The organism is Nocardia sp. CY41 (assembly GCF_009829325.1).
GTDB lineage: Bacteria > Actinomycetota > Actinomycetes > Mycobacteriales > Mycobacteriaceae > Nocardia.
In genome coordinates, this window is the sequence record NZ_VUOS01000010.1 from 115,344 (window position 1) to 230,686 (window position 115,343).

Sequence of the window (115,343 nt, forward strand, 5' to 3'; positions counted from 1 at the left end):
GACCTGCGGTTCTGCAGCAATCGACTGGCTACGTACCCTAGCGGCCCGCGACGGCTGCCGGCTAGGGGTGTGGACGAACTCACGGTCATTGCCAGAAGGCCTGACTCCGGGAAACCGATTGTGCCTGGTCGCCGCGCCCGTGCGCACATGGGGGGCGAGTTTGACCCGTTCCTGGACGATCAGTACCCTCGTACAGTCACCCCTTGGTGCGGTGGCGGTCTTGTGCTGACCGCGTTTAGGTCGTGATCGACCGACTGTGCGCCAGGACCGACGCGCGCCGATGATGACCAGACCTGCGATTCATTCGCGCAATACACGTATCACCGACAAGCTTCGGGCACTACCTGGTGCCCGCCTACTCGAGGAGTGTTGACCGTGGCCAAGGGCAAGCGGACGTTCCAGCCGAACAACCGTCGTCGGGCGCGGGTTCACGGCTTCCGCCTCCGGATGCGCACCCGTGCGGGCCGCGCCATCGTCTCGGCGCGTCGCCGCAAGGGCCGCGCTTCCCTCACTGCCTGACCCTCGCTCTCGGACGCTCGGGTGTTGCCTGAGCCGTATCGGTTGCATCATCGTGCCGACTTCTCCCGGACGGTGCGCCGCGGCCAGCGAATCGGGAGGCGTGATCTGGTCGTGCATGCGCTCGCACACGGGTATGACGGAAGCGTGGGCGCGAATGGACGACCAGATCAGATCCCGGACGATGCGCTGGTCCGTGTAGGCGGACCGCGCTTCGGGTTGATCGTCAGCAAGGCGGTGGGCAACGCGGTGATTCGACATCGCGTCGCCCGCCGCCTGCGTCATATGTGCGCCCAGGTGGTCGACGAATTGCCGCCCGGGACCGATGTCGTGATTCGTGCGCTCCCGGGCGCCGCTACGGCGTCGTCGGAGGACCTGCTGCGGCAGCTGCGCACCGCACTGCGCAAGCTCGGCATCGGCGCCGCACCGGGCGTGTCGACGGGCGGCGCGGTATGAGCCTCTGGGCGACGATCGCCAGACTGCCCGCGAATGTGCTGATCTTCTCGATCGAGCTGTATCGGACCTACGTCTCCCCCACCCGCATGCCGGTGTGCCGATTCACCCCGACCTGCAGCGAGTACGCGGTCACCGCACTGCGCACCCGGGGCCTGTTCATCGGGCTCGTACTGACGGTCGTGCGCTTGGCCAAATGTGCGCCCTGGCACCCTGGTGGGTGGGACCCCGTCCCGGAGCGGAAGCGGAGCGGACTCCGCACCGAGCCGGCGGATGGGGCAGCGACCGAGGCGGCGACGCAGGAATCGAGCCTGCCCGCTGGACCGCGGTCGGAGCCGAACGCTTGTAAAGGATCGCCGCACGCGGTGATCGGCGACACGAACGACGGGAGTGCATAGAGCCGTGCTCGACTTCATTTATTACCCGGTGTCCTGGATCCTCTGGTTCTGGCATCGGGTCTTCGGGTTCGCGTTCGGCGCGGACAACGGTCTCACCTGGGCGCTGGCCGTGGTGTTCCTGGTGTTCACTCTGCGCCTGGTGCTCTACAAGCCGTTCGTCAAGCAGGTGCGCACCACCAAGCAGATGCAGGAACTGCAGCCGCAGATCAAAGAGCTGCAGAAGAAGTACAAGAACGACCGCCAGAAGATGGCGCTCGAGATGCAGAAGCTGCAGAAGGACAACGGCTTCAACCCGCTGATGGGTTGCCTGCCGATCCTCGCTCAGGTGCCGGTGTTCCTGGGGCTGTTCCATGTGCTGCGGTCGTTCAACCGGACCGGTCACGGCTTCGGCCAGCTCGGCATGACGCCCGAGCAGAACGCGAACACCGCGAACTACGTCTTCAACGCGGCCGACGTCCAGTCCTTCCTCAGTGCTCGCATCTTCGGGGCGCCGATTTCCGCGTTCATCACGACGCCGGTCAACGAGTTGCAGGCGTTCGCCGATTACGGCGGTGTGCCGAGCAAGTTGAGCATCGCGCTCGTCGCCATCCCCCTGATGGTCATCGCCGGCCTGGCGACCCACTTCAACGCGCGCGCGTCGGTCGCGCGGCAGACGCCGGAAGCGGCGGCCAATCCTCAGGCCGCGATGATGAACAAGCTCGCGCTGTGGGTGTTCCCGCTCGGCGTGCTCGTCGGTGGCCCCTTCTTGCCGATCGCCATCCTGCTGTACTGGGTCTCCAACAACATCTGGACCTACGGGCAGCAGCACCTCGTGTTCGGTCGCATGGCGAAAGAAGAGGAAGCCAAGAAGCAGGCGAAGCTGGAGCAGCGCGCGCAGAACGCGCCGAAGCCCGGCGCCAAACCGGTCAACGTGAAGAAGAAGCCCGCGCCCACCGCCGCTGCCGATACCGCCACGGACGAGGACACTCCGGTCGCGTCGTCGAACGGTACCGCGAAGCCGTCGAAGCAGTCCGCGGGCCAACGTCGCCCGGCCGGCCAGAAACGGCCCGGCAACCGCGGCAGGGCGAATCAGAAGCGCAGGCGCTGATACCCGATCGGTGGGCCGAGCCACCCACCTCTCTCTATCGCTGAGCAACCCCTTGATCGCGAATACCGCCCGGCGGCGATTGCCCGGCGCGCGCGATGAGCAGATGAAGGAAATCAAATGACTGTTGAGACCGACGGAGGTGACGCCACCGTGGCGACGACGACGGCGAGCGCCGGACCGGACACCGGCGATGTCGTGAACGATGCCGAGGAAGCGCTGATCGAAGAAGGCGAGATCGCCGGGGACTACCTCGAGCAGTTGCTCGACGTGCTGGACTTCGACGGCGACATCGATCTCGATGTGGAAGGCGACCGCGCCGTGGTGAGCATCGACGGTGGCCGCGATCTGACCAAGCTCGTGGGACGCAACGGCGAGGTGCTCGACGCGTTGCAGGAACTGACTCGTCTCGCTGTCCAACAGGCGACCGGAGTGCGCAGTCGGCTGATGCTGGACGTGGCGGGCTGGCGGGCCAAGCGGCGGTCCGAGCTGAGCGAGCTCGGCGCGGCCGCGGCGCAGCGGGTGCTGGACTCCGGCGAGCCGGAATCGCTTGCTCCCATGACTCCGTTCGAGCGCAAGATCGTGCACGACGCGGTGGCGGCTGTCGAGGGGGTCAGCAGCGAGAGCGAAGGCGTTGAGCCGAACCGGCACGTGGTGGTAGTTCCCGGCTGAGCCGCGGCATCGCCGAAGCGGGCGGCATGTTTCGCGGCCCGGACGGGTAGTGGTTGGATAGGGCCTCTGGTCTTCGGACCGGGGGCCTTGTTCGTGTCCGGAGCCCGATTGCTCGCTCGTAGATCGACCCGAGTTCGGAAGGATGTTTCACGTGGAACGAGATCTCGGTGGAACCGCCGCGGTACCCGCGGAGCTGGAACCACCCGCGTCGGCGGCCACCGTCTTCGGCGACCGACTCGATCTCGCGCGTCGATATTGCACAGCGCTCGCCACCGCGGGAGTGGAGCGCGGGTTGATCGGCCCACGCGAGGTGCCCCGCCTGTGGGATCGCCACCTGCTCAACTGCGCGGTGCTCGGGGAGTTGATCGCCGAGGGCGCCTCCGTGGTCGACATCGGCAGCGGCGCGGGCCTGCCCGGCATCCCGCTCGCGATCGCTCGACCGGATCTCCGGATCACCTTGGTCGAGCCCCTGCTGCGCCGAACCATCTTCCTGAGCGAGTTCATCGAAACGGTCGGACTGGACGTGATCGTCGTACGTGGGCGCGCCGAACAGTCCGGCGTGATGAAGGAGGCGGGTGGCGCGGACGTTGTCACGTCCCGCGCGGTGGCCCCACTGGGGAAACTCGCTCAGTGGTCTCTCCCCCTTCTCCGCGACCACGGACACATGCTCGCCCTCAAGGGCGCCAGCGCGGCAGAGGAACTCGAACGCGACGGCGAGGCGCTGGCGAAGGCCGGAGCCGGCAATGCCATCGTGTTGGAATGCGGCGTCGGTCTCGTGGACACGCCCACCGTGGTGATCAGCGCGGAGCGGCTTCCTCGCGCCGAACGTACGTCGCGGCGGCGCGCCGAACGTGCGGTCGAACGCGAAGGCAAGACGGTTCGCAAGGCGGCGACAGAGCGCGCGCGCAAGCGTGCCGCACGCAAGGCCGAGTAGCAGCTTCGATCGCGAAGGTTTCCGGTTCGAACTGGGACCACCGGCCGTTTCGTCACCCTGACGGAATGGGCGATCTGACCGTGGTCACCGCCGCGCGCGGATAGGGGCATACCCGTAAGGTGCGCGTGTCACCGCTTCGGGCCTGATCTATGGCGCACGTCCGATCGGTGTGGCGCGGCCTATCGAAGCTGCCCAAGCCCCCGCGCGAGCGCGTGCCCTTGTCGCTGAAGTGTGAGGTTGTAGTGCCCGTCCATTGCGCGTCGCTGACGGTCGCATGTTTCACGTGAATCGGGCTTCGATCACTGACCATTCGGCTTCGTACGTCCAGAACAGCGTCGCCGCATGTTTCACGTGAATCATGCGCCGTATGCGGGTTCACGTTGAACGGCCTAGCGCTCGTAGAAAGCATGTACTCCACGTGAACCGAATCAGGCGCGACACCGGCTGCCACGTAAAACTTTGTCCGCCTCCTCCTGAGCTTTCTCGTTCACCGTAGCGGGGTGGCTATGGCGCGCCGCCCCGGTCCGCTATCCGTTCGCGCTCGTGGCGCACAGTCGAAGTGGTGCGCCGCGAATTCGACACCGGAGGGTTGGCACCGGAAGGTCGACACCAGAAGATCGACACCAGAAGGTCGACACCGGACGAGCCGATCCCGCTTGACAATCTCACCTGACGAAGAGCGCGCCGGATGACGAAAAGTGCCCAACGATGGGCGTCTACGGCAGCGAAGCAGTGCCGGGGTCCACTGGAAGACAGACACGCCTGACAGGGAAACACCGTCGGCGCAGCGGCAGACAACAGACGTGATGTTCCGCGAGGCCGCGGCGACGCGGCAGCTGACGACGGACAGATCCATTGACGCGCACCGCCGCTCGGTCACCGCAGCGTCCAGTCCGCGCGACGCCTCCCCTCCCCTTCCGGATCTGGCACGGGCCAACTCGAAGCAATAAGGAGTACATCGCCGAACGGACTCCTGGTCGACAGGCCCCCGGGCCGAGCTACGGTCAAACCGCCACTGCGAGAGTGGGCTTCCAGTAGCGGCGGATAGCTGCTGCGTCGGAAAACGGCACCAGCTGCTACCCCCACTACGGGACGCGCGGTCCACGGCAATGTTTCATGTGAAACAGCGTGCGCGGCGCGCTGAATTCGTGCGGTTTCAGCGTGTCGCTCTGCGCCTCGCCGCGATTCAGCTTTCTTAAACCGCTCAGTGCTGGCAAGCTAGTGGGCGTCGGGCGTGAGTGTAGGTGCCACGGAGGGATCTGGTTGTCACAACGACGAGGAGCTCCGCTCGGTCGATCGGGCACCGCGAACCCGGTTGTGCATCGTGTTCGATCCGACAAAGGCTGTTGTAGACACGGCGCCGATCCGTCCCGTCGCGCGTACGTGTTCTGAAGTTTCTCGGGTTAGGAGCTGTCTATGTCGAGCGGTCCGGCGAATGTTTCACGGGAAACAACGTCGCGCGTGCCGGGGATGCTGGACTCCAGCAGTTTCGACGCGGAGGCATTCGGAAGTACACCGTTCGGGCACATCTCCCCTAGCGAGACCCCGATAGCCGCCGAAGCGCAACGTGCAAGTCAGGTCCTCCATCCAGGAAAGGTGACTGTGCCGAAACCGCACGAGCAACGGATCATCACCATCGCCAATCAAAAAGGCGGCGTCGGGAAGACGACCACCGCGGTGAATCTGGCGGCCGCCCTGGCGCACCAAGGGATGACGGTTCTCGTGATCGATCTCGATCCCCAGGGCAACGCGAGCACCGCCTTGGGCATCGAGCATCATTCGGGTGTCCCCTCCAGTTACGAGTTGCTCATCGGCGAGGTTTCGGTCAGAGACGCCATCCAGACGAGCCCGCACAGTGAGCGTCTCCTGTGCATTCCCGCGACCATCGACCTGGCAGGCGCCGAAATCGAACTCGTGTCGATGGTGGCCAGGGAAGGCCGGCTGAAAGCCGCAATCCAAGAAGCGAATATCGCCGGATACGACATCGATTACGTGATGATCGACTGCCCGCCTTCCTTGGGGCTGCTGACGGTCAACGCGCTAGTCGCGGCGAAGGAGGTACTGATCCCGATCCAGTGCGAGTACTACGCGCTGGAAGGCGTCGGCCAATTGCTGCGCAATATCGGCTTGGTGCAGGCGCACTTGAATCCCGAACTCCACGTCTCCACCGTGATCCTCACGATGTACGACGGACGCACCAAATTGGCCGACCAGGTCGCCGAGGAGGTCCGCGGACACTTCGGCGATGTGGTGCTGCGGTCGGTGATCCCGCGCAGTGTGAAGGTGTCGGAGGCACCCGGTTACGGCATGACGGTGCTCGATTATGATCCAGGCTCCCGGGGCGCGATGAGCTACCTGGATGCCGGACGCGAGATGGCGGCCCGCGCGGTGGCTCCGCGCGTCGCCGCGACGAAGTCGGCGGAGTGATTCGGCCAGTGGTGTCGATGCTCGGCACAGTCCGGTTTGGTAGCGGAACGAGGAAGGGGTCGGTAGACCGATGAGTCAGGCGAAGAAGGGTGGGCTCGGGCGCGGTCTCGCCGCGCTGATCCCGACGACACCGACGACAGCACCGGGCCTCAGCAGCGCTGCTGCGAGTGTCATCGGTCTGGATCCGGTGGGGCCGCAGCCGCCCGCTACCTACCTGCATCGGGTACCTGATCCCGCCGACAACGCCGAACTCGAGGCCGGTGGCGCTGTCTACCGCGAGATCCCGCCGGACCAGATCGAACCGAACCCGAAGCAACCGCGGACGGTCTTCGAAGAGGATGCGCTGGCCGAGCTGGTGCACTCGATCCGTGAGTTCGGTCTGATGCAGCCGATCGTGGTGCGCCGGACCGAGCCGGGCGTGGATCGCTATCAGCTGGTCATGGGCGAGCGGCGCTGGCGAGCGTGCCAGGAGGCGGGGCTGGCCGCCATTCCCGCGATCGTGCGGGAGACCGCGGACGAGTCGATGCTGCGTGACGCACTGTTGGAGAACATCCACCGGGTGCAGCTGAATCCGCTCGAAGAGGCGGCGGCCTATCAGCAGCTGCTGGAGGAATTCGACGTCACCCACGAGGAATTGGCTGCCCGAATCGGCCGCTCTCGCCCGGTTGTGACGAATATGATCCGTCTACTGAAGTTGCCTATCCCGGTGCAGCGCCGGGTCGCGGCGGGCGTACTGTCCGCCGGACACGCGCGAGCACTGCTCGGTCTCGAAGCGGGTGCGGACGCTCAAGAGGTGCTCGCCGCCCGAATCGTTGCCGAGGGACTCTCGGTCCGGGCTACCGAGGAAGCCGTCATGCTGGCGAACCGAGAGCAGGCCGCGGCCGCGCCCTCTCCTGTCGTCCGTCGCAAGCCGATCGAGATGCCCGGCCTACAAGCCGTGGCCGATCGGTTGTCCGGCTCCTTCGACACTCGGGTCCTGGTGAGCATGGGCAAGCGCAAAGGCAAGATCGTCGTCGAGTTCGGGTCGGTGGAAGACCTCGAGCGGATTGTCGCCCTGATGGAGCAGAACGCACCTACCGTGTGACAGAAGTGACGAAATTCAACTTGTGGTTTCCATAGGTGCGGGTTCCGGGCCGAAACGTCACTGTGACGGCAGGAATTCACGCGGCCGTGGAGCGCACATCGCTCCCGGCGAAGCAACACAAGTTCTTCTGACCAACAGCACAGCGACATGGAATGAGGCGGGTTCCCCTTGATCGCTTATTCTTGCTGGCGAGCAAACGTTGATGCGACGTGAGCGTGGATGAATCGGACAGCTGGAGGCTGAGCAGAGCGGTGTCGACCAGCGTCACAGCACTAACCCTCGGCGGACTGGAGAAGCTTCCCGCGCATGCGCGGCGCTGTGTCTTCTGGGAGATGGACCCCGCGGTGGCCGAGGACTCGCGCAACTTCAGCGATCCGGTGTTCGAGAAGGAAGCCTGGCTGTCCACGGTCATGCTGGAGTGGGGTTCGTGCGGGCAGGTGGCGAACGTCGACGGCAACGTCGCCGGCTGCGCCTTCTACGCACCGCCGAGCGCGGTGCCCCGGGCCGGCCTCTTCCCCACCTCCCCGGTGAGCCCGGACGCGGTCCTGCTGACCACGCTGCGGGCCGAATTTCCCTATCGGGATGCCGATGTCGCCCACCACCTCATCCAGGCTGTGGTGGCGGATCTGGTGCGCCGTGGCGTGCGAGCTCTGGAGGCATTCGGCATCCGCAGCCATCCGGCGACGCAGGCACTGTCGGAGCGGTCCGGCTCGATGACACTGCTCGAGCGGATCGTGGCCCCGATCAAGAGTGCGAGCGCCACTACCGAGTGCTCACCGGAGAGCTGCATGATCGATGCCGACTTCCTGGAAGATGTCGGCTTCGAGGTGGTGGCCCCGCATCACCGGTTCCCACGGTTGCGGTTGGAACTCGACTCCGACCACGGCTGGAAGGAAGACGTCGAACGGGCGTTGGATCAGCTGCTCGCCGCGGCGTCGATGACCGCGCCGACTCGCATCGGAGCGCGCTGAGGCAGACAACGAAACGCCCCCTGGCCGATTCGAAAGGTCAGGGGGCGCTTCGAAGAATGGAAGGCGAAGCTACATCCGGTCCGCGGCGGCCAGTTCTTCGGCCAGCAGTTCCGCGAAAGTGTACGTACCGGTCGGCTGGTCGTCCTGGCCCAGCAGATACAGCCGCTTCACCGAGATCAGAATGGCCTCGGCGATCACATCGCGCATGCGCGGGTTGGTGAGAACCGAGGCATCGTATTCGTTGGTCAGATAACCGATGTCCACCTGGACCGTCGGCATCTTGGTGAGGCGCAACAGGTCCCACGTGCGCGCATGGGTACGGCAGTCCTGCAGCGAGGTTCGGGCGACGACCTCCCGCTGGATGAAGCCGGCCAGCACCTGGCCGATCATGGACACCGAGCCGTGCGAGTTGCCGAAGTAGAACCCGGCCACGCCGTTGGCCAGCGGGCTCGGGTTGGTGGCACAGCGCAGGGAGATCATCAGATCCGCGTCGAAGGCGTTGGATGTGTCCGCACGCTCGGCGTCGGTGGGGTTGACGCCCCACGGCCGCGACAAGAAGGTCTCCATACCCGTGGCCGCCATCCGTCCCTCGAGACGGCTGGCCAAGTCCCACAGGATCTCCGACTCGTAGACGTCGCCGTACTCGGTGGGTACGGCGCATCCCTTGTCCGGCCCGCCGAGGCCCGGATCGATGACGATTCGCTTGCCCGTCAGCTGCGGCCCCGCCCGGTGCACCACTTCTTCCTCGGCGATCCGGTGCGGATTGCCTCCGGTCACCCTGGCGCCGAGCAGGTCCAGCGAGCGCAGCGTGTCGGGACCGCAGATTCCGTCGGCCGACAGCCCGATCTCCCGCTGGAAGGCGGTCAGCGCGTCATGGGTGTGCGGACCGAAGTAGCCGTCGACCCGATGCACGTAGAAGCCGAGATCCTGCAGCCTGCGCTGGAGCGTGGCCACGTCGTCGCCGTAGAGCGGCGCGGACAGCTGATAGATCAGTGTGCGCGCGCCGAGCCGGTAGGACGCCTCCTTGAGTGCCCGGTAGGTCGCCGGACCGACCACCCCGTCGACCAGCAGACCGCGATGCTGCTGGAACGCGCGAACAGCGGAGTCGAGGTGGTGGTCGAAGGAGACCTCCGTATCCTTCCAGTATTCGCGCGCGTCCGCCTGATCGGTAGCGACGTGCGCGTGTAGGAACCCGAGGCTTGCCAGGGTGCTCCGAACCTCTGCTACGGCTGGACCGGAATCGCCGTGACGAAGTCGGTGCATGCGTGAGAGCCCTTTCCTTCCGTCAACCCGCGGGTACCCACTCATGCGATGGGATACACCTTCGCACGACAGGAGCGTCGGTCGATTGTCTCAGACCCGGACCAGGTTTCGACAACCCCGGGTCCAGGGCATCCTACGGCGCGTCGTCGGATCGCGTCGTCAGATGACGTCTTCGAGTTCGCGCAGAAGAGCCGCCTTGCCCTTCGCCCCGACGATCTGTTTGACCGGCTTACCGCCGCGGAACAGCATCATAGTGGGCAGCGAGAGGATCTGATAATCGCGGGCGGTGCTCGGGTTGGCGTCCACGTCCAGCTTCGCGATGGTCAGCTTGTCCGCGTGCGCACCGGCGATCTCCTCCAGGACGGGCGCGACCATCTTGCACGGCCCGCACCAGTCGGCCCAGAAATCGACGAGGACGGGCTTCTCACTCAGCAGCACGTCGTCGGCGAAGGTCGCGTCGGTGACGACAACCGTGTTGGCGGACTTGGACATGGGTGTTCTCCTAGCGATACAGCGAAACGAAAGGTGTGTGTCTGGTCCGGTGCGAACTCAGGTAGCGGGGACGGCCACCGACTCGCCCGCGTGGGCGAGAGTGTTCGAGGTGATGTCGCCCTGCTCGGCCAACCAGCGTTCGGCATCGATGGCCGCCCGGCAGCCCGTGCCTGCGGCGGTGATCGCCTGGCGGTAAGTGTGGTCGACCAGATCGCCCGCGGCGAAGACGCCGGGGATGTCGGTGGCGGTCGTTGGCTCCTGGACCAGCACGTATCCCTCGTCGTCCAAGGCGACCTGGCCCCGGACGAGTTCGCTGCGCGGGTCGTGGCCGATCGCGACGAACAGGCCGGTGGCGGCCAGCTCGGAGGTCTCGCCGGTCCGGGTGTCCCGCACGGTCAGGTGGGTGACGCTGTTCTCACCGTGCACCTCGACCACTTCGGCGTTGAGCACGAACTTGATCTTCTCGTTCGCCTTCGCACGCTCGAGCATGATGCGGGACGCGCGGAACTCCTCGCGACGGTGCACGATGGTCACGCTGGAGGCGAACTTGGTCAGGAAGGTCGCCTCTTCCATCGCGGAGTCGCCGCCGCCGACCACCACGATGTCCTGGCCCTTGAAGAAGAAGCCGTCACAGGTGGCGCAGGCGCTGACGCCGCGGCCGAGCAACCGCTGTTCGCCAGGGACGTTCAGGTAGCGCGCGGCCGACCCCATGGCGAGGATGACGGCGTAGGCCTGGAACGTCTCGCCGCCGACGACGACCTTCTTGATCGGGCCGGTCAAGTCGACGGCATCCACGTCCTCGGTGCGGATGTCCGCGCCGAAACGTTTCGCCTGCTCGCGCATCTCCTCCATGAGATCCGGGCCCATGATGCCGCCGCGGAAGCCGGGAAAGTTCTCGACCTCGGTGGTGGTCATCAGCGCACCGCCGAACTGGGTCCCCTCGAACTGCAGCGGCTGGAGCTCGGCGCGGCCGGCGTAGACGGCGGCCGTGTAGCCGGCAGGTCCGGAGCCGACGATGATCAGATCGCGAACTGGCGTGCCGGTGTCGCTTGCTTGCTCGCTACGCTCGCTCATGGGGCCCTTCCGGGAAGATTCGATCGGACGTGTCGGTCAACAACAGGGTAATGGCTGTTGTTCCCACGTCGACGGGCTCACGCCGCGCGGGTGGTCCAGATCGCATGGTCAGCCGATGTCCTGCAGCGCCTTGCGCTGCGGATCACCCGCACCGCAACCGGTTCCGACCACCAGGGCGGTGATCTTGGGCGGCTGCGGGCCGTTGAGCAGGATGAGCACCGCGTTCCCGCCCTGGAATCGGATGTCTGTCGATCCGAGGACCGTGCGGTCGAGACCGTTCGCCCGCACACAGCGCTCCAGTGCTCCCGGGCCGGCCAGGGAGCCGGTGACGGTGTTCCGGCCGAGCGCGCTGAGGGCCATGGTGGCGGTGAGATCATCGCCCCATTCGTCGTTCCCCGTGGTCGGTTGCGCGGTGGGCGCGGGAGCGTCACCGCCGCGCAACGTCGAGACCCACACCCCCGCCCCCGCCACAGTGACGATCGCCGCGGCCGCCGCGGCGAACCAGCGCAATCTGCCACGGCGTCGCTCGTCCAGAGTCACCGGTGGGGATTCGGAAACCTCTGCTTCGCCGACGGATTCGCCCGCCCATGCGCGCGGAAGCTCATGAACCGTAGCGTCGGGGGCGTCCTCCGGCGGTTCGAGTTCGCCGACGAACAGAGCGAGCCGAGCCGCCACGTCGTCCGGCATCGGGTGAACGATGCGCTCATCCCGGGCGAGGGCACGCAGCTCGGCGGTGACGTCGTCCAAGCCGCGCAAGAACCGCATGGCGTCTTGATCACGCGAGACCGCAGGCCACAGTTGCGCACGCTGCTCCGGCGTCACGTTGTCGGCATGCAAGTCAGCCAGCAATTCGGACGTGAACGGGGGCTGCGGCACGGACTGGGTAGCCATCGCACCTCCGTTGTTCGCATCTGACATCGCGGGGATCCCCTCGCCGACGGGGCCTGCCTCTGAATCGTTCAGGGGTTCGTCACTATTAATGACGCATCCCAACTACCTCCGGTTCCCCGGATCACGCAGATAATCCAATCGCTCTTTCAACCGCTGCCGCGCGCGAGCGCACCGGCTCTTGATGGTTCCCTCGGGCACACCGAGCAACGCGGCCGCCTCGGCCACGCTATACCCCTCCACGTCGACCGCGACGAGCGCGGTCCGCTGATCCGGCGGCAAGGAGAACAGCGCGCGATCGATGTCCATGGACATCTCCACCTGGGCCATCTCGTCGCGGTAGTCCTTGGGCTCGGGCAGCGACTCCGGCGCCAGCGATACCGCGCGTCTGGTCTTGTTGCGGCGGATCCGATCCAGGCAAGCGTTCACCACGATCGCATGCAGCCAGCTGCGCACTTCCGCCTGCGCACGGAACGAGCCAGCCGTGCGATGCGCCGACAAAAGCGCGTCCTGCAGCGAATCGGCCGCGTCCTCGCGCGTGTAGGACGTCCGCAACGCGGTCTGCCACAGATGATCATTGTGCCTGCGCAGCAACTCGGCGAACGCGTGACGCTCACCACGCACATGCGCCCGCAACAACTCCACATCGGTGGCTTCACCGAGTACAAGGGAACGCTCGTGACACATCACCTGTCGCGACGCCCCCCTGCCGAGCTCCTCGTTCACTTCGGACGACAATGCCAACCCCTTGGACGGCCCTCACGGCGGCAACGGGCCCGATCGACCATTACCGAGACTTCGCAGCATCCAGGAACGAAAACGCCGGAACCTGGGAAGCTCCCCTGCGAGAGCGCCCGAAGATCATATCGTCCGTAACGTTTTGGCAGCAACCGAATCTCGGGCCGGGTACGGAGGAATGCGACGCGCGACGTGCGCTACGAACGCTCCGCGCGAACGAGGGCGCGGCGGGAAAGCCGGCTACGGCGCGACGTCGAAACGGATGTCGGAAATAGCGGTCTGGAACTGTCCTCCGGAGTTACCCAGTCCGGTGATCCAGACGAGCACGTAGCGGGCGGCTTGGTCGGCGCGCACCGGGATGTCGGTGACGCCGTCGTCCAGCCGGGCGGAGCCGATCAGCTGAGTCTGATCCAGCGTCGGCGACCCGGTCGGCGAGGTGCGGATCTCCACCGACGTGCCCGCGCTGGGCGAGTTGATCGAGACGTTCGTGAGCTTGGCCGGGGCAGGCAGCGTCGCCAGCAGCCCGACGCCCTTCTTGAGCGCCGGGAACTGCTGGAAGTACTGATCGGTGCGCCACTGGGTGCCCGGATCGTTGTCCAGCACCGCCTGGACGTTGGCGACGCCGTCGGCCGTGCCCTCCGGCGAGAACACCGACACACCGGTCACCGGGACCGGCGCACCGGTCGAGGTCAGGTTCGGGCCCGCGGCGGCGGGCGTCGGCACCGGCTGGTTGTTCGTCGTCAGGCCGATATTGCGCTGCTCGTTGAGCGGCGCCTCCGAAGCGGTCGGCGCGAACACGCTGACCATCCACCAGATCACGATGCCGACCACGAGCGCGGCGAGAATGCCGAGGCCGACCATGATCCACATCATCCGCTGTGAGCGTTCGCGTTCGGCCGCGAGCAGCTCAGGATCGGCGAGCGAGTCGTCCATATTCGCGGGCGCGCGCTGGCCGAGGCGCAGCACGGGGATGAAATCGGTCTTCTGATCAACGACGGACGCCTGCTCCAGCACGTGCTGGACCGTCGCCGCCGTCCGCACGCCCTTGTTCGACTCCAGCGAGCGCACGGCGACCGCGGAGATCTCGAACGGCACCTCGGGGCGGATCTGGCGCGGCTCCACCGGAGTGCCGTCCGGGCCGAAGTCCGCCAGCCGAAGTCCGCCGACCGTCGCGGCGGTGCCGGTGACACCGCCCGAGCGGATCGGCCAGCGGGCGGTGATGAGCGCGTAGAGCATCGCACCCAGACCACGCACATCGGATTGCGCATCCGAGTCCGACAGCGTGCCGGGGAACGCGAGCACCGCGTCGCCCGAGGCGCTGATGCGCACCCGGTCGGGATGGTCGATGGACAGCGATCCACCGCCGCGGTGCGCCAGCTCGGCCGCCGAGGCGAGGGCGCGGATGGCGCGGGCCGCGCCGATCGGCGACGGCACCGTCTCGGCCATCTCGCGCAGCGAACGGCCCGGCGTCCACTCGGCCACCACGATGCCGCCGGAGCTGCCGCGCACCACGTCCAAGACGCGGGCCAGGCCGGGCGAGTTGATCCGGCCGAGGCGCAGCGTCCGGGACAGGATCGCCTGCGGGCCGTCCTGCCCGGAGTTCTCCGTCGCCTTCTGGTCGGCGTCGACGAAGGTCAGCGCGACCTCGCGATCGAGTTTGATGTCCAGCGCCTGCCAGAACTTCAAGCCGCGGGCGCCGCCGTGGCTGGCCAGCAGGCGGTAGCGGCCGCCTGCCACCGAAGCGCCAGGGATGAGCTTGGGGCCGCGCGGTATGCGCCGGGCGCCCAGGTTCTCCCCGCCCATCGGAGGCATCTCCGGCGAGCCGATGGGGATCATCCCGGTGTCGTACATCGGGTCGCGCGGCGGCAGCTGATTCTCCTGCGATCTCGGCGCGTCCTGATCCGGTGCGGCCGTCCCCGGCTGCTTGTTCGCGTACGCGGGATCCGACTGCTCCCCCGCGGTCGGCGGTACATCGGTGGACAATCCGCCGGGCGTGGTCGCAGAAGAATCGGCGGCCGGGACGCCGCCCACCGCGTCGTCGCTCACCCTCGGTCCTCCTTCGCCCTGGTATGTCGAGGTTCCGGCGAATTCGCCACTTGTGCTTCTCTGCCGAACAGGGTACGGGAACTCCCCCATGCCGGTGCGGTCAACGGCATCGGGTCTGATTACCGGCAGCACCATGGTCTGGGCATCCATGTACGGATCGAACCGCGGGTATGCCAGATAGGGATCGGGCCTGCGCAGGACCTGCGTGACGTACGGATCCTCGGCCGGGCTCTCCAGATCGAGATCCGGCGCGGGCGGCGTCCAGCCCAGGCGCCGCGAGATGGCCACGGTAATGGCGACGATCTCCGGGATACCGGCGAGTCGCATCAGGCCGAAGGCAACCGCGAACATGACGATCGCGGTGATCGCCACCCGGATCAGCGAACCGGGGCCGCCGAAGGACGCGGTCAGCCGATCCAGACCGAGTACCCGGTCCACGATCCACATCACCGCGCCGCCCGCGAGTGACGCAAGCACGACACGAGTCACTGTGCGGCCGACATTGGCCATCCGGAGATCCCCGAGACTGCGGTGCAGCAGCAAACCGCCCACCACGGCGCCGACCGCGAAGCCGAGGCCGTTCGCGACGCCGAGCGCGATCACCACGTGCTCGGCATCGGTGATGACCGGAGCCAGCGCGGAGAAGACGATCTTGGCTGCGGTGATGCCGAGGATGATCCAGGTCGGCGTCCATGCTTGCTCTCGGGCATAGAACACGCGCAAGTGGATCAAAACAAGCGAGTACGGGATGAGCGTAAACGCAGACCAGCTCACCGCCTGCCCCAAACGCTCGGCGTCCTCGGCGAAGCGTGCGTATCCGAATAACGCCTCGCCGACCTGTGGCCCCGCCAGTGTCAGGAAGGTGATGACCGGGACCAGCGCGATCATGGTCAACCGGGTGGCGACCGACAGATCGTCCACGACGGCCGGCGTATCGTCCGCTGCGGCATTTCGGCTCAAGCGCGGCATGATCGCGGTAAGCACGGTGACGCCGAGCACGCCGTATGGAAGCTGCAGGAGCAGCCAGGCATTCTGATAGATCGCGGGTCCGGCCGCATCGGTGTGCGACGAGATGTTATTGGCGAAAACCAGGCCAGCCTGACTGATCAGGACATACAGGATGATGGCGGCGCCCATCCTGCCGAATTGCTTGAGGCGGGCGTCGATGCCCCACAGAGGCCGCAAGTCGATCCCTTGTCGGCGAATGGCGGGCACCAGGCTGACGGCTTGTGTCACCACGCCGAGGGTGATACCGAGACCGAGTACCAGAAGCTTCGGATCGCTCATCCGGACCGGATCGAGGGTTATCTCTCCGGGCGTCAGCGCGTAGAGCCCGAGAACGGTCAGCACCACGAGATTGTTGAGCACAGGAGCCCAAGCACCCGGCTTGAACACTTGTCGCGTATTCAGGATTGCCGTGAGCAGTGCTGACATGCCGTAGAACAGGATGGCAGGCACCAACAGGAACGTGAGCGCGGTGGTCAGCGCGGTGTTCACCTGGCCGTCAGACGATACGAAGACATGGGTCGCCAGCACCGGCGCTGCCGCGACCGCGAAAACCGTCGCTACGGCCAGCACCGTGAACGCTGCGGTGACGAGACGCCGCACGAACGCGGCGCCACCGTCGGCATCCTCTTGCTCGGCCCGGACCAGCGTAGGCACGACGATCGCGGTCAGCACCGCGCCGAGCACCAACTCCGAAATCATGTTCGGGATCAGGCTGGCGGACGCGAAGGCACTGGCAATCGCCGGCCCGAGCACGGTGAGCAGCATCAACTGCTTACCGAATCCGGTGATTCGGCTGACCAGCGTCGCGAACGCGATGGATCCGGTATCGCTCAGCAGCCGGGAGTTGGGGCTCTGCTGCGTCTCGTCGACCTTCACCGGAGCCGACGTCCCGGCAGGCCACTCCTTCGTCCGTGGGCGTTCCGTTTCCGCGGGTTCGTGCCGGACCGGGGCGGCCGGCCGTTGACGCGGCGGCGGGAACTGCTGCGGCTGTGGCGGAGCGTAGCGCGGCGGTGGCACCCGCTCGGATTCCGGCGCGACGGCCGGCATCGGCCCGGACCGGGGTGGGCGCGGCGCGGCCGGGATCGGGCCCGACTGCGGAGGACGCGGCACGGCAGGTATCGCGCCGGATCGGGGTGGGCGCGGGGCGGCCGGTATCGCGCCGGACTGCGGACCGCGCGGTGCGATAGGCGGCGGCGCCTGCCGGGCGGAGCCTGGCGGCGGGCCGGCGGGCGCGGGGCCCGGACGAGCGGGCACAGGCGGAACCGGTCGCGGTTGTCCCGGACCGGCCGCAGGCGGCGGAGCGGGATACGGCCGTGGGTTCGGCGCGGGCCCGGGCCGCGGTGGTGCCGGCGGCATGGGCCGCGCGGGGGGAGGCGGCGGAGCCATGCGCTGGTCCGGCCGCTGCGGCGTGGCCGGAGGACGACTGACCTGCGGCACCCGCGGTGGCCGGCCCTCGGGATAAGGGCCGCCGTTCACGCCGGGCTGCTCGGCTTCGGAGGGAGCAGGGCCGCGTTCCCAAGGAGCGACCGGCGCTCGGCGAACCGGTGGCCCGTCGAGGCGGTCGTTTGGTCGAGGGCGATGAGCCGATATGTCATCGTCGCTCATCATGCCTCCTGTACCAGCCGGGATGTCCGCACCCCCATCGGTGCGGTGAGCCGCGACTCGCCGCAACGGTCCGCCGTGGTCGGCGAACATTCTGTCAATGGTCCCCCTCCGGATCGGACCGGCTCGGGAACTCTGTGATTGTCCTCCACCGTGCCACACGACAGGCCGGTACCCCACATCGACGCAGGTAGCAGCTGTTCGCGTGGCCCCGTCGAAGCGGGATCCGTCACCGCGTCTCCTGCAGCTGCTCCTGCTCGCGCTCTCGTTCCTGGGCGCGCAGCACGCGCAGGCGCGCACGCCGGTACCGGTTGACCCGCCGCCTGGTTCCCGGATCGAAGCCCTCGTCGGCCGGGTCGGGCTGCCCGCGGAACCGGCGCCACAATCGGCGACCGGCCAACAGGAGCAGCAGGAGTGCGGCGCATCCGGTAATTATCGCCAACGCTTTGCCGTAGGCATTCGAACGCACCGAGACCTGGGTCGGATTGCCGAGCGCGACGCCCTCCGGCGTGGTGAGCGAGATCGGAATGACCAGGTTCCGGCTGTCACTGACCTCCGTCGGAATCTGGAAGGACCGCGACCCGTGCGCCGGGAGCTGCTGCTCGCCGGGATCGGTGATCTGCGTCTCGGCCGGCGCCTCGATCCGGAAGCTGACCCGGATCGCGACCGGCAGATCGTTGCGCGCGACCAGAAGCAGCGGGCTCTGCTCGGACGCGAGCGTGTACACACCGCCCGGCGGAAGCACGGTGACCGAGCGATAGAGCTTGTCCATCGTGCGCGTGTTCTGGTCCAGCCGCCGCTGGGCGAACGTATCCGGCGGCGCGGCGTCGCCTGCGCGCCGATCCGAAAGGCTGAGCACGCGCAGCAGGTCGTCGCGCAGCGGTGTCAGAAAGTCGTGTGGCGTCGGTTCGGCCTCGGGCACGTCCACCAGAGCGCGCATCATCTCGGTGATCCGACGGCTTTGTTCGCGCACGGGCGGCATGAACCGGTCCGGCACCGCGTCCTGCGCCGCCTGCGGCAGATAGTCCAGCTCGTAGGGCTGCGGGTCCGGCGGCAGTGCCACCAGATCATGGAACGGACGCGCGGTGGCCAAGTTGCCGCGCAACAGCTGGTCGACTTGGCGCAACAGTGCGGTGGCCTCGTCCCGGTTCGCACCCCACTGCTGCGGCGGGGCGAGCAACAGCGACCGCGACCGGTTCGCCCCCGGATGTAGTGCGCTCCAGGAGATCGCCCCGAGAGCGTCCTGCAAGCGTGCCGCGCGCGAGTCGTTGGTGACGTCGTAGCGCACCCGGGACGGGGTGAACGGCGGGGTGGGCGGGTTCGAGCCCACCGCGGCGAGCGCGGTGGCCGACCAGATGTCGAACGTCACCGCGTGCAGGGCGGGGTCGGCGGCGGGTGTGGGCGAACTCGCGACGGGCGGCGCCGGATTACCCGTGACCTGTGGTGCGGGTGCCGGTGCGGTCGGCTGACTCGCGGTGATCTCGGGCAGCCGCACCACCTCCGGGATCGCCGGCTCCGCGGTGGAGGCGATCTCGTTCGCGCCGGTCGTGGCCTGGCCGCTTTCGCTACTCGATTGGGCCCAATCCACGCTGCCCTGGGGAACCGCCGCCGTCGAGGCGAGCACAGCGGTGCCGAAACCGTGGCTGCGCAACAGGACGCCCGCGCCGTGGTCGATACTGCCGGAATCCGGCAGGCTGACTCCGCGCACCGACCGGGTGGCGAGGATCGAGTCGATGATCTCGGCCGGTTCGTTGATGGCGCGCGCGGACAGCGCCGGATCGTTGACCGCGGCCAGCGCGGTGAGGTCCACCTGCGCGAACGGCAGCGCGACGGTGCACATCGAGCCGGCCAGCGCGCGCAACCGGTCCAGCCAGGTCTGCGCCTGTTCGGCGCCTGCGCCCGCCCTGGTCGCGCCGTCGGGATCGGACGGGCTGGCCAGCACCCGATAACCCTTGGTCATCGCGCGAACGGTGAGCAGCAGGTCGGGGTCGACGGCCAGGCACACGGCCGAGGCCAGATCGGCGTTGCCGCGACCCGCGCCCGGGTTCATCGTCCCCTCCAGCGCGGCCAGCAGTTGATCGAGACGGCCGCCCTTGCCGAGCGAAGCGGCCAACTCGTCGTCGGTGAGTTCCACCTTGCCGTCCACGCTGCCCGGACGACCACCGACCTGCCTCGGCCGGTCGGCCAGCGGCCACAGCAATGTCGTCGCCACAGGCGCGTCGGTGGGCGCGGACACCGGCGGAGCCTCGTCGCCAAGGGCGGGTGGCACGCCGAGCACCGGGAGCAGGAACCTGGCATCGTCGAGCCGGGCCTGCGTGCCGTAAGCCGGTTCGCCGTTCACGTTCAGCAGCAGCGGGTAGACGCCCGGTTCCGTGATGCGCAACGACGTGGCGCCGCTCTCCGAGCGCAACGGGATGCTCAGTGTGAACTGTTTGCGCTGCCCTGGGTTGAGCCGCTGCGCGACGTCCTCGAACTCGCCGTTCACGTCGTAATTGACCTCGTCGAGGCGCAACGTGGCGCGCAACCCGGCCGGTGCGGTGATCGCCGCCGCCCGCTGGACGCGGATGCTGACGTCGTCCACCACGCGATCGCCGATATTGGTGACCGTCCCCGCCACCGTGAGCTGGGAGTCGCTGCTGGTGGTCACTGTGGTCGGCGTCACCGAATCGAGCGACAACTTCAGAAATTTGGGATTCGTCGAAGTGCCGGATCCTGCGGGTTGTGCTACGGCCGACGCGGAATCGAGCAGTGGCAGCGTCGTCACCGGGCCGAGGATGGTCAGGACCGCCACGAAGATCCGGAACAGTCCACGCGTCATCGCTTGCCGGTCTCCATCCGGTCGATCAGCTTGTTCGCCATCTCCGCCAGCCGCCGCTCGTCGGCGTAGGCCAGCCGAGAATCCAGTTCACTCAACGGAACCCAGGCGACCTGGGTCACTTCCACGTCGGCGTCCGACAGTTCGCCACCGACCGATCGCAGCAGATAATGATGCACCGTTTTGTGTACCCGCCGACCGTCGGTCACGAACCAGTAATCGATGCTGCCGAGTTCGGCGACCACGACACCGTTGATGCCGGTCTCCTCGGCGACCTCGCGGATCGCGGTCTGCTCGGCGGTCTCACCTTCTTCGATATGTCCTTTGGGCAGCGACCACAGTAACCGCCCGCGGCGATCGGTGCGCCCGATGAGCGCCGCGCTCCGCGATTCCGGGGGGCCGTCCAAGCCGTCGACGACCAGCCCACCCGCCGAGGTCTCCCGCACCGTGCGCATTCGTGGCTTAGCGGCATTGGTGGCCGAACCGCGGCGCCGAGGCTGGCGGCGTCGACTGTTCGCACGATCGGCCGGAGACACCTGGCAATCCTACTGTGTTTGTTTTCCAGCGCCTGCGGCGCTGGGTGTTCGCGGCCCCCTTGTGGCGAGCCGGGCCGCGAACGGCGGATGCTCGGTCTCGCTTCGCTCGAAACCAGTGGCCGGGGTGGGCTGGGTGCGTCGGTCTTCGAGTTCGGGAACTGGGGCGCGGCCGGTAGTGGGTGATCTCGAGGTTGGCCGGTACTGGTGGTTTGTCGTGGAAGTGCGGCCGCTTGGATTGGACGGCACTCAGCGGTGTCAACGGCGGATTCTCGGTGCGTGATGCGCGCACCGAGAGTGACGTGCGCGCGGGGTGAGTCGGTTCGGTACGGGAGTTGGCGACATGAGGCACAGCGGCTGGTCGCCAGGCTGACTGGGTGGTGTTCGTCGCCGACGTGCCGCTGCTCGGAAGTGTGCGGCTCTGTACGCCCCATGAACGGGGAGGCTGGGCACGTTTCCTGGAGAGCGGTGGTGCGGGTGCGTCGGTGTTCGCGCTCGCGATACCGGGGCATGGGCGCATAGCGGCAGGTGGCACGTCGATCGCTTACACGAGTCCCGCCCGGCGGCCGGCGTGTTCTAGGGCTGGGAGCGATGTTCCTGGACTCGCTCCGGCCGGAGGTCGCAGGTGTGGCGGCTGCGTAGTCCGCAGGAGTGGGATGGTGCGCGCTGTCCGGACGCCGCTGGCTGGGCTCATGTCGGTGTCCTTATATATCTGGGCTGCTGTGGGGGCCTGGGCGGCGATATTCGTTGGCGTGGCTCGGTAAGCTGCTCATTCGTGGTTTCGCCGAAGTCTCAGGACGCTGCGCTGGATAGACGTACCCGACTGCTGGCCGCCGCGGCGGTGACGCTCGGGGGGCTGGCGGATGTGCTGACGCCGCTCGGCGAGATGTTCGCGGCACGGGGGCACGAGCTGTACCTGGTGGGCGGGAGCGTGCGGGACGCGGTGCTCGGTCGGTTGGGGACGGATCTGGACTTCACCACCGACGCGCGGCCGGAGGCGGTGCAGGAGATCCTGCGCGGGTGGGCCGACCATCTCTGGGACACCGGCGGTCTGGCGTTCGGCACGGTCAGCGCGGCCAAGGCCGGGCAGCAACTGGAGATCACCACGTTCCGCGCGGACAACTACGACCGGGTGTCCCGCAACCCGCAGGTGACCTTCGGCGACTCGCTCGACGAAGATTTGGTGCGCCGCGATTTCACCGTGAACGCGATGGCCGTGAAGATCGGCGCGGACGGCGCGCTGGAGTTCATCGATCCGCTCGACGGCATGACCGCCCTGCTCGACGGCGTGCTGGACACGCCTGCGGCGCCGGAGGATTCGTTCAACGACGATCCGCTGCGCATGCTGCGCGCCGCACGGTTCGTCTCCCAGCTGGGGTTCGAACCGCATCCGCGGGTGCGGGCCGCGATCACCGCGATGGCCGACCAGATCGAGCGCATCACCGCCGAGCGGGTACGGGTGGAGCTGGACAAGCTCATCGGGGGCGCGCATCCGATCGACGGCATCAACGTCATGTGCGAGACCGGGCTGGCGCAGCGGGTGCTGCCCGAGGTGCCCGCGATGAAGCTGGAGATCGACGAGCATCATCAGCACAAGGACGTCTACTGGCATTCGCTCACCGTGCTCGAGCAGGCCATCGACCAAGAGGACGGCGACCCCGACCTGGTGCTGCGCTGGGCCGCGCTGCTGCACGACATCGGCAAGCCCGACACCAAGCGCAACGAGCCGGGCGGCGGCGTCAGCTTCCACCACCACGAGGTGGTCGGCGCGAAGATGGTGCGCAAACGGATGCGGGCGCTGAAGTACCCGAAGCAGTTCACCGAGGACGTCGCCCGGCTGGTATTCCTGCACCTTCGCTTCCACGGTTACGGCAAAGGCCAGTGGACCGACTCCGCGGTCCGCCGTTACGTCACCGATGCCGCCGACCTGCTCCCCCGCCTGCACAAACTCGTCCGCGCCGACTGCACCACCCGCAACAAGCGCAGGGCCGCAGCGCTGCGCGCCACCTACGACGAGCTCGAGGCGCGGATCGAACGGCTGCGTGAGCAGGAAGATCTGGCCAAGGTCCGCCCGGACCTGGACGGCAACGCGATCATGGAGCTGCTCGGTCTGTCTCCGGGACCCGACGTCGGGCGGGCGTGGCGCCACCTGAAGGAACTGCGTCTGGACCACGGCCCGCTCAGCCGGGACGAGGCCGAGGCCGCGCTGCTCGAATGGTGGAAGACCAGCCAGCGCAATTAGGGCGTATTCAGAATAAGAGATGGATGTTTGCGGATGCGGGACCTTGGCCGGTTGTCTATCTCAACGGACCTATCCGGCATATGAGATCGACATAGGGCCAAGGCTCCGCTCACGCCGGGTTACGAAACACGCTGAAGCGGAGCATGCACGCGTTGATGCTCCCATGCGTGCGAGAAGTAGATACGCCCAGCTCCGCGTGACCGGTCTGCATTTCTCCTAGCACGTACCGATCACAGTGGCATTTCTGACATCGCCTGGCAGTGTTCCGACCGAACCGAGCCCTGCGGTTTGGCCGGCCCCAACGCAGCGGTGCTCATCTGGCCACTCCGCTAGATCTATATTTATCTGCTGGCCTTGCCCAGTGCAGTTCTTCCAGTAGGCGTAGGTGCCGCCCTGGGTGGGCTCCGTGTAGTACCCGCACGAGGCTCCTACGGAATGGAATTGCACATCCAGGTCCTGAGCTGACACGAGTGGTTCCAGGAGTAGAACCGGACTGGAGATGCTGATCGCTGCGGCGAGTAGTAGACCAATTCTCTTCATTTTGTGTGCCCTCGATATGGGTTCATAACGACATATACGCCGTGTTCGAGTTCGAGACCGAAATCACCGGACGAACTACTCAGTGAATGGCCCCTGATATGTAAGGCTGACGATCAGTGACAAATACTGATTCAACACCCCCCTGAATGACTGAAACCTCAGTACCAAAACAATTTCAGCACAGTACAGATATGAAGTCAACCAGATTTGAGCTCGGTCCAGCCGGGCCGAGGCCGCGCTGCTCGAATGGTGGAAGACGCAGAGCTGATCGGGTCAGAAGACGATCAGGGTGGTGCCGGCCAGGATCGCCGAGCGCATCTGGGCCAGGTCGAACGATCCGGCGATCTCCGGCAGTTCGACGCGGAAACGGATGAGGTCGCCTTCCCGCACGGCGCGCACGATCCGGGCGTCCTTGGGCAGGTGCTCGAGCGGCACGGCGGGCACGTCGATCATTCGTCGCGGAATGCGGACGCCGAACCAGGTCACCCGGCGGAGCGCGATGTCCAGCCGGTTGTCCGCGACGGACGCCTCCACCAGGGCGGTGACCAGCCGGCGGCGGTGCCTGGCCCGGATCAATCCGCTCGGGTGCACGTCCAGGTCCCAGTCCAGCGGCTGGGTGTTGAGCCACCCGACCAGCGCCGCCGTGGTGACGGTGCCGATGAGATCGAGCCGGGCGGTGCGCACCTTCGTCGGCACGCCCGGTATCAGGCGAACACCGTGGGCGATCACCGTCACGGACTCGATCGGGTGATCGTCCCAGCGCAGCCGCGACAGGACCGTCTTGGTCTGGAAGTGCGCGCCGCGGCGGCGCACCTTCAGCACCTGCAAGGTGGCGTGCAGGTCGTGACCGAGCAGCGTCGCGCTGACCTCCTGCCCACCGAACCGGCTCAGGATGCCTTCGCTGAGCATGGTCATCAGCACGTCCGGCAGCAGCGCCGTGACGGTGCCCGCGCCGAGGTCGGCGACCGGATCCATCCAGGCCGTGCTGAGCGCGACCCACTGCTCCAGCCAGGATTGATCGAACAGGCGCTTTCCGAGATCGACGGCCCGCAACGGCGACCAGGACTTCGGATCGAAATACGTGGCCATGATTGAATCGAGCGTACTTGGCGCGGGCGCCCGAGCCTGCGCGCTGTGACCCAGGTCGCGCGGACCTGACGTCCTTGCCCAGGTGAATGCCCGGGCAGGAGAATCGGAAGGCCGGCTGTCACACACCGCTGGGAGGACTCATATGGCGCTGGATCTGAACAGTGACCTCGGCGAGGGATTCGGGCCGTGGACGATGGGCGACGACGCCGCCATGCTCGACATCGTCACCAGCGCGAACATCGCCTGCGGTTTCCACGCGGGCGATCCGGCGATCATGCGCAGGACCTGCGCGCTCGCGGTGGCGAAGGGGGTGCGGATCGGCGCCCACGTCGGGTATCGCGATCTGGCCGGTTTCGGTAGGCGGGAGATCGCTGTGGCGCCCGGCGAACTGCGCGACGAGGTGCTGTATCAGATCGGCGGCTTGGACGCTTTCGCGAAAGCCGCCGGGGATCGGGTGCGCTACGTGAAACCACATGGCGCGCTGTACCACTCGGCCGCGCGCGATCGGGGTCTTGCCGACGCGGTGCTGGCCGCGATCGTGGAGTACGACCCGCGGCTGGCCCTGCTCGGCCCGGCCGGCACCGAGCTGGAGTCGGCGGCGGAGGCCACCGGAGTGCGCTTCGTCGGGGAAGGCTTCGCCGACCGTGCCTACACGCCGGACGGTTCGCTGGCTCCGCGCGGCACGCCCGGGGCGGTATTGGGACCGCAGGAGGCAGCCGCCCAGGCGATTTCGATCGCCAAGTCCGGGGCCACGCGGACGGCCGACGGCTCCGGTGAGGTCGCCGTGCGTGCCGCGAGCATCTGTGTGCACGGGGATTCACCCGCGGCGGTGGAGATGGCCCGGCACATCCGCACCGCGCTGGGCGAAGTCGGCGTGCCGGTGGAGCCGTTCGGCTGAGGCAGGGCCATGCGGACGAAAGATGCGGTGACGCGCGCGCAGCGGCAAGCGGCCGAGGAGGCGATCCGCGCGGCGGGCGATCGGGCGCTGCTGATCACTCCACAGCGGCGGGACATGGTCGCGGAACTCGTGGCGGCGCTACGGGATCGCCCGGTACCAGGCGTGCAGGACATGCTGCCCGCCGCGGAAACGGTACTCCTGACGCTCGAGACTCCCGGCGTCGCGGAAGCTGTCCGCCGGTCGCTGACGACCCTGCTGGTCGAACTGCACGCCGAACGGCGTGTTTCCCGTGGAACATTGCCGGACAGCGCGTTCCACGCCGATCCCGTGTCGATTCCGGTGCGCTACGACGGCGCCGATCTCGACGAGGTGGCACGGATGCTGGAGGTCACGCCCGCAGAGGTGATCGCCGCGCACACCGGCACGGTGTGGCGGTGTGCTTTCGTCGGATTCGCGCCTGGCTTCGGCTATCTGGAATCGCCCGACGGCCGGTTGTCGGTTCCCCGCAGAGCACAGGCCCGCACGTCGATTCCGGCAGGTGCGGTCGCGCTCGCCGGTGGATACAGCGCCGTGTACCCGCGCAGCACGCCCGGTGGATGGCAGCTGATCGGCACCACCGACCTCGAGATGTGGGATGCCGAACGCGACCCGCCCGCGCTGATCCGCGCGGGCGCCTCGGTGCGATTCATCGATGCGGGAGACGGCCGATGATCGTCGTGGAGAAGGTCGGACCACTCGCCACCATTCAGGATCTCGGACGGCCGGGATGGTTCGATTCCGGTGTGGGCGCCGCGGGTGCGGCCGATCGCGGGTCCTTGCGGCTGGCCAATCGCCTGGTCGGCAACCCGGAAGGGCATGCCGCCGTCGAAGTGCTGCTCGGAGGCTTCGCGCTGCACGCGGAGGAGCACGTCATGCTGGCGGTCACCGGCGCGCCGGCACCCGTGACCGTGGACGGCGGGCCGGTGGGGCACGCGAGCGTGCTGGAACTGGAACCCGGGCAGCAGCTCCGGCTCGGCTACACGTCCGTCGGACTGCGCAGTTACGTCGCGGTGCGCGGCGGCATCGACGTACCGGAGACGCTCGGGTCCCGCAGCCGCGACACCATGTCGGGCTTGGGGCCGGAGCCTTTGGCGAAGGGCGATCGTCTCCCGGTCGGGCCTTCCCCGCACACGATCCCGGTCGTGGACGTGGCTCCGATCGCGGAATTGCCCGCCGATGTCGTCACCGTGCGTGCTGTGCCCGGCCCGCGCGACGACTGGTTCACCGACGCCGCCGCCCTGTTCGAGGGCGAGTGGGAGGTCTCCGCCGACACCGACCGGGTCGGCGCACGATTGGCCCGCCGCACCGGCCCGCCACTGGACCGCAAGGTCACTCGCGAACTGCCGACCGAAGGCATGGCGCTCGGCTCGATCCAGGTGCCGCCGAGCGGACAGCCGGTCGTGTTCCTCGCCGACCACCCGGTCACGGGCGGCTATCCGGTGATCGCGGTGGTGGTCGACGCCGACGTCGACGCGATCGCGCAGACCCGGCCCGGTCAGCCGGTGCGGTTCGTGCGCGCGGGCTGATCCCGGGTCGCGCTCGGCGTCAGCCGGGCGTGCATGAGGTACACGTTGTAGGTGTCCCATGCCGAGAGCATGAAGTACAGGTCTTCGCCGGTCGACCACGGGTGGATGAACCCGCCGTAGGACTTCGGGTAGTCGGCGGTGGACACCAGTGGGATCGCTTCCGTCCACGCGCCCTGCGGGCTCGCCGCGGTACGCAACACGATCGCGCCCCGCGCCGAATCCAGGTAGACCATCTGCCACTGTCCGGTCGACCGGTCGTAGCGCACCGACAGCTCACTGGCCATGCCGAGCACCAACGGGGTGGCGTGGTTCTCGGCGGCGGGCGCCCAGGTGCCGCCCACCCAGTATTGGTAGGCGGACTTGTTGAGGATCTGCTGCTGGGGCACGCGGGCCAGCGCGATCGTGCCGATGCGTCCGTTGGGTGTGCCGAACATGTAGACGTACCCACCTTGCGGCACCATCGCCGCGACCTGGAACTTGCCGAGACCGAACAGGTTCTCCCACTTGGCGTGCTGGTCTTTGCGCCAGGTACGCCCGAGGTCGTCGGAGTAGGCGATGCCGCCGTAGTTGGTCCACCACAGGCCCGGGATGCGGCTCCACCTGTTCACCGACATGTAGCTGAGGTACTGCCGGTTGCCGACGGCGAACCCGGAGGTCGGGATGGTGGTGGTCTCCCAGTTCTTGATCTTGCGGCTGCCCAGGATCTCCGCGGCGTGGCAGCGGCTGTCCTGGGCGAAGGTGTCCAGGGTCAGGCCGTCGGACAGCTCGTGGTCGGTGCTGAAACCGATGACGTTGCTGCGCCAGTCCTGGTCGTCGTTGCCCGCGCCGCCGACGCCCCAGCCTTTGCCGAAAGTGTCGCCGAAGACGACGGCGACCTCACCGGGCGCCGTCTCCCACATCAACCCGAGATCGGTGCCGTCGACCTGCCAGCGCATGTCGGTCCGGTTCTGCGAGCCGTGCCCGGTCACCTGCCCGACCAGTTGCACCGACTCCACCGCGGGCGCGGGCGGCGGGGCCGTGAGCGGTCCCGGTTCGGCCGGATGCACTACCTGCGGTGGGGCGGGCTGCGGCTCCTCGCCGGGACCGCCGGGCACGGGAACCGGAATCGGCTCGATCTCCGGCTTGAACTCGACGCGCGGAAGTTTCACGGGCGCACCGGAACCCGAGCCACTGCCGGAACCGGACCCGGAAGCACTGCCCGTACCGGAGCCGGAGGAGCCGGTTCCCTCGTCGGTGCCCGTCTCGGGCGTCGGGCTGGGAGCCGGATCGGTCCCTGGGTGCTCGGGATAGTCCCTGATATCCGGGCATGGGTTGTCGCACGGATTCTCCGGCAGCGGATCGGGAACGATCCGTGTGTTGTCCTGCGGCGGGTCGGGCACCGGAACGGGAGTGAGTTCCGGGATCGGCACCGGGATGTCGATCTGCGGGGGCAGCGGGGGCGGAGGCGGCTGCGCCGGATCGGGCTCGCGACTGAGCGGGTCGAACCCGACTTCACCGCAGCTGTTCACCGGCGGCGGCGCCCACGGGAACGGTGCGGCTTGCACGGTCGGCATCGGCACGGTGAGTGCGCCGACGAGCAGTGCGCCGAACAGGGCCGGTGCACGAGGGGAGGTGATCACGGAGGTGCGCATCAGGTCGGCCCCGCCGCGGTCGTCAAGCGATCGGGTGCGCGGCGGCGGACCGAGTTTTCCATGCGCCCAGCAGTTCTCGTACCGCATCGGGGTTGTGCACCGGATAACCCATGTCGTATCGACTCCTGTCGGTCGGCCGCTGACAGGTCAACATACCGGAACAACCGGCGCGAACGGGGGACGGTGAATCGGAAAAGCCTGGGTGACGGAACCGGCGCCGGGTCGCGTGCGTCCAAGGGAATATGGACGAGATCGAGTACGTGTTCGGTACCGGTGACGGCTCCGTGCACGTCTGGACCAGCGAGGCCGACCTGGAACTCGGCGGCACGGGCGCGGTCGACGCGGTGCGGCTGGACTTCGACGGGGACGGCATCGCCGACGACGCGCTGTGGGATCCGGCCTGCGCGGGCCGAGCCGAGGTCGCGGCGCTGGATCTCGACGACGACGGCGTGCCCGACCATTTCTTCACCGATCCCACCGGCCTCGGGACCTGGAACCACGAGATCACCGGTCTGCCCGCGGACGCGGCGAGCGAGCCGCTGGACTGGATCGTGCGCACGGACGCGGACGCGCCGGAACGTCTGGTGGACGACCAGCGATTATCGGAGTCGCGGGCGGGTTCCGAGGATGTGGGTGCGCTGCCCGAGCACCTCGCGCACTGGCTCAACCGCGCCCGGCGCGACCCAGGCGACGATTTGTTCCTCAGCTGACCGCGCGGCGGCGCTTGTTCACCGCGATGGCCGCGATTCCCGCGGCGTAGATGGCGGCTCCCGACAGCACCACGACCGCGGATCTGCCGTCGTCCGGAACGATCACGGCCGCGGCCGCGATGGCCAGCACGAACGTGATGTTGAAGACGGTGTCCTGCAAGGCGAAGACCTGGCCGCGGCGAGCGTCATCGATATCGATCTGCATGGTCGCGTCACCGGTCAGCTTGATCGTCTGCCCGGCCAGCCCCAGCAGAAAGGCGCCTGCCAAGAGCAGTTCGTGCGCACGCTGCACCGCGGCGCCCGCGGTGGCGAACGCGATCGGCGTGACCAGGGTCAGTTGCACCAGCATCGCGGTGATCAGTCCGGCGACCACGGTGCGGGCCCGGCCCAGCCGGGGAATGAGCAGCGGCGCGACTACGGCGGCCACCAGCATGCCCCCCGCGGTGGCGCCGATCGCGACGCCGAAACCGACCAAGCCGCCGCTGAGCCCGGTGCCGTCCACCGGAGTCTGGCGCAGGACCAGCACCATGATCAGCGTATTCACGCCGAAGACGATTCGATGCGTTCCGATACCCAGCATCGCCGTCGTGACCGCTCGCGACTCCCACACCGCCGTGGCGCCGGTACGCAGACCGGTGGCGATCGCGTGCACCGTGTTCTCACCCTCCGCCGCGTCGGGCGCCGGCCCGAGCACGCGGTGCGGGAACCCCGCCGCCAGCGCCGCGCCGAACAGCGACCCGGCGCCGCTGATCGCGACCGCTACCGCCGAGGCGAAATCTCCCGCTCCGATCAGACCGATCACGCCCACCGCGATGGCCGCACCCGCGCCCGCGCATCCGGAGGCGACCGTGGCCAGCACCGAGTTCATCGGCACCAGCCACGCCTGCGCCAGCACCCGCGGCAGCGCGGCAGAGACGCCTGCCAGGACGAATCTGCTCACACCTACCACCGCCAGAGCCAGCAACAGCAGCGGCGTCTCGCCGACTCCGGCGAGCAGCCCTACGCTGACCAGCGCGATCAGCCCGGCGCGCAGCACGTTGGCCACCAGCAGCACGGCGCGCCGGTCCCAGCGATCCAGCAGTGCGCCCGCGTACGGCCCGATCAGCGAATACGGCAGCAGCAGTACCGCGAATCCCGCGGCGATGGCCAGCGGATCGGTCTGCCGCTCGGGGTTGAACAGGATCGCGCCCGACAACGCCGCCTGGAACATCCCGTCGCCGAACTGCCCGGCGAAACGCACCAGGGCCAGCCGCGCCACGCCTGGGCTCTGCCGAAGTGTGGCGAGCAATCCCTCCGGCCGCTGCTCCGCGGGAGTGAGGCCTTCGGCGTGACCAGTCGACACGCCCGCGAGACTACTGCGTACACCGACGATGTCGCATGTTCGCGCGTCGGCCCAGCGCTGCGCCTCAGACCCGGTCGACCAGCGCGCTCACCGTCGCCCGCATATCCGGCGCCATCGGCAGTTCGTCGAGCGCGCCCGCGTCGATCCAGGCGAACGCGTCGTGCTCGCCCGGGGCGAGGGCGACGTCGCCCGGTTCGGCCTCCGCGACGAAGCTGTATTTCCGCACTTTCGCCTTGGTCCGCGTGGCGTAATCGAATCCACCGAGGAAGTCGACGACGGCGCGCAGCCGCAGCCCCGTTTCCTCCAGCAATTCCCGTTCGACGCACTCGGCGAATGTCTCCCCCGATTCGACGCCTCCGCCGGGCAGTTCGTACATGCCGCCGTGATAGTCGTCGGCGACCCGGCGCACCACCAGAAGCCGGCCCGCGCGGAACACGGCGACGCCGATCACGAAATGCGCGATGCCGTCGCGGCGCGCTTCGCTGCGGAGTTGCTGCTCGAGTCGAGCGAGGTCATCGGGGTCGAGCACGTCGTTCCCTCCGGTTGGCGTTGTGGCGCTGGGCAATCGAAGCCGGGCCGCGATATCCGACGAGGTGGCCCGACGTTTCGACGTACCGGTTGGTTCTGCTCGCCTCCCGTTCACCTTCCGGTCGCTCGCGTAAAATGCCGAGTGCGGCACAATTTACTAGGAATGCGGAGTACCACGGCGGAAGTGCTCCTACCCTGAATGGCGATCGGTGCACGGTCCCGAGAGGAGGACCATGATGTCCACACTCACGACACCACACATCGATGTCCACCGTGGCGGCGACCGCATGAAGACGCGGGTCTCCTGGCTGGATTCGAAGCATTCGTTCTCCTTCGGGGAACATTACGATCCCGACAACACCCACCACGGCCTGCTGCTGGTCAACAACGAAGACATCGTCTCCCCCGGCCAGGGCTTCGACACCCATCCGCATCGCGACATGGAGATCGTCACCTGGGTGCTCGGCGGCAGTCTGGTGCATCAGGATTCGCTGGGCCACAGCGGTGTCATCTATCCCGGCCTGGCCCAGCGCATGAGCGCGGGTACCGGCATCCTGCATTCGGAGAAGAACGACTCGTGGCGCCTGGACGGCCATATCGCCGAACACGAGGATCCCGTGCATTTCGTGCAGATGTGGGTGGTGCCCGACGAACCGGGGCTGACCCCGGGCTACGAGCAACTGGAGATCGACGACGAACTCGCGGGAGGAGGTCTGGTCGCGGTCGCCTCGGGGCTGCCCCGCTACCGCGACCGGACAGCCATCGCCATCAACAGCAGCCATTCGGCGCTGCATGTGGCGCGCATGGCGAGCGCGGAGCCGGGCGCCGAGCAGGTTGTCGACCTGCCCGACGCGCCGTACCTGCACTTGTTCGTGGCGCGCGGTGAGGTGGACATGGAGGGAGTGGGGCCGCTCTACGAGGGCGACGCGGTGCGTTTGACCAGGTCGGGCGGCCAACGTGTGGTGGCGCGGCAACCCTCGGAAATCTTGGTGTGGGAGATGCACGCGCGGCTGGGCGCCCAGTAGCCGGTTCGCATTAACATCCGTCCGTTGGGCGTGCGATCAGTAGGCGACCGCCGCGCACCTCGGACCGCCTCGTCCGGACCGAGCATCGCGAGGCACCGACGGAGAGGAAGTCCATGTCGCAATATCCGCCCCCGCCGCCCGGCCAGTACCCGCCGCCCGGCCAGTACCCCCCGCCGCCCGGCGGCCAGTACCCGGGCCAGCCCGCCTATTGGCAGGAATCGCCGAAGGGCCGGGGCCTGGCGATCACCGCGCTGGTGCTCGGCATCCTCGCGCTGCTGTTCTTCTGGACGATCATCGGCGGCTACGTCTGCGGCATTTTCGCCGTCATCCTCGGCATAGTCGCGGTGTTCAAGGCCAGAGCGGGCACCGCAGGGGGCATGGGCATGGCGGTCACCGGTGTCGTCCTCGGCGTGCTCGGCATCGTGGGAGCAGTCCTGCTCACCATCGTGGGTTACAACTTCTTCGTCGACTCGGGCGGCAAGGACTTCGTGGACTGCGTGAACAAAGCGGGCAACGACCAGGCCAAGATCGATCAGTGCGAGCGCGACTGGAACGAGAAGCTGCAGGACAAATACAGCATCACGCTCACCCCGGCGCCCGCGCCGACGCCCCGTTGACCGCGGCGCATATCCGGGTCGTGGCGATCACGTCGGCGAACTCGCGGCGGAAGTCGCCGTCGGGCGCCGCGACCCAGGTGCGGTAGCCGCCGTGCTCGTCGGTGGGTGACGGCAGCACGATGTGGCTGCCCGGCAGGGCGATCGAGGCGCAGACCCGGAACAGGTCGGCGAACAGCCCGGTGTCCAGGTACGAATTGTCGGTGGGGCCGGTCAGGAAGGTCCAGCGATTCGCGCGTGGATGCGCGATGATCGGCCCGGGGCGAGGCTCGGGTCCGGCGGTCAGTCGCTCGCGTACGCGCCTGCCGACTTCCGTGGGCATGACGACCGCGCCGACCGAGCCGACCTCCAGCATGATGCGACCCAGGATCGGGTCCACGAGACCGTACAGGCCGTTGCTCTCGCGATAGCGACGGCAGCGAGCGAACGCGTCCTGGATCGTGGGGAAATCCGTGGACGCGAGATGCCTGGCTGATTCGATGCGCGATGTACTCATGTCGAACAACCTCGCCTCGCTGTGGTGGACGCGTGCTCGGAAGAATCGATCGCTGCCTCGACCCTAGTCCCGGTCAAGTCGCTTGACAATAGTCACCCGCAGCGCGCGTCGCGGTGCGCGTAGCATCCGTGCACATGGCACCCGTTTCGCCCACTGTTGCCCGCTGGGAGCTGGTGCTTCGGCTGCGTGAACTGCGCGAACAGCGCGGGTTCGACTCCGCGGGCTTCGCCAGGCGAGTGGGCTTCACCCCGGCCAACTGGTCGCACGTGGAGAAGGGTCGCCGCGTGCTCACCACCAAGACCATCGGTCCGGTGCTCGAACTGCTCGACGTGGAACCCGAGGAGCGCGCGGAGCTGCTGGCCCTGCTGGAGGCCAGTAAGCAGCGTGGCTGGTGGGCGAAGTCCTCGGCCTTGATCGGCCCGGAACTGCAGCGGCTCTACGGCATGGAATACGGCGCGCAGAGCATCCGCAGCTACGACAGTCTCGTGGTACCGGGCCTGTTGCAGACCGAGGACTACGCGCGCGCGTTGATCAGCGCCGACGTGATGATCCGGCCGGTCCAGGTCGAGCAGCTGGTGGCGATCCGGATGCGGCGCCAGGAGCGGTTGCGCGGCGCGGACCCGGTGGAACTCACCGCGGTCTTCGGTGAGGGGACGCTGCTGCAGCAGACCGGTGGCCCGGACGTGCTGCGCGGGCAGTTGACCTACCTGGCCGAGTTGATCGAGGAATCGGACACCGTCGAGGTGCGCGTCATCCCGTTCGCGGCCACCGCGGGCGCGGTGCTCGGCGGCTCCAGCTTCCACCTCGTCGACTTCGCCGGCGAACAGCTGCCCACCTTCGGCTGGGTGGAGAGCGCGGTCTTCGGCGGGGCCGTCGAGGACCCGGATCTGGTCCGCGATCTGCGCTTCGCGTACCTGCGCGCGGTGGAGCAATCGCTGTCACGAGCGGAGTCATTGGCCCTGATCAGGCGCTATTCCCGCGTGTAAAATCCTGCCCATGGCCACCACCGCACGGCCGGAACACACCGGCTGGTTCACATCGACCAGATCGAACAACGGCAACCAATGCGTCGAGGTCCGGTTCGCAGGTGACGCGGTGCTCATCCGTGACAGCAAATATCGCCGCGACCCGGCAAACCGCCCCGCCGAAGAGCCCGTCATCACCGTCACCGTAGCCGAATGGACCGCCTTTCTCGAGGCACTGCGCACCCGCGGGCGATCGAATGGCGAACTGGGCGCACATCCCGCAGCCGACGGTCACATCGCATTGCGCCACCGCGGAACCACCCTCACCTACACCCCGGAGGAATGGGACGCCTTCCTGCTCGGCGCGCACGACGGCGAATTCGATCGCGTCGTCTCCCCTGCCTGATTTCCCTGCTCGCCACCCCCGGGCCGACCGCGCCCGGGGGCCGACCCGCACGCTTGTCGGCATACTGGACTCCGTGACTTCCGAACTGACCCGTCCCTCCGGTATCGATCTGTCCTACCTCGACGAGGGCGTGCGGGTGCAGGACGACTTGTTCGCGCACGTCAACGGCAAATGGCTGGCCGAGCACCAGATCCCGGCCGACCGGGCCGTCGACGGCGCCTTCCGCGCGCTCTACGACCAGGCGGAGCTGGACGTGCAGGCAATCATCCAGAATGCCGCGGCCGCCGACGCCGAGCCGGGCAGCGAGGCACGCAAGATCGGCGACCTGTACTCCAGTTTCATGAACACCGACGCGGTGGCCGCCGCCGGGCTCGCCCCCATCGCGGCCGAACTCGCGGCGATCGCAGAGGTCGCCGACAAGGGGGCTTTCGCGGCGCTGCTCGGCCGGCTGCAGCGCACCGGTGTCGGGGGCGCCGTCGCCGTTTTCGTCGACACCGACGACAAGGACTCCAACCGCTATCTGGCGCACGTCACCCAGTCCGGCATCGGCCTGCCCGACGAGTCGTACTACCGGCAGGAGGAGTTCGCCGAGATCCGCGCGAAGTACATCGCGCACATCGGCCGCATGTTCGCCCTCGCCGCCGCCGATCCGCAGGTCGCCGGGCTGCTGCCGGGCGAAATCGACACCGTCGGCGAACGCGTCTTCGCGCTGGAGCGGAAACTCGCCGCCGGGCACTGGGACGTGGTGCGCCGCCGGGACGCCGAACTCAGGTACAACCTGACCACCTTCGCCGCGCTGGCCGCGGACAACCCCGAATTCGACTGGGCCGCGTGGACTTCCGCGCTGGCCGAGGGCGTCGAGGGCGCCGGGGCCGAGCTGTTCGCCGAGTCGGTGGTGCGCCAGCCGGACTATCTGCGCACGTTCGCGCGGCTCTGGGCCGATGAGCCGCTCGCGGATTGGCAGGCGTGGGCGGCTTGGCGGGTGCTCCGTTCGCGTGCGCCGTATCTGACCGAGGCCGTGGTCGAGGAGAACTTCGACTTCTACGGCCGCACGCTCACCGGCGCCGAGGAGAACCGGGAGCGCTGGAAGCGCGGCGTCAATCTGGTGCAGGACCTGCTCGGCGAGGCGGTGGGCAAACTGTATGTGGCCGAGCACTTTCCGCCGGAGGCCAAGGCCCGCATGGTCGAGCTGGTGGCCAACCTGCAGGAGGCCTACCGCCGCAATATCGCCGAGCTGGAGTGGATGGGTGAGGACACCAGGGTCGCCGCGCTGGCGAAGCTGGAGAAGTTCACCCCGAAGATCGGCTACCCGGACAAGTGGCGGGACTACTCGGGCGTGACGATCGACCCGGACGATCTGGTCGGCAACTACCGGAGGGGTTACGCGGCCGAACACGATCGAGATCTGCGCAAGCTCGGCGGTCCGGTCGATCGCGACGAGTGGTTCATGACCCCGCAGACGGTGAATGCCTACTACAACCCGGGCATGAACGAGATCGTCTTCCCGGCCGCCATTTTGCGGCCCCCGTTCTTCGATATGAACGCCGACGACGCGGCCAACTACGGCGGGATCGGCGCGGTGATCGGCCACGAGATCGGGCACGGCTTCGACGATCAGGGTGCGAAGTACGACGGCGACGGCAACATGGTGGACTGGTGGACCGACGAGGACCGCGCCGAATTCGGCAAGCGCACCAAGGCGCTGATCGACCAGTACGACGTGCTCTCCCCCAACGACCTGCCGGACGAGCACACCGTGAACGGCCAGTTCACCATCGGCGAGAACATCGGCGACCTCGGCGGTCTGTCCATCGCGCTGGCGGCGTACCAGATCTCGCTCGGCGGCGCGGAAGCGCCGGTGATCGACGGGCTCACCGGCCTGCAACGGGTGTTCTACGGCTGGGCGCAAGTGTGGCGCACCAAGGCCCGCGCGGAGGAGGCCATCCGCAGGCTCGCCACCGATCCGCACTCGCCGCCGGAATTCCGCTGCAACGCGGTCGTGCGCAATATCGACAGTTTCCACGAGGCGTTCGGCGTCGAACCCGGGGATGCGCTGTACCTGGAACCCGCAGAGCGCGTGAAGATCTGGTAGCTCCGCGAACTTCTCGCGCACCTACCGAATAGAGCAGAAGCCGAACCCTGCGATCGGCTGCTTCGAGCAGTTGATCGTAGGGTTCGGCTTCGCGTCGAGCCGAGGTTACCGGCTGTCAGTTCCAGTCGCCGAGGCCGTCACTCGCGCTGAGCGTCCCGCCCTGGGTGTTCTGCACGATCACCGGGTCGCCGCGGCGTGCGTTCTCGAAGAACCACTTGGCGTCCTCGGTGCTGACGTTCAGGCAGCCGTGGCTGGCGTTGGAGACGCCCTGCTGGGCGACCGACCACGGCGCCGCGTGCACGAAGATGCCGCTGTTGGAGATGCGGGTGGCGTACTCGACCTCGAGCTTGTAGCCCTCGGGGTCGGTGATCGGGACGCCGTAGGTCGACGAGTCCATGGTCATCTTGCGCAGCTGCTCGCCGACGATGTAGGTGCCGTTCGGCGTCTCGTGCTTGGGCTTGCCCATCGAGGTGGGCATCTCCTTCACCACCTCGCCGTTACGGGTGATGGTGATGGTGTGGGTGGTGTCGTCGGCGGTGGCCACGAAGGCGTCGCCGATGCGGAACGAGCTGGTGGTGCCACCCGCCTGCACCTGCACGTCGGTGTTGTCCGGCCAGAACTCGTCCGGCCGCCAGCGCACCTGCTTGTCGCCGCGCCAGTAGAAGTGGCCGGGCGCGGCCTTCGAGGAGGTGATCTTGATGGCCTTCTCGGCGGTGGCGTGGTCGGTCACCGGCTCCTTGAAGGTGATGATGATCGGCTGCGCGACGCCGACGACCTCGCCGTCGGCGATGTTGATCGAAGGCGGGGCGAAGTTCGCCTGCGGCTCGGGCTCGGTGGCCGCGGCGGCCGAGCCGGTGCCGATCCCCGGAATCGGTTCGGCATGTGCTGGCGCGACGAGCAGAACACCGGCTGCCGCGATCGCGGCCGACAGCAGGACGCCCTCGCGCATCCGGCGGGTCAGCCGCGCTCCCTTGCGGCGAGCAGGCAGCGACCCGGTGTGCAAAGCGGCATGCATAGGTTTCTCGTCCATTCCATCTCTCGCGCGCACGCGAACGCGCGCGTAGCGAGATTTTTCATTTCAGCGCGGAGCCAGAAGAGCGCCCCACGGGTATCGACGGCCCGACCCGTCGTCCATTCCTACCGTCCCCGCGCGGCCGGAAGCTACCGGCGTTTCAGAGTCATGCGCATACCACATGATGAGTGATGTAGGACACAAACGATTCTGTTAGGTATAGATGCGGGCAAACCTCCCGGTCACGACGGATCGGATGCCACTCGGGTGAGGTGAGCGGAGGCGTGAAAGATGGTTCACCGCAAACCAGTTAGTGATCAAGCTCACTGATCACGTCGAACGAAATCGGGCGGTGCGGACCGGTCGCGATGTTGTGCGGCACCGAGCGGGGGACGCTTCCGCGGGCGTATCGCGGGGTAGGCCGCAGGCGCACCCGTCCGAGGATCGTGGCCAGCGCGATCCGCAATTCGTAGTCCGCGAGTGCCGCGCCGACGCAGCGCCGGTGGCCCCCGCCGAACGGCGCGAACTCGAACGGCCGGTAGCGGCGGTCGACGAAGCGGCCCGGATCGAAGCGCAGCGGGTCGGACCACACCTCCGGATCGGAGTGCAGCAACGGCACCGCGATTCCCATGGTGTCGCCCGGGGCGAGTGCCACGCCGCGCAGCGCGAAGGGCTCGGTGAGGCGGCGCAGCACGATCGGCACCGGCGGATGCAGCCGCAGCGTCTCCTGGCAGACCGCGTCCAGATACGGCAGCTCGGCCAGCTCGGCGGGGCTCGCGTCCTGGCCCGCGTCGTGCAGTTCCCGCCGCAGACGGGTCAGCGCCTCCGGCGCGCGGTGCAGCCGGAACAGCGCCCAGACCAGCGTGGTTGCGGTGGTCTCGTGCCCGGCGACCAACAGCGTGCGGATCTGCTGGCACAACTCGTCATCGGCGTCGTCCCGGTACGCGGACAGCAACACGTCGAGCACGTCGGCAGGTTCCGCGGGGACGTGCTCGCGCCTGCGCGCGATATCGGCTCGGATCAATCGATCCAGTCGGTCCCGCGCGGCGCGGAACCGGTCCCATGGGCCGTGCCCGCGCAGTCCGTGGCGCAGCGCGGGCACCAAGAGCAACGGCCCGGAGAACGCGGTGATGAAGTCCGTCACCGCGGCGGTGTACTCCGTTTGCCGCCCTCGGTCGCGCACGCCGAACACCGCCGTCGCGATCACCCGCAGGGTCAGCGCCCGCGCCGCCGCCCGCGCATCGACTCGCGCGCCCGCCACCCACGCCTGCCCGCTTTCCCCGGCCATCTCCCGCAGCGTCGCCTCCCGGATGAGCGCGCCGTACTCCCGAATCCGGGCGCTGTGGAAGGCGGGAGCGAGCAGCGCGCGATCGCGGCGGTGGCGCTCGCCCGAGGCCAGGATCAGGGACGCGGCGCCGACCATCGGCTCGATCGGGTTCGGACGCGGCGGTTCGGAGAACTTCACCGGCGACCGGAACATCTCGCGGGCGCCGATGGCCGTCCCGGTGAACAGTGCGGCGCCGAAACCGGGAAAGCGCACGTAGAACGGGTCGCCTTCGCGCGCCCTGCGCCACCGGAAGTACCGATCGAAATCGATGCCCGCGGCAACGGCGTGCAGCGCCGTCGAGCGCGGCACCCGAGGTCCGGCGTCCCTCTCGGCTTCCAGCATCCGCACAGTCATACCGAGAAACACGTAGTCGCTCCCGGAGCGGTTCGACGCTAGCTCGCGGGCTGCTTGTGCTTGCGGACCGTGGCCTGCGCGGTCGCCGCCAGCCGCGCCAGCCTGGCGTCGCCGAGTGCGGTCACCATGCTGCCGAGCCCGTTGGTCACGAACGCGATCGACATGCCGAGATCGGGGTCGGCGTACGCACCGGAGCCGCCGACGCCGTAATGACCGAAGGCATTGCGCGGCTGCTGCTTGGACATCAGCACCGGGCGGTGATAACCCAGCGTGAAGTGGATCGGCAGACCGAGCACGTAATCGCGGCTGTGGGTGGGCTGGACCTGGGCGATGGTCGCGATCGTCGCGGGCTCCAGCAGCCGTGCGACCGGCTCGGATCCGGGCGCGTCGACCCCGTGCACGCTCCGTCCCGAGCGGCCGACGTGAACAACGCCGCCATTGGCCAGCGCGCCGTACATCCGCGCCAGGGCGCGCGCCGAGAACACGCCATTCCAGCCCGGCATCACCGAGTCGTGCACCCTCGGGTCGCGAACCAGCTCGTCGAAACTCTCGGGCATGCCCGCCTCGGCCAGCCCGCGCACCGGCCGCACCCAGGACAGCACGGAGGAGGCAGTGTTCCAGCGGATGCCCGGCGGACCGAGGGGCCGGAAGATCTTGGCGATCCGATGTCGTTCGGATTCCGGGACGCGGAACCAGTACTCGTCCAGACCGAGCGGCTCGGCGATCTCCGCGCGCAGGACCTCGGTGAACGGCCTGCCGGTCACCCGCTGCACGAGTTCGGCGACGAGCCAGCCGAAGGTGATCGCGTGGTAGCCGGAGGTGCGGATGCGCCGGGGGTCCGGCGGGCTGTCGGCCAGCGCTCGGACAACAGCGCCGTAGTCCAGGATGCCTTCACGGCCGGGGACAAGGCCGCGCACCCGGTGCAAGCCGGCGCGGTGGCACAGCACGTCCCGGACCGTGATGTCGTCCTTACCGTGCGCGGCGAACTCCGGCCAGTATTCGGCCATCGGCGTGTCGTAGGCGATCAGACCCCGTTCGGCCAACCGGTGCACGACGGTCGAGGCCACGCCCTTGCCGGTGGAGAAGGTCAGCGCGACGGTATCGTCGTTCCAGCGCCGCTCCTTGTCCGCCCAGCCGGCCCAGATGTCGACCACGGGCTTGCCGTCGAGGTAGACCGCGAGCGCGCCGCCACCGCGCGCCGGTTGCGCGAACAAGCCGAAGAACTGATCGGCGAGCCGGATGAACCGCGGGTCGACCAGCATCTCGTGCGGTGCCGCCAGTTTCTCGCGCGCCGAATCGGCGGGCTCGAAGTCGTCCGCCGCCATTGCCGAAACCATGGGGTCACCTCCTGACCGCCGTTATCCGGGCTGGTCAACCAGGGTAACCCGTTCAGCGGGTCTGCCAGAGCCCAAAAGGGGTGGCCAAGCACGCGTCGCCGCTGTCGGCGTTCCACGCGAAGGCCGCCACGCCCAGACAGACCACCGCCTGCTCGCCGGTCTCCACCCCCGCCCGCGACCCTTCCAATGCGACGGAGATGGCGAACGTCCGCGTCCCCGGCTCGTGGACGGTCGACGTCAGGGCGACGGCGTCCGGGCCGAAGCCGACCGCCACTGGAACCCCGCCCGCGCCTTCGCTCGCGCCTACGCCGCCGGCCGCGCCGATGCCGATGGCCGTCGCGCCCGACGTCGCGTTGGCGTAGCCGACCCCATCTATCCCGCTGGCTCTGGCCAGGCCGTTGCCGTCGGTCGCCGCCCGGCAGGCCGTCTCGCCATCGATGACCGTGACGTCGGTCCCGTGTTCCGATCGGCAGTGCACGTCGGTGGCCGAGGCCACCCCCGGAACGACGAGAGAGCCTCCGATCGCGGCGGTCGAACACACGATTGCGCTGATCAGCTTCATCGGGGGGCTCCTCTCGCACCTGGCAACCCACCATACCCAGACCCGTTGGCAGCGGTTGTTTTCCGTCTCCGGCTCGACGCGCGCTCGCTCGATGGTGTATTCATGGCGTGATATTTCAAGCGCAGCCATGGCAACTTCGGATTACGGGGGCGTGAGTTCGCCGGCGTTACAGCTCGGGAGGACTGTACGTGTCTCGTCAACTGGTCTGGGGGCGTCTCGCCTTCGCCGGATTCGCCGTCGCGGCCGGATTGGCACTGGTCGGCTGCAGTTCCACGGTCAGCGGTACCGCCCAGCCCGCCGTGGACGGGACGATCGACGCGGTGTCGGTGACCAGCACCCCGAAGCCCTCCTCGGGCAAGCCGACGCCGAGCACCAGCAAGCCGACGACGAGCAAGCCCGGCGGCAGCACCGACTTCGACGCGAACGTCAACGATTGCGTGAAGCTCGGCGGCACCACCACCAACGCCACCATCGAGAAGGCGTCGTGCGGCAGCCGGGAGTCGAATTACAAGGTGATCGCGAAGGCGGCGAAGAGCTCGCAGTGCAGCAGCGACGCCGACAACTACTACGCCGAGACCATCAACGGCATCGAACAGGGCGCGCTGTGCCTGGACATCGACTGGGTGGTCGGCGGCTGCATGGACGTCGGCGGCGACGACCCCAAGCGGATCGATTGCACCGGTTCGTCGCCCTCGAAAGGCGTGAAGGTGGTCAAGATCCAGCAGGGCGCCGATGACGTCAGCGTCTGCGGCAGCGGCACCGGTTACGTCTACGACAAGCGCCGCTTCGTGGTCTGCGTGCAGGAACTCTGACCCGGACTTCCCACCGCCTGCGGGCCGCTAGGTTGGGTTGGTGAGTACCACCGAGCTACCGCGGCTGCGCTCCGGGACCGGGCGCTGGATCCTGCTGGCCACCATCCTCGGCTCGTCGGTCGCCTCGCTCGACGCGACGGTCGTGAACATCGCGCTGCCGCGGATCGGGGAATCGCTGGAGACGGATGTCGCCGGGCTGCAGTGGACGCTGAACGGCTACACGCTGACCCTCGCCTCGTTCATCCTGCTCGGCGGCTCGCTCGGCGACAAACTCGGCCGGCGCCGGGTCTTCGTGTGGGGGACCGTGGCTTTCGCGCTCGCCTCGGTGTTGTGCGGCGTCGCGACCTCCATCGAAATGCTGGTCGCCGCCCGGATCCTGCAGGGCGTGGCGGGTGCCATGCTCACCCCGGGCAGCCTGGCCTTGATCTCCTCGTCCATCGATCGGCGTGATCAAGGCGCGGCGATCGGCCTGTGGTCCGGTTTCGGTGGTGTGGCGGGCGCGCTCGGGCCCTTTCTGGGCGGCTGGCTGATCGAGATCGCGGGCTGGCGGTCGATCTTCTTCCTCAACGTTCCGCTGACCCTGGTCGTCGTGCTGGTCGCCTTGAGGCATGTGCCGGAGAGTCGCGACCCCGACGCCGCCGCCCAACTCGACGTGCCCGGCGCACTGGTGGTGGCGCTGGCTCTCGGTGCGCTGACCCTCGGACTGATCGACAGCATGCCTTCGCTCATCGTGGCCGGTGTCGTGCTGCTCGGGGCGTTCGTCGTGATCGAGCTGCGCAGCGACCACCCGCTGGTGCCACCCGCGCTGTTCGCCTCGCGGGTGTTCACCGCCGCGAATCTCGTGACGCTCGCGGTCTATGCCGCGCTCGGTGGCGTCTTCTTCCTGCTGGTGCTGGAACTGCAATTGGTGGCGGGGTACTCGCCGCTGATGTCCGGCGTCGCGACCGTGCCGGTCACCCTCATCATGCTGGTGCTCTCGGCGCCCGCCGGGCGCTGGGCGCAGAAGCACGGGCCGCGCATCCCGATGACCGCCGGACCGCTGCTGGCGGCCGCGGGCCTGGTGCTGTTGCTGCGCATCGGACCCGACACCGCGTATCTCACCGACGTCCTACCGGGTGTCGTCGTCTTCGGGCTGGGGCTCGCGGCGCTGGTCGCGCCGCTCACCGGTGCGGTGCTGGGCGCGGTGCCCGCGAGCGAGGCGGGCATCGCCTCTGGAGTGAACAACGCCGTCGCGCGCACCGCGCAATTGCTCGCGGTGGCGACTTTGCCCGGACTCGTGGGCATATCGGGTGCGCTGGGCGACCCGGTGGCGTTCGACGACGGCTTCGCCACCGCGATGTGGTTGTGCGCCGGATTGCTGGTGACCGGCGCGGTGCTCGCCGCTGTGCTGCTGCGTCCGGTGCGGCGGGCTCCCAAGTTGGACAGCGTCGATTGCATGCCGCAGTGCGGCGTCGCGGGACCGGCGGTCGCGCCGGCCCGGAGCGAAGCATGAGCGGCCCGAACGGATCGCTCCCTTCGGGCCGCTCGTCGCGGGCGTCGTCCGATCAGATCGGCAGGTAGCCCGCGCCGACGCCGCCGCGCGCGTTGATGTCGGCCACGATCGCGCTCATGTTGGTACCGACCTCAGGGCCGAAGCAGGCGATGGCCAGGTAGGCGTTCACCATGCCGACCAGCGTCGTCCCGACGACCACCGGCGCGCCGGAGTCGCCTTCCACCACGCACATCTGGCTCCAGGTCTCCACGTTCGTCCTGAAGATGTCACCCCAGGCGATACCGCAGGTGTTGCCGGTGGTGCGCCCTTCCTTGCAGACGATCTGCGGGAAGTTGGCCGGTCCGCCGAGGCCGGTGATGGTGACGTTGCCGACCCGGTTCACCGGCGTGATCTTGCCCGGGTCGAACTGGATGACGGCGTAGTCGAGGTCGTGGTTGGAGTAGACGAACCGGCCGATGATGCCGGCGCCGCGATCGGCTTCGGCGTAGACCTGCGCGCCCGGGTCGCCGCAGTGGCCTGCGGTCAGGCCGACCAGACGTCCCGCGTTGTCGTGGCCGACAGTCGTGACGGTGCACTCGAATTGGTTGTCGATGATGATGCCGGATCCACCGCCCAAGACCGGCGGGCCCGGGTCGGCATTAGCGGCCCCTGCGCCCGTGCCGAGCAGCGCCGCGCCCAGGGCGACGGCGAAGGCGGCGTTGGCCACCTTGGCGAGTTTGCTGAACATGTCCCTCCAGACGTCGGAAGCCCGCACGATATCAATCTGTCGCACCCATCGTGTCAGTAATCGACCTCGGGCGCGTCACCACTACGGGTTGTCCCCACTGTTCCACGCTTCAACCCCATTTCGTACAACTGAGATGGAATGTATCTGACGGAGTCAATAGCATTCGGCTATCACAATTGTGAAAATGTCGTCGCCGTTAGTGTCACGGTGATAGTAAGGAGCCGCGGTGTTGGTCTCCGGAAGCAAATCCGATTTTCGATGAGAAATATCCGAAGTAATTCGCCGTTCCGTCGCTGCGGATCGCGGATTCCCCCAGCTGGGCTGTAGCTTGTGCCAGAGGTAAGTGCCCTGCTTTTGGGCTCGTTCCCAATGTTCTGCGGCTTAAGCATTGCTATCCGGCAACGGTGCGTGGCATCTATGACTGCGATCACAAGTGGATGGTGTGTTCTGCACTACTCCGTAGTAAGGTGCGTCAAGCAAACGAGTCGCCGGGGCAGCCAACCGGCGTCGAGGAGGATTAGCCAGTGCAGTCGACCGAGAGTCCACCATCAGGGTCACGGTTCAGTGGTGCGGTCGATTGGACGAGGTCTTACTGGCAGGATCATCCCAAGCGTTCGCTGGAGACCTTCGGCAGGCAGATCACGATGGGCTTCGCGGCCGTCGCCGAACTGTTCGTCTCGATTTTCCGCAGGCGCTTCCCGTTCGGCGAGTTCGTCCGGCAGTGCGCGTTCATGGCCAGCGTCTCCGCCGCGCCGACGCTGCTGGTCGCCATCCCGATCGGCGTCATCGTCTCCATCCAGGTCGGGTCGGTCGCCGGCCAGGTCGGCGCCACCTCGTTCATCGGCGCGGCCAACGGCCTCGGCATCATCCAGCAGGGCGCCCCGCTGGTCACCTCGCTGATGATCGCGGGCGCCGTCGGTTCCGCGGTCTGCGCCGACCTCGGCTCGCGCACCATCCGCGAGGAGATCGACGCCATGAAAGTCATGGGCGTCGATCCGATGCGCAGGCTGGTCGCCCCGCGGCTCGGCGCCGCCATGCTGGTGAGTGTGCTGCTGTGCGGTTTCGTCGTCTTCGTCGGCTTCTTGACCGGCTACATCTTCAATATCTTCGCGCAGAACGGCACGCCGGGTTCCTACGTCGGCACCTTCTCGTCGTTCGCCGTGACCACCGATCTTCTTGTCGCGCTGGCGAAATCGCTGATATTCGGTCTGCTGGCGGCAATCATCGCCTGCGATACCGGATTGAACACCCGTGGTGGTCCCGGCGGCGTCGCGAACTCGGTGAATTCAGCGGTGGTGAGCTCCGCCATCATGCTGTTCGGGGTGAACCTCATCATCACCCAGGTTTACAACGCACTATTCCCGTCACAGGTGGTCTGAGCCGGTGTCATCAACCTATGTACCGCCGCTGCTGCGGCCTCTCCAGACCCTCCGGAAATCCGCTCAGGCGCCGGTCGATCTGCTCGCCAGGCTCGGCCATCAGGTGTTCTTCCTGTTGCGCTCGATCGGCTCGATTCCGCTGGCGCTCAAGCACTACCCCAAGGAAGTGTGGCGCCTGCTCTCTGACGTCACCTGGGGCAACGGCAATCTCGTCGTCGGCGGCGGCACCATCGGCGTCGTCGTCATCCTGAGCGCCTTCGGCGGCATGACCGTCGGTATCCAGGGTTACAACTCGCTCAACCTGCTCGGCCTGAGCCCGATCACCGGTGCGATCTCGGCGTTCGCGACCACTCGTGAACTCGGCCCGCTGCTGGCGACGCTGGCCTTCGCCGCGCAGGCGGGCTGCCGATTCACCGCGCAGCTCGGCGCCATGCGCATCTCCGAGGAGATCGACGCGCTGGAGTCCATCGCGATCCGGCCGCTGCCCTACCTGATCAGCACCAGGATGTTCGCGGCGATGGTGGCCATCATCCCGCTCTACTGCCTCGGTCTGACGATGGCCTACATCTCCTGCGCGCTCACGGTGCAGCTGATCGGCGGCACCGCCACCGGCACCTACCAGCACTACTTCTATCAGTTCCTCGTCCCGACCGACGTCATCTACTCGCTGATCAAGGCGATCCTGTTCGTCGCGATCACCACGTTCATCCAGTGCTACTACGGATTCTTCGCATCCGGTGGCCCCGAAGGCGTCGGCGTGGCCGCGGGCCGCGCGATCAAGATGTGCATCATCGCGGTCGTTTTCGCGAATCTGTTCATGACATTGGCGATCTGGGGCGTCAACCCCGGCATCCGGATCTCGGGGTAGACACCAGATGATCATCGATCCCAGTGGGCGCGGACCCACCATGCGACAGTTGCTGATCGCAGGCGTGTGCGGCCTGGTCGTGTTCGCGCTGGTGCTCAGCTTCCTGATGCTGCGCTACAAGGGGTACTTCCAGGAGAAGGTCAACGTCACCGCCAACTTGACCACCACCGGTGACGGTCTGCCCGAGCAGGCCGACGTCAAGTTCCGCGGGGTGCTCGTCGGCGCGGTGAAGACCGTCGACGTCGCGGCCAAGGGCGAGCTGCAGAAAGTTCGCATCGAGATGAAGCCGGAGTTCGCCGACGACATCCCGGCCAACGTGACCGCACGCGTGGTGCCGAGCAACCTGTTCGCCGTCACCTCCGTCGAGCTGGTCTTCAACGGCCCCGCCGACCAGTACCTGCACGAAGGCTCGGTCATCGAGGAGGACCGCAGCAAGGGCACCATCGCGCTGCAGGACACCCTCACCACGGTCCGCAACATCCTCGACAAGATCGACCCGGTGCAGTTCGGCCGGGTGCTGGGCACCCTGTCGCAGGCGCTGGACGGCAGCGGCCGCATGCCAGGCTCCACGGTCGAGCGGCTGGACCGCTGGCTGCTGGCCGTCGACGAGTCGATTCCCGATCTCGGGGTGCTGCTCGGCGACTTCTCCGCGTCGTTCAACGCGCTCAACCAGTCCGCGCCCGAGCTGGTGGACGTGCTCGGCAGCTCGGTGCAGACCGCGCGCACCATCGCCGACCGCCGCAGCCAGCTGGTCTCGCTGATCACCGGTACCTCGGGCACCATCGACACGGTCAACGACCTGTTCGCCCGCAACCCGAACGTGGGCATCGAGGTCACCGCCGGGACCAACGACATGTTCGGCGCTCTCGCCGCGGATCCGGACGCGATCACCAGGAGCCTGCTGAACCTCAGCGAGACGATGCGCCGGATGGACACCACGTTCAAGTGGGGTCCGCAACAGCAACAGGTCTGGGACGCGGGCATCACGCTCACCCCGTACCGGCCCTACACCGTGGCCGACTGCCCGCGCTACGGCGACATGGTCGGGCCGAGCTGCTACACCGCTCCCGCCGTAGCCGATGTCGGCGAGCTGCCGGAACAGCTGAAGCCGCGCGCTCTCGCCTCGGCCGCCGGGCTTCCGCCGGTGGTGCCGATGCCGGGCCTGCCGCTGATCCCCGGAGTCACCACCCCGGATCCGAACCGCGCCACCGCGGCCGCTCCCACCGGCGGTGCACCCGCTCCGTTCGCGGGCACCCCGCTCGAGGGACTGTTCCCGATGCTGCCGCCGGGTCTGCTCCCGCCGGCCGCGCCCGCCGCGCCCGTGGCTCCGGCCGCCGCGTCCGAGGGCACTCCGTCGGCGGCGCCGATCTCCTACCGGGGTGAGTCCGCGATCACCCCGTTGCTCGGCCGCAAGCCGACCACAGCCGAATATCTGCTGCTGAGCTCGATTTTGAAGGGCGGAACCATGCAGGTGTCCGACAACGGTGCCGGACGATGAGCATTCGCAAACCGCTGATCGGATTCAGCATCTTCGCCATCGTGTCGATCCTGGTCACGGTGGTCGTGTGGAACACACTCGCGCGCATCGTCAGCGGCGACACCTACACCTACTCCGCGACGTTCTCCGATGTGCTCGGCCTGCACGAGGGCGACGACGTCCGCATGGCGGGCGTGCGCGTGGGCAAGGTGGAGAAGATCGAGCTGGGCCGCGACGCGAAGCTGAAGAAGTCGGTCGCCAAGGTGACCTTCGTCGTGCAGCGCGACCAGACGATCTACAACGACACCAAAGCGCTGGTCCGCTACCAGAACCTGATCGGTCAGCGATACGTGGCGCTCGCTCCGGGTAAGTCGTCGAGTCCGGCGCCGCTGAAGAACAACGGTTCCATCCCGATCGACCGGACCGAGCCGTCGTTCGATGTGTCGGGTCTGCTCAACGGATTCCAGCCGCTGTTCCAGGTGCTGCAGCCCGAACAGGTCAACCGGCTCTCGGAGACCTTCATCCAGGCCTTGCAGGGTGACGGCGTCTCGTTGAGCGCGTTCATCGTGCAGGCCGCCCAGCTGGCCACCGACTTCCAGCGCAGGGACGCGATCCTGTCCGATGTGATCACCAACCTGTCGGGCGTGATGTCGGGGTTGGCGAAACGAGGTGATGAATTGGAGACCCTGGTGACCCAGACCCGGGCCTTGATCGGCGGGCTGTACGAACAGGGACAGTCGTTGCTCGGCTCGACCGAACAGATCGCCGGCGCGACCACGTCGCTGGTCGCCATGATGGACCGGATCCAGCCGAGCCTGCGTGACGCGCAGAACTCAACCAGCGCCGCGCTGACGCTGCTGCTGGACAACGGCGCCAAGCTCGACCAAGCGGCGATCGACCTGCCGAACGTCCTGTCCGCGGCGGGCAGGCACACCTCCGAGGGCGGTTACGCCAACGCCTACCTGTGCGGGCTGGACGTCTCGCTCTACGGCGTCCTGTTCCCGCGCGGTCTGTTCTCCCAGATCGGTGGCACTTCGCACTCGGCGGTGTGCCGCCCATGATGACGAAACTCAGGTCCAGGTTCGAGAGCAACCGGTACTTCTGGTTGGGCATCATCGGCGGCGCACTCATCGTGGTGCTGCTGCTGGTGTCCAGCGTCTACAAGCTCATCGGCGTCGGCGAGCAGTCGATCAAGGCCGAGTTCGTGCAGGCCGCGGGCATCAGGGTCGGCGACAAGGTGAACGTCGCCGGGGTCTCCTCCGGGCGGGTGGTCGGCGCCGAGCTCGAGGGCAGCCACGTGCTGCTCACGCTCAGCGTCAGCAACGACGTGAAACTGGGCCCGGACGCGCGCGCCTCGATCAAGATGGCCACGCTGCTCGGCGCCAGGTACGTCGACCTCGAGCCGGGTGACGGCTCGGGCCTGAAGGGCAAGCGGATCCCGGTGTCCAACACCACGGTTCCGTACAACCTGGCCGACGTGGTGCAGGTCGGCACCCCGAAGTTCGAGGCGCTCGACACCAAGAAGCTGGCCGATTCGCTGAACTTGATCAACGAACAGATGAACGGCTCCCCCCAGCTCACCGCCCAGGCGCTGGACAGCGTGGGCGCGCTGGCCAAGGTGATCGACAGCCGCAAGGCCGAGGTCGACACGCTGCTGAAGGACTTGGACCGGGTCACCCGGATCCTCGGCGACAACCGCAACAGCATCCTGCTGGTGATCACCCAGGGCGAGGCCATCGCCAACCGGGTGATGGAGCGCCAGGCGCTGCTGCGGCAGCTGCTGGACAACGTGGCGGCGCTGACCAAGCAGTTGGAGGCGATCGGCGCGGAGAACAACGATCAGCTCGGACCGACCATCCAGCAGCTGAACACCATGGCCGAAGGCCTGCAGAAGAACAAGGACAACCTGGATCGGATGCTGTCGATCATGCCGCCGACCCTGCGCTATCTGGCGAACTCCTGGGGCGGCAGCGGTCCGTACGGCGATGTCGGTCTGCCGTGGCTGTTCCCGGACAACTGGTTGTGCTTCGCCCAAGTCATCGAGGGGTGCCAGGGATGAGTTTTCGCACGGGCTTTCCGCTGAGGGCCGCCGCGAAGGCGCTGATGATCAGCGCCGCCGCACTGACGGTCGGCAGTTGCTCGCTGCTGCCGAGTTCGGTGAACGACGCGCTGGGCAACACTCTGCAGATCACCGCCGATTTCGACAACATCGCGGGCATCTACGAGGGCAACCCGATCACGGTGCTCGGGCTCGATGTCGGCAAAGTCGACAAAATCGTGCCGAAGGGCACCCTCGTCGAGGTGCACATGTCCATCGACAAGGACGTGAAGATACCGAAGGACGCGATCGCCGCGATCGTCTCGCCGTCCATCGTCACCGACCGGCACGTCGAGCTCACCCCGGTCTACACCGGCGGCGCGACCTTGTCCGACGGCGATCATCTGCCCAAGGCGCGCACCAAGACGCCGGTCGAACTGGACACGATGATCAAGACCATCGACCAGTTCGCCGCCGCGCTGAAGCCGGAGCCGGGCCAGGAGGGCATCGGCCCGCTGTCGGGCCGGGTGCTCTACCCGATGCTCAACGGCAACGGCGAGAAGATCCGCGACACCCTCAACGCGCTGTCCAGCGCGCTGAAGGTCGGTGTCGACAACAAGGACGCGATCTCCAGCATCATCATCAAGCTGAACGACCTCACCACCATGCTGGCCGAGAACGACCAGTCGGTGCGTGATTTCAGCAACCGGGTGACCCAGATGACCGGCCTGCTCGCCGACCAGGCTCCGGGTCTGCAGGCCACGCTGGATCAGCTGCTGGCCTTCCTGCGGAACACGAGCACCACGCTGACGCAGTACCAGGATCAGTTGTCCGGCACGATGACCGGTCTGACCAACGTGACCCAGCAGCTGCGCGACAACGCCTACGGCCTCACCGAGGTCGCCGACCTGGCGCCGATGGTCATGCAGAACGTCGACAACATCGTCGACCGCCAGCACGGGCACGTCCGGCTGCACGCGGTGATCGGCACCGCGCTGTCGGGTGAGATCGTCAGCCTGTTCTGCGAGCGCATCCAGATGAAGGCCGACGGCTGCCGCACCGGAAACATGCAGGACTTCGGACCCGACTACGGGCTCACCGCCGCACTGCTCGGACTGACGAAATGACCTACCGAATGACGATCAAGGCACGCAGGGCGCTGGTCGCCTTCGCCGCGGTGGCCGGCGTGGCGGTGACCTCCGGCTGCGGGCTCACCGTGGAGAAGCTGCCGCTGCCGAAACCGGGCCAGGGCGGGGAGACCTACACGATCCACGCGGTCTTCGAGAACGCGCTGAATCTGCCCGACCAGGCGAAGGTGAAGATCGGCGGCTCGGATGTCGGCGTGGTCACCGACATCAAGACCAAGAACTTCCAGGCGATCGTGGACCTGACCATTCGCAAGGACATCGAGTTGCCCAAGGGCAGCACGGCGGAACTGCGGCAGGCCACTCCGCTGGGTGACGTCTTCGTCGCGGTGTCCAAGCCGAAGGCCGAGCCCGGCGCGCAGATGCTGCACGACGGCGACACGCTCACCATCGACAGCACCTCCGCGGGCGCGACCGTCGAGCAGTTGCTCATCTCGGTCTCCATGCTGTTCAACGGCGGCGGCATCGCCAGCCTCTCCAAGCTCGGCTCCGAACTGGACTCGATCGTCGGCGGCCGCGGCGAGCAACTGGCCCACCTGATCACCGAGATGACGGGCGTGGTCGGCAGTCTGAACGCCAACTCCGCTCGGGTGGACAGCGTGCTCGGTGAATTCAGCACGCTGGCCGACACCATCGAGGGGCGGCGCTCGGAGCTCGGCGAGGTGGCCGACACGCTGCCGCAGATGATCGGCGCCATCGCCGAGAACAACCGGGCACTCGGCGACCTGCTCGCCAAGTTGTCCATCTCCAGCGCCGCGCTGGGCGATTACGCGAACACTTCGACCGAGAACCTGAACGGACTGCTGGAGAACACCCGGCAGCTGATGGACGCGATCGCCAAGACCGGTGACGGTTTCGGCGTCCTGCTGGATCGGCTGCGGGTGATCCGGCCGAAGGTCGACGCGACCTTCCGCGGCAGCAGCTTCGCGGTGTACGCGACCGCGACCAATCTGGACATCAGCGCGCTCACCGATCCGGAACACGGCAAACTCCAGGATCTCAACGACCTGCAGGACTTCGCGGGCAGCCTGATCCAGGTGCTGCAACTGGTCCAGAGTCGAGTGGGGGGCGGACACCGATGACCTCCGCGCGCAAATTGTTCGGAAGCAAGATATTCCTGTCGAACGTGGGCCTGGTGCTCGTGCTGCTGGTCGGCGCCGCGTACCTGATGATCAACGTCATGCGGGTGAACCCGCTGCGATCCGACTACACCGTCACGGTGAATCTGGACCGTTCCGGCGGTCTGCAGCCCGGCAACGACGTGACGCTGCGCGGCTGGCGCATCGGCAAGGTGACCTCGATCGAACTGACCGACCGCGGCCAGGCCATCGCCGCCACCGCGCAGATCGAGTCGAAGTACAAGATCCCGGTAGACACCCAGATCGCGGTGCAGGCGCTGTCCGGCGCGGGTGAGCAGTACATCGACTTCCGGCCGAACGCCGAGCAGGGGCCGTATCTGGCCAATGGCGCGGTGATCAAGTTCGATCCGGACAAGATCCACACGCCCACCCCGGTGTGGTCGGTTCTGGACAACTCCAGCGCCCTGATCGCGCAGATCAATCCCGATCACTTCCAGGTCATCCTCAACGAACTGGACATCGCGCTCAGCGGTGGCCCGGATCAGTTGCGCGGCCTGGTCAACGGCATCAGCTTGGCGACGGCGGGACTGGATTCGCTGCTGCCGCAGACCACGAATCTGATCACCAATCTGCGGACCATCGCCAGTACGACATCCAACGCGCAGCCGGATCTGGCCACGCTGACCCGCAACTCCGGAGTGCTGTTCGAGCAGTTCAACAACGCGAACACGGAACTGCAGCGGGTGCTCGAGCAGGCGCCGGGGCAGCTCACCAGCCTCGGCGCGGTGGTGGACCGCACGGCCGATCCGATCACCAGCCTGGCGACCAACTTCCAGGCGATCACGAAAGCGGCGCAGCTGCGGCTGCCCGCGCTGCGCGCGCTGTTCCCCTCGCTCGCGCTCGGCGGCGAAGCGCTCGGAGTTCCGGCGCACGACGGCGAGTTCCACGCGATGATCGATATCTGGCCGCGGCCGTTCTGCACCTACAACACTCCGAAGATCCGCAACGAGGTCGTGCAGGACGGCACGATCCCGAAGTGGAACTACTGTGAGAACCCCCCGCCGGGTCAGCAGATCCGCGGCGCCGCCAACGCGCCGCGGCCGGACGTGCCCAACAACGGCGCGCACATGCCGCCGGGCGTGGATCCGAACGAACGGACCCTGCCTCCGGTGCGGTGATTCGTACCCGGCCCGGCGGTCATCCCGTCGGCCGGGCATACTCGCCGGTGGAACGCGTGAGGCCCGCTGTCGCGGGCCGCTCAAGCCAATCGGTGCGCACCGATGCGCGCCGGGAAAGTGCAGGTTTTATCGATGTCTACCGACGACGCCGAGACCGACAAGGACGCCGAGACCACGGCCGCCGCCTCCGACAAGGACACCGACGCGGTGACCGCGAAGTCGGGGGACGCCGCAGGCGCGGCGAAGCCCGAGCTGTCCGAGGCGGAGAAGGCAGACAAGGCAGAGACCGGCGCGAAGCCGGCCGCGAAGAAGGTCGCGCCCAAGGCGGCGACGCCCGCACCGTCCGGCAAGTCCACCTCGCTTCCGCTGGTGGCCGCGTTCGCGGCCGGTGTGCTCGCGGTCGCGGCGATCACCGCGGTGGTGGTGTTCTTCTTGCAGGGTTCCGATCGCGGCGACAAGCTCGACGCGATTCGTGACTCGACCGATGCCGCGTGCACATTCGGCAAGGACGTGTCGGTCTACGACTACTCGAAGAACCTCGACGACTACTTCACCAAGGTGAAGGCCGGATCGACGGGCCAGTTCCTCGAGGAGTTCGACGACGCGACCAAGGCGCTGAAAGACGCCATGGTGCAAGCGCAGGTCAAGTCCTGGGTCGATGACGTGCAGTGCGGATACCAGGCCGGTGACAAGACCTCGGCCAAGGTGCTGGTCACCCTCACGCAGTATCGGACCAACTTCACCCAGACCAACCCCGAGCGACAGTTCGTGGTGGTGATCGCCCAGCTGCAGAAGTCCGGCGACAAGTGGCTGGTCGAGAAGCTCGATTCGCCGATGCTGAAGGGCGCGGGCACCGGCCTGCCGGGCGCTCCCGCGCCGGGCGGCGCTCCGGCTCCGCAGCAGGCACCGTCTGGTCAGCCCGCACCGCAGCCGGGTAACTAGCCGAGCGCCTCCGGCGGTGGGCCGAGCCACCACCGCCGGAGGTCATTCGGGCAGCCTGCGACGATTCGCCCGGCGAATCAGAACAGCGTCAAAGTCTGTGGCGCCGACGGCGCGGCCGCCTTCCCCGCGGCCTTGCTCTTCGGCGCTTCCGGCGCCGTCGGCGTTTCCTCCACAGTCACCGCGAGCATCTCCACGGTGTTCGCCTCGGCGACAGCCGCGGTGACCGCGGCCTGCCGAGCCGCTTCTCCAGCCAGTGCGTCGGCCTGCTCGTTGAAGTAGTTGCCGACATGTCCGCGTACCCAACGGAAGCGGACCGGGCCCGGCCTGCTCGCGATGGCCCCATCGATCTGCCGGACGAGTTCGACGTTCTTCACCGCGCCGCCGGTGGACGTGCGCCAGCCGTTGAGCCGCCACCCCGACACCCATTCCGAGGCGCATTTGATCGCGTACAGCGAATCGCTCTCGATGAGCAGCGGTTCGGACCCGGGGTGGGCGACGATCGCTTCCAGCACCGCGCGCAACTCCGCGACCTGGTTGGTGCCGGATGCGGCTCCCCCGCTGGCCGAGGAGCCCTGATGATTGACCCAAGCCCAGCCGATGGCGCCGCCGGGATTGCGGAGGCAGGATCCGTCGGTGCTCACGATGATCATGGCTGGCACCCTACGCAATCCGACCGACAAGATCGGTACCGTGGAATTCCTCTATCTCCCTCCGTAACCGCGACTCGGTCCGCCGCAGCGCCGATCTGACCGCGGCGTCCACCAGTCCTGCGCTCAGGCGCCCGACCGGTCCGCGAGGCGGACTGTACTCCGCCTCCGAGGTCAGGACCGAGCGTCCGTAACCGAGCGGGTCGAAGCGCAGCCGCAACGTGCCGGAGACGCGCCCGCGCAGCGTGTACCCGATCACCGCGTTGGGGCGGTATTCGGTGATCTCGCAGGTCGACGTCGGCTGCCAGAGCGCGAGGCGGGTGGTGATGGCGAAGACCGCGCCGAGTCCGCGGTCCTGTTCGCCCGTCGGGACGAAGTCCTCGATGCCGAACATCCAATCCGGTACGAACAGAGGGTTGTCCGTGTAATGGAAAGCGACCTCGACGGGCGCTCCGACGTCACTCGCGTACTTGATGTGGCCCATAGGCCCTCCCTGTCCCACGACTGGCGTTAAAAGTACTACAGCTCTCCTCTTTATTCGAGGGCTCTGGACGATTTGGTCGACCCAATTCGCAATATTGCGACCGACCGGTTGCTTGGGAGGCGGGTGTTCAGAGCTGGTCGACGATGTGCTCCGCGATCGGCATGGCCGAGGTCGCCGCGGGTGACGGCGCGTTGAGCAGATGAACCGAGCGTTCCGTGCGTTCGATCATGAAGTCGTGCACCAACGTGCCGTCCCGCAAGACCGCCTGCGCGCGAATGCCCGCCTCCCGGGGCAGCAGATCGGCGAGTGTCAGCTCCGGACAGTAGCGGCGGCACTGCGCCAGATATCCGCGCTTGAACAGCGAGTTGCGCAGTTCGCGCAGGCCGGTGCGCACGTTCGCCTTGGCGACGCGGTGAAACCCGGGGAACCCGAGCACTTCTCGCGCGTCGGTCAGATCGACGCTGCCCTTGCGATAGCCCTCCCTGGCCAGTCCGAGCACCGCGTTCGGCCCCACGGTCAGCGATCCGTCGATCATGGGACTCAAATGCACTCCCAGGAAGGGCAATTCCGGATCGGGGATCGGATAGATCAGTGTGCGCACCAGCCCGTTGCGCTCCGGCGGCAGTTTGTAGTACTCGCCGCGGAAGGGGACGATGCGGAAGTCGGTGCGCAGTCCGGCTGCCCGCGCCAGCCGATCGGCTTGCAGCCCCGCGCAGACGACCAGGCGGCGAGCCGTCCACGAGCCGGTCGGACCCGCGGCGGTCACCGCGTCCGTGGTCTCGGTAAGCGTGGCCACCTCGGCGCCGAACACGAATTCGCCACCCGCACCGCGTACTTCGTCGGCGAGCGCTTCGGTCACCCGAGTGAAGTCGATGATGCCGGTGCCCGGGACGAAGAGGGCGCCGACGCCGGTGACGCGCGGTTCGCGCCGCGTGAGTTCCGCGGCGTCGATCAGTTCGACGGCCACGCCGTTGGTCATCGAACGTTCGTGCAGTGCGAGCATTCGCTCGTACTCGGCGTCGTCGGTGGCGACCAGCAATTTTCCGCAGACCCGGTACGGAATGCCGTGTGCCGCCGCGAAATCCGTGGTCCACCGGGCGCCACGGCGGCACAGCGTGGCTTTCAGACTGTCCGGCGGATAGTAGATGCCCGAGTGGATGACTCCGCTGTTGTGCCCGGTCTGATGGGCGGCCAGACGCTGGGCTTTCTCCAGCAGCACGAGGCTCGCCCCGGGATGGCGCGCCAGGATTCGGTGCGCGGTGGCCACGCCGACGATGCCGCCGCCGATGACGCAGAAGTCGTAGGCGCTCATGCCGAGCAGAGTAGGCGGTCGGTCACACCGCGGCGGAACTCGTCTCGTCCTGCGGGGTCGCGGGCGTGTGTTCAATGGTCGCCTGCCCGGTGGGTGCGGGCCTGGACTGGCGATCGAGGCGCAGGTCGCGCTCGCCCAATTCCGGATCGGAAAGCGCGAGCCGCACTGCACCGTTGCGGGTATCCAGGTCGGTGCGCATCGTGGTCACGCCGGACGTGCCGGGCTTCTCGCGCGCGGGATCGGCGCGAAGGAAACCGGTCAGCACCGTCAAGGCATTCGTGTCCACGGTGACCGAGACGGTGTCGGCCTCGGTACGCGCGAATTGCGCGCCGACATAGGCCTCGCCGAGGCGGACGCGGCCGGCGAGTGGCGCGGGCGGAGGCGGCGCGGCGGGCGAATCGACGAGCGGTTCGGCGACTTCCGGCTCGGTGGCGGGGAGCGTGGAAAAGGCCACGGGCAGAACGTAACTGCTGCTGGTCAGTGCCGGATAGGAGACGTATGCGCGGCCATGGTCCAGCTCATCGGGAGCGGCCGGGACGACCGGCGCGGCGATCCGAGCATCCGGACGCTGGGTGTCGGCGATCTGCTGGACGATATAGGCGCCGGCCGCGGCGGTCAGGCTCAGACTGGCCGCACCGGCGAGCACGATGGCGGCATGCCGCGCGACCTGGGCAGGTCGATGTGCTGTCACGATGCGTTCCTTTCCCTGCGACGCCGCTCCCCACAGGCGATCAGCACCGTGGAAAGCTGTACGCCCGTCCAGATTCCCTGGGCGGCGGCGCGGGATGCGGCATGGATGCGAGCAGGATCACAGCCACATGGCCATCCGGGCAGGTCAGGCCGTCGAGAAAACGCACGCTACGACGTACATGGCGGCAATGTTTCCGTGGTCACACGGACGGGTAAATATTCGGGTAGCTGGCGAGCGCCATTCTCGACTGCCATCTCGAGACACCCGGCCAACGGCGTCCGGCCGTCGACATGAACACGGCGCACCCAAGTGTGGCGCTCGCCCGCTCCCGAATCGTCATCGATCGGGTCGGGTGTGGGGCGGGTCAGGTGAACTGGCCCGCCGTCCTTCCTTCACCTGTCGGCCCCGCGAAAGCCTGTGCGATAGTGAGCCATTCCGCGGCGTCGTCGCCGTGCGCGCGGATCGCCAGGTCGTCCGGATGGCGGCGCTGGGTCACCAGCAGGCAGAAGTCGAGTGCCGGGCCGGTCACCCGCTGGTCGGCGTCCTCGGGGCCCCACGCCCAGATCGTGCGATCCGGCGCGGTCAGTTCCACCCGGAATTCCGCTGCGGGCGGGGTCTTTCCGTGCACGGTGTAGGCGAAATCCCTGGTGCGCACGCCGATATGGGCCACGGTGCGCAGCCGTGCCGTGGGAGTGCGGTGCACGCCCAGGGCATCGGCCACATCCTGTCCGTGTGCCCAGGTCTCCATGATGCGGGCGGTGATCATCGACGCGGCGCTCATCGGCGGACCGAACCACGGCAATTTGACGCCCGGAGGCGTCGCGCGCAGCGCCGCGACGAGTCCCGCGCGTCCACGCCGCCAGCGATCGAGCAGCTCGGCGGGCGGTTCGGTGGCGGCTTTCTCGGCGGCCTCGTCGACGAAGGTGAGCGCCCGTGGCCCGGCTTCGGCCAGCAACTGCTGGAATCGGGCGGCATCCGCGGTGGCGATCGTCGCGATTTCGTCGGTCCAAGCCAGATGGCCGATCTGATGGGCGATGGTCCATCCCGGGGCGGGGGTGGTGCGCGCCCACTGCGCGGGCGCCAACGGGGCGACGAGTCGTTCCAGGTCCGCGCATTCGTCGGCGAAGTCGCCGAGCAACGCCTCTAGGTCAGCCATCAGTTCCCCTGCCGGTTCCGGGCACACCGCTTCGTGTGCCGCCGTGGTCCAGCATCGCAGCGAGCTCAAAAAAAGGCAAGCATGCTTGTTTTATCTTGCGCCGAGTGCCCGCTACCAGCCGAAGACCATCAGGTGGGCGCCTCCCACGACCAGGCCCAGCACCGCGCCGTGCAGATACAGCAGCCAGGCGTCCTGTTCGACGGACGCGTAGAACATCTCCATGAACTCCCCCGGCGTGAGCCGCCGCAACTTGCGCGCCGCGAAATCATCGATCGTCTTGGCCTGTGCCAGGGTGAACTCCTCGTCCTCGACCAGGGTGGGGGCCAGCCCGACCGCGGCCCCCGCCGCGCCCACCGTCAGGTTGTCGAATTGGCGGCGGCCCAGTGCGGCCCGCACCAGTGAGGTCGTGGGCCCGAGCTGGCGATGGATCTCGTCGGCGATCAAGCGCTCCAGCAACTGCCTGGTCTTGTCCCCGTTCGGGCCCTCGAGCAGCTCCTTGGACAAGTTCGGCAGCGTGAGCACCTGGTAGGCCAGGATGTGCGCCAGATCGGTGGCCGCCTGCGGCTGCCGTTTCGCCAGCAGCGCCTGCTTCCACAGATATTTGTACCGCGGCTGCGGATCGCCCGGCTCGAACACCATCTTCACCGCGATGACGTTCACGATCACACCGATCGCGGCCGAGGCGAGCAGGACGATGACCCAGCCCGGAACCCAGCCCAGCACCGGAATGTGCTGGTGCACATGCAGGTACAGGGCCAGCAGCACGCCGAAGGGCGCGCCGAGCAAGCCGATGCGCACCATGAAGCGCAGCTCGGGCGCCGCGATGGTGGTGGTGAGGTCCTTGAGGATGGCCGGGTTGTCCTGCAGGTAGCGGATCACGAATCCCTTGATGCCGATCAGCTGGTCGACGTTGTCGCCGAGCGAAGCGAACGCGCGGCGCGACAAGGCGGGCAGTTCGCGATCCACCCGCTGGTAGATCAGCTGCTTGGCGGCGCGCGGCACCGTGCGCCACAGGTCGGGGTTCTCCCGGTACATCAGTTCGTCCACCAGTGGGCGCACCTGCTCGCGCGCGAGGACCGCGATGTAGTCGGCGATGCCGTCGAGATCGAGTTCGTGGATGAAGTCCTTGGGACTGCCGATCCGCATCAGGGCTTTGTCCACGCAGATGCTGGCCATCTTCTCCGCGCGCGCCGGGATGAAGCCCTGGAAGCCGAGGCGGCGCCCGTCGCCGGAGAAGGTCGGCAGCACTTGGACGCGACGCGGGAAATAGGGATAGAGCACGTGCAGGCCGGGAATCCGGATGCCGCGAAAGATGATCGGCCAGAACAACATCAGCACGCCGGTCCAGTTGGTCAGCCAGCCCGCCAGCGCGCTGAAGATCGGGAATGTGATCAAGTCGACCACGAACTCGGATTGCCCGGTCAAACCTTCCCAGTCGATGAACACGCCGGCGGCGAGCGACGACATCGATGGGACTCCTCAAGCCGATCCGGCGGTACCGCCGGTATGAGATATCAAGGTCCCCACGTTCTCATTGCCTTGGAGGGGGTGTCAACGCTCGGCGGGTCTTCGCCGTGAGCGAACGGACCGGTTGGGGTGGAACAAAGAGGGGCAGGCCGGGGTTGAGTAGGCATCGCTCAACTTTTGGAAGGGTCGAAGACGTGACTACACCACAGAACCTGCCGGTGCTGTTCCTGACCGATCCGATCGTGCTGCCGGGCATGGTCGTGCCCATCGAACTGGACGAATCCGCGCAGGCCGCGATCGACGCCGCGCGCGCCGCCAAGACCGACGCCGTGCTGCTCGCGCCGCGGCTGACCGAGGGCTACGCCACCTACGGTGTGGTCGCCACCATCGAACAGGTCGGCCGGATGCGCGGCGGAGCCCCCGCGGCCGTCCTCAAGGCCGAACGGCGCGCCAAGATCGGGCACGGGGTCACCGGGCCGGGCGCCGCGCTGTGGGTCGAGGCCGAACCGGTCGAGAGCCCCGCCCCCGACGGCCGCACCAAGGAACTGGCCGCCGAATACAAGAAGCTGGTCGTCTCGGTGCTGCAACGCCGCGAGGCCTGGCAGATCATCGACGCGGTCAACCAGCTGACCGATCCGTCGGCCATCGCCGACACCGCGGGCTACGCCCCGTACCTGACTTCGGACCAGAAGCGGGAACTGCTCGAGACCCCTGAGGTGGCCGAGCGGCTGACCACGCTGATCGAGTGGACCAAAGCGCACATCGCCGAGGCCGAGATCAGCGAGAAGATCAGCGAAGACGTGCGCGAGGGCATGGAGAAGAGCCAGCGCGAATTCCTGCTCCGCCAGCAGCTCAACGCCATCCGCAAGGAACTCGGCGAGGACGAGCCGGACGGCGCCGACGACTACCGCACCCGTGTCAAACAGGCCGACCTGCCCGACCCGGTTCGCGAGGCGGCGTTGCGCGAAGTCGGCAGGCTGGAGCGAGCCAGCGATCAAAGTCCGGAATCCGGGTGGATCCGGACCTGGCTGGACACCGTGCTCGAGCTGCCGTGGACGGTGAAGACCACCGACAGCGCCGACGTCTCGGCCGCCCGCGCGGTGCTCGACGCCGATCACCACGGCTTGGAAGAGGTCAAGGACCGCATGGTCGAGTACCTGGCCGTCCGCGCCCGCCGGGCCGCTCGCGGTCTGGAGGTCGTCGGCGGACGCGGGTCCGGCGCGGTGCTCGTGCTGGTCGGTCCGCCCGGCGTCGGCAAGACCTCGCTCGGTGAGTCCGTGGCGCGCGCACTGGGCCGCAAATTCGTCCGCGTCGCCCTGGGCGGCGTGCGCGACGAGGCCGAGATCCGCGGGCACCGCCGTACCTACGTCGGCGCGCTGCCCGGCCGTATCGTCCGGGCCATGAAGGAAGCCGGCTCGATGAACCCGGTCGTCCTGCTGGACGAGATCGACAAGGTCGGTTCGGACTTCCGCGGCGACCCGGCGGCCGCCCTGCTCGAGGTGCTGGACCCGGCGCAGAATCACACCTTCCGCGACCACTACCTCGATCTGGATCTCGACCTGTCCGACGTGCTGTTCATCGCGACGGCGAATGTCATGGAGACCATCCCCGGCCCGCTGCTGGACCGAATGGAGCTGATCACCGTCGACGGCTACACCGAGGACGACAAGGTGGCCATCGCGCGCGACTTCCTGGTGCCGCGGCAGTTGGAGCGCAACGCGCTGACCGCCGAGGAGGTGACGATCAGCGAGGAAGCGCTGCGCGAGATCGCCGCGAACTACACCAGGGAGGCCGGCGTCCGGCAGATGGAGCGGCTGATCGCCAAGGCGCTGCGCAAGGCGGCCACCCGGCTGTCCGAGCGCGAAAGCGGGCCCGCGGCATCGGGTTACGACCCCGATCTGGGCTACGAGATCGACACCGACACCCTGACGATCGGTCTGGACGATTTGAAGGACTACCTGGGTCGTCCACGCTTCACCCCCGATTCGGTGGAACGCACGGCCGTCCCGGGTGTGGCCACCGGTCTCGCGGTGACCGGCGCGGGCGGCGACGTCCTCTACATCGAGGCGAACGCCGCCGAGGGCGAACGGTCGCTGACTCTCACCGGTCAGCTCGGTGACGTCATGAAGGAGTCCGCGCAGATCGCGCTGACCTACGTGCGTTCGCACCTGGAGGAGATCGGCATCGAGCCGTCGGTGCTCGACCGCAACATCCACATCCACTTCCCGGCAGGCGCGGTGCCCAAGGACGGGCCGTCCGCGGGCGTCACGATGGTCACCGCCCTGGTGTCGCTCGCGCTGGGACGCCAGGTGCGGTCGGATGTCGGCATGACCGGTGAGGTCACGCTGAACGGCCGGGTGCTGCCGATCGGCGGGGTGAAGCAGAAGCTGCTCGCCGCCCAGCGGGCCGGACTGAAGACGGTGTTCATCCCGGCGCGCAACGAGCCGGATCTGGACGACGTCCCGGCGGAGGTGCTGGCCGCGCTGGATGTCCGACCGGTCGCCGACGTGGCTGACATCCTGGCCTACGCCATCGAGCCGGTCGCCGAACCCGCGTTGGGCCCGGCCTTCGCGGCGACCGCCTGACCTGGGCTGCAACGGCCGGGCACGGCAACTCCGTGCCCGGCCGTTCGCATGCCGGCGAGCAGGCGGACCCACGCTGTCCGGCCGTGGTCGGGCTGAGCAGGCGGTTCGTCCTCCCGGCAGCGGACCATCGTGCGGCTCGTCCCGCTGAACAGCCACAGCACGTCGCTGCGAGTTCTGGCGTGCGGTCGCCGTCCCGCGCACCCGCTGCGCGATCCGCACAGGTGCAGCCCGGCCGACGCCGATCAGGCTGGCTCGTTGTGGACCGGGCAGCGCTTCTCCTACCTCTTCGGGTGGCGTCAGGCGCCGGTATTCGCCCCGGTCAGGTCGGCTTCCGCGAGTCGGGTGGTGCCCTGGGCCACCGCGCAGAGGACGGGTGCGCGGTCCGGGCTCTCCGCGTAGATCTCGCAGTGCGCGACCGCCTGGCGACGCGTCCACCCGGTGACGGCAGCCTCGACGCGCAAGCGGTCGCCCGCGGCGGGGCGGAGGTAGGTGATCGTCACGCCGCCGGTGAGCACGTTCGCGCCGAGAACCGTTCCGGCGGCGAAGGTGAGGGCGTTGTCGGCGGCGTAGGCGAGCACACCGCCGTGCGCGTAGCCGAACTGCTGGGTCAGTTCCCGGCGCAACGGGATGACCAGGGTGGCCGCCCCGTCGCCGAACGCGGTGATCTCGGTGCCCACCAGGGTGGCGAACGGCTGCGCGGCCAGGACCTTCTTGGCGCTGTCGAGGTCGAGGGTCATCGTGGTCGTCATCGGGAGACCTCCCCAGCGGCTCGGGTGCGATCGGCGGCGAGGGCGAGCCAGGCGGCGTCGGCCAGTTCGCCCGCGACTTCGGCCGGGGCGATACGCATCTCCCCGCCCAGCCACTGCCGCGTGTATTCCTGCGCCGGACCCAGCCACAGCGCGTAGACCAGGTCGATCGGAAGATCGCGAACCGTCCCGTATCCCGCGTGCGTGCGCCACCACCGCGTCACGTCCGAGAGGAAGCGGCGGTTGCTCTCGCTCTCGCGCACCCCTGGGGGCCGGGCGGAGGTGAGCACCGTCGCGCGGTACTGGTTTTCGCTCACCCATCGCAGATGCTCACGCACGCCGGCGGTGACGCCTTCGCGCGCGTCGGTGCTGTCGCCGACCACCGCCCAGAAGTGCGCTTGGTAGTCCGCCAGCGCGTTGGCCCAAACCTGCCGGTACAGGTCGGCCTTGTCCGGGAAGTGGTGATAGAGCGCTCCGACGCTGGCGCCCGCCGCGTCCCGGATCTGGACCAGGGTCGCGTCGAGGGTGCCGTGCTCGGCGAACTGGCGCTCGGCCGCCAACAGCAACCGATCTCGAATCTTCATAAGCAGAATTTAGTTCTGTCAGCCGCGCGGCGCAACGCCGGATGTCGCAGGTCTGCGGTAAGAACGAGAGGTGGCCAGATGGCTGTTGCACGTCGATCTCGACCAGTTCCAGGCGGCGGTGGAATTCCGCCGGCATCCGGAACTGCGGGGACTGCCGGTCATCGTGGGCGGCCACGGCGATCCCACCGAACCGCGCAAGGTGGTGACCTGCGCGTCCTATCCGGCGCGCGCCTTCGGCGTGCGGGCCGGGATGCCGCTGCGCAGCGCGCAGCGCAAATGCCCCGAGGGCGTCTTCCTGCCTTTGGACATGGCCGCCTACGAGGACGCCTCCGACGAGGTCATGGCGCTGCTGCGGACGTTTCCGGGACGGGTCGAGGTGTGGGGCTGGGACGAGGCGTTCCTCGCCGCCGACACCGACGACCCGGAGGCCCTCGCACAGCAGGTGCGCGACGCCGTCGCCGGACTGGACCTGACCTGCTCGATCGGCATCGGCGACAACAAGCTCACCGCCAAACTCGCGACCGGGTTCGCCAAGTCGGCGGGCAAGTCGTCGGCCGAGCCCGTCGCAGGCCCTGGCGTCGCCGCGGGCGTCTTTCGGCTGACCGCCGCGAACTGGGCCGAAGTGATGGCCCATCGACCGACGAACGCGCTGTGGGGTATCGGCAATCGGATCGCCGCACGGCTGGCGGAGCTCGGTATCCGAACCGTCGGCGACCTGATGGCGGCCGACCGGCAGCGTCTCGCCGCGGAGTTCGGTCCGAACACCGGGCCGTACTTCTGGGTGCTCGGCCACGGTAAAGGCGATACGGACGTCACCACGGAACCGCGAATCCCCGTAGGCCGCAGTAAGTCGGAGACCTTCCCGCACGATCTGACCGATCCCGGGGAGATCCGCGCTCAGGTCGCGCGGCTGGCCACCGAGGTCGCGGAGGAGATGGCCGCGGCGGGCCGGATCGCAGGCCGCGTCGCCGTCACCGTGCGGACCAACACCTTCTACACGCGCAGCAAACAGGAAAAACTGCCCGAACCGACCATCGACGTGGCGCGGATCGCCGAGACGGCACTGCGCATCGTCGATCGGTTCGACCTCGACCGCCCGGTTCGCCTGCTCGGCGTCCGGCTGGAACTCCTGCCGCAGTAGCTCCCGGAGCCGTCCGGACACTCGTATGCTCGTCCGCATGGAGTTCTGGGCGATGGTGGCACACGAATCGGATAGCGGGATCGTCCTGACCCGGCAGCAGGTCGGCGAGGATTTCCTCGGGCCGGGCGACGTGACGATCAAAGTGCACTACTCGAGCGCGAACTACAAGGACGGTTTGGCGATCACCAAGGGCGGCGGGGTGGTGCGCAACTACCCGATCGTGCCCGGCATCGATCTGGTGGGCGAGGTGGTCGAGTCCGCCGACGACGATTTCGCCCCCGGCGATCCGGTGATCGCGCACGGATACGACATCGGCGTCTCGCACAACGGCGGCTTCGCCGAATACGCGAGGGTGCCCGCCGAATGGGTGGTCAAGCTGGAGGACCTGAGCCTTCGCGATGCGGCCGCGCTCGGCACCGCGGGCTTCACCGCGGCGCTGAGCGTGCAGGCGCTGCTCGATCGCGGCCTCACCCCGGACGCGGGCCCGGTGCTGGTCACCGGCGCGACCGGTGGGGTCGGCAGCGTGAGCATCGACATCCTCTCCGGGCTCGGTTTCGAAGTCATCGCGTCCACCGGCAAGACCGACGCGGACGATCTGCTCAGCGAGATCGGCGCCAACGAGGTGATCGGCCGATTGCCGGAGCCGGATGCCAAGCCGCGGCCGTTGACCAAGGCCAGGTGGGCAGCGGCCGTGGACAGCGTCGGCGGCGCCTCGCTCGCCTACATACTGAGCGCCATCGGCTACGGCGGCGTGGTCGCGGCGAGCGGGCTCACCGGCGGGTCCGAACTGCCCACCACGGTGATGCCGTTCATCCTGCGCGGTGTGGCGCTGGAGGGCATCGATTCGGTCAACCTCCCGATCGAGCGCCGCCGTGAAGTGTGGTCCCAGCTCGGCAAAGAGCTACGACCACCGCATCTTTCGACTCTGGAGAACTACGCTCCGATCACCGATGTGGAGCGGGTGTTGCGCGCCATCCGCAACGGCAGCCACCGGGGCCGCACCGTGATCGGCGTCATGGGCGAATTCTGAGTGCAGCCGATCAACGAAGCCCGGCTCGACTCGTTCGAGCCGGGCTTCGTCGGCTAGGACGACCCCGGCCGGATCACGCCGCGCGGGGGAACACGCTGCCGCCGCCGAGAGCCCTGATCCGATACGGTTCTTCCGCATCCATCCCCGTGCTCGCTCCGGCCGAGAGGCGAACTTCGTTGTCCGCGAATCTGTTCTGGCGTTCGATGTCGATAGTGGCGGCGTCCGCACTGCTCGCCGCGCCCACATACAGCCGGGCCGATCCAGCGGCCGACACGCAGCCCAACGGTTTGGACCGGTTCTATCACCAGACGCTCGAGTGGAAGCCGTGCGGCGTCGAGAATCTGGACAAGGCCGGTGGCGAGTGCGCGAACGTCCTGGCGCCGCTCGACTACGGACGGCCCGGCGATCGCACGATCACCGTGGCGATATCCCGGGTGAAGGCGACCGATCCGGCGCGGCGGCGGGGCGTCCTGCTGTCGAACCCGGGCGGTCCCGGCGGCCCGGGCCTGGACAGCGTGGATCTGCTCGGTGACGTGCTGTCGCCGGACGTGCTGGCGAGTTACGACCTGATCGGCATGGACCCGCGCGGTGTCGGCGAATCCAGCAGCAGCCCACGTTGTGGGTGGCCGGTCGGCGAGATGATCCGGTCGGCGGGCCTGGATCCGCTGGGGTTCGTACACGACACCGTCCAGTCCGCGGGCATGGCCGCCACCTGCGTCGTTCGCGATCCGGAGCTGGTGCGGCAGTTCACCACCCGCAACACCGCGCGGGACATGGACATCGTCCGAGCCGCCTTGGGCGAGCAGAAGATCAATTTCTACGGCCTGTCCTACGGCACGTACCTCGGGGCGGTGTTCACGCAGATGTTCCCGGAGCGCAGTGATCGAGTCGTGCTCGACAGCGCGATCGACCCGGACCGCTACTGGACCGGCTTGGTCCAGGATTGGGGACCCGCCGACGAGATCGCCTTGGACGATTGGGCGGTGTGGGCCGCCGCCCGGGACGACGAATTCCGGCTCGGAGCGACGCCGCAGCAGGTGCGAGCGAAGGTCGAGGAGCTGGTCCGCGTCGTCAACCGCAAGCCGATCGTCATCGATGGTTTCGCGATCGACGACCACTGGCTGCCGTTCATCCTGCATGCCATGTTGTGGAACTTCCGGCTGAACGAACCGCTGGCCGCGACGGTGCGCGAGCTCGCCGACGACGCGGGCGGTCCGCCCACGACCTCACGTACGCCGCGACTGCGCGCCATCGTGGCGGCGCTGCGCGACAACGAGAATTCCGTTTTGGCGCAGATCGCTTGCGGTGATGTCGCTGCGCCCATCGATCCCACCTGGTACTGGCGCAACATCGAGGAGAGCCGGCCCACGCAACCGGTGTTCGGCGCACTGGCGGGCAATATCCAGCCCTGTGCCTTCTGGCCTCGTCCGGTCGAACCGCCGACGGTGGTGCGGAACGCGGTGCCCGTGCTCATCGTGCAGGCGTCGGGCGATCCACGCACTCCCTACACCCACGCCGTCCGGCTGCACGAGTACCTGTCGGCGTCGCGGATGGTCACCTTGGAAGGCGTCCGTATCCACATGACATTCCGGCCCGAGCTGAGCAGTTGCGTGAACAACGCGATCAATGCCTACTTCGGCGCGGGAACCCTGCCGGACACGGACACCACCTGTACCGCGGACCAGACGGCGAGTTAGCCGGACGACCGATCAAGCCGCGGCCGTGACCGGTTCTTCGGCGAACTGGGTGCGGTAGAGCTCCGCGTAGCGGCCGTCGGCGTTCAGCAGCTGGGCGTGCGTGCCGCGCTCCACGATCCGGCCCTCCTCCAGCACCAGGATCTGGTCGGCGGCGCGAATCGTGGACAACCGGTGTGCGATCACCAGCGCGGTCCGGCCCTCCAGCGCCTCGGACAGTGCTTCCTGCACCGCGGCTTCGGAGGTCGAGTCCAGCGACGCGGTCGCCTCGTCCAGGATCACCACGCGCGGCTGCTTGAGCAGCAGACGCGCGATGGTCAGGCGCTGTCGCTCACCGCCGGAGAGCCGGTAGCCGCGCTCGCCGACCACGGTCTCCAGTCCGTCCGGCAACGACGCGACCAGCTCGCGCAGCCGGGCGCGCTCCAGCGCGTCCCAGAGTTCGTCCTCGTCGGCCTCCGGCCTTGCGAGCAGCAGATTGGCACGGATGGTGTCGTGGAACAGGTGCCCGTCCTGGGTGACGAGCCCCACCGATTCGCGGATCGACCGGGTGGTCAGCTCGCGTACGTCCACGCCGTTCAACCGCACCGCGCCGCTGTCGACGTCGTAGAGCCGCGAGACCAGCTGCGCGATGGTGGACTTGCCCGCGCCGGACGAGCCGACCAGCGCGATCAGCTGCCCGGGCTCGGCGCGCAGCGACACGTCGTGCAGCACCTCCACCCCGCCACGGGTGTCCAGATTCGCCACGTCCTCCAGCGAGGCCAGCGACACCTTGTCGGCCGAGGGGTAGCCGAAACTCACCGCGTCCAGCTCCACCGCGACCGGGCCCGCCGGAACCGGCCGCGCCTCCGGCGCGTCCTCGATCAGCGGCTTCAGATCCAGCACTTCGAAGACGCGCTCGAAACTCACCAGCGCGGCCATGATCTCCATCCGGGCGCTGGCCAGCGCGGTCAGCGGTGTGTAGAGCCTGGTCAACAGCAGCGACAGCGACACCACCGCGCCCGCGTCCAACTGCCCGCGCAGCGCATACCAGCCGCCGAGCCCGTACACCAGGGCGATCGCCAGCGCGGACACCAGCGTGAGCGAGGTGACGAAGACGGTCTGCAGCATCGCGGTGCGCACGCCGATGTCCCGCACCCGACGCGCCCGCAGCGCGAACTCGTCGGACTCCTGCTCCGGACGGCCGAAGAGCTTGACGAGCGTCGCGCCCGGCGCGGAGAACCGCTCGGTCATCTGGGTGCTCATCGCCGCGTTCAGCCGGGCCGCTTCCCGCTGCATGTCCGCGAGGCGGTTGCCCATCCGGCGCGCCGGAAGCACGAACACCGGCAGCAATACCAGCGCGAGCAACGTGATCTGCCACGAGATGCTGAGCATCACCGCGAGTGTCAGCGCGAGGGTCACCAGGTTGGCCACCACGCCGGACAGGGTGTCGCTGAACGCGCGCTGCGCGCCGATGACGTCGTTGTTCAAGCGGCTGACCAGTGCGCCGGTCCTGGTCCGGGTGAAGAAGGCGACGGGCATCTTCTGCACGTGGTCGAACACGGCGGTGCGCAGATCGAGGATGAGCCCTTCACCGATCCGCGCCGACATCCATCGGATCGCCAGCCCGAGCCCCGCGTCGAACACCGCGAGCATCCCGATGACCAGCGCCAGCACGACCACCACCCGGGGCGCCGCGCCGCCGACGATGTCGTCGACCACCCGGCCCGCCAGCACCGGCGTCGCCACGGCGAGCCCGGCGGACACGACGCTGAACAGCAGGAACGCGCTGATCCTGCGGCGGTGCGGCGTCGCGAACCGGATGATGCGCTCGGCGGTGGCGAAGCGGAACGGCCGCTGTTCCTGCGGCGCGTTCGCCCGCCGGTACATCTGGCTCCACGCCACGGATTCGATGCTCACGTTGCTCTCCCTCTCGCTCCCCACCCCATCCAAGACCTGGCCACCGACACTAAGACCTCAACAATGGTTCAGTTCAAGTCGATCCCGGCCCGGAACCCTTTTCTCCCACAGCGAAACCGGCCCCAACCCGAACGCCCGGACCAAGGCGTGCATGACGCTTTACGCATAGGCGCTGGAAAAACAAACACAGCTCACTGGAAAATAACACCGTGACCGAGAACCGGATGGCGGCACGGCGCGGCACGATCGCGGGTGAGGTCGACAGCTCCGCCCGTCGGCGAGCGGAGTACTCCTCGGACGCGTCGAACTATCGGGTTCTGCCGGCGGCGGTCGTCTTCCCCAGGACCGATGAGGACGTCGCCCTCACCTTGGAATTCGCCCGCGGCGAGGGTCTCCCGGTGACCGCGCGCGGCGCGGGAACGTCGGTGGCAGGCAACGCGATCGGCCCCGGACTGGTGCTCGATTTCAGCAGGCATATGAACCGGATCGTCGCGATCGATCCGGCCGCCCGTGTGGCCACCGTGCAGCCGGGCGTGGTGCTGTCGGAATTGCAGCGGGCGGCGCGTCCGCACGGCCTTCGCTTCGGACCGGACCCTTCGACGCAGAATCGCTGCACGCTCGGCGGCATGATCGGCAACAACGCCTGCGGACCGCGTGCCGTCGCGTGGGGCCGCACCTCCGACACCGTGCGCGCGGTGCGCATCCTGGACGGCACCGGTACCGAACGCGCGCTGGCCGCCGACCTGTCGGCGGTGCCTGGCCTAGCGGAATTCAGCAGGGCGAATCTCGCGGTTCTGCGCACCGATCTGGGGCGCTTCGACCGGCAGGCGTCCGGATACGGCTTGGAGCATCTGCTCCCCGAGCGGGGCGCGTCGGCGGCGAAGGCGTTCGTCGGCAGCGAGGGCACCTGCGGCTTGCTGCTGGACGCGACCGTCGATCTGGTCGCGCTTCCGGGGGCCACCGTGCTCACTGTGCTCGGCTACCCGGATATGGCCACGGCGGCCGACGACGTCTCCGCCGTGCTGGCCTGCGCGCCGATCGCGGTGGAAGGGATCGACGCGCGGCTGGTCGACGTGGTCCGGGCGCATCGGGGCACGGTGCCCGACCTGCCGCGCGGCGGCGGTTGGCTGTTCGTGGAGACCGCGGGCGAGACCCAGGCCGACGCGCTGGCCGTCGCACAGCGGCTGTGCCGGACCACGGGCGCGATGGACACCCGGATCGTCACCGATCCGGGGACGGCGGCGGCGCTCTGGCGGATCCGGGCCGACGGCGCGGGGCTGGCGGGTCGTACGCCCGACGGTCGGCCGGCGTGGCCGGGGTGGGAGGACGCGGCCGTCCCACCCGCGCGGCTCGGCGCCTACCTGCGCGATTTCGCCGAACTCACCCGCGACCACGGTGTCGACGGGCTGTTGTACGGGCACATCGGCGACGGCTGCATCCACGTCCGCCTCGACCTCCCGATCGCCGACGCGCCGCGCCGTTTCCGCGCTTTCCTCTTCGACGCGGCGGAGTTGGTCGTGCGGTACGGCGGTTCGCTCTCCGGTGAGCACGGCGACGGCCGGGCCCGCTCGGAGCTGCTCTCGGTGATGTACTCCCCCGCGGCGCTCGACGTCTTCGCCGGATACAAGGCGTTGTTCGATCCCGGCGACGTCCTGAATCCCGGTGTGCTCGTCGCGCCCCGTGCGATCGACGCCGACCTGCGGCTGGCCGGGTCGACCGGCGCCCGGCCGTCGCTGGGGTACCCGCTGCCGGAAGACGACGGCGATGTCGCCGTCGCGGTTCATCGTTGCGTCGGCGTCGGCAAATGCCGCGCCGACGGCGGCTTCATGTGCCCGTCCTACCAGGCCACCCGGGACGAGAAGGACAGCACGCGCGGGCGGGCGAGGGTGTTGCAGGAGGTGGTGCGCGGCGCGCTGCCGTGGTCGTCGGAGGCTGTGGCGGAGTCGCTGGACCTGTGCCTGTCCTGCCGGGCGTGCCGGTCGGACTGTCCGGCGGGCGTGGACATGGCCACCTACAAGTCGGAGACGCTGTATCGCCGCTACCGCCATCGGCTGCGCCCGATCGATCACTACTCGCTGGGCCGGCTGCCCCGCTGGCTGTCGGCCGCGAGCCGGTTGCCGCGGGTCGTCAACGCACTGGCCGGCCGTGGCGCGCTTCGTCGAGTAGGCCTGCGCGCGGCGGGCATCGACCCGCGTCGTGACGTGCCGCGCTTGGCCGTGCGCGGCTTCCGCCGGATCTGGCGCGATCTGGATGAGGGCGCCGCACTGGCCGAGTCGGCCTATGCGCCCGAGGAGCGCAGCCGTGGCCGCGGGGAAGTCATGCTGTGGATCGATACCTTCACCGACGCGTTCGATCCGGAGATCGCACTGGCGGCGGCTCGGCTGCTGACCACCTTGGGCTACCGCGTCCGGGTTCCCGAGCGACGGGTCTGCTGCGGATTGACCTGGATCAGCACGGGGCAGCTCGACGGCGCCCGCGCGCGGCTGCGGGCCACTCTGGCCGCGCTGGAGGAGCACGTGAGCGCGGGCGGCGTGATCGTCGGACTGGAGCCGTCGTGCACCGCCGTCCTGCGCGCGGACCTGACCGAACTGGTGCCGGAGGATCCGCGATCCGCGCCCACCGCCGCGGCGGTACGCACCTTGGCCGAGTTCCTGGCCGAGCAGCCGACTTGGCGGCCGCCGCGGCGAACCGGGCAGTCGGTGGTGGTCCAGCCGCATTGTCACCAGCACGCGATCCTCGGTTTCGACGCCGAACGCCGGTTATTAGCCAGTATGGGCGTGCAGGTGACGGAAATCACCGGATGCTGCGGTCTGGCGGGAAATTTCGGAATGCAGCGAGGCCACTACGACATTTCGGTCGCGGTGGCCGAGAAGGGCATGCTCCCCGCGCTGCGCGCCGCGGGCGAGGACGCGATCTTCCTCGCCGACGGCTTCTCCTGTCGCACCCAGGCCGCTGCCCTGGCCGGGCGACAGGCGCGGCACCTCGCACAGTTTCTCTTGGAGGGATAGGCCTTTCGGGCCTCGCCCGCGATCCGAGCGGGGTGCGCCGCGCGCTCAGCTGCCGAACGGCAGGGTGCCCGGCGGGATCTGGTAGCCCGAGCTGCCCGCGAAAATCCCACCCCAGGCGTTGAGCAACCAGTTGAGCAGATTGGTGATCATCAGAGAACCTCCGTCATCGCTACAGCCAGCTATTTGCCGAACGAAATCAATATCGTCGCGAATCACGTTTCGTTACAACCGATTGCGAAACTATAATCATGCGTGATCGATATGAGAAGAGTTATGGGTGTGATGATAATCCGTCGCGCCCGGGCGGAGGGTGATGCGGCGCCGCGCGCCGCACCGGGCAGAATGAGGCCGGTGCGCAGCGTGACGGTCGAGCCGGGATCGAGCCGGACTCTCATGACGGATCGGCCGATCGATCTGGCGTGCACCCTGGCCCCGCTCGGCCGCGGCACAGGTGATCCGTGCCACCGGGTGACCGCCGACGGCGCGCATTGGCACGCCTCCCGCCTGCCGACCGGGCCGGTCACCTACCGGTTGACGCAGTCCGGCGCGTGTGCGGTGCACGCCGGCGCTTGGGGGCCGGGTGCGGAGGAATTCCTCGCGGGTCTCGACCACATGCTCTGCCTGGACGAGGATGTCTCGGCGTTCCGCCCGGATCACCCGAAGCTCGTCGATGCCCATCGCCGGTTTCCGGGCCTGCGCATGTTGCGCACGGGTCTGGTATTCGAAGCTTTGGTACCGGCCGTGCTGGAGCAGAAGGTGCACACCGTGTCCGCGCGGGCATCGTGGCGGAAACTCGTGCGGCAGTTCGGTGAACCGGCGCCGGGCCCGGCACCGGACGGAATGCGGTTGCCGCCGGACGCCGACACCTGGCGGCGGATTCCCTCCTGGGTCTACCACCGGGCCAACGTCGGACCGCAGCGCGCGCAGACCATCGTGCGCGCGGCGCGGATCGCCGAGTCGCTGGAGCGCGCCGCGCGGGTCGATCCGGCGGAGGCGGCACGCATGCTGTGCAGCGTTCCCGGTATCGGGGTGTGGACAGCCGCGGAAATCGCCCAGCGGGCTTTCGGCGACGCGGATGCGCTGTCGGTCGGCGATTATCATCTCGCCGCCACGGTCGGCTGGACCCTGCTCGGCCGTCCGATCGATGACGACGCGATGGTCGAATATCTGGAACCGCTGCGTCCGCACCGCTATCGCGCGATCCGCCTGCTGGAAATCAGCGGCCACTTCCACAAACCGAAGTTCGGTCCGCGCACCGCTCTCACCGACCACAGTTGGCATTGAGTCACAGCAGTTAACAGAAGTCCCATAGGCGACTACTTTTCCGCAATTTTGGCCAGTCTTTATCCATCGTTCCCTGCCTGGGCAAAGCAAAACTATAGGTAGGCGCGTCACACTCGGCCATCGCCGCATTCATATCGGTACGCGAGGTCGCTGCGGTCGGATAGCAGGCGCTTCGGTATGGCGCGCACCTCATTGTCGATCGAACCGCACTGCAGGGGGTTGTTCAGTGGAGCAGAGGCCACTTGGGGATACACCGCGGTCCAGATGCCAGTTCTACCGGCGCGAATGTGATCTGCCCGCCGTGGTCGATCCACCCGAACTGGGCCGCATCGTGATGCGAGCCGGGTCGGTGTGGGCGTTGACCATGCCGAGCGGTCTGGGGCAGGCGGTCAAGGCGCACCTGCAGAGCAAGAGCGTCCGGCTCGGACCGATCCTGGCGCACCCGCGGTCGAACCGATGGACTTTCCTGATCGCGCCGGACCTGCCGGAGAACGATACGCGCTTGTTCGCGGAGTTGTTCCGGCTGAACGTGTCGGTCTCCCGGACCGGATCGACGATCGCTTTGCCGTCGCCGACCGCCGCGGTCGGCTCGATCCGATCCTGGATCGTGCCGCCGCGAAACCGATTTCGGCCCTCCGGCCGGGTGGTTGTCGCGGCCATCCGCGTGTGGGCGGAGCCTGCGCCGCGCCGCCGCTGAGAACGGCGGTACTCGTGACAACTGTCAGCCTCGATCATCGAGGCACGAAGCCGATTTCGGCCGGTTTTCCGCCCGACTGCGCCGGTCGGCGGCGGTACTATCGGGCGCGCGTGAATGCGTCCGGCGACAGCGCTGGGTTCTCGGTCCGTACACGTCTGCCGCAGCAGACAGCGAAGGAGTCCAATTCGTGAGCATTCAAGGCAACGCGAACATCGACCTGACCGGCGCCACGTGGCGAAGGGCGGGGGAAGGGGCGGGCAACGACAGCGTCGAGATCGCGTTGCTCGCCGACGGACACGTGGGAATGCGCAACGGGAAGGACCCGGACGGGCCGGTGCTGATCTTCACGCCCGCGGAGTGGGCCGCCTTCACCGCGGGCGTGCAGGACGGCGAGTTCGACCGGCCACGATAAGGCACGACGGCCTCCGGAAATCACGGAATGACACATATTCGGCAACGAAAAGACGTTTGCCGAGGCCGCAGGCGGGTAGCCCATATGCGTGGACCGTGGGCTCAAGAGTTCCCATCCCCGGTACCGGAAATTGCGGCCGGACGATTGGGTGGAATGGCTGATCGTCGCGCTGTTGTTCGCGGTGTCGGCGGTCGGAGTCTTCGTCCTCACCAACTCACTGCTGTCGGCGTTGCTCGTCGGCCTGCTGGTGTGGATCGTGGCCCTCGGTGTCGTGGCCATGTTGTAAGGGTGCGCCGACCGGCCGGGGATCACCCCGGCCGGTGGTCCGGCGCTATCGCCGAAACAGCTTGTTACCCAGCCAGACCAGCGGGTCGTACTTGCGGTCGGCCACCCGCTCCTTCATCGGTATCAACGCGTTGTCGGTGATCTTGATGTGCTCCGGGCAGACCTCGGTGCAGCATTTGGTGATATTGCACAGACCGAGTCCCTGCTCGTCCTGGGCGAGGTCGGCGCGGTCGCCGACATCCAGCGGATGCATCTCCAATTCCGCGATGCGCATCAAATAGCGCGGCCCCGCGAACGCTTTTTTGTTCTCCTCGTGGTCACGCACCACGTGACAGGTGTTCTGACACAGGAAGCATTCGATGCACTTGCGGAATTCCTGCGAACGTTCGACGTCGACCTGCTTCATCCGGTACTCGCCCGGTTTCAGATCGGCGGGCGGCGTGAACGAGGGGATCTCGCGCGCCTTCTCGTAATTGAACGACACGTCCGTCACGAGATCCTTGATCACGGGGAAGGTGCGCATCGGCGTCACCGTGATCACTTCGTCCTCGGTGAAGGTGGACATCCGCGTCATGCACAGCAGCCGCGGCCGCCCGTTCACTTCGGCGGAACAGGAGCCGCATTTGCCCGCCTTGCAGTTCCAGCGCACCGCCAGGTCGGGCGCCTGGGTGGCCTGTAGCCGGTGGATGATGTCGAGCACCACCTCGCCCTCGTTCACCAGCACGGTGAAATCCTGCAGTTCTCCGCCGTCGAGATCGCCGCGCCAGACGCGGAATTTGGCGTCGTAACCCATCGTTACGCCTCTCGCTCCGTCGAATGCCCGGCCGCGGCCGGGTGCCCGGCGAGTTCATCCGGGGTGTAGTACTTCTCGAGCTCGCCGAGATCGAAAAGGGCGAGCAGATCCGATCGCATCGGTGTCTGGTCCTTGCGCGTCACGGTGACACCGGGGATCGGATCGCCGGCCGTGTCCGGATCGACTGCGCAGACCAGCAGTTTGTTGCGCCAGTCCGGATCCATCGACGGGTAGTCGTCCCGGGTGTGCCCGCCGCGGCTCTCGGTGCGCAACAGCGCCGCGTGCGCCACGCATTCGCTGACCAGCAGCATGTTCTGCATGTCGAGCGCGAGATGCCAGCCGGGATTGAACTGGCGGTGGCCCTCCACGGTCACCTGCCGGAACCGGGCGCGCAACTGGGCGAGCTTGTCGATCGCCTCGCGCACCTCGTGTTCCTTGCGGATGATGCCGACCAGGTCGTTCATCGTCTGCTGCAGATCGGTGTGCAGGGTGTAGGGGTTCTCGCCCTTGCCGTCGGCGGGCGGATCGAACGGCGCTACCGCGGCCTTCGCGGCCTTCGTGACATCGTCGTCCGCGACCGACGGCCGCTCGCCGAGTTGTTCCACGTAAGCGGCGGCTCCGAGGCCGGCCCGGCGACCGAATACCAGCAGGTCGGACAGCGAGTTCCCGCCCAGTCGATTCGATCCGTGCATGCCGCCGGAGCACTCGCCCGCGGCGAACAGCCCGGGCACCGTGGCCGCCCCGGTGTCCGGATCGACCTCGACGCCGCCCATCACGTAATGGCAGGTCGGCCCGACCTCCATCGGCTCCTTGGTGATGTCCACGTCCGCGAGTTCTTTGAACTGATGGTGCATCGAAGGGAGCCGACGCACGATCTCTTCGGCGGGCATCCGGGAGGCGATGTCGAGGAAGACGCCCCCGTGCTCGGTGCCGCGCCCCGCCTTGACCTCTTCGTTGATGGCGCGGGCGACCTCGTCACGCGGCAGCAGGTCCGGCGTGCGGCGTGCGGAGTCGTTGTCGCGCAGCCATTGGTCGGCCTCTTCCTCGGTCTCCGCGTACTGACCCTTGAAGACCGGCGGAATGTAGTCGAACATGAACCGCTTGCCCTCGGTGTTCTTCAACACCCCGCCGTCGCCGCGCACGCCCTCGGTGACCAGGATGCCCTTCACGCTGGGCGGCCAGACCATGCCGGTCGGATGGAACTGCAGGAATTCCATGTTGATCAGTGTCGCGCCCGCGCGCAGCGCCAGCGCGTGCCCGTCGCCGGTGTACTCCCAGGAGTTCGAGGTCACCTTGTACGACTTGCCGATGCCACCGGTGGCCAGCACCACCGCGGGGGTCTCGAACAGGATGAAGCGTCCGGATTCGCGCCAGTAGCCGAAGGCGCCGGAGATGCGGTCACCGTCCTTGAGCAATTCGGTGATGGTGCACTCGGCGAACACCTTGATGCGTTTCTCGTAGTCTCCGGTCTCGGCGAAATCCTCCTGTTGCAGCGAGACGATCTTCTGCTGCATGGTGCGGATGATCTCGAGGCCGGTCCGGTCGCCGACGTGGGCGAGCCGCGGGTAGGTGTGGCCGCCGAAGTTGCGCTGGCTGATACGGCCGTCCGGGGTGCGGTCGAACAGTGCCCCGTAGGTCTCCAGTTCCCACACCCGATCGGGCGCCTCCTGGGCATGCAGTTCGGCCATGCGCCAGTTGTTGAGGAACTTGCCGCCGCGCATCGTGTCCCGGAAATGGACCTGCCAATTGTCCTTCTCGTTGGCGTTGCCCATCGACGCCGCGCAGCCGCCCTCGGCCATCACCGTGTGGGCCTTGCCGAACAGCGATTTGCACACCACCGCGACGGACAGCCCGTGCTCCCTGGCTTCGATGACCGCCCGCAATCCGGCGCCGCCCGCTCCGATCACGACTACGTCGTACTTGTGCCGTTCCACTTCTGCCATGCAGAGAAACTCCTCGATGAGGCGGTCAGTCGATGAACCGCAAATCCGAAATCGTTTGGCTGGCAACCAACATGACGTAGAAGTCGGTCAGCACGAGAGTGCCGAGAGTGGTCCAGGCCAGCGCCATGTGCCGGGTGTTCAGCTTGGAGACCTGCGTCCAGAACCAGTAGCGCACCGGATGCGCGGAGAAGTGCTTGAGCCGTCCGCCCGCGATATGCCTGCACGAGTGGCACGACAGCGTGTAGGCCCACAGCAGGATCACGTTGACCAGCAGCACGATATTGCCGAGGCCGAAACCGAAGCCTCCGGATTTGCCGTGGAACGCGACGATGGCGTCATAGGTGTTGATCACCGAAACCACCAGAGCCACATAGAAGAAGTAGCGGTGGGCGTTCTGGATGATCAGCGGCAGTTTGGTCTCGCCGGTGTACTTGCCGTGCGGCTCGGCCACCGCGCAGGCGGGCGGTGAGAACCACACCGACCGGTAGTAGGCCTTGCGGTAGTAGTAGCAGGTCAGGCGGAATCCGAGCAGGAAGGGCAGCACCACGAAGCCGAGTGGCAGGATCGCGGGCAGCTCCCCGAACGGCGTCCCGAAATGACTCGAACCCGCCACGCAGGAGGTGCTCAGGCAGGGTGAGTAGAACGGGGTCAGGTAGTGGTAGTCCGGAACCCAATACGCCGTGCGCACATACGATCTGATCGTCGCGTAGATGACGAACGCGGCGAGTCCGAGCACCGTGACGAGTGGGGGGATCCACCATCGGTCGGTGCGCAATGTGCGTTCCGAGATTCGGGCCCTTGTTCTGCTGAATACGCCGGTGCCCGCTTCCGGGGCGGCGGTCGGTGCGGCACTCACTGGTGGATGCCTCGCTGATCTTGTGTGCGGGTGGTCATCGTTACCTCCGCAATCGAATGTGATGCTGAGCACCATACGACACGTCCGCTATTGATCGAACGGGGTCTCGACCAACTCGCCCCGCCGTCAACCGTATGATTTGCGCCACATTCGGAGTGCCGCTTGATTGCTTACGCCGAGTAGCGGGCCAACCGGACTTTTCGAACTCGACTCGCGCCGAACGAGTTTCGGACGGGGTCGTCACCGCTGTCCGGCAGGGGCGATACGAGCCCGTGGCAACGGCCCGTCCGGATATCTGGTAGGCGGATCGAGTCCGGGAACTGGGCCCCGCTTCGACGTGGCCCGTGGCCGACGTGTGATCGCGGCATCGAAACGGCGTCGGCCGGTCGCTCGACCGCGTCGGATCCGCCATCCACGATGACTTTCGAGGGCGGTGGAAGCGTCGACGCGGTGGGAATTCGCGGCCACGGCATGCAAGCGTCCTCGGTCGGAGAGCCACGGCCGACTGGCGCACCCGCAGGGTCCCGCGACCTCGAAGTGTCTCGGTCGAGTTCCGTCATCGCCGCCTATCCGCGGCTCGCGTCGACGCCGTACCGGTGGTGGCAGCTCGCGGACTCCTCGGCCCGGAGGTCAGAGCGCTCGGCAGCCATCACGGCGTGCCGAGGGGGCCGGTCGCCCCGGCATGGTCCGGGCGCGAGCGGACCGCGATGGGCGGCTCGCACCGCCCATCCGGGGACTACTTCGTCCGCGGACGAGAGTGGAAGCCCAGCCCCTCGTCCTGCGCGCCCATCCAGGCGGCCTCGTCCGACTTGCTGTCCGGCACGTAGATGACGTCCTGTGCACTGCGCTGGACCGCGGGCGGCGGTGACTGCTCGAGTTCGTCGGCGTCGATGGCGAGCCGCTCGAGATCGTTCTCCAGCCTGCGGACCGTGCTGGCGTCGCCGTACTGGTTACGCAGTACGCCGATGGATTGCCGGAGTTGGCCGACCGCGTAGCGTAGTTCCGCAAATTCGCTGCGAGTCATCGATACCTCCTGAATTCCCTGGCGGACATGCGAACTCGGTACCGTGGCGCGCGGTTGCCCTTCTGCCTTGGACCGCGCGGTATCGAGTTGTGTGACCCACCGCACAACGTGATCTACAACACAGTACCGAAAGAATCCGCTCCTGGCTCGCACCAGGGGAAAATCCGACGATTGCCGCTCGGTTGCGGTCGTCAGCCCGCGGCGGCATACCCGGTGCAGGCGCGCGCCGCGGCGACGGCGCGTTCGGTGAGTCCGGCGATGGACAGCGCGACCTCTTCGGCCCGTTCCAGCATCACACTGTGTCCGGCGCCTTCCAGGCGGACCAATTCGGCGCCGGCCAGCTGGGAAGCCAGGGCTACGGAGTGTGCGAAGGGGAAGATGATGTCCGCCGAGCCGGCCAGCACCAGCACGGGGATGGCGCCGAGGCGGCGCAGAGTCGCCGTCTCGTCGAAAGTGATCAGCGAGTGCAGAAAGCCGGTCATGGTCACCAGCGGCGTGTCGTTGAGCATCGCCGTGGCCAGCGCGGCCACCCGCGGGTTCACCTTCCTGGTGCCGCACTCGGCGTCGCGCAGGACCGGCGCGAACAAGCGGCGGGTCAGATGCCTGGAAGCCTGCATGACGCGCGGTGCCCGGGCGACGGCGGCTTGCAGCGAGTTCACCGTCCGTCGGTGGAGCAGGCGGGCCAGTCCGACCTCGGTGATGCCGGCGGCCGCGGCGGCGAGCAGCCCGACACCGGCGATCCGGGTGCCGATCGCCTCCGGATACAGCCGGGCATAGGCGAGCACCGCCATCGCACCCATCGAGTGGCCGACCAGGATCACCGGCCCGGTCGGCGCGACCGTCCGCAGCACGGTGTCCAGGTCGTGGCCGAGCTGCTCGATGGTGTAGGTCGACGGATGCGCCGCACCGGACTCGCCGTGACCGCGATGGTCGTAGAACACCATCCTGGTGTCCTCGCCCCATCGGCGCAGCAGGTGCTCGCGCAGGTAGAACCAGGATTCGGTGCGCAAGCAGTGTCCGTGGACGAAGACCACGGTCGTGGCGGCGTGATCGGCGCCGAAGACGCGAACCGCGAGGGGAATGCCGTCCCCGGCCGGCACCGTGACGCGGTGACCGTCGTGATCGGCGGCGCGGCGGGCGATGGTGGTGGACATGGCACTCTCCTGTGGGCGAGGCGCATGATCGGCGCTTCCTGCCCAGTTGTCGGACTGGATTTCCGCGCCGTTACCGGCCCACACCTGCCGTTATGGACACGTTGCCCAACCGAGGCTGCCGGTCGATCCAGCAGCGCTCGCCGCCCCGCACAGGAAAATCTACGGAACGATAGTTCAGCGACTAGATTCCTTTAGATTTAGATCCTCGGTGCGCCGAGGAGAATCTGCGTCTTTCTAGGAGAAATCCGATACCGGTGAATATTGCGAGAGCGAGGGTCCGTCGCACGCGCCTCGCCCGCGACGGACCCGCTGCTTCGCTCAGGCCTCCGCGCGCGGACGTGTCGACGGCAGGAAGGGCCGCAGGAGGTTCTCCTCGGTGGATGCGCCCATCTGCCACTCGGCGATCCAGGGCCCGGTCCCCTCGCTCGGATCGAGGACGCCGCTCTCCAGCCACTCGTACCGGCCGTCGAGCACGCCGCGGGTAAGGGTGCGGTCGTCATCGTCGGTGTTCTCCCACAGTGCGTCGAACAACCGACGTACGCGCAGCCGCGACTGCCTGCAGAAGACGTCCGCCAGTTCCTCGGCCGCCTTGCCTTCCGGCGCGTCCGCGGCGCGCAATGCCTGGGCCCGCACGCAGGCCGCCGACATCGCGAACAACTCGGCGCCGATGTCCACGATCCGGCCGAGGAAGTTCTGCCGGTACTCCAGGCCAGCCTGCCAGCGGCCCATCGCGTACATCAGCGACCTCGCCTGCTTGCGCGCGCTGCGCTCGACGAATCGCAGGTGCCGGGCGAGCACGCCGAATTCGGTGTATGCCGCGGGCACCGTCCCCGCGCCGACCGCGAGCTGCGGGAACCACTTGGCGTAGAAACCCGTCGCGCCGACCGCCGCCTTCGCCTTGTCCTTGAACTCGGCCTTGCGGTCGACCAGCGCGCCCGCGGCCGCCATGTGCGCGTCGGCCATCTCCCTGGCGATCAGCAGCCGCATGATCTCGCTGGAGCCCTCGAAGATGCGGTTGATCCGCAGATCGCGCACCAGCTGCTCGGCGGGCACGGCCCGTTCGCCCCGCGCGGCGAGCGAAGCCGCCGTCTCGTAGCCCCGGCCGCCCCGGATCTGCACGAGTTCGTCGGCGATCTGACAACTCATCTCACTGGCCCACAGCTTGGCCAGCGCCGCCTCGATCCGGATGTCGTTGCGGCCTTCGTCGGACATGGTGGCCGACAGATCGAGCGCCGCTTCCAGGGCGAACGTCGTCGCCGCGATGAACGAGATCTTCTGGCCCACGGCCGCGTGCTCACCGACCGGCCTGCCCCACTGCACGCGCTGGGTGCTCCACTCACGCGCGATCTTCAACGACCACTTGGCGGCCGCGGTGCACATCGCGGGAATGGCCAGCCGGCCCGCGTTCAAGGTGGTGAGCGCGATCTTGAGGCCGTCGCCCTCCCGGCCGATCAAGTTGCGCTTGGGCACCCGGACGTCGTGCATGCGGGTCAAGCCGTTCTCGATGCCGCGCAAGCCCATGAAGGAGTTGCGCCGCTCCACGGTGATGCCAGGGGAATCGGCTTCGACCACGAACGCCGAGATGCCGCCGCGGTGCCCCTCGCTCTTGGGCACCCGTGCCATCACCACCAGCAGCTCGGCGACCACGCCGTTGGTTGTCCACAGCTTCACGCCGTTGAGCAGGTAGGCCTCACCGTCGTCGGTGGGCGTCGCGGTGCTGGCCATCCGGGCCGGGTCGGAACCGACATCGGGCTCGGTGAGCAGGAACGCGCTGACCGCCCCGGCCGCGCAGCGTGGCAGGAATTCGGCCTTCTGCTCGTCGGTGCCTGCCAGCTTGAGCGGCTCGGGCACCCCGATGGACTGATGCGCCGACAGCAGGACGCCGAGGCTCGGATGCGTCGAGCCGACCAGCATCAGCGCGCGGTTGTAACCGACCTGGGAAAGTCCCTGGCCGCCATAAGAGTGCGGGATCTTCAAGCCGAAGCAGCCGAGTTCGGCCAGGCCCTTGACGTACTCGTCCGGGATCCGGCCCTCCGCTTCGATCACCGATCCGTCGATCGACTCGCACAGCTTCCGCAGCCGGGACAGGAACGCGTCGGTGCGCTCGGCGTCCTCGGGACCGGGCTGCGGATACGGATGGATGAGATCGAGCCGGAACCGTCCCAGGAACATCTCCTTGGCGAAGGACGGCTTGGCCCAGCTCGTTTCGCGGGACTCCTCGACCAGTGCGCGGGCCTGCTCTTCGGTGGCGTCGACTTTCGCGGCTGTCGCCATGATGTCCTCCCTCGGACGTGATCAGGATCACATCCGAGTGTAGGAGGGTTTGTTACCCATCGGTAGGGCTGCTGGTCGAGATAAATCTACGAATATCTAGTGATCTTGAAAGACGGGCGAATAGTCGGCAATCAGCCGCGGGACGCCTGGCCGGGCGCTCACACCGAGCGCAGGTAGCGGCCGAAGTGCGGGACCGTGAAGCCGATGGTGCCGCGTTCGGCGGAATAGATGAGACCTTTCTTGATCAGACCGTCACGGGCGGGCGAGAGCGATGCCGGCTTGCGGCCGAGTTCGTTGGCCACCGCCGCGGTCGCCACCGGTCCGTCGTCGCCGGCCAGGTCGGCCATGGCGCGCATGTATTCGCGTTCGGCGGGCGTAGCTCGCTCGTAACGGGAACCGAAGAACCCGACCGCCAGCTCCTCTTCCGCGGCAGGCGAGGCCACCTCGACGTCCTCGGCCGTAATCGGGCTCTCCGGGGCCTGATCCCAGGCGGCCTTGCCGTACGCCTGCACGAAATACGGATAGCCATCGGCCTTGCGGTACAGCGCATCCAGCGCCTCGTCGGTGAACTTCACGTCTTCGCGCCGGGCGGGCGCGATCAGCGCTTGGTCGGCGGATTCCCGGTCCAGCCGGTCGATCCGGTGGTAGCTGAATAGTCGCTCCGAGTAGCTCTTCGACGCGGACAGCACGGCGGGCAAGTGTGGGAGGCCCGCGCCGACGACGATCAGCGGCGCGGCGTCCTGACTCAGTTCGTGGCACGCGCCGCAGATCGCGGAGATGTCGGCGGGTCCGAGATCCTGCATCTCGTCGATGAAGATCGCGATGCCGACGCCGATATCGCCGGCCAGCGCCGCCGCCTCGACGAGCAGCTCCACCAGATCGATCTCGATATCGCCGGAATCGGCCCGGCCGCTCACCGCCGGTACGTCGATGCCGGGTTGCCAGCGTTCCCGCATGCCCTTGTCCGCGGTGGCCCGCAAGGCGAAAGCCTTGAGGATGCCGAGGAAGTCGTCCACCCGCTCCGGATTGCGGTGCGCCGTCGCGATCGCCCGCGCCGCCATGTGCAGCGCCGAGGACAGCGGGCGGCGCAGTTCCTGGTCCGGCCGCGCCTCGATTTTGCCAGTGCCCCAGCCGCGCGAGATCGCGGCGGAGCGAAGCTGGTTGAGCAGCACCGTTTTACCGACGCCGCGCAAGCCGGTGAGCATGACGCTGCGCTCCGGGCGGCCACGTGCGACGCGTTCGAGAACGATGTCGAAAGCGGTGAGTTGCTTGTCGCGCCCGGCCAATTCGGGTGGGCGCTGTCCGGCTCCGGGAGCATACGGATTCCGCACGGGGTCCATGCCCGGACACCGTAGCGCGTTTCGTCCGGATAATCTGGGCGCATCTACGGCGTGTCCTAGAAAGCCCTAGCGGCCGGTATTGCACTATTGCTCTCGCCGCCGGTTCCCTAGGCTGGTGGCGGTTCGCCAGAATGGTCGCGCGCCACGGCGCGGGAGAACGGAGGGGCATGTCCGACGAACCGACGCCAGCGAGCCTCGCCGAAGTGGTCGGGTCCTGGAACGTCCCCGCGGGCGCCACGGTAGCCCAGCGCATTCGGTCCAACATTCTCGTCGCGATCGAACGCGGCTACGACGATCCCCAACTGGTCGCCGATCTCGCGGTCGGTCCGCTGGTCATGGCGCTCGGCCAACTCGAGGTCGAGCTGGCCGAGGCGCGCCGCAGGATCGACGAGCTCGAGCGCGCGGTGCACCGCGGGCAATACTGAGCGCGGTTGTCCTCTCCGTGACCTCGGCCGAGCAGTGAGATCTGCTCGTGACCCGAGCTGTTACGCCCGTTTCCCGCCAAGGGTGCAGCGATACCCGCGGTGATGGAAAAGATGCTGCTCTGTGCGCTGGACAACATCGCGTCGGCACCGTAATCTCTTCGTGACTTAGTGGAACAAGTCGCTTCGTAAGTGAAACGGCGCCACTAGTTACCGCCTAAACGGCTGTCGGGGCCAACCGGTCTCGGCTGTCGTGCCGGGGACCCACAGGTTCGTCTGGGGTGAATCCTCGCGGCCATGCCGGTCGTGGGGTAGGGCCGCTCTCCCGGCCCGAACCCGTCAGCTAACCCGGTCGGCGGGAGAGCAGCAAGATCGGAGACGTAGCTCGGTGGGTAAACACAGCTTGCAACGGGATTCTCGGGTTCCGAATTCCGTCAAGGGTGCGATTGTCATGGGTGCGGTGGCCGCGACCGGCGCCATGCCCGCGATTCCGGCCATGGCCGCGACCATCAACGTTCCCGGTGTCGGCAATTTCGACGTTCCGCAAGAATGGGAACAGCCGGTCCAGCAGCTCAATCAGCAGATCCAGCAGGCGCTCGCGGCCGTTCCCGCCGCCCCTGCCCAGGCGCCGCAAGAGGTCGCTCCCCAGGCTCCCAACTTCGCGCCCATGCTGCCGGGCCTGTTCGGTCAGCAGCAGAACAACTCCCCGGGCGACATCGCCCTCGACGCCGCCAGGACCAAGGTCGGCGCTCAGTACTCGTGGGGCGCCGCGGGTCCCCGCTCCTTCGACTGCTCCGGCCTCGTCCAGTGGGCGTTCCGCCAGGCGGGCATCGAACTGCCCCGCACCAGCTTCGAGCAGTCGCACGTCGGCGCGCCGGTGGCCTACCACGACCTGAAGCCGGGTGACATCGTCATCACCAACGGCGGCGGTCACGTCGGCATCTACGCGGGCGACAACAAGCTCCTGAACGCGGTGCAGACGGGTACGCCGGTGTCCTACACGCCGCTGCGCCCCGACATGGTGGTCACCGCACGCCGTATCGTCTGACGAGTGGCCCGCGCCGAATCCGGCATCCAGAGCAGCGCTACCCAGGCCCGCGTCGACTCGTGGACCTGGGCGGTGCGCTTGTTCAAGACCAGATCCGCTGCCGCGGAAGCCTGTCGTGGTGGACATGTCCGGGTGAACGGCGCGACGGCCAAGCCCGCGCAGCCCGTGCGTCCCGGTGACGAGGTCCGCATCCGGGCGGGCGGCGTCGAACGTATCGTCATCGTGGAGCGGATCGTCACCAAGCGCGTCGGCGCTCCGATCGCCGCGCAATGCTTGATCGATTGCAGTCCGCCCCCTCCCCCGCGTGAGATAGTGGCGAGCATGCCTCGTCGCGATCGCGGTGCGGGGCGGCCCACCAAGCGTGAGCGTCGCGAGACCGATCGGCTCATGGGCCGACCCGAGCACTGATCGAGCAGATCAGATCATGGCCACCGGGCCCAGGGTCCCCGCCAGATAGCGCGCCCTGCACTCGCCGCGGCGCAATTTTCCGCTGCTGGTCTTGGGAATCCGTCCCGCCTCCACGAGCAGCACCGCTCCCGGCATCACCTCGTGCGCGGACGCGACCGCGGTGCGGATGCGCCGAGCCAGGGCGAAGAGTTCGATGGGTTCGCGTCCGCCGATCGTGACCAGTTCCGCGACCACGACCAAGTCTTCCCGGAGCCCGTCGTCGTGCCCGAACGCCGTCACGTGGCCCGATCTGACCTCCGGAGCACATGCCTGCACCGTCGCCTCGATGTCGGCGGGATAGTGATTGCGTCCGTCGACCACGATGACGTCTTTGCGGCGGCCCGCGATATAGAGCTGCCCTTCATGCTGGAACCCGAGATCCCCGGTGCGCAGCCAGCGGGCGCCGCTTCCGGGCACCGTGGCGCCGAAGACCTCCGCGGTGGCGTCCGGCCTGCCGAAATAGCCGTCGCAGACATTGTCTCCGGCCACCCAGATCTCGCCGACGCGTCCCGCGGGCAGCACTGTCCCCGCCATCGGATCGACGATGCGCAACTCCTGCCCGACGGGTGCGCCACACCCGACCAGCGGCACACCGTCCCCGGCCTGCGCGGTCTGGGGTAGGGCGACCGCGCGCCCCTCGGCCAGTGCCGCCCGGTCGAATCGGTGCCACACCGGGGCATCGTGCCGGCCGCAGACGGTGACTGTGAGGGTGGCCTCGGCCAAGCCGAAGCCGGGGGTGTGCGCGTGGTGGCGGAAACCGTACGGGCCGAAGGTCTCGGTGAACGCCTCCAGCACGTCGGCGCGGACCGGCTCCGAGCCGTTGAGCACGAGGTCCAATCCGGACAGGTCCAGCCCGGCTCGCTCGGCGGGGGTAGTGCCGGACACCGCGAGTTTCAGTCCGAAATCGGGGCATCCCGTAGTGCCGGCGCGGTAGTCGGCGATGGCGTGCAACCACCGGGCGGGGCGCTTCACGAACTCCGCAGGCGCCAGCGTGATGCCGTGCACGCCCAGGAACAGCGGCAGCGCGAGGCCGAGGATCAGACCCATGTCGTGGAAGAACGGCAGCCAGGTGACGATCGGCCGATCGTCCGCGCCCGACACGGCGTGCCCGAGCTGCGTCAACGCCGTGGTGAGGTTCTCGTGGGTGACCCGGACGCCTGCGGGAGACTTGGTCGAACCGGAGGTGTACTGCAAGTAGGCCAGGTTGTCGGATACCGGATCTATGACCGGCGCAGCGACGTCCAGTGCGGACGAATCCGTCACCGACCCGACCGCCTGTGTGCCGAAAGGCGTCTTCAGGAATTCCGCGTACCGTGCCGCACCCGCCGCCGCGGCCACCGGAGACGCGGTGCTCTGCTCGACCGGGACATACTCGGGGACAGGCAGAGCCGACGCCACGGTGAGTACGCGGCCCAGTGCGGGTCCGAGGATCGGTGCGCTGATCTCGTCGTGCGCCGAAATCAGACCGAGCGTGGGCCGGGCGTCGGCCAGCACGGCTTGCAGACGGTCGCGGTTGCGGGTGCCCGCGGCCGGGAACAGCGGCACCGCGACTCGATTGCTGTACAGGCAGGCGAGAAACGCGACCGCGTAATCGATTCCGTGGGCGCACAGGATGCCGACTCGGTCACCGGGCGCGCTCTCCTGCCGCAACCGTGCCGCCAGCGCACCCGCCGCGGCGTGCAAGCCGGCGTAGGTGAGCGTGACAGGTTCGCGCTCCTGAACGCGGAAGCGGAGTTCGGTGAAGGCGGGCTCGTCCGGCCGCGTGGCGGCCCACGCGGCCACCGAAGTCGCGAATCCATTGGCCGCCGGGTGGTCGGCGCTGGTCACGAGTCCGCTCCCAGGTTCGCGGCGACCCGATCCAGCAGGGCCGCGCCGAGGGCGGTGATGGTGGGGTGCTTGAACAACTCCGCGGTGGCGATCCGGACGCGCAGCCGCGCTTCCAGGTTCCGTCGCATCTCGATCGCGAGCAGCGAGCTGAGCCCGAGGTCGTTGAAGTCGGCCGCCGGGTCGATGCGTTCGGCGGGCAGATCGAGCGTGGTCGCCAGGACGCGGCGGATGGTCGTGGTCAGCGGTTCGGCGGGCTCGGGTGTCGCGGCGGATCGGGTGCGATCGGGACGCGCATCGAGCGTCGGCGCGAGCAGATTCGTCAACCGCATCGCGACCGGGGAGGCGTCGGTCGTCGGCGTGTGTTCCAGCGCCAGCAGATAGGGGCCGTCGTACCGCAGGACCTGGGACAGCACGGCGCTTCCGTGCCGCACGTCGAACGCCGCGACGCCCGCTCGCCGCAGATGACCCGCTCCACCCGCCGCCGCGGCGAGACCGGCGTCCCACAGGCCCCAGCCGATGCTCAGGATCCGCCTGCCCGGATCGCGCTGTGCGAGGGCATCCATGGCCGCGTTGGCGGCGGCGTAAGCGGCTTGCCCCGGGGCTCCGAGCGCACCGGTGGCCGAGGAGAACAGCAGAACGAAGTCGGTGGTGTCGGTGGCGGTGAGTTCGATCAGATTGCCCGCCGCGGTGGACTTGGGCAGGAACACCCTGGCCAGCTGGCCCGCGGTGACCGCGTCGAACCCGGCGTCCTCCAGTACTCCCGCCGCGTGCACGACGCCGCGGATCACCGAGTCGGAGGCTCGGATATCGCTGAGCGCGTTGGCCAGGTCGACCCGGTCGGCGGCATCGCAGCGCACCACGACGATGCGGTCCTCCAAGCCGTCGAGCAGGGCGGGCACCGGGCGCGGCGCGCGGGTCAGCACCACGACGTCGCGCGCGCCCGCCTCGAGCAACCAGCGCACGGCGACCGAACCGAGCGCGCCCAGCCCACCGGTGACGACGTACGTTCCGCTCGGGTCGATGCCGACCACCGGCAGGGCGCGCGCTCGGGCGGGCGTGAAGCGCCGCACCGCGACCTCGCCCGCCGAGAGGCGCAGCTCGCCGGGAAGCGCGCTGTCGGCAGTGGTCGCCAGCCGAGTGAGCAGCGGCAGGTTTCCGAGGTCCGGGTCGGTCCAGACCAGCCGCACCGGCCGGTCCGTCTCGAGCTGGAGTGAGCGCACCAGCCCGGCTACGGCCGCGGGGACGACCGGTGCCACCGCGCCGGGCTCGTCGGCCCGGGAGACCGGCAGCACGACCGTAATGGACGCGGTGGCGTCGTGGCCGGAGATCAGTTGCAGCAGTTCGAGAATGCGACCGGTGGTCGCGGCGGCGCTCTCGTCGTCGTGCGCGCCGGAGTCCGCGGGCCACACGACCACTACGCCGTGGCCGCCGCCGCGCCCGGTCGGCATCGCGGTGACGAGCGGGCTCGCGTCGTCCGGTTCACGCGCGATCCGTTCGGTCGGCAACTCGGCGTCCAGCGCGCGGGCGAGCCGGACCGCGAGATCGGACGCGCCCACCACCACCGCACGCCGCACGAGGGTTCCGGCCGGGCCGCCGAGCCCGAGCGAGCCGGGATCGCACGTCTCCCAGACCTCTTGGCGGAAGGGCGCGGTCTGCGTCGCCTGCTCGGCACGCGCCACGCGGAACCCGCCGGAGCTTTCCTCGTCCGCCGCGTCGGCGTAACGGACGTGCACGCCGGAGAAGGCGAGACAGGGCACGCCGTGCTGGTCGGTCGCGACGACGTCGCCGACCAGCCCGGTATCGCTGCGCTCCCGGATCAGGGCGTGTACCTCGAGCACGTGGCGATTCGGCTCGTGCGACAACCAAGCCGCATCGATGCCGATCGGCAGCGGAATCGACGTCGTGGGCAGTTCGTCGAAGACCGCAGCGGCGAGCACGTGCAGACAGCCGTCCAGCGTTGCGGTGTGATGCAATTCGGCGGCGTCGAACAATCCCAGCGCACGTCCGGTGCCCGCGGCTATGCCGCGCAACGTGCGGAACCGGGGCCCGTACTCCAGCCGCCTGCGGCGCAATTCCTGGTAGAACGCGCCGGTGGTGACCACGCGCATGTGATGCCGCGCGGCCCGATTTGCGTCGACCACCCGCATCCATGCGACGATATCGGCGGGTGTGGGGTCACCGGCGGGCCGGGCCGAAGCCAGCGTCCTGGTGCCCGTGACCTCCGCCCGTACGCTTTCCTCCGGCCCCGGCCCGCGGTAGACGACCTCGGGCAGAACGCTCGGGTCGGTCCTCTCGTGCACGGCGAAGTCGGCCACGGCGGTCGTCCCCACGGTGTCGCGGGCGAGATGCAGGAGCCTGCGCAGCCAGAAGACGGCGGGGACGATGTTGTCGCCCTGGACCACGTGATCGGCGAGATCTTCGGCCTCGAAGCCGGTTTCGGGGACATGCGCGCTCGCGGGCCCGGCCACCAGCAGCGGGAACTTCCGCTTGCGCCACCGCCGCGGCGCGGACGTGGTGAAGGGGCCGAGCGCCGACCAGTCGATCGGACGCCCCTCCAGGTGTAGCCGGGCCACGCCGGTGAGGAAGCCGCTCGTCTCGTCCTCGCGCGTGGCCACGGAATGCGCGCCGTCGCGGAAGTCCGGATATTCCCGCACCGCCGAGAGCAGCACCGGATGCGGGCCGATCTCGAGCACGGTCGAGAATCCGTCTCCGGCTGCGCGCTCCAGCGCGGCCGCCAACTCCACCGTGCCCGCGGCATTCTCGGCCCAGTAGTCGCGGTCCATGGCCGCGGTGGTGAGTTTCACGCCCCGCCGCGCCGTCGAATACACCGGCAGGCGCGGGACGAGCGGGGCGATCTCGGTCAACGCGCCGACGAACGGCGCGAGCACGGTAGCGACCTGCGGGCTGTGCGCGGCGAAGTCGACCGCGAGCCTGCGCGCGAACATGGTGCGGCGCGTGGCTCGCCGCACCAGTGCGTCGATATAACGCGGCGTCCCGGACACGACCACCGATCGTGGGCCGTTGACCGCGGCGATGGCCACCTCCGCCCGCATCGGTTCCACGAGTCTGGCGGCTTCGTCCTGGTCCGCCTCCAGCACCGCCATCGCGCCGTGCCCGTCCAGATGCGCCAGGGTCGCGCTGCGCAGCACCACCACGCGCGCGGCATCCGCGAGGGACAGCGCGCCGCTCACCGCCGCCGCCGCGATCTCGCCCGAGCTGTGCCCGGCCACGGCGTCGGGGCGAATCCCCCACGCCGCCAGCAATTCCACCAGCGCGATCTGGAACGCGAACAAGGCGGGCTGCACCAGATCGGTGGGTTGCGTCTCACCGGCGGCGGTGAAGCCGTGGCGCGGCGTCCACACCCGCGGCCCGCCCGCCGTCACGATCGCGTCGGTCGCCTCGGCGAGCGCCGCGGCGAAGACCGGATACCGCGCCGCCAACGCGCGGCCCATCTTCGGATGCTGACCACCTTGTCCGGAGAACAGGAACAGCAGCCCGCCGCGGCGGCGGCTCACCACCGGGCCGAGCGCCGCATCGGCGTCGCCGCGGCCGAAGGCGCGCAGTCGGTGCACCGCGTCCGCGCGATCGTGCGCGACGATCGCGGCCCTGGTCGGCTCGGAGATCGAGCGCGCCGTGGCGGACAGGAACTCGGGCAACGGGGGCCGTTCCTCGTCCAATTCGCCGGCCAGCCGCAGTGCGCGTTCGCGCAGGTCCTCGTCGTCGCGTGCGGTGAGCGGCAGCAGCATCGGGAAATGGTCACCATGATCCGGCCGGGTCGGCGGGACGCCGCGCAGCACGATGTGCGCGATCGTGCCGCCGAATCCGAACGAGCTGACCCCCGCCACGCGTTCGGGCGCGGCCACCCGGCTCCAATCCACCGGCTCGGTCGGCACGCGCAGGCCCCGTTCGGCCAAGTGCAGCAGAGGGTGCTCGGTGTGCAGGTGGATCGTCGGGGCGATCACCCCGTGATGGATGGACAGCGCGGTCTTCACCATCCCGGCGACTCCGGCGGCGGCTTCCAGATGTCCGATATTCGACTTCACCGAACCGATCCAGAGGGGATCGCCCGCGCCGTCGCCGAGCGCCGCCGCGAGCGCGCCGACTTCCACCGCGTCGCCCAGCGGCGTTCCGGTGCCGTGGCATTCGATGTACCCGGCGCTGCTCGGCGCGCGCCCGGCCCGCGACCACGCGGTGCGCAACGTCTCCTGCTGCGCGCGGCCGTTCGGCGCGTACAGGCCGTTCGAGCGCCCGTCCGACCCGACCGCGGTCCCGACGATCTCCGCGTACACCCGGTTGCCCTCGCGCACCGCGTCCGCGCTGCGTTGCAGCACCACGACGGCGCAGCCGTCGCCGCGGGCGTAACCGTCGGCGGTGGCGTCGAACGGCGCCGACCGTCCGCCCGGTGAGAGGAAACCGCTGTCGGCCAGGTAGTTCGAGGTGTGCTCGAGAAGCACCAGATTGACGCCGCCCACGATGACGAACGGCACCGTGCCGTCGGCCAGCAGCCGAACCGCGAGGTCCACCGCGGCGAGCGAGGACGAACAGGCACTGTCGAGCACCAGGCTCGGTCCGTGCAGATCGAGCACGTACGACAACCGGTTGGCGATGATGCTGAGCGCGGAGCCGGTCACCGCGTAGGGAGCGTCGTGGCCGGCGCGGCCGAGCACCGCGATGCCGTGGTCGTACCCCGACGCGCCGAAGACGACGGCGGCGCCGGAACCCCGGACTCGATAGCCGATCCCGGCGTCGTCCAGCGCCTCGACCGCGACTTCCAGCGCGAGCCGTTGCTGCGGGTCCATCACCGCGGCCTCGCGGTCGGAGATGGCGAACCAGTCGTTGTCGAAGGACTCGACGTCGTCCAGGTACCCGCCGCGCCGGGAACCAAGCCGTCCGGTCGGCGGGGTGGACGTGGCGTCGCGGCCCTCGACCAGCAGCCGCCAGAACTCGGCGGCGCTCGCCGCTCCGGGCAGTCGGCAGCCGATGCCGATGACGGAGACGGGGGGATGCGAGCCGGCGGAATCCGTGGGCGCGCCGCTCATCGCATCGCGAGGTACTCGACAAGCTGTTCGATGTCCGGATGGTCGTAGATCGCGGTCAGCGGAACCTCGACTCCCATGGCGTCCTCGAGATGGGCGGTCAGCCTCGCGAGCTGGGTGGAACCGAGGCCGAGATCGGTGAAGGGCGAGGTGGTCGACACCGCGGCGGCGTCGACACCCAATAGGTCCGCGACAGCCAGGACGGCGGCGCACGTGAGAGCGGTGTGCCGGCTACGACCCAGCGAACCGTCGTTCTCCGGTGCACCGCGGTGCCCGTCCGGAAGACTGGGCCGCATCGCGTTCTCCCTCCCCGTCGCCCCGGCTGCTGTCACTCACTCGAGAACGGTACCCCCGCGATTATGCCGGAGAATCCGCCCTGAGCAAGGTCGCATATCCGCTGCCAGCCCGGCTCTTTCGCGATCCGGCGATGATCGCATACCGTGGCACCGTGACCGAACCGGACAGCGGTGCCGACACCCGTGCCGAGCGCACGCCCACTCTGCCCGTCCTGCTGCGCTGCTGCGCCGCCTTGGCCGCCACGCCGGGCCGCTTGTTGCGGCCGCGCCGCCCCGACAAGGAGCTGCTGGCGAACCTCGAGGTGCTGCCGCCGCTGGCCGCGAGCGCGACCGTCCGGCTGACCGTGCTGACCCAGGCCACCATGTCCGCGCCGACCACCATCGTGGCCGAGGGCGTGCGTAGCCTGCGGGAGATGCGGCTGTCGATGGCGGCGTTCCTGGTCGAGCATCCGAAGGCCCGCTTCCTCATCGATCCCGCCCTGTGCGCGGGCGTGCACGATCGCGTGCTGCCCGAACTGCCGTTCCCCGTTCCGCTGCTCGTCGCGCCGGACAAGCCGGTGCTCGGCCTGTCCGACGCGCTCGCCGCGCACGATGTCGCCGGCGAGGACATCGATTTCGTGGTGCCGACCCACCTGCATTGGGATCATGTGTCGGGTCTGCTGGAGTTGCCCGCCTCGGTCGAGATCCGCCTGCCGCGCGCGGAATACGACTGGGCGCTCGGCGGTCGGCACGCTCCGGCCGGCGTGGCGCGCGGCCCGCTGCGGGGGCGCAACTTCGACCGCTTCGAGTTGGACGGACCGCCGGTGCTGACCTTCCCGCGCAGCAAGGACCTGTTCGGCGACGGGTCGGTGCTGCTGGTCGATCTCGCGGGCCACACGCCGGGCAGCATCGGCGTGCTGCTCGCGGTGGACGACGGCAGCCGCGTCTTGTTCGCGGGCGACGCCGTCTGGAGCAAGTTGCAGGTCGACCTGTTGCGGGAGAAGGCGCCGATGCCGGGCAAGCTGTTCGACGCCGACCGGGACGCCGCCTTCACCACGATCCACCGTCTGCACGCGCTGCCCGACGGCATCGAACTCGTCGCGAGCCACGACTACGCCGCCGTCACCGCCCGCGCGGCCAAGTGATTCCGGTCAGCCGACCACCACGGTGTCGGCGAGCCGGGCCGTGATCAGCTCCTCCGCTTCGCTCACCATCCGGCCGATCAGCTCGGCGCAGGTCGGGATGTCGTGGATCAGACCCTGGCACAGGCCGACGGACCAGATGCCCGCGTCCAGGTCGCCTTCCTCGAACACCCGGCGGCCGCGCGCTCCCGCGACCAGATCCCGCACGTCGTCGAAGGTGCCGCCGGCCTTCTCGATCTCGACGACCTTGCGGCTGATTTCGTTGTCGGCCACCCGGGCGGTATTACGCATGGTGCGGAAGATGAGCTGGGTGTCGCGCTCGGAGTTCGCGACGATCTTCTCCTTGACCTTCTGATCGATCGCGGACTCCTGGGTGCACAGGAACCGGGTGCCCATGTTGACGCCGTCCGCGCCGAGGGCGAGCGCGGCGACCAGGCCGCGCGCGTCGGCGATGCCGCCGGAGGCGATCATCGGGATGCTCAATTCGCGGGCGGCGGCCGGGATGAGCACGAGGCCGGGCACGTCGTCCTCACCGGGATGGCCCGCGCACTCGAAGCCGTCGATGCTGACCCCGTCCACGCCGATCCGCTCGGCTTTCAGCGCGTGCCGCACGCTGGTGCACTTGTGCAGCACCTTGATGCCCGCGTCCTTGTAGTAGGGCAGGAACGGCTCCGGGTTGCTGCCCGCCGTCTCGACGATCTCGACGCCGCTGTCGATGATCGCCTGCACATATTCCGCGTAGGGCGGCGGGTTGATCGAGGGCAGGATGGTGACGTTCACGCCGAACGGCTTGTCGGTCAGCTCCCTGGTGCGCGCGATCTCGCGGCGCAGGTCGTCCGGGGTCGGCTGGGTCAGGGCCGTGATGAAGCCGAGCCCGCCCGCGTTGGCGACGGCCGCGACGAGTTCGGCCCGCCCGACCCACATCATGCCGCCCTGCACGATCGGATGTTCCACCCCGAACTTCTCGGTGAACCTGGTCCGCAGCATTGCGCTTCTCCTATATCTCGCGCGGGCGTGCCGGTTCGCCCGTTGGGGTCGATGGTGACACGGTAATCGCCCCGCATTCAACTCATAAGTGAGCCGAGGTTCGCATAGTCGATGATCTCCGTCGGTATGGTTTCCGCACCGTGACCGGTCTGAACAGATCAAATACCCTGCTAGAAGACGTGTCGCCGCGCGGGGCGCGTAGTCGGGCTGATTAACCCGGATTCATTCCACAATCCCTTGCCGGGCGTTTAAGTTAGTTGCTATTCTGCACCCGATTCAGCCCGTCGCCGCCGTCGGACCACCCGGCGGGCCGATGGCGGTCCGAGAGGAGTTCGTGGCAATGACCACCGGGGCAGCAGCGCTCGACGAGCCGATCAGGTCGCGGCGCAACCACTGGAACAACCAGATCGCCGTGCACGCGCAGATGCGCCCGGACGCGGTCGCCGTGCGATTCCGCGGCGTGGACACCACCTGGCGGCAGCTGCACGAGCGGTCGCTGAAGTTCGCCGACGGATTGGCGCGCCGAGGCGTCGGATCCGGCGACCGGGTGCTGATCCTGGCGCTGAACTACCCGGAATACCTGGAAGCCGTGTTCGGCATCAACGCGCTGGGCGCGATCGCGGTCCCGGTCAACTTCCGCCTCACCCCGCCGGAGGTCGCCTACATCGTCGGCGACAGCGGAGCCAAAGCGGTCGTCACCGACACCGTGTTGCAGCCGCTGGCCGCCGCCGTGCAGGCGCAGGCGCCCGCGCTGGAGACCCTCGTGGTGATCGGCGGCGCGTCCGCCGACGGCGCGATCGGCTTCGACGACCTGCTCGCCGAACCGGGTGAGCCGCACACCCCCTTGGACATCCCCGAGGACACCCCCAGCCTCATCATGTACACCTCGGGCACCACGGGCAGCCCGAAGGGCGCGGTGCTGACCTACGCGAACATGAACGCCCAGGCATTGACCTGCATCCGAGCGCTGGCGCTGGAACCCGATTCGATCGGGCTGTGCACCTCGCCGCTGTTCCACATCGCCGGCCTCGGCAGTCTCGCACCGGCTTTCCTGCTGGGCTCGAAGACGGTGCTGCATCCGCTCGGCGCCTTCGACGCCGGTGAATTCCTGGACGCGCTGGAGCGTGAGCAGGCCACCTCCGCCTTCTGCGTGCCCGCCCAGTGGCAGTTGGTCTGCGACCATCCGACGGTGAAGGACCGCAAACTCGCGCTGGAGGTACTCAGCTGGGGCGCGGCGCCCGCCTCGGACACCGTGCTGCGCGCGATGGCCGAGTGCTTCCCGAACGCGTTCAACGTCGCGGTGTTCGGCCAGACGGAGATGTCGCCGATCACCTGCGTGCTGGAGGGCAAGGACGCCATCCGCAAGCTCGGCTCGGTCGGCAAGGTGATCCCCACGATTCAGGCCCGCATCGTGGACGACGAGATGAACGACGTCGCGCCCGGCGAGGTGGGCGAGATCGTCTACCGTGGCCCGACGCTCATGCAGGGCTACTGGAACAAACCCGAGGCCACCGCCGAAGCGTTCGCGGGCGGCTGGTTCCACTCGGGCGATCTGGTCCGGCAGGACGAAGAGGGCTTCGTCTACGTGGTCGACCGCAAGAAGGACATGATCATCTCCGGCGGTGAGAACATCTACTGCGCCGAGGTGGAGAACGTCCTGTTCGCGCACCCGAAGATCCGCGAGGCGGCGGTGGTCGGCCGGGCGCACGAGAAGTGGGGCGAAGTGCCGGTCGCGGTGGTCGCGCTGCACAACCCGGACGACGAGCTGACCCTCGCCGAACTGGAGCCGTTCCTCAACGAGAATCTGGCGCGCTACAAGCACCCCAAGGACTTGGTGCTGCTGCCCGAGCTGCCCCGCAACGCGAGCGGCAAAGTGGTGAAAGTCCAGTTGCGCAAGGACTACTCGTCCTGACCGGTCGACGGGTTCGTTTCACGTGAATCGGACACCGGGCGGGGCGCGGATGCGTAAGGTCGTCACATGGCGATCCGACGCATCCGCGCCGCCGTGCTGGCGCTGCACTGGCAGGTGAATGTCATTCGCCCAGAAGGGTTTTTCGGACCCATGCTCGCCGCGCCCGTGATGGCATCCGGCGTGGTGCCGCGGGCGACGGACTTCCACGCGGCGGCGTCGGCGGCAGGGGCGCCGGTGATCTTCACCAGGTTCACCATTCCGGTCGGCGAGGGTGAGCTGGTGCGCAACACCGGATTCATGCGCTCGGTCGGTGCGGCGCAAACCGAGTTCCGGCCGGATTCGCCCGGGGCCGCGATCATTCCAGAGATGGCGGCGCAGCCGACGGAAGTTTTCGACAACCAGAAACTGTCCGGCCTGGCGGGCAGCAAATTGCCGGAGTGGTTGGCGGATCAGGGTATCGAGACGCTCCTGCTCACCGGCGTCGCGACCAATCTCACCGTCGAGCAGACCGCGCGGCACGGCACCGATCTCGGCTTCGCCGTGCACGTGGTGGCCGACTGCGTGGCCGCCGCAGGTCCGGAGGCGCACGAAGCCGCGCTGACCAACCTCGAACTCGTCACCGCGGGCACCGTCCGGGCCGCGGACGCGCTGGAACTTCTCGGCCGCTGAGCGACACGCGCGGGCGACAACCGGCCTGCCGCCGAATCTTGACGAAAACTTGTCGTCCAGCGGGTCTCTCGTTGACGGGATCCATACAGCCGTCCTCCTAGGCTGCGAAATCGTGCGCCCAACTCCTTGGCAGAACAGAGAAGCTCTACTCGAGCGGGTCGGCTCGGCCGGTGGGGCGGCACGACGTCGACGGGATGGCGCGTGGCGTGGGGGCGCGCTCCGTGTGAAGCGGCCGGTAGTCGCGCTCCGAGGCAACTGGGTTCAGCTGTCCGCCGCGGTCGGCTGTCTCATCACCTTGGTTCTGCTGTTCCAGCCGTGGCTCACCACGGGCACCGGTGGGACGGACGGGGTGATCCGCGCGAACGCCTTCGGCCGCATGTACGTGACCACGTCATTGGTCGATCTGTGGGCGCGAGCATCGGTGCCCGGCCCGAAAGCCACTGGGGCGTGGGGCATCCTCACCGGCGTCGCGATCGTCATCGCCGTGTGCACTGTGGCGGTCGGCAGCGTGGTCCGCACCGAAGTGTTCGCGCAGCTGGCGGTCGCCGCCACGGTTCTCGTCGCCGTCTGCACCGTTGCCACCGCGCTCTACCTCAACAGCAAAGGCGACGAACTGACGCGTGCGGTCTCTTATGGGACAGCGCGAGATCCGGGTACCCAAATCGGACTGCTGGTCCGGTGGGCCAAGGGGCACGACAACTATCCGGCACCCGGGTTCCGGCAGGTTTCGTACGCGACCTACAGCCTCACGTGGTCCGCGCTCTGCGCCATCGTGATCTCACTGCTTTGCGCCATGGCTGTTGCCGGGCAGTGGATTCTCCGCCACGAGAAGCGTCTGCGTGAAAGCGACTGAAACCCGAGGACAGGAGAACGGGAGAGCGCGGCTCAGTCCCCCATCCGATCGCTCAAACCGGGGCCGACCAGGCGCACCAATCGCCGGTACGCCTCCTCCGCCGTGAGCGGTGGTTGCGGTTCTGCGATGGCCCCGAGCAGGCCGACGACACCCCAGGACAGGAACGTCACGGTGGTCGCGAACTCGTCCTCCGGCATCGTCAGCCGCTCGCCCAGCCGCTCGGCGAGTATCTGCGCGACCATCACCCGCGTGGTGCGCAGCAGCACGGTGCCGCTCTTGCGGCCGAGCAGTGCACGGTAGATCTCGGGATGAGTGGCGGCCAGGTCGAACAGCGTGCGCACGGGAGCGAGCAGTTCGGGAGCGTCGGCGTCCGGCTCGGCCGCGGCCATGGCCGCGCGTAGATAGTCGGTGCTGCTGCGCAACAGCAGGTCGTCCTTGTCCCGGTAGTGCGCGTAGAACGTCGACCGTCCGACGTCCGCCCGATCCAGGATGTCGCGGACGGTGATCCGGTCGTACGACCGTTCGACCATCAGCTCGATCAGCGCCCGGTGCAGCAGGGCTCTGGTGCGGCGGACCCGGCGATCGGCGGTGTCTTGTTCTTCCGGCACGGTACCTCCCGGACAAAAGTCTCGTATCCGTCCGGTTACGGACGGATCCCGGGGCATTGCCCCTGGTCGGCAGCGCGACGGCGGCCGATCCTGAACTCATGTCCCGAAACGAACCACAGTCTGCCATCACTTCGCACGATGACGTCGGAGTCCTGCTCACCCAGCCACGCCGCTACCGTGCGTTCAAAGCCGCTTTCCTGCTCGGCGGAGGAGACCGCCTGAACGCCCGCCTCGCCGGGCTGGCTCGTCCGGCGCCCGACGCCGACGTCGTCGACATCGGTTGCGGCCCCGGCGACCTCGCGCGGGTGCTGGCGCGCCGCGCCGGCCGGGTCACCGGCGTCGACCCGGCGCCGCAGATGGTCGACTACGCGACCGCGCGCTGCCGCGATCTGCCGAATTGCCGATTCGAACGCGGTAGCGCGCAGTCGCTTCCGCTGCCCGACGCGTCCGCCGATCTGGTGACCTGTACCTTTGCCATGCACCACATCCCCGCGGCGCACCGTGCCGACGCCGTCGCGCAGATGTTTCGGGTCTTGCGGCCCGGCGGCCGATTGCTGCTCGCCGACACCTATCCGACCGACCCGCTGCGCTCCACCGCCGTGCGGGTGATGGCCCGGTTCGCGGCCCACCGCACGCACGACACCGGCCACGGCGACGACCACGGTGATCCCATGGCAGACATCGACATCCGCCGGTACCGAGCCATGCTGGAGGACACCGGTTTCGAGGATGTCGAGTTCGTCGTCGTGCGCCCCGCGACCGGCGTCCTGTCTGCCACCAAGCCGCAAGCCGCGCCGGAACGGACCTAGATCAGGTCCTTCTTCGCCAGCCAGCGCATGGTCGCCCAGCCGCAGAACACCGGAAGCCAGCAGGTGAGCACGCGGTAGAGCAGCACCGAGGGCACCGCGATGTTCGCGGGCAGCCCGAATGCGGCCAGGCCGCCGATCAGCGCGGCCTCGACCGCGCCGACGCCACCCGGGGTCGGCGCGGCCGAGGCCAGGGTGCCGCCGATCATGGTGACGATGGTGACGGTGATGAAAGTGGTGCCGCCACCGAACGCCTCGACGCTGGCCCAGAGCGCGCCGGCGAGGCCGAGGGTGATCGCCGCGCAGCCCAGGACGATCACCGCCGAGCGCTTCGGGTCGCGGGCGAGGTCGGCGAGTTCGCCGAGGACCTCCTGCAGTTGCGGGCGGACCGCGTTGTTCAGCCAGCGGCGCAGTTTCGGCACGAACATGAACGTGCCGACGATGCCCACGCCGACGCCGGCGAGCAGATACAGCACCGTGGCGTCCGGGACGAAGTGGGACAGATCGGTCGAGGTACCGGCCAAGATGCTGAACGCGAGCAGCAGGCTGAGGTGGGTGATCACCTGCACCGCCTGTTGCAGCGCCACCGCGGCCGTGGCGCGCACCGCACCGACGCCGCCCTTCTGCAGGAAGCGCACGCTGAGCGCGAGGCCACCGACCCGCGCGGGCGTCGTCGTCGCGGCGAAAGTGTTGGCGACCTGCATGATCACGAGGTTGCGGAAGCTCACCGCACCGGACGCGCAAGCCCACAGCGCCGCCGCCGCGCCGACGTAGGTCAGCGCCGAGACCAGGAGCCCGGCCAGCGCCCACCACCAGTTGGCCGTGCGCAGTTGGGTGAAGAAGGTCGGCACGGCGCTGATGAACGGGTAGGCGACGTACACCAGGCCGATCAGCAGCACCAGCTGGATGATCTGGTTGCGGGAGAACCGGGTGATCTGCTCGGCTTCGATCCGGTCCTGACCGGTCTGTCTGCGTACCTCCTCGCGGGCGTCGGAGAGCGCGGCCTTCCATTCCGGAACCGCTTTGCGGATTCCGGTCGGTATGGCGGACTTGGTCAACCGGCTCGCGGCCGCGAGCACCCGGGCCTCCCCCAGCGTTTCGATCGCCGCCCGCACCGCGGGCTCCTTGCCGAACGTCGCGGTGGTCGTCACCAGCAATTGGGCGATGTCGGATTGCAGTTGCGCGTCCGATGCTCCGTACTCGGCGTTGCCGAAGCCGCCGAACAACGTGACGCCGTCGGCGACGCGGATGTCGACCGGCCGTAGGTCGCCGTGGGAGATCTGTTTGCGCTGCAAAGCGTCGAGCGCCCGCCACACGCCGGGCAGCACTTCGGCGGACTGTTCGGTGAGGGCCGTCCCGCAGGGTTGGGTGCGCGCGTACAACATCCAGCCGCGCGACAGCGCGGCGACCGCGACCGGCGTGCAGCTGCCGAGCCCGAGATCGGCGACGGCGATCGCCATGAGCGCCCGGTGCTCGACCGCGCGATGCATGGAACCGTGGATGGCCGCGGTCTCACTGGAGCGGAACGTCAGCCAGCGCCACACCTGCCGCAGGGCGCCGAAACTGCGCTGATTCTTGCCGAACATCTCGATGACGAGCTCGCGTTCCGGCCCTTCGACGGCCGCGGCGAGCACCAGCGGCCCGCGGCCCGCCGGATGCACCACGGTGAATCCGGTGACCGTGTGCCCGCGTCGGGCGAGCAGCCGGACGGCCGCGTCGAGCGGGACTTCGAGCGCGGGCGTGCCCACCACCAGCACGATCACCGCCCCGACCAGCCAGCCGACCGCCAGCCCGAACATCGCACGGGCGGGCACCACGGTGCTGACCACGAGGTGGATCGGCGCGAACGCGAGCAGCAGGAACCACAGCCAGCGCCGCGGCCGGACGGGCAGCCATGGGCTGGCGACGGTGAGCATCGCGGCGATCATCGCGATCCAGCGCGGATCGTCGAGGAACTGGGACAGGAAGGTGTCCAACCGATCCGGGACTTGCAGATGCCATTTCGGCGCGGACAGGCCGGTGCCGGTGATGGACAACAGCAGCGCTGCGACGGCCCCGGCCGCGGCGTAACCGGCGAGCAGCTTCCATTGCCTGCCGATGATCAGCTCGATCAGGATCGCGAACGGCAGCGCGAGGATCGCCATGCCGTAGACCAGGTACACCAGGTTCGACTGGTCCGGATTGAGGAAGCCGACGATCTCGGAGACCGACTGCTCCAGCGCCAGCCATTCCGGGCGGGTGATCAGGGACGCCGCGATGACGACCGCCACCCAGACGGCCGCGAGGACGACGCGGACGATGTCGCTCGTGCGGCGGATCAGCGGCTGTAGCAGGCTGCCCGTGACCGGGATCTCTCGCCCGTCCACTCGCATGCGCGCCCGCCTCTCCGGGTACTCAGGCCGTACTGGTTGGGAGGCGCGAGACCCGCCTTCAGGTCTTGCGTTGAGCGCCACTCCTCTTTTGGGCGTACCCGACGAGTTACCCATGTGCGTACGAGATCGGTTGTTATGTTCGCTGCACGATACCGTTCGGCACGCTCGGAGATTCGGCGGTGGTATCGGGCCTCGGCTGCCTGTTGTGTCCTATATCACCATTCTCGGCGTTGATCCTCACATTGGTGTCAAGTTTCAGCATGAGGGCATGGACAACGAACTCTTCGACTACAGCCCGATCGTCGACCGCCCGCCGTTGCGCTGGCCCGGTGACGCCCGGGTCGCGTTCTATGTCGGGCTCAATGTCGAGCACTATCAGCTCGACCGCCCGTCCACGAGCATCTTTCCCGGCACCGCCGGGCTCGCGCCCGATCCGTTGAACTACGGCTGGCGCGACTACGGACCGCGGGTGGGCATCTGGCGGGTGATCGAGGTGCTCGACCGGCACGGTATCCGCGCCAGCGCACTGCTCAATTCGGATGTCGTCGAGCACTATCCGCAGATCGTGGCCGCGGGTGTACGACGGAACTGGGCGTGGCCGGCGCACGGGAAGAACAACTCGATCTTCCAGGCGGACCTGCCTGCGGAGGAGGAGCGCGCGTACCTGGCCGACGTGGTCGCGATCATCGAGCGAGCCACCGGCCGCAAGCCGCGCGGCTGGATGGGGCCCGCCCTGACCGAGTCGTTCCGAACCCCGTCGCTGCTGGCCGAGCTCGGCCTCGGCTACGTACTCGACTGGACCAACGACGACCAGCCCTACCCGCTGTCGGTACCCGGCCTGCTCAGCGTGCCCTATTCGGTGGAACTCAACGACAACACGCTCTTCCTCGGCAAAGCCACCAGTGGACCGGACTTCGTGCGGATCGTCCGCGATCAGCTCGACCAGCTCTACGCCGAATCGGCCGGTAGCGGGCGCGTCATGGCGCTGGCCCTGCACCCCTTCGTGATCGGGCAGGCGTTCCGGATCAAGTACCTCGATCAGGCGCTCGAGTACGTGGCCACCCACCCGGGAGTGTGGCTGACCACCAGCGACGAGATCGCCGAGCATTACTCCGGTGCGGTGGAGCTTGCCGAATCCGCGCGAGCCGAAGACGATCGGGTCAGGTAACCGATGCTCGGGAGGCAGCGATGGCAGCGCAGGACCAGGAACAGGAGAAGGACCTCACCGGAAAGACGGTGGTGGTGACCGGCGCCAGTTCGGGCATCGGCGCCGCCGCGGCGCAGCGGCTCGCCGCGCGCGGCGCCACCGTCGCGGTGGTCGGCCGGTCACCGGAGCGGACCGCAGAGGTGGCGGCGAAGGCCGGCGCGGAGCCGTTCGTCGCCGACTTCGCCCGACTCGACGACGTGCGCAAACTGGCCGACCAGTTGCTCGACCGGTATCCCGCGATCGACGTGCTGGCCAACAACGCGGGCGGCGCGTGGCCCGAGCGGACCGTCACCGAGGACGGCAACGAACTCACCTTCCAGGTCAATCACCTCGCGCCGTTCCTGCTGACGAACCTGCTGCTGGAGCGCTTGACCCACGCTACGGCCAGGGTGGTGAACACCGCGAGCACGACCTACCGGATGGCGAAGCTGGACCTGGACACGGTCAACGCCGCGACGGGCTCGTTCAACCAGCTCGGCGCGTACGCCGCGTCGAAGCTGGCGAACATCCTGTTCACCCGGGAACTGGCGCGCCGCACCGAGGGCGCCGGGATCACCACCGCGGCCTTCCATCCCGGCGCGGTCGCCACCCACGTCTACGACAACGCCCCGTTCGGTCTCGGCCGGTTCATCCGGTCTCCGCTGGGGCGCGTGTTCTTCATCCAGCCGGACAAGGGCGCCGAGCCACTGATCCACCTGGCCACCACCGCCGACGGCGCGGCGATCAACGGGCAGTACTTCCACCGGCTCGAGCTGGAGCGACCGCGCAACAAGCAGGCGGTCGACGCCGAACTCGCGCGTCGGCTCTGGACGCTCTCCGAGCGGGCCACCGGGCTCGCGACCGGCGAATAGTCCGCTGGTTCACGGTTCGGCGTCGGCGAGCCGGAGGGAGCTGCCGTCCTTGCGGTCCGGTTCGACGCCGACCCCGTACACCCCGCCGGAGACCTGGCCCGAGTCCAGCTCGACGATCGCCCGCGCGACTCGCTCGGTGGGGACCAGCACGGGAAACGTGGTGGGTGCGATCGCGTTCACGCGCACACCGAACTCGGTGAATTCGGCCGCGAGATTGCGGGTCAGCTGATCGAGCGCGGCCTTCGACGCGGAGTACAGGGTCTGTCCCGGATAGACCTCCGAGCCGGAGATGCTCGAGACATTGACGATGTTGCGGTTGCGCGCGCGATTCTCGGAGCCTGCGTGCAGCCAGGACCGCTGTGCCAGTCGTGCCGAAAGACGCAGCGGTACCGCCACGTTCAGCAGGAAGTGGGGATCGAAGTCGTCCAGCGCCGCGTCGCCGTCGACGATGCCGCGTGGGTGCAGCCGGACGTGCGCCGCGTTGTTCACCAGCAGGTCGACCCGGCCGAACCGGGCCAGCGCGAGGTCCACCACCCGGTCCACCTCGCCCGGCTGGGTGAGATCGGACCGGACGACGAACACCCGGGAATCGTTCTCCGGCAACACCGCGTCCGGCACCAGCGGATCGACGTACCACTCCAGCTGCGAAGGCACCGCCGGTGTGCGCGTGCGGCAGACGGCGACGATGTCGTAGTCGCGGTAGTAGGCCTGGCAGAAGGCGTCGCCCAGGGTGCCGCCCGCGCCGGTGAGCAGGCAGACGCGGCGGTCACCACTGGACAATCCGGTCTCCTCCCCAGCGTCGTTCGGCGTCCGCTTTGGTGCGATGCACCCACATCACCACGCTGTTGCGGTCTTCGGCGTTGTTGCCCGCGAACGTGTGCCAGCTGCGCGGGGTGACCTCGAACAGCACGAGCGAGTTGTCCAGCGGCGGGACGAGAGCCACCGACGGCAGCGCGGCTGCGTCGGCGACGTGGTCGTACAGCGCGGTCTCGCCGCCGTCGCCGGGTGACCAGCCCGGATTGCCGAGATAGAACAGCACCGCGACGGCGCGGACGGTCTCGCGCGCGACGACGCCGGGCGCGCGGGCTCCGGTCTTGGTGTGCACGGTGCCGTCGGGCAGCCGCACTTCGCCGGGACCGGGTGGTGGCCCGGGAAACCAGGCCGGGTTGAGGTCGTTGTGCGGCCGGCCGAACGGGCTGCCCGGCCCGTGATGATGCACCGACCCCTCGACGTCACCGGTCGCTTCGACGCCGCCGAGCCGCGCGACCAAGTCGTGCCACTCGCGCGTGGCGAAGACCGCGAGCGGACCGTCGCGCAGATCGGCGAATCGGATTCCGTCGGCGCTGTAGCCGTCGGCGACGGTGACGAACAGGTCGGGACGCTCCCGGCGGACGCGTTCCAGTTGGTCGGCCAGCCGCTGATAGAACTCGGGGACGAAGACGTCGCGGGCGTACACGTGCGGGAACGGTCTGCTGCGCCGGATCCAGCGCCGATGGGCGAACAACTGCGCGAACCACAGCGGAACCGGCGGTGTCGCGAGCTCCGGCTCGGTTGTCACCATTACTCCCTCCCGGTCGAACCCCCGTGATCATATTGCCCGCACCCGGCGCACGCGGGCCGGTCTCCGCGCTGCGAGGATCACCCCGTGAGCCGTGACCTGCGTCTGTGTTTCGTCGGAGATTCGTTCGTCGCGGGTGTCGGCGACCCGGGTTGCCTGGGCTGGGCGGGCAGACTCGTGTCCGCCGCGCATGCGGAGGACATCCCGCTGACCGCATACAACCTCGGGGTGCGCGGGCAGACCTCGACCGCGATCGTGCGACGCTTCCAGACCGAATGCGCACCCCGGCTGCCGGAGGGCGTGGACGCCAGGGTTGTTCTTTCGTTCGGCGTGAACGACACCATGCACGAGAACGGCGGCCCGAGAGTGACCCCGGATCAGTCGGTCGCCAATCTGAGCGCACTGCTGGCCCACACCGCGGCGCACGGGTGGCCGGTGCTGATGGTCGCCCCGCCGCCGATCGCGGACGAGGAGCACAATGCCCGCACCGCGGCGCTGGACGAGCGGTTCGCCCGGGTGTGCGCGGCATCCGGGGTGCCCTACGTGCGCGTCCATCAGCCGTTGCGTGACAACGCGGTGTGGCGCGCCGAGGTCCGGGCGGGTGACGGGGCGCATCCCGGCGCCGCGGGTTATGCGGAGCTCGCCGCGCTCATCGTTCCGCAGTGGCGTGCGTGGCTGGCAGGGTGATATGTCGTTTTCCGAACACGGGGTGGTGGCGATTCGGCGCTGTGTCTGAGACGCAAGCGGCGAAAGTGCCTCACCAGGTGCCCTAGGAGAAGCGGTTTACCGAATTCGTCTGCGCGGCAACGTACTCCTGCTCATCCGATCGGCAGACCACGTTTGTTCGTCCCGTCGCGCCGCCTCCGCACGGTATCCAGGTCGGCGGTCGCCGAAAGAGCCTCCGGCGAAACATCGGAACTGAACGCTTCGCTCAATTCCGGTACCCAGCGGACGATTTCGTCGCGGTAGGGCCCTTCGGTCTCCAGCTGCCCGAGCACGCCCACCAGCGTGAGGAACGAGCGGGCGAACGGTGTGAAGTAGGCGGGCATGGTCATCTGGCGCACCACGTTGGTCAGCCGAGGATTAGTGGTGCGCAACACTTGTCGGCGCAACCAGCGGGTGGTCAAGCGATAGGTCGCGTGCCGCAACGGCTCGCCGCACGGGGTGATCGCCGCGTAGAGCGCCTCGCTGTCGATGGCCTGTCCATTCTCGACGAAGCCGTGTCGGCGTGTGGCCGCGGCCAGATCACCCGGCCCGCCACGGAAGATCGCCTTGCAGCAGTCGAGGGTCAGATCGCCGAAACCCGCGGGCGGCCACGTGCAGCACGCGCCGAAATCCATGACGCCGAGGCGTCCGTCGGGCAGCACCCGGAAATTGCCGGGATGCGGATCGGCGTACAGCAGGCCGTGCCTGCCCCAGCCGCGAGTCACGAAGCGGACCATGAGCATGCCCACGCGGTCGCGCTCGGCCTGCGTGCCGGAGGCGACGATGCGTGGCACCGGCGTGCCGTCGATCCATTCGCTGATCAACACGTCGCCGTGCTGCGCGACAACGTTCGGGACGTAGAAGTCGGGATCGTCGGCATAGGCCGCGGCGAACGCCCTCTGGTAATTCGCCTCCGCCGCATAGTCGAGTTCTCCGGTGACCGACGCGCAGATCGCCTCGGTCACCGCCTTCACGTCCGCGCCCGGCAGGAATACCGTTGCGAGATACGAGATCCGGCGCAAGTGATCCAGATCGCGAGCCACCGCCTGCCTGCCACCGGGGTACATCACCTTGACCGCGACCGTCCTGCCGTCGTGCCAGACCGCGCGGTGCACCTGCCCGAGCGAGGCCGCCGCGGCGCGCCGGTCGTCGAATGCGCGGAAACTCGAACGCCACTGCGCGCCCATGCTTTCGGCCATGGCGGCGTGCACCGCATGCGGCAGCATCGCGGGCGCGGCGTCCTGGAGCCTGGCGAGCGCGATCCGGTACGGCTCGGCCACGTCCCGCGGCAGTGCCAGCTCATAGATGGCCAGTAGCTGCCCCAGCTTCGCGGCGCAGCCTTTGAGCTCGCCGAGCACTTCGAAGATGTGCTGCGCGGTGCGCAGCTGGATGTCGCGATTGACTTCTTCGGCCGATCTGCCGAGCGCCCGCTTGCCGAGCCCCGCGGCCTGTCGTCCGGCGAACGCCACCGGCAGCGCGGCCAGCTTCGCGCCGCGAACCGCGCCGTGAGCAGGGGGTTTACCTTGGGGCCGCGAGGCGAAAAGCCGGGGTCGTTTGCCCGTGGTCCCCTCCTCGGGGCGCTCTCCGATGGGCCGGATGGTCATGACTCACCTCACAGTCGCGCGCACAAGTGTGACACAGGTGCAGTACCGCACAGTAGGGCTTAGACTGTCTGGGACGTGTACGAAACCAGTCGAAAGGTGACTTCGATGGGATCCCAAACGGTGGTCGCCGACGTTGCCGACGAACTGGCGCGCCGGGTTGCCGCGGGGGAATATCAGCCGGGGGATCTCATGCCGTCGGTGCGTCAGGTCGCCGAGGAATTCGATATGAATCGCGCGACCGCGCAGCTGACTCTGGGTCGGCTGGAGTCGTACGGTTTCGTCGAAGCCCGGCGCGGCAAGGGATTCACGATCCGCGACGTCCGTGAGGCCGGCGGGGTGGACGTGTACCGCCAGCTGTTCCGCTTCTCGATTCCGATGCCCGACATCGCGATGGAGATGTTCCGCGACATCGTCGACGTCGAGCGCACTCTCGTCCTCGAGGCGCTGCTCGCCTACACCGGTGGCGCGCAGCGGATCGATTCCGCCGAACTGAAATCCACGATCGATGAACTCGAATCGATAGCCAGGGAGCCCGATCCGGACTTGCGCCGGCTGTTGGCGCTCGAGGTTGCGTTGGTACGCAGGTTGCTGACCTCGCTCGGGCTCCCCATGCAGCGCGCGATCTTGAACTCGATCGGCGAGATGGTGCTCGAGGTGCCGGAGGCGGTCGAGGCGTACTTCGCCGGCGCGCCGGATCTCCATGTCCTCGTGTGGCGGGCGCTGGCCGCGGTGTGGGATTCCGGCTCCGGGCCGAGCGAGGCACAGCTGGCGCTGTTCGAGGACCTGTTCGGCATGTACCACGAGAAGGTCATCGCGCGCTTCGAGGAGTTGGTGGCCGACGTGGAGGAGAGCGCCGAGGAGAACCGAGCGGCTACCGCGTAGTCGTTTCGTACGGCGCACAGTCCGTCTGAGACGTCATTCGGACAACGCACGAGCCGGGTCCGCTCATCGCGGGGAATTGCTCGGGCTACCTGGTTCTCCCAGCGGAGTCTGTCTCAGACGGCTGCGGTTCGAATCGGGCGAATCGGCTCGGCTCCGCAAGGCTGTTCGGCCTACCGGGAACGACGCCGACTGCGACCAGATCGATTCCGCGACAGGACATCAGCGGCGTGACCGACTTCTTCTGTGCGGCGGAATCGGGTCCGGCGGGTCGCACCGGCGTACGGGTGGCCGCCGCTACGCCGGTGCGATCATCCCCGACTCGACCGGGGTTGCCGCGCGGCCTACCGCGCGGCACCGCCGTCCCATGTCGTTGCCGGACTCAAACCCCGCCGTTGAGCTTGTTGAGGCGCTCACACGCCTCCACGTACTCCTGGATCAGCCGGTTGACCACGTCGGCGGAACGCTCCACGCGGTTCATCATGCCGACGATCTGGCCGACCGGGTTGAAGTTGACGTCCTTGGCGGCCTCCGGATAGCGGTGGCCACGCTTCACGCCGTCCAGCGCGACCATCATCTGCAGCGGCATCGGCAGCGGATCGGGGGTGTCGGCCCGCTCCCACGCCTCGGTCCATTCGTTGCGCAGCATGCGGGCGGGCTTGCCGGTCCAAGCGCGCGACCGCACGGTGTCGTGGCTGGTGGCGTCGATGTAGGTCTGCATCTGGGCGGGCGGCACGTTGGCTTCCTCGACGGTCAGCCACACCGAGCCGGTCCACGCGCCCGCGGCGCCCATCGCCATCGCGGCCGCCACCTGGCGACCGTTGCCGATGCCGCCCGCGGCCAGCACCGGCAGGTCGCCCACGGCGTCGATCACCTGCGGCCACAGCACCATCGAGGACACCTCGCCGCAGTGGCCGCCGCCCTCGGTGCCCTGGCAGACCACGAAGTCCAGACCTGCCCGCTTGTGGTTGAGCGCGTGCTTGACCGAACCGCACAGCGCGCCGATCAGCCGGCCGGAGTCCTGCACCTGTTTGATCACGTCCTCGGGCGGGGTCCCGAGGGCATTGGCGACCAGCTTGGCCTTCGGGTGCCGCAGAATCACCTCCACCTGCGGCCCCGCGGTGGTGGCGGTCCAGCCGAGCAGCTGGTTGTGGTGCTCGTCCTCCGGCAGCTTGGGCACGCCGTGGTCGGCGAGGATCTTCTCGGCGAAGTCGCGGTGCTCCTGCGGGACCAGCTCGGCCAGCTTGGCTTCCAGCTCCTCGGGGCTCAGGCCGTCGATGCCCTTGCCTTCGTACTTGGACGGAATCACCAGGTCGACGCCGTATACGCCTTGCACGTGCTCGTCCAGCCAGGCCAGTTCGACCTCGAGCTGCTCGGCGGTGAAGCCCACGGCGCCGAGCACGCCGAGTCCACCCGCGTTGCTGACCGCGGCCGCCACGTCGCGGCAGTGGGTGAAGGCGAAGATGGGGAATTCGATCCCGAGCCGTTCGCAGATTTCGGTACGCATGGCGTGCTGGTCTCCCTAACTGCTCCGCCGCGAACGGCGCGGCGCAGATGTACTAGAACGAGTTGCATAAGAGGCGCCCGGCTCGGCCTGGTCGCCGCGCGTCGAGTCCGCCGCGAGCCGCTGATATCGCCATGAAGCGACCGCGGCTTCCTCGACTGGCCGGTGCACCATTCCTTGACAGTAACACGTTCTAGTTTTCTGGGGAATGCGCTTCCGCGTCAGGCGGTGGCCCGCTCCAGTTCGGCGAGCGAGTCCTCCAGCTGGTCGAGTAGACGGGGCAGTTGCGGCACACTGCGCCGGCATCCGACCACGCCGAAATCGAGATTGCCCGCGTTGGAGGTGAGCGTGATGTTCACCGCCTGGCCGTCGAACGGGATCGACAACGGGTAACTCGCGTCCAGACGCGCTCCGTTCCAATACATGGGCTCGCGTGGTCCGGGGACGTTCGAGATGACGAGGTTGAAGGTCGGGTTGGTGTACGGGATCAGCGCGGGCGCCAGATTGAGCGCCAGCGGGCTGAGCATCAGCGCCGACAGCGCCATTGTCTGGTTGCACGACAGCGTGCGGTAGACGTCCTTGCCGTCGCGCATCGACGCCGCGACCACGCGCAGGCGGTCCGCCGGATCGGCGAGGTCGGTGCCGAGATTGCACAGCACCGCGCCCACCTTCACCCCGTCGGTCGCGTCGTCGTCCTCGGCGCGCAACGACATCGGCACCATCGCGATCAACGGCTTGTCCGGCAGGGCCGAGCGTTCGAGCAGGTACCGCCGCAGCGCTCCCGCCGACATGGCGAGCACCACGTCGTTGAGCGTCGAGCCGGTGGCTTTCTTGACTTGCTGCAGCCGCTCCAGCGGCCAGGACCGGATTACCGCACGGCGCGCGCCGCCGATCGGAACGTTGAACATGGTGCGCGGGGCCGCGAACGGCAAGGTCAGCTGCTGCCGCGTCAAGGCGGTGCGGGCCGCGCGCAGCACCGACGCGCCGGACGTCGCCGCGGAGATCAGGTTGCGCGCGGTACCGCCCGCACCGGCCGCCGCCCTGCGCCTGCCCCGAGGCAGATGCCACGGCACCCGCGCGGCGGCGGCCGACGGATCGCTGGTCAGCGTGCGCCGCAGCAGGCGTTGAGCGGAGACGCCGTCGATCAACGCGTGGTGCATCTTCGAATACAGCGCGAACCTGCCGTCGGCGAGACCCTCGATCAGATGGAACTCCCACAGCGGCCGATGCCGGTCCAGCAGGCCGCTGTGCAGTCCCGAGGCCAGCTCGACCAGCTGATCCATACGTCCGGGACCGGGCACGGCCAGCCGCCGCACGTGATAATCCAGTTCCACGTTCTCGGCCCGCGTCCACGCCATCTGCGGGGAGCCGAATATCGTCGCGGGATGTTTGCGGAAGGTCGGATCGATATCGGTGTTGCGTAGGAGTTCGTCGTGCACCTGCGCGGCGAAGTCGTCTCCCGCGCCCTCCGGTGGCTCGAACAGTTGCAGGGACCCCACATGCATCGGCTGTTCCCTGGATTCGGCGAGCAAGAAGACGGCATCGACCGGCGCTATGAATTCCATGATGAGTCGCCCCCTGACGACATGGTGCAACGTTCGAGTTTCGGATCGACCACGTTGTCGGCGGGCCCGCGCAGCCATGAAACCGCCGCGACACGACAAACCTACCCGGACGGGATGGACCGCGTTCGGTGAATCACCGAACCTTCGAAGCCAGCAGGTATGCCTGCCCGAACCGCTCGTCGGGACCAGGTTCGCGCACCATGCGGGCGATCATCGCGAACCCGGCGGCGTCGAGCAGACGCGCAAGGCGTTTCGGTGCCCACCGGTAGGCCCGGGTCACCTTGTGGTCGAAGGCTTCCACCGCATCGGGCAGGTCGGCTGTCTGGAACGCCAGCAACACGTGCCCTTTGCTCGCGAGTACCCGATGAAACTCGTTCAACACGTGCGGCACGCGCTCCGGTGGCGTGTGGATCAGCGAATACCACGCCACTATGCCCCCGAGCGCGGAATCGCCGATCGGTAGCTCCTCCACCGAACCTTGCGCGAAGAACAGCTGTGGATGTTCCGCGCGGGCCAGCTCCACCATGCGCGGCGAGAGATCGAGGCCGAATACCCGCGCCCCCGATGACGCGAGGTGGCCGGTGATCCGTCCCGGTCCGCAACCGAGATCGGCGATCGGCCCGGATCCGTTGCCCGCCACCGATTCCACGAACGCGCCGAGTATCGCGCGGTCGAGCACCGCACCGGCGAGATGGTTCCGGAAGAGTTCGGTATAGAGCTCGGCGATATCGTCGTAGGCGGCGCGGGTGGCCGCCACATCGGGGCGTTCGTCTGCGAAGTCTTCCGTCGAATCCAGCACCCCGAGCAGCGTATTACCTCCTCAATCCCCCGGTTCGAAGGCCTGGGCGACCGCGAGACTGTCCTCGTAGACGTGGTGCCGGGTGATCAGGCCGTTCTGCACCGTCAGATGCAGAGCGAAGCGCGCGCGATAGGCGCGACGGGTGGGGCGCGCGGTCTGCCGGATCTCGCCGAGCACCACGGCGTCCGCGCCGTCGACGAGTATTCGTTCGACACGCGTGGCCACCTCCTCCGGCACATGGTGTTCGGCGATCGAGCGGTAGTGATCGGCGGCATCGGCCCGGGTGCGACGGTGCCGGATCCAGGGCGTCGCCGTACGGCCGTGCTCGGCCTCCGGCCAATCGAGCCGCCAATCGGTGTCCTCGGCGTACAACTCGGCGACGGCTTCCGGGTCTCCGGAACCGATCCGCCGCAACAACTCTTCGACCACGGCTCGAGTGGCGGGCACGGTGACTGACACGAGAGATCCTTTCGAAACGACACCGCGCGATCGCAACGGCGTTACCCGATTCTCGGGTGTGCCCGCACCCGTGGCGATTACCTCTCGGGTAATTGAGCGGCGGCCTCCGGCGCGGCGGGCATCGCAGGCTCCGCCCGCGCCGCCTTGCCGCGACCGCTCGCGGTGCCGAGCACCGAACCCAGGATGACCAGCGGAAAGCCGATCGCCATGCCCGCGGTCAGCGGCTCGTCGAGCGCCGTCACGCCGAGCAGGATCGCCACCGCGGGATTGATGTAGGTGATCACCGTCGCACGGGCGGGGCCGACCTCGGCGATCAGCGCGAAGAAAAGCAGGAACGCCGCGGCCGTGCAGACCACCGCGAGGCCGAGCACCGACCAGCCCGCGTCGGCGGTGACCCGCGCCGGCCACAGCCGGCCCGCGAACGGCGCGTAGATC

Annotated in this window: 101 protein-coding genes and 1 riboswitch (1 of these 102 only partly in view); of the genes, 52 read left to right on the top strand and 49 right to left on the bottom strand. The window is 68.2% G+C overall.

The window, feature by feature from the left end; genetic code table 11:
• The first annotated feature begins 375 nt into the window (after nt 1–375).
• The 9 genes from rpmH (at nt 376) to GVY64_RS12960 (ending at nt 8,539) form a co-directional block, all read left to right on the top strand.
• A complete protein-coding gene (gene rpmH, locus GVY64_RS12920; protein WP_006550910.1) occupies nt 376–519 on the top strand; it encodes a 50S ribosomal protein L34 in 144 nt (47 codons plus the stop codon).
• Between the two features lie 21 nt (nt 520–540).
• Nucleotides 541–972 carry a ribonuclease P protein component gene (gene rnpA / locus GVY64_RS12925; RefSeq protein ID WP_159840976.1) on the top strand — a complete coding sequence of 144 codons (432 nt, stop codon included), beginning with the start codon at nt 541–543 and terminating at the stop codon, nt 970–972.
• Nucleotides 969–1,367 (top strand): membrane protein insertion efficiency factor YidD, encoded by a 399-nt coding sequence (gene yidD, locus GVY64_RS12930; RefSeq protein ID WP_159840978.1) that lies wholly within the window; start codon nt 969–971, stop codon nt 1,365–1,367. Before rnpA ends, yidD begins: the two co-directional genes overlap by 4 nt.
• 4 nt (nt 1,368–1,371) lie before the next feature.
• Complete coding sequence (yidC, locus tag GVY64_RS12935; protein WP_159840980.1) at nt 1,372–2,454, top strand: membrane protein insertase YidC; 1,083 nt, start codon at nt 1,372–1,374, stop codon at nt 2,452–2,454.
• 117 nt (nt 2,455–2,571) lie between these two features.
• Nucleotides 2,572–3,123, top strand: a complete 552-nt coding sequence (locus tag GVY64_RS12940; RefSeq protein WP_159840982.1) for a Jag family protein — start codon at nt 2,572–2,574, stop codon at nt 3,121–3,123.
• 142 nt (nt 3,124–3,265) lie between these two features.
• Nucleotides 3,266–4,057: a 16S rRNA (guanine(527)-N(7))-methyltransferase RsmG gene (gene rsmG, locus GVY64_RS12945; RefSeq protein ID WP_159840984.1), complete on the top strand. Its 792-nt coding sequence runs from the start codon at nt 3,266–3,268 to the stop codon at nt 4,055–4,057.
• A 1,470-nt stretch (nt 4,058–5,527) separates the two neighbouring features.
• Nucleotides 5,528–6,484 carry an AAA family ATPase gene (locus GVY64_RS12950; protein WP_236566807.1) on the top strand — a complete coding sequence of 319 codons (957 nt, stop codon included), beginning with the start codon at nt 5,528–5,530 and terminating at the stop codon, nt 6,482–6,484.
• A gap of 70 nt (nt 6,485–6,554) precedes the next feature.
• Nucleotides 6,555–7,568 (top strand): ParB/RepB/Spo0J family partition protein, encoded by a 1,014-nt coding sequence (locus tag GVY64_RS12955; RefSeq protein ID WP_159840988.1) that lies wholly within the window; start codon nt 6,555–6,557, stop codon nt 7,566–7,568.
• Nucleotides 7,569–7,819: 251 nt separating this feature from the next.
• Nucleotides 7,820–8,539 (top strand): GNAT family N-acetyltransferase, encoded by a 720-nt coding sequence (locus tag GVY64_RS12960; protein ID WP_159841146.1) that lies wholly within the window; start codon nt 7,820–7,822, stop codon nt 8,537–8,539.
• Nucleotides 8,540–8,608: 69 nt separating this feature from the next.
• Here GVY64_RS12960 and GVY64_RS12965 read toward each other — a convergent pair whose 3' ends face one another.
• The 8 genes from GVY64_RS12965 to GVY64_RS13000 form a co-directional block, all read right to left on the bottom strand.
• A complete protein-coding gene (locus tag GVY64_RS12965; protein ID WP_159840990.1) occupies nt 8,609–9,802 on the bottom strand; it encodes an N-acetylmuramoyl-L-alanine amidase in 1,194 nt (397 codons plus the stop codon).
• 159 nt (nt 9,803–9,961) lie between these two features.
• A complete protein-coding gene (gene trxA / locus GVY64_RS12970; protein ID WP_159840992.1) occupies nt 9,962–10,294 on the bottom strand; it encodes a thioredoxin in 333 nt (110 codons plus the stop codon).
• A 57-nt stretch (nt 10,295–10,351) separates the two neighbouring features.
• Nucleotides 10,352–11,368, bottom strand: a complete 1,017-nt coding sequence (gene trxB, locus GVY64_RS12975; RefSeq protein ID WP_159840994.1) for a thioredoxin-disulfide reductase — start codon at nt 11,366–11,368, stop codon at nt 10,352–10,354.
• Between the two features lie 108 nt (nt 11,369–11,476).
• Nucleotides 11,477–12,259: a hypothetical protein gene (locus tag GVY64_RS12980; RefSeq protein ID WP_159840996.1), complete on the bottom strand. Its 783-nt coding sequence runs from the start codon at nt 12,257–12,259 to the stop codon at nt 11,477–11,479.
• A gap of 102 nt (nt 12,260–12,361) precedes the next feature.
• On the bottom strand, nt 12,362–12,943 hold the full coding sequence (sigM, locus tag GVY64_RS12985; RefSeq protein WP_159841164.1) for an RNA polymerase sigma factor SigM: 582 nt from the start codon (nt 12,941–12,943) through the stop codon (nt 12,362–12,364).
• 291 nt (nt 12,944–13,234) lie between these two features.
• Entirely contained in the window at nt 13,235–17,095 is a 3,861-nt protein-coding gene (locus GVY64_RS12990) for a lipid II flippase MurJ (protein ID WP_268895621.1), read from the bottom strand.
• A gap of 784 nt (nt 17,096–17,879) precedes the next feature.
• Complete coding sequence (locus tag GVY64_RS12995; RefSeq protein ID WP_159840998.1) at nt 17,880–20,468, bottom strand: DUF6049 family protein; 2,589 nt, start codon at nt 20,466–20,468, stop codon at nt 17,880–17,882.
• Entirely contained in the window at nt 20,465–21,001 is a 537-nt protein-coding gene (locus GVY64_RS13000) for an NUDIX hydrolase (RefSeq protein ID WP_159841000.1), read from the bottom strand. Before GVY64_RS13000 ends, GVY64_RS12995 begins: the two co-directional genes overlap by 4 nt.
• 772 nt (nt 21,002–21,773) lie before the next feature.
• Here GVY64_RS13000 and GVY64_RS13005 point away from each other — a divergent pair.
• Nucleotides 21,774–23,240 (top strand): CCA tRNA nucleotidyltransferase, encoded by a 1,467-nt coding sequence (locus GVY64_RS13005; RefSeq protein WP_236566794.1) that lies wholly within the window; start codon nt 21,774–21,776, stop codon nt 23,238–23,240.
• Between the two features lie 216 nt (nt 23,241–23,456).
• On the opposite strand, the gene GVY64_RS39105 is transcribed toward GVY64_RS13005, so the two are convergent.
• Together GVY64_RS39105 and GVY64_RS13010 are read right to left on the bottom strand one after the other, a co-directional pair.
• Complete coding sequence (locus GVY64_RS39105; RefSeq protein WP_442939569.1) at nt 23,457–23,780, bottom strand: DUF6355 family natural product biosynthesis protein; 324 nt, start codon at nt 23,778–23,780, stop codon at nt 23,457–23,459.
• Nucleotides 23,781–24,053: 273 nt separating this feature from the next.
• Complete coding sequence (locus GVY64_RS13010) at nt 24,054–24,869, bottom strand: hypothetical protein (protein ID WP_159841002.1); 816 nt, start codon at nt 24,867–24,869, stop codon at nt 24,054–24,056.
• 142 nt (nt 24,870–25,011) lie between these two features.
• Between GVY64_RS13010 and GVY64_RS13015 the strand changes: the two genes are divergently transcribed.
• The 3 genes from GVY64_RS13015 to GVY64_RS13025 are packed head-to-tail and all read left to right on the top strand — an operon-like array spanning nt 25,012 to nt 27,332.
• Nucleotides 25,012–25,767 carry a LamB/YcsF family protein gene (locus tag GVY64_RS13015; protein WP_159841004.1) on the top strand — a complete coding sequence of 252 codons (756 nt, stop codon included), beginning with the start codon at nt 25,012–25,014 and terminating at the stop codon, nt 25,765–25,767.
• Nucleotides 25,768–25,776: 9 nt separating this feature from the next.
• Nucleotides 25,777–26,478 (top strand): 5-oxoprolinase subunit B family protein, encoded by a 702-nt coding sequence (locus GVY64_RS13020; RefSeq protein ID WP_159841006.1) that lies wholly within the window; start codon nt 25,777–25,779, stop codon nt 26,476–26,478.
• Nucleotides 26,475–27,332, top strand: coding sequence for a biotin-dependent carboxyltransferase family protein (locus GVY64_RS13025; RefSeq protein WP_159841008.1), 858 nt, complete (start codon nt 26,475–26,477; stop codon nt 27,330–27,332). Before GVY64_RS13020 ends, GVY64_RS13025 begins: the two co-directional genes overlap by 4 nt.
• Here the strand turns inward: GVY64_RS13025 and GVY64_RS13030 are convergent.
• Nucleotides 27,302–28,963, bottom strand: coding sequence for a DUF4185 domain-containing protein (locus tag GVY64_RS13030; protein ID WP_201298001.1), 1,662 nt, complete (start codon nt 28,961–28,963; stop codon nt 27,302–27,304). The genes GVY64_RS13025 and GVY64_RS13030 overlap by 31 nt on opposite strands.
• Nucleotides 28,964–29,205: 242 nt before the next feature.
• Here GVY64_RS13030 and GVY64_RS13035 point away from each other — a divergent pair, with 242 nt between their 5' ends.
• The gene (locus tag GVY64_RS13035; RefSeq protein WP_159841010.1) at nt 29,206–29,673 is read left to right on the top strand and encodes a hypothetical protein; all 468 of its coding nucleotides are present in this window, start codon (nt 29,206–29,208) and stop codon (nt 29,671–29,673) included.
• On the opposite strand, the gene GVY64_RS13040 is transcribed toward GVY64_RS13035, so the two are convergent.
• Both GVY64_RS13040 and GVY64_RS13045 read right to left on the bottom strand, forming a co-directional pair.
• Complete coding sequence (locus GVY64_RS13040; protein ID WP_159841172.1) at nt 29,666–30,961, bottom strand: MFS transporter; 1,296 nt, start codon at nt 30,959–30,961, stop codon at nt 29,666–29,668. The two genes, GVY64_RS13035 and GVY64_RS13040, sit on opposite strands and share 8 nt — an antisense overlap.
• A gap of 118 nt (nt 30,962–31,079) precedes the next feature.
• Nucleotides 31,080–31,544 carry an NUDIX hydrolase gene (locus GVY64_RS13045; protein WP_236566795.1) on the bottom strand — a complete coding sequence of 155 codons (465 nt, stop codon included), beginning with the start codon at nt 31,542–31,544 and terminating at the stop codon, nt 31,080–31,082.
• A 235-nt stretch (nt 31,545–31,779) separates the two neighbouring features.
• On the opposite strand from GVY64_RS13045, the gene GVY64_RS13050 reads away from it, so the two are divergent.
• The gene (locus GVY64_RS13050; RefSeq protein WP_159841174.1) at nt 31,780–32,568 is read left to right on the top strand and encodes a pirin family protein; all 789 of its coding nucleotides are present in this window, start codon (nt 31,780–31,782) and stop codon (nt 32,566–32,568) included.
• A gap of 113 nt (nt 32,569–32,681) precedes the next feature.
• Nucleotides 32,682–33,185 carry a DUF4190 domain-containing protein gene (locus GVY64_RS13055; protein WP_159841014.1) on the top strand — a complete coding sequence of 168 codons (504 nt, stop codon included), beginning with the start codon at nt 32,682–32,684 and terminating at the stop codon, nt 33,183–33,185.
• Here GVY64_RS13055 and GVY64_RS13060 read toward each other — a convergent pair.
• Nucleotides 33,154–33,678: a hypothetical protein gene (locus GVY64_RS13060; RefSeq protein WP_159841016.1), complete on the bottom strand. Its 525-nt coding sequence runs from the start codon at nt 33,676–33,678 to the stop codon at nt 33,154–33,156. The two genes, GVY64_RS13055 and GVY64_RS13060, sit on opposite strands and share 32 nt — an antisense overlap.
• Before the next feature lie 134 nt (nt 33,679–33,812).
• Between GVY64_RS13060 and GVY64_RS13065 the strand changes: the two genes are divergently transcribed.
• The 3 genes from GVY64_RS13065 (at nt 33,813) to GVY64_RS13075 (ending at nt 37,141) form a co-directional block, all read left to right on the top strand.
• Nucleotides 33,813–34,664, top strand: coding sequence for a helix-turn-helix domain-containing protein (locus GVY64_RS13065; RefSeq protein ID WP_159841018.1), 852 nt, complete (start codon nt 33,813–33,815; stop codon nt 34,662–34,664).
• Nucleotides 34,665–34,674: 10 nt separating this feature from the next.
• Nucleotides 34,675–35,049 carry a DUF397 domain-containing protein gene (locus GVY64_RS13070; protein WP_159841020.1) on the top strand — a complete coding sequence of 125 codons (375 nt, stop codon included), beginning with the start codon at nt 34,675–34,677 and terminating at the stop codon, nt 35,047–35,049.
• A gap of 73 nt (nt 35,050–35,122) precedes the next feature.
• Nucleotides 35,123–37,141 (top strand): M13 family metallopeptidase, encoded by a 2,019-nt coding sequence (locus tag GVY64_RS13075; RefSeq protein WP_159841022.1) that lies wholly within the window; start codon nt 35,123–35,125, stop codon nt 37,139–37,141.
• 115 nt (nt 37,142–37,256) lie between these two features.
• On the opposite strand, the gene GVY64_RS13080 is transcribed toward GVY64_RS13075, so the two are convergent.
• The 4 genes from GVY64_RS13080 to GVY64_RS13095 all read right to left on the bottom strand — a co-directional run bounded on the left by GVY64_RS13080 (nt 37,257) and on the right by GVY64_RS13095 (nt 41,733).
• Complete coding sequence (locus GVY64_RS13080) at nt 37,257–38,156, bottom strand: L,D-transpeptidase (protein ID WP_236566796.1); 900 nt, start codon at nt 38,154–38,156, stop codon at nt 37,257–37,259.
• A 307-nt stretch (nt 38,157–38,463) separates the two neighbouring features.
• Nucleotides 38,464–39,822 (bottom strand): cytochrome P450, encoded by a 1,359-nt coding sequence (locus GVY64_RS13085; protein ID WP_159841026.1) that lies wholly within the window; start codon nt 39,820–39,822, stop codon nt 38,464–38,466.
• A gap of 50 nt (nt 39,823–39,872) precedes the next feature.
• Nucleotides 39,873–41,096 (bottom strand): serine hydrolase domain-containing protein, encoded by a 1,224-nt coding sequence (locus tag GVY64_RS13090; RefSeq protein ID WP_159841176.1) that lies wholly within the window; start codon nt 41,094–41,096, stop codon nt 39,873–39,875.
• A gap of 127 nt (nt 41,097–41,223) precedes the next feature.
• Complete coding sequence (locus GVY64_RS13095) at nt 41,224–41,733, bottom strand: DUF6764 family protein (RefSeq protein ID WP_159841028.1); 510 nt, start codon at nt 41,731–41,733, stop codon at nt 41,224–41,226.
• A 188-nt stretch (nt 41,734–41,921) separates the two neighbouring features.
• Between GVY64_RS13095 and lppU the strand changes: the two genes are divergently transcribed.
• Nucleotides 41,922–42,545 (top strand): LppU family putative lipoprotein, encoded by a 624-nt coding sequence (gene lppU / locus GVY64_RS13100; protein WP_159841029.1) that lies wholly within the window; start codon nt 41,922–41,924, stop codon nt 42,543–42,545.
• A 40-nt stretch (nt 42,546–42,585) separates the two neighbouring features.
• Complete coding sequence (locus GVY64_RS13105; protein WP_159841030.1) at nt 42,586–44,037, top strand: MFS transporter; 1,452 nt, start codon at nt 42,586–42,588, stop codon at nt 44,035–44,037.
• A 52-nt stretch (nt 44,038–44,089) separates the two neighbouring features.
• Here the strand turns inward: GVY64_RS13105 and GVY64_RS13110 are convergent, their stop codons facing one another.
• Nucleotides 44,090–44,764, bottom strand: coding sequence for a S1 family peptidase (locus tag GVY64_RS13110; RefSeq protein WP_159841031.1), 675 nt, complete (start codon nt 44,762–44,764; stop codon nt 44,090–44,092).
• Between the two features lie 524 nt (nt 44,765–45,288).
• Between GVY64_RS13110 and GVY64_RS13115 the strand changes: the two genes are divergently transcribed.
• The 9 genes from GVY64_RS13115 (at nt 45,289) to GVY64_RS13155 (ending at nt 54,870) form a co-directional block, all read left to right on the top strand.
• Nucleotides 45,289–46,143 carry an MlaE family ABC transporter permease gene (locus GVY64_RS13115; protein ID WP_063016949.1) on the top strand — a complete coding sequence of 285 codons (855 nt, stop codon included), beginning with the start codon at nt 45,289–45,291 and terminating at the stop codon, nt 46,141–46,143.
• Between the two features lie 4 nt (nt 46,144–46,147).
• The gene (locus GVY64_RS13120; RefSeq protein ID WP_159841032.1) at nt 46,148–47,011 is read left to right on the top strand and encodes an ABC transporter permease; all 864 of its coding nucleotides are present in this window, start codon (nt 46,148–46,150) and stop codon (nt 47,009–47,011) included.
• 7 nt (nt 47,012–47,018) lie between these two features.
• On the top strand, nt 47,019–48,509 hold the full coding sequence (locus GVY64_RS13125; protein ID WP_159841033.1) for an MCE family protein: 1,491 nt from the start codon (nt 47,019–47,021) through the stop codon (nt 48,507–48,509).
• Nucleotides 48,506–49,549, top strand: coding sequence for an MCE family protein (locus tag GVY64_RS13130; protein WP_159841034.1), 1,044 nt, complete (start codon nt 48,506–48,508; stop codon nt 49,547–49,549). The genes GVY64_RS13125 and GVY64_RS13130 overlap by 4 nt, the downstream gene beginning before the upstream one ends.
• A complete protein-coding gene (locus GVY64_RS13135; RefSeq protein WP_442939571.1) occupies nt 49,546–50,547 on the top strand; it encodes an MCE family protein in 1,002 nt (333 codons plus the stop codon). The genes GVY64_RS13130 and GVY64_RS13135 overlap by 4 nt, the downstream gene beginning before the upstream one ends.
• Complete coding sequence (locus tag GVY64_RS13140; protein ID WP_159841035.1) at nt 50,544–51,653, top strand: MlaD family protein; 1,110 nt, start codon at nt 50,544–50,546, stop codon at nt 51,651–51,653. The genes GVY64_RS13135 and GVY64_RS13140 overlap by 4 nt, the downstream gene beginning before the upstream one ends.
• A gap of 8 nt (nt 51,654–51,661) precedes the next feature.
• On the top strand, nt 51,662–52,753 hold the full coding sequence (locus GVY64_RS13145) for an MCE family protein (protein WP_159841036.1): 1,092 nt from the start codon (nt 51,662–51,664) through the stop codon (nt 52,751–52,753).
• Complete coding sequence (locus GVY64_RS13150; RefSeq protein WP_159841037.1) at nt 52,750–53,928, top strand: MlaD family protein; 1,179 nt, start codon at nt 52,750–52,752, stop codon at nt 53,926–53,928. Before GVY64_RS13145 ends, GVY64_RS13150 begins: the two co-directional genes overlap by 4 nt.
• 132 nt (nt 53,929–54,060) lie before the next feature.
• Nucleotides 54,061–54,870, top strand: coding sequence for a hypothetical protein (locus tag GVY64_RS13155; RefSeq protein ID WP_159841038.1), 810 nt, complete (start codon nt 54,061–54,063; stop codon nt 54,868–54,870).
• A 77-nt stretch (nt 54,871–54,947) separates the two neighbouring features.
• On the opposite strand, the gene GVY64_RS13160 is transcribed toward GVY64_RS13155, so the two are convergent.
• The 6 genes from GVY64_RS13160 to GVY64_RS13185 all read right to left on the bottom strand — a co-directional run bounded on the left by GVY64_RS13160 (nt 54,948) and on the right by GVY64_RS13185 (nt 60,627).
• Complete coding sequence (locus tag GVY64_RS13160; protein WP_159841040.1) at nt 54,948–55,520, bottom strand: ribonuclease H family protein; 573 nt, start codon at nt 55,518–55,520, stop codon at nt 54,948–54,950.
• Nucleotides 55,521–55,530: 10 nt separating this feature from the next.
• On the bottom strand, nt 55,531–56,001 hold the full coding sequence (locus GVY64_RS13165) for an SRPBCC family protein (protein ID WP_159841042.1): 471 nt from the start codon (nt 55,999–56,001) through the stop codon (nt 55,531–55,533).
• A 127-nt stretch (nt 56,002–56,128) separates the two neighbouring features.
• Nucleotides 56,129–57,313 (bottom strand): L-2-hydroxyglutarate oxidase, encoded by a 1,185-nt coding sequence (lhgO, locus tag GVY64_RS13170; RefSeq protein ID WP_159841044.1) that lies wholly within the window; start codon nt 57,311–57,313, stop codon nt 56,129–56,131.
• A 22-nt stretch (nt 57,314–57,335) separates the two neighbouring features.
• Nucleotides 57,336–58,004 carry a hypothetical protein gene (locus GVY64_RS13175; protein ID WP_159841046.1) on the bottom strand — a complete coding sequence of 223 codons (669 nt, stop codon included), beginning with the start codon at nt 58,002–58,004 and terminating at the stop codon, nt 57,336–57,338.
• 364 nt (nt 58,005–58,368) lie between these two features.
• Nucleotides 58,369–59,160, bottom strand: a complete 792-nt coding sequence (locus tag GVY64_RS13180) for a TIGR03084 family metal-binding protein (RefSeq protein WP_159841048.1) — start codon at nt 59,158–59,160, stop codon at nt 58,369–58,371.
• Nucleotides 59,161–59,271: 111 nt separating this feature from the next.
• Nucleotides 59,272–60,627: a hypothetical protein gene (locus GVY64_RS13185; RefSeq protein WP_159841050.1), complete on the bottom strand. Its 1,356-nt coding sequence runs from the start codon at nt 60,625–60,627 to the stop codon at nt 59,272–59,274.
• 254 nt (nt 60,628–60,881) lie between these two features.
• Here GVY64_RS13185 and lon point away from each other — a divergent pair, with 254 nt between their 5' ends.
• On the top strand, nt 60,882–63,212 hold the full coding sequence (gene lon, locus GVY64_RS13190; protein WP_236566808.1) for an endopeptidase La: 2,331 nt from the start codon (nt 60,882–60,884) through the stop codon (nt 63,210–63,212).
• Between the two features lie 296 nt (nt 63,213–63,508).
• Here lon and GVY64_RS13195 read toward each other — a convergent pair whose 3' ends face one another.
• Complete coding sequence (locus tag GVY64_RS13195; protein WP_159841052.1) at nt 63,509–63,961, bottom strand: PaaI family thioesterase; 453 nt, start codon at nt 63,959–63,961, stop codon at nt 63,509–63,511.
• Nucleotides 63,958–64,542: a TetR/AcrR family transcriptional regulator gene (locus GVY64_RS13200; RefSeq protein ID WP_159841054.1), complete on the bottom strand. Its 585-nt coding sequence runs from the start codon at nt 64,540–64,542 to the stop codon at nt 63,958–63,960. Before GVY64_RS13200 ends, GVY64_RS13195 begins: the two co-directional genes overlap by 4 nt.
• A 70-nt stretch (nt 64,543–64,612) precedes the next feature.
• Here GVY64_RS13200 and GVY64_RS13205 point away from each other — a divergent pair, with 70 nt between their 5' ends.
• From GVY64_RS13205 to GVY64_RS13215, 3 genes are all read left to right on the top strand, one after another.
• A complete protein-coding gene (locus tag GVY64_RS13205) occupies nt 64,613–65,683 on the top strand; it encodes a DNA polymerase IV (RefSeq protein WP_159841056.1) in 1,071 nt (356 codons plus the stop codon).
• 37 nt (nt 65,684–65,720) lie between these two features.
• Entirely contained in the window at nt 65,721–66,713 is a 993-nt protein-coding gene (locus tag GVY64_RS13210; protein WP_159841058.1) for an oxidoreductase, read from the top strand.
• Nucleotides 66,714–66,889: 176 nt separating this feature from the next.
• Nucleotides 66,890–68,410: an alpha/beta hydrolase gene (locus GVY64_RS13215; RefSeq protein WP_159841060.1), complete on the top strand. Its 1,521-nt coding sequence runs from the start codon at nt 66,890–66,892 to the stop codon at nt 68,408–68,410.
• A gap of 12 nt (nt 68,411–68,422) precedes the next feature.
• On the opposite strand, the gene GVY64_RS13220 is transcribed toward GVY64_RS13215, so the two are convergent.
• Entirely contained in the window at nt 68,423–70,303 is a 1,881-nt protein-coding gene (locus tag GVY64_RS13220; protein WP_159841062.1) for an ABC transporter ATP-binding protein, read from the bottom strand.
• A 224-nt stretch (nt 70,304–70,527) separates the two neighbouring features.
• Here GVY64_RS13220 and GVY64_RS13225 point away from each other — a divergent pair, with 224 nt between their 5' ends.
• The 5 genes from GVY64_RS13225 to GVY64_RS13245 all read left to right on the top strand — a co-directional run bounded on the left by GVY64_RS13225 (nt 70,528) and on the right by GVY64_RS13245 (nt 75,990).
• A complete protein-coding gene (locus GVY64_RS13225) occupies nt 70,528–73,311 on the top strand; it encodes an FAD-binding and (Fe-S)-binding domain-containing protein (RefSeq protein ID WP_159841182.1) in 2,784 nt (927 codons plus the stop codon).
• Between the two features lie 342 nt (nt 73,312–73,653).
• The gene (locus tag GVY64_RS13230; protein ID WP_159841184.1) at nt 73,654–74,595 is read left to right on the top strand and encodes a DNA-3-methyladenine glycosylase family protein; all 942 of its coding nucleotides are present in this window, start codon (nt 73,654–73,656) and stop codon (nt 74,593–74,595) included.
• Nucleotides 74,596–74,896: 301 nt separating this feature from the next.
• Entirely contained in the window at nt 74,897–75,292 is a 396-nt protein-coding gene (locus GVY64_RS13235) for a DNA-directed RNA polymerase subunit beta (protein ID WP_236566797.1), read from the top strand.
• A gap of 187 nt (nt 75,293–75,479) precedes the next feature.
• Complete coding sequence (locus GVY64_RS13240) at nt 75,480–75,704, top strand: DUF397 domain-containing protein (RefSeq protein WP_159841066.1); 225 nt, start codon at nt 75,480–75,482, stop codon at nt 75,702–75,704.
• A gap of 88 nt (nt 75,705–75,792) precedes the next feature.
• Nucleotides 75,793–75,990, top strand: coding sequence for a hypothetical protein (locus GVY64_RS13245; protein WP_159841068.1), 198 nt, complete (start codon nt 75,793–75,795; stop codon nt 75,988–75,990).
• A 45-nt stretch (nt 75,991–76,035) separates the two neighbouring features.
• Here the strand turns inward: GVY64_RS13245 and GVY64_RS13250 are convergent, their stop codons facing one another.
• From GVY64_RS13250 to GVY64_RS13280, 7 genes are all read right to left on the bottom strand, one after another.
• Nucleotides 76,036–76,782, bottom strand: a complete 747-nt coding sequence (locus GVY64_RS13250) for a succinate dehydrogenase/fumarate reductase iron-sulfur subunit (protein WP_159841070.1) — start codon at nt 76,780–76,782, stop codon at nt 76,036–76,038.
• Between the two features lie 2 nt (nt 76,783–76,784).
• Complete coding sequence (locus tag GVY64_RS13255; RefSeq protein ID WP_159841072.1) at nt 76,785–78,725, bottom strand: fumarate reductase/succinate dehydrogenase flavoprotein subunit; 1,941 nt, start codon at nt 78,723–78,725, stop codon at nt 76,785–76,787.
• Between the two features lie 25 nt (nt 78,726–78,750).
• Nucleotides 78,751–79,581 (bottom strand): hypothetical protein, encoded by an 831-nt coding sequence (locus GVY64_RS13260; protein ID WP_159841074.1) that lies wholly within the window; start codon nt 79,579–79,581, stop codon nt 78,751–78,753.
• 736 nt (nt 79,582–80,317) lie between these two features.
• Nucleotides 80,318–80,605, bottom strand: a complete 288-nt coding sequence (locus tag GVY64_RS13265; RefSeq protein ID WP_159841076.1) for a hypothetical protein — start codon at nt 80,603–80,605, stop codon at nt 80,318–80,320.
• Nucleotides 80,606–80,796: 191 nt separating this feature from the next.
• Nucleotides 80,797–81,759: an alpha/beta fold hydrolase gene (locus GVY64_RS13270; protein ID WP_159841078.1), complete on the bottom strand. Its 963-nt coding sequence runs from the start codon at nt 81,757–81,759 to the stop codon at nt 80,797–80,799.
• Nucleotides 81,760–82,077: 318 nt separating this feature from the next.
• The gene (locus tag GVY64_RS13275) at nt 82,078–84,033 is read right to left on the bottom strand and encodes an acyl-CoA dehydrogenase family protein (RefSeq protein ID WP_159841080.1); all 1,956 of its coding nucleotides are present in this window, start codon (nt 84,031–84,033) and stop codon (nt 82,078–82,080) included.
• Nucleotides 84,034–84,191: 158 nt separating this feature from the next.
• On the bottom strand, nt 84,192–85,373 hold the full coding sequence (locus tag GVY64_RS13280) for an ATP-binding protein (protein ID WP_159841082.1): 1,182 nt from the start codon (nt 85,371–85,373) through the stop codon (nt 84,192–84,194).
• A 167-nt stretch (nt 85,374–85,540) separates the two neighbouring features.
• Here GVY64_RS13280 and GVY64_RS13285 point away from each other — a divergent pair, with 167 nt between their 5' ends.
• The 3 genes from GVY64_RS13285 (at nt 85,541) to GVY64_RS13295 (ending at nt 87,251) form a co-directional block, all read left to right on the top strand.
• The gene (locus GVY64_RS13285; protein ID WP_159841084.1) at nt 85,541–85,798 is read left to right on the top strand and encodes a hypothetical protein; all 258 of its coding nucleotides are present in this window, start codon (nt 85,541–85,543) and stop codon (nt 85,796–85,798) included.
• A 201-nt stretch (nt 85,799–85,999) separates the two neighbouring features.
• Nucleotides 86,000–86,168: riboswitch (cyclic di-AMP (ydaO/yuaA leader) on the top strand.
• Nucleotides 86,169–86,246: 78 nt separating this feature from the next.
• The gene (locus GVY64_RS13290) at nt 86,247–86,843 is read left to right on the top strand and encodes a C40 family peptidase (RefSeq protein WP_159841086.1); all 597 of its coding nucleotides are present in this window, start codon (nt 86,247–86,249) and stop codon (nt 86,841–86,843) included.
• Nucleotides 86,844–86,846: 3 nt separating this feature from the next.
• A complete protein-coding gene (locus GVY64_RS13295) occupies nt 86,847–87,251 on the top strand; it encodes an RNA-binding S4 domain-containing protein (RefSeq protein WP_236566798.1) in 405 nt (134 codons plus the stop codon).
• A 9-nt stretch (nt 87,252–87,260) separates the two neighbouring features.
• Here the strand turns inward: GVY64_RS13295 and GVY64_RS13300 are convergent, their stop codons facing one another.
• Genes GVY64_RS13300 through GVY64_RS13310 form a run of 3 tightly spaced genes read right to left on the bottom strand, consistent with a single transcriptional unit; the run spans nt 87,261 to nt 94,449 of the window.
• Entirely contained in the window at nt 87,261–89,117 is a 1,857-nt protein-coding gene (locus GVY64_RS13300; RefSeq protein ID WP_159841088.1) for a fatty acyl-AMP ligase, read from the bottom strand.
• Nucleotides 89,114–94,156 carry a type I polyketide synthase gene (locus GVY64_RS13305; RefSeq protein WP_159841090.1) on the bottom strand — a complete coding sequence of 1,681 codons (5,043 nt, stop codon included), beginning with the start codon at nt 94,154–94,156 and terminating at the stop codon, nt 89,114–89,116. Before GVY64_RS13305 ends, GVY64_RS13300 begins: the two co-directional genes overlap by 4 nt.
• The gene (locus GVY64_RS13310) at nt 94,153–94,449 is read right to left on the bottom strand and encodes an acyl carrier protein (protein ID WP_159841092.1); all 297 of its coding nucleotides are present in this window, start codon (nt 94,447–94,449) and stop codon (nt 94,153–94,155) included. The genes GVY64_RS13305 and GVY64_RS13310 overlap by 4 nt, the downstream gene beginning before the upstream one ends.
• Nucleotides 94,450–94,601: 152 nt before the next feature.
• Between GVY64_RS13310 and GVY64_RS13315 the strand changes: the two genes are divergently transcribed.
• Complete coding sequence (locus GVY64_RS13315; RefSeq protein ID WP_236566799.1) at nt 94,602–95,573, top strand: MBL fold metallo-hydrolase; 972 nt, start codon at nt 94,602–94,604, stop codon at nt 95,571–95,573.
• Nucleotides 95,574–95,579: 6 nt separating this feature from the next.
• Here GVY64_RS13315 and GVY64_RS13320 read toward each other — a convergent pair whose 3' ends face one another.
• Nucleotides 95,580–96,557 carry an NAD(P)H-dependent flavin oxidoreductase gene (locus tag GVY64_RS13320; protein WP_201298002.1) on the bottom strand — a complete coding sequence of 326 codons (978 nt, stop codon included), beginning with the start codon at nt 96,555–96,557 and terminating at the stop codon, nt 95,580–95,582.
• A gap of 340 nt (nt 96,558–96,897) precedes the next feature.
• Here GVY64_RS13320 and fadD5 point away from each other — a divergent pair, with 340 nt between their 5' ends.
• The 3 genes from fadD5 (at nt 96,898) to GVY64_RS13335 (ending at nt 99,991) form a co-directional block, all read left to right on the top strand.
• On the top strand, nt 96,898–98,469 hold the full coding sequence (fadD5, locus tag GVY64_RS13325; protein WP_159841096.1) for a fatty-acid--CoA ligase FadD5: 1,572 nt from the start codon (nt 96,898–96,900) through the stop codon (nt 98,467–98,469).
• 66 nt (nt 98,470–98,535) lie between these two features.
• Nucleotides 98,536–99,138, top strand: coding sequence for a cysteine hydrolase (locus GVY64_RS13330; RefSeq protein ID WP_159841098.1), 603 nt, complete (start codon nt 98,536–98,538; stop codon nt 99,136–99,138).
• Nucleotides 99,139–99,361: 223 nt separating this feature from the next.
• Entirely contained in the window at nt 99,362–99,991 is a 630-nt protein-coding gene (locus GVY64_RS13335; protein WP_159841100.1) for a hypothetical protein, read from the top strand.
• A 32-nt stretch (nt 99,992–100,023) separates the two neighbouring features.
• Here GVY64_RS13335 and GVY64_RS13340 read toward each other — a convergent pair whose 3' ends face one another.
• Complete coding sequence (locus tag GVY64_RS13340; protein ID WP_236566800.1) at nt 100,024–100,599, bottom strand: TetR/AcrR family transcriptional regulator; 576 nt, start codon at nt 100,597–100,599, stop codon at nt 100,024–100,026.
• Nucleotides 100,600–100,697: 98 nt separating this feature from the next.
• Here GVY64_RS13340 and GVY64_RS13345 point away from each other — a divergent pair, with 98 nt between their 5' ends.
• Nucleotides 100,698–101,408, top strand: coding sequence for a class I SAM-dependent methyltransferase (locus GVY64_RS13345; RefSeq protein WP_159841104.1), 711 nt, complete (start codon nt 100,698–100,700; stop codon nt 101,406–101,408).
• Here GVY64_RS13345 and GVY64_RS13350 read toward each other — a convergent pair.
• Nucleotides 101,405–103,777, bottom strand: coding sequence for a lysylphosphatidylglycerol synthase transmembrane domain-containing protein (locus tag GVY64_RS13350; protein ID WP_159841106.1), 2,373 nt, complete (start codon nt 103,775–103,777; stop codon nt 101,405–101,407). The genes GVY64_RS13345 and GVY64_RS13350 overlap by 4 nt on opposite strands.
• A gap of 268 nt (nt 103,778–104,045) precedes the next feature.
• Here GVY64_RS13350 and GVY64_RS13355 point away from each other — a divergent pair, with 268 nt between their 5' ends.
• Complete coding sequence (locus GVY64_RS13355; protein ID WP_159841108.1) at nt 104,046–104,945, top strand: polysaccharide deacetylase family protein; 900 nt, start codon at nt 104,046–104,048, stop codon at nt 104,943–104,945.
• 20 nt (nt 104,946–104,965) lie between these two features.
• Nucleotides 104,966–105,835, top strand: coding sequence for an SDR family NAD(P)-dependent oxidoreductase (locus tag GVY64_RS13360; protein WP_159841110.1), 870 nt, complete (start codon nt 104,966–104,968; stop codon nt 105,833–105,835).
• Nucleotides 105,836–105,844: 9 nt separating this feature from the next.
• Here GVY64_RS13360 and GVY64_RS13365 read toward each other — a convergent pair whose 3' ends face one another.
• Together GVY64_RS13365 and GVY64_RS13370 are read right to left on the bottom strand one after the other, a co-directional pair.
• The gene (locus tag GVY64_RS13365) at nt 105,845–106,615 is read right to left on the bottom strand and encodes an SDR family NAD(P)-dependent oxidoreductase (protein WP_236566801.1); all 771 of its coding nucleotides are present in this window, start codon (nt 106,613–106,615) and stop codon (nt 105,845–105,847) included.
• Nucleotides 106,602–107,396: a 2OG-Fe(II) oxygenase family protein gene (locus GVY64_RS13370; RefSeq protein ID WP_159841112.1), complete on the bottom strand. Its 795-nt coding sequence runs from the start codon at nt 107,394–107,396 to the stop codon at nt 106,602–106,604. The genes GVY64_RS13365 and GVY64_RS13370 overlap by 14 nt, the downstream gene beginning before the upstream one ends.
• Nucleotides 107,397–107,480: 84 nt before the next feature.
• Here GVY64_RS13370 and GVY64_RS13375 point away from each other — a divergent pair, with 84 nt between their 5' ends.
• Nucleotides 107,481–108,080 carry a GDSL-type esterase/lipase family protein gene (locus GVY64_RS13375; protein WP_159841114.1) on the top strand — a complete coding sequence of 200 codons (600 nt, stop codon included), beginning with the start codon at nt 107,481–107,483 and terminating at the stop codon, nt 108,078–108,080.
• A 131-nt stretch (nt 108,081–108,211) separates the two neighbouring features.
• Here GVY64_RS13375 and GVY64_RS13380 read toward each other — a convergent pair whose 3' ends face one another.
• A complete protein-coding gene (locus GVY64_RS13380) occupies nt 108,212–109,702 on the bottom strand; it encodes an ABC1 kinase family protein (protein ID WP_236566802.1) in 1,491 nt (496 codons plus the stop codon).
• 105 nt (nt 109,703–109,807) lie between these two features.
• Between GVY64_RS13380 and GVY64_RS13385 the strand changes: the two genes are divergently transcribed.
• Entirely contained in the window at nt 109,808–110,584 is a 777-nt protein-coding gene (locus tag GVY64_RS13385) for a GntR family transcriptional regulator (protein ID WP_159841116.1), read from the top strand.
• A 379-nt stretch (nt 110,585–110,963) separates the two neighbouring features.
• Here the strand turns inward: GVY64_RS13385 and GVY64_RS13390 are convergent, their stop codons facing one another.
• Together GVY64_RS13390 and GVY64_RS13395 are read right to left on the bottom strand one after the other, a co-directional pair.
• Nucleotides 110,964–112,088, bottom strand: coding sequence for an NAD(P)H-dependent flavin oxidoreductase (locus tag GVY64_RS13390; protein ID WP_159841118.1), 1,125 nt, complete (start codon nt 112,086–112,088; stop codon nt 110,964–110,966).
• A 218-nt stretch (nt 112,089–112,306) separates the two neighbouring features.
• Complete coding sequence (locus GVY64_RS13395) at nt 112,307–113,650, bottom strand: WS/DGAT/MGAT family O-acyltransferase (protein ID WP_159841120.1); 1,344 nt, start codon at nt 113,648–113,650, stop codon at nt 112,307–112,309.
• On the opposite strand from GVY64_RS13395, the gene GVY64_RS37245 reads away from it, so the two are divergent.
• Nucleotides 113,585–113,782 (top strand): hypothetical protein, encoded by a 198-nt coding sequence (locus tag GVY64_RS37245; protein WP_201298005.1) that lies wholly within the window; start codon nt 113,585–113,587, stop codon nt 113,780–113,782. The two genes, GVY64_RS13395 and GVY64_RS37245, sit on opposite strands and share 66 nt — an antisense overlap.
• A 1-nt stretch (nt 113,783) precedes the next feature.
• Here the strand turns inward: GVY64_RS37245 and GVY64_RS13400 are convergent, their stop codons facing one another.
• The 3 genes from GVY64_RS13400 to GVY64_RS13410 all read right to left on the bottom strand — a co-directional run.
• Entirely contained in the window at nt 113,784–114,449 is a 666-nt protein-coding gene (locus tag GVY64_RS13400; RefSeq protein WP_236566803.1) for a class I SAM-dependent DNA methyltransferase, read from the bottom strand.
• 21 nt (nt 114,450–114,470) lie between these two features.
• Nucleotides 114,471–114,908 carry a nuclear transport factor 2 family protein gene (locus tag GVY64_RS13405; RefSeq protein ID WP_159841122.1) on the bottom strand — a complete coding sequence of 146 codons (438 nt, stop codon included), beginning with the start codon at nt 114,906–114,908 and terminating at the stop codon, nt 114,471–114,473.
• A gap of 77 nt (nt 114,909–114,985) precedes the next feature.
• Nucleotides 114,986–115,343 carry the 3' portion of a DMT family transporter gene (locus tag GVY64_RS13410; RefSeq protein ID WP_159841124.1) on the bottom strand. 560 nt of this gene lie beyond the right edge of the window, so only the last 358 of its 918 coding nucleotides appear in the window; the start codon falls outside the window, past its right edge; the stop codon is at nt 114,986–114,988.

Bases quoted from the DNA above. Each gene is read 5' to 3' on its own strand.
- GVY64_RS13150 (WP_159841037.1), top strand. From the start codon at position 52,750: ATGACCTCCGCGCGCAAATTGTTCGGAAGCAAGATATTCCTGTCGAAC.
- GVY64_RS13255 (WP_159841072.1), bottom strand. From the start codon at position 78,725: ATGGCAGAAGTGGAACGGCACAAGTACGACGTAGTCGTGATCGGAGCG.
- GVY64_RS13395 (WP_159841120.1), bottom strand. From the start codon at position 113,650: ATGGAATTCATAGCGCCGGTCGATGCCGTCTTCTTGCTCGCCGAATCC.
- GVY64_RS13345 (WP_159841104.1), top strand. From the start codon at position 100,698: ATGTCCCGAAACGAACCACAGTCTGCCATCACTTCGCACGATGACGTC.
- GVY64_RS13015 (WP_159841004.1), top strand. From the start codon at position 25,012: ATGGCGCTGGATCTGAACAGTGACCTCGGCGAGGGATTCGGGCCGTGG.
- GVY64_RS12965 (WP_159840990.1), bottom strand. From the start codon at position 9,802: ATGCACCGACTTCGTCACGGCGATTCCGGTCCAGCCGTAGCAGAGGTT.
- GVY64_RS13265 (WP_159841076.1), bottom strand. From the start codon at position 80,605: ATGACTCGCAGCGAATTTGCGGAACTACGCTACGCGGTCGGCCAACTC.
- GVY64_RS13035 (WP_159841010.1), top strand. From the start codon at position 29,206: ATGGACGAGATCGAGTACGTGTTCGGTACCGGTGACGGCTCCGTGCAC.
- GVY64_RS13020 (WP_159841006.1), top strand. From the start codon at position 25,777: ATGCGGACGAAAGATGCGGTGACGCGCGCGCAGCGGCAAGCGGCCGAG.
- GVY64_RS13185 (WP_159841050.1), bottom strand. From the start codon at position 60,627: ATGTCGTCGCTCGCCGCCGGCGTGTTCATCGACTGGGAAGGTTTGACC.
- GVY64_RS13160 (WP_159841040.1), bottom strand. From the start codon at position 55,520: ATGATCATCGTGAGCACCGACGGATCCTGCCTCCGCAATCCCGGCGGC.
- GVY64_RS13350 (WP_159841106.1), bottom strand. From the start codon at position 103,777: ATGCGAGTGGACGGGCGAGAGATCCCGGTCACGGGCAGCCTGCTACAG.
- GVY64_RS13080 (WP_236566796.1), bottom strand. From the start codon at position 38,156: ATGCATGCCGCTTTGCACACCGGGTCGCTGCCTGCTCGCCGCAAGGGA.
- GVY64_RS13025 (WP_159841008.1), top strand. From the start codon at position 26,475: ATGATCGTCGTGGAGAAGGTCGGACCACTCGCCACCATTCAGGATCTC.
- GVY64_RS13310 (WP_159841092.1), bottom strand. From the start codon at position 94,449: ATGCGGCCCAGTCTTCCGGACGGGCACCGCGGTGCACCGGAGAACGAC.
- GVY64_RS13320 (WP_201298002.1), bottom strand. From the start codon at position 96,557: ATGCTGCGGACCAGGTTCACCGAGAAGTTCGGGGTGGAACATCCGATC.
- GVY64_RS13090 (WP_159841176.1), bottom strand. From the start codon at position 41,096: ATGCTGGTCGACCCGCGGTTCATCCGGCTCGCCGATCAGTTCTTCGGC.
- GVY64_RS13180 (WP_159841048.1), bottom strand. From the start codon at position 59,160: ATGGCTGACCTAGAGGCGTTGCTCGGCGACTTCGCCGACGAATGCGCG.
- GVY64_RS13060 (WP_159841016.1), bottom strand. From the start codon at position 33,678: ATGAGTACATCGCGCATCGAATCAGCCAGGCATCTCGCGTCCACGGAT.
- GVY64_RS13130 (WP_159841034.1), top strand. From the start codon at position 48,506: ATGAGCATTCGCAAACCGCTGATCGGATTCAGCATCTTCGCCATCGTG.
- GVY64_RS13225 (WP_159841182.1), top strand. From the start codon at position 70,528: ATGGCGGCACGGCGCGGCACGATCGCGGGTGAGGTCGACAGCTCCGCC.
- sigM (WP_159841164.1), bottom strand. From the start codon at position 12,943: ATGTGTCACGAGCGTTCCCTTGTACTCGGTGAAGCCACCGATGTGGAG.
- GVY64_RS13360 (WP_159841110.1), top strand. From the start codon at position 104,966: ATGGCAGCGCAGGACCAGGAACAGGAGAAGGACCTCACCGGAAAGACG.
- GVY64_RS12940 (WP_159840982.1), top strand. From the start codon at position 2,572: ATGACTGTTGAGACCGACGGAGGTGACGCCACCGTGGCGACGACGACG.
- GVY64_RS13305 (WP_159841090.1), bottom strand. From the start codon at position 94,156: ATGAGCGGCGCGCCCACGGATTCCGCCGGCTCGCATCCCCCCGTCTCC.
- GVY64_RS13280 (WP_159841082.1), bottom strand. From the start codon at position 85,373: ATGGACCCCGTGCGGAATCCGTATGCTCCCGGAGCCGGACAGCGCCCA.
- GVY64_RS13275 (WP_159841080.1), bottom strand. From the start codon at position 84,033: ATGGCGACAGCCGCGAAAGTCGACGCCACCGAAGAGCAGGCCCGCGCA.
- GVY64_RS13380 (WP_236566802.1), bottom strand. From the start codon at position 109,702: ATGACCATCCGGCCCATCGGAGAGCGCCCCGAGGAGGGGACCACGGGC.
- GVY64_RS13355 (WP_159841108.1), top strand. From the start codon at position 104,046: ATGGACAACGAACTCTTCGACTACAGCCCGATCGTCGACCGCCCGCCG.
- yidD (WP_159840978.1), top strand. From the start codon at position 969: ATGAGCCTCTGGGCGACGATCGCCAGACTGCCCGCGAATGTGCTGATC.
- lhgO (WP_159841044.1), bottom strand. From the start codon at position 57,313: ATGAGCGCCTACGACTTCTGCGTCATCGGCGGCGGCATCGTCGGCGTG.
- GVY64_RS12950 (WP_236566807.1), top strand. From the start codon at position 5,528: ATGCTGGACTCCAGCAGTTTCGACGCGGAGGCATTCGGAAGTACACCG.
- GVY64_RS13285 (WP_159841084.1), top strand. From the start codon at position 85,541: ATGTCCGACGAACCGACGCCAGCGAGCCTCGCCGAAGTGGTCGGGTCC.
- GVY64_RS13030 (WP_201298001.1), bottom strand. From the start codon at position 28,963: ATGCGCACCTCCGTGATCACCTCCCCTCGTGCACCGGCCCTGTTCGGC.
- lon (WP_236566808.1), top strand. From the start codon at position 60,882: ATGGTCGTGCCCATCGAACTGGACGAATCCGCGCAGGCCGCGATCGAC.
- GVY64_RS13155 (WP_159841038.1), top strand. From the start codon at position 54,061: ATGTCTACCGACGACGCCGAGACCGACAAGGACGCCGAGACCACGGCC.
- GVY64_RS13050 (WP_159841174.1), top strand. From the start codon at position 31,780: ATGTCCACACTCACGACACCACACATCGATGTCCACCGTGGCGGCGAC.
- rsmG (WP_159840984.1), top strand. From the start codon at position 3,266: ATGTTTCACGTGGAACGAGATCTCGGTGGAACCGCCGCGGTACCCGCG.
- GVY64_RS37245 (WP_201298005.1), top strand. From the start codon at position 113,585: ATGCATCGGCTGTTCCCTGGATTCGGCGAGCAAGAAGACGGCATCGAC.
- GVY64_RS13370 (WP_159841112.1), bottom strand. From the start codon at position 107,396: ATGGTGACAACCGAGCCGGAGCTCGCGACACCGCCGGTTCCGCTGTGG.
- GVY64_RS13055 (WP_159841014.1), top strand. From the start codon at position 32,682: ATGTCGCAATATCCGCCCCCGCCGCCCGGCCAGTACCCGCCGCCCGGC.
- GVY64_RS13070 (WP_159841020.1), top strand. From the start codon at position 34,675: ATGGCCACCACCGCACGGCCGGAACACACCGGCTGGTTCACATCGACC.
- GVY64_RS13195 (WP_159841052.1), bottom strand. From the start codon at position 63,961: ATGACGACCACGATGACCCTCGACCTCGACAGCGCCAAGAAGGTCCTG.
- GVY64_RS13085 (WP_159841026.1), bottom strand. From the start codon at position 39,822: ATGCTGGAAGCCGAGAGGGACGCCGGACCTCGGGTGCCGCGCTCGACG.
- GVY64_RS13270 (WP_159841078.1), bottom strand. From the start codon at position 81,759: ATGTCCACCACCATCGCCCGCCGCGCCGCCGATCACGACGGTCACCGC.
- GVY64_RS12955 (WP_159840988.1), top strand. From the start codon at position 6,555: ATGAGTCAGGCGAAGAAGGGTGGGCTCGGGCGCGGTCTCGCCGCGCTG.
- trxA (WP_159840992.1), bottom strand. From the start codon at position 10,294: ATGTCCAAGTCCGCCAACACGGTTGTCGTCACCGACGCGACCTTCGCC.
- GVY64_RS13165 (WP_159841042.1), bottom strand. From the start codon at position 56,001: ATGGGCCACATCAAGTACGCGAGTGACGTCGGAGCGCCCGTCGAGGTC.
- GVY64_RS12995 (WP_159840998.1), bottom strand. From the start codon at position 20,468: ATGACGCGTGGACTGTTCCGGATCTTCGTGGCGGTCCTGACCATCCTC.
- GVY64_RS12990 (WP_268895621.1), bottom strand. From the start codon at position 17,095: ATGCCGGCCGTCGCGCCGGAATCCGAGCGGGTGCCACCGCCGCGCTAC.
- GVY64_RS13230 (WP_159841184.1), top strand. From the start codon at position 73,654: ATGAGGCCGGTGCGCAGCGTGACGGTCGAGCCGGGATCGAGCCGGACT.
- GVY64_RS13330 (WP_159841098.1), top strand. From the start codon at position 98,536: ATGGCGATCCGACGCATCCGCGCCGCCGTGCTGGCGCTGCACTGGCAG.
- GVY64_RS13250 (WP_159841070.1), bottom strand. From the start codon at position 76,782: ATGGGTTACGACGCCAAATTCCGCGTCTGGCGCGGCGATCTCGACGGC.
- GVY64_RS12980 (WP_159840996.1), bottom strand. From the start codon at position 12,259: ATGGCTACCCAGTCCGTGCCGCAGCCCCCGTTCACGTCCGAATTGCTG.
- GVY64_RS13095 (WP_159841028.1), bottom strand. From the start codon at position 41,733: ATGAAGCTGATCAGCGCAATCGTGTGTTCGACCGCCGCGATCGGAGGC.
- trxB (WP_159840994.1), bottom strand. From the start codon at position 11,368: ATGAGCGAGCGTAGCGAGCAAGCAAGCGACACCGGCACGCCAGTTCGC.
- GVY64_RS13290 (WP_159841086.1), top strand. From the start codon at position 86,247: ATGGGTGCGGTGGCCGCGACCGGCGCCATGCCCGCGATTCCGGCCATG.
- GVY64_RS13010 (WP_159841002.1), bottom strand. From the start codon at position 24,869: ATGGCCACGTATTTCGATCCGAAGTCCTGGTCGCCGTTGCGGGCCGTC.
- GVY64_RS13110 (WP_159841031.1), bottom strand. From the start codon at position 44,764: ATGTTCAGCAAACTCGCCAAGGTGGCCAACGCCGCCTTCGCCGTCGCC.
- GVY64_RS13140 (WP_159841035.1), top strand. From the start codon at position 50,544: ATGAGTTTTCGCACGGGCTTTCCGCTGAGGGCCGCCGCGAAGGCGCTG.
- GVY64_RS13065 (WP_159841018.1), top strand. From the start codon at position 33,813: ATGGCACCCGTTTCGCCCACTGTTGCCCGCTGGGAGCTGGTGCTTCGG.
- GVY64_RS39105 (WP_442939569.1), bottom strand. From the start codon at position 23,780: ATGAAGAGAATTGGTCTACTACTCGCCGCAGCGATCAGCATCTCCAGT.
- GVY64_RS13385 (WP_159841116.1), top strand. From the start codon at position 109,808: ATGGGATCCCAAACGGTGGTCGCCGACGTTGCCGACGAACTGGCGCGC.
- GVY64_RS13145 (WP_159841036.1), top strand. From the start codon at position 51,662: ATGACGATCAAGGCACGCAGGGCGCTGGTCGCCTTCGCCGCGGTGGCC.
- GVY64_RS13210 (WP_159841058.1), top strand. From the start codon at position 65,721: ATGGAGTTCTGGGCGATGGTGGCACACGAATCGGATAGCGGGATCGTC.
- fadD5 (WP_159841096.1), top strand. From the start codon at position 96,898: ATGACCACCGGGGCAGCAGCGCTCGACGAGCCGATCAGGTCGCGGCGC.
- GVY64_RS13390 (WP_159841118.1), bottom strand. From the start codon at position 112,088: ATGCGTACCGAAATCTGCGAACGGCTCGGGATCGAATTCCCCATCTTC.
- GVY64_RS13200 (WP_159841054.1), bottom strand. From the start codon at position 64,542: ATGAAGATTCGAGATCGGTTGCTGTTGGCGGCCGAGCGCCAGTTCGCC.
- GVY64_RS13125 (WP_159841033.1), top strand. From the start codon at position 47,019: ATGATCATCGATCCCAGTGGGCGCGGACCCACCATGCGACAGTTGCTG.
- GVY64_RS13135 (WP_442939571.1), top strand. From the start codon at position 49,546: ATGATGACGAAACTCAGGTCCAGGTTCGAGAGCAACCGGTACTTCTGG.